The sequence below is a fragment of the Blautia sp. HCP3S3_B11 genome, assembly GCF_052064435.1.
Taxonomy (GTDB): domain Bacteria; phylum Bacillota; class Clostridia; order Lachnospirales; family Lachnospiraceae; genus Blautia_A.
Map to the genome: position 1 here is coordinate 1 of NZ_JBQHVP010000001.1, position 115343 is coordinate 115343.

Annotated in this window: 102 protein-coding genes and 5 pseudogenes (1 of these 107 running past the window's edge); 16 read left to right on the plus strand and 91 right to left on the minus strand. The window is 42.0% G+C overall.

Going from position 1 to position 115343, the window contains the following annotated elements; all coding sequences use genetic code 11:
- Positions 1-138: 138 nt before the first annotated feature.
- The 34 genes and pseudogenes from ACTNC0_RS00005 to ACTNC0_RS00170 form a co-directional block, all read right to left on the minus strand.
- Positions 139-456 carry a hypothetical protein gene (locus ACTNC0_RS00005; RefSeq protein ID WP_441085801.1) on the minus strand — a complete coding sequence of 106 codons (318 nt, stop codon included), beginning with the start codon at positions 454-456 and terminating at the stop codon, positions 139-141.
- Position 457: 1 nt separating this feature from the next.
- Positions 458-2020 carry a lipopolysaccharide biosynthesis protein gene (locus ACTNC0_RS00010; protein WP_441085802.1) on the minus strand — a complete coding sequence of 521 codons (1563 nt, stop codon included), beginning with the start codon at positions 2018-2020 and terminating at the stop codon, positions 458-460.
- 31 nt (positions 2021-2051) lie between these two features.
- On the minus strand, positions 2052-3146 hold the full coding sequence (locus tag ACTNC0_RS00015; RefSeq protein ID WP_441085803.1) for a polysaccharide pyruvyl transferase family protein: 1095 nt from the start codon (positions 3144-3146) through the stop codon (positions 2052-2054).
- A 41-nt stretch (positions 3147-3187) separates the two neighbouring features.
- Positions 3188-4204 carry a glycosyltransferase family 2 protein gene (locus ACTNC0_RS00020; RefSeq protein ID WP_441085804.1) on the minus strand — a complete coding sequence of 339 codons (1017 nt, stop codon included), beginning with the start codon at positions 4202-4204 and terminating at the stop codon, positions 3188-3190.
- A complete protein-coding gene (gene glf / locus ACTNC0_RS00025) occupies positions 4205-5317 on the minus strand; it encodes a UDP-galactopyranose mutase (protein WP_441085805.1) in 1113 nt (370 codons plus the stop codon).
- The gene (locus tag ACTNC0_RS00030; RefSeq protein ID WP_441085806.1) at positions 5310-6800 is read right to left on the minus strand and encodes a flippase; all 1491 of its coding nucleotides are present in this window, start codon (positions 6798-6800) and stop codon (positions 5310-5312) included. The genes glf and ACTNC0_RS00030 overlap by 8 nt, the downstream gene beginning before the upstream one ends.
- Positions 6801-6910: 110 nt before the next feature.
- A pseudogene (locus ACTNC0_RS00035) lies at positions 6911-7165 on the minus strand (transposase); the annotation flags it as partial.
- Positions 7162-8154 (minus strand): glycosyltransferase family 2 protein, encoded by a 993-nt coding sequence (locus ACTNC0_RS00040; RefSeq protein ID WP_441085807.1) that lies wholly within the window; start codon positions 8152-8154, stop codon positions 7162-7164. The pseudogene ACTNC0_RS00035 and the gene ACTNC0_RS00040, both read right to left, overlap by 4 nt.
- A 97-nt stretch (positions 8155-8251) precedes the next feature.
- A complete protein-coding gene (locus ACTNC0_RS00045) occupies positions 8252-9523 on the minus strand; it encodes a hypothetical protein (RefSeq protein WP_441085808.1) in 1272 nt (423 codons plus the stop codon).
- 155 nt (positions 9524-9678) lie between these two features.
- Positions 9679-10626: a hypothetical protein gene (locus ACTNC0_RS00050; RefSeq protein ID WP_441085809.1), complete on the minus strand. Its 948-nt coding sequence runs from the start codon at positions 10624-10626 to the stop codon at positions 9679-9681.
- A 4-nt stretch (positions 10627-10630) separates the two neighbouring features.
- Complete coding sequence (locus ACTNC0_RS00055) at positions 10631-11815, minus strand: glycosyltransferase family 4 protein (protein WP_441085810.1); 1185 nt, start codon at positions 11813-11815, stop codon at positions 10631-10633.
- Positions 11815-13050, minus strand: coding sequence for a Coenzyme F420 hydrogenase/dehydrogenase, beta subunit C-terminal domain (locus ACTNC0_RS00060; RefSeq protein ID WP_441085811.1), 1236 nt, complete (start codon positions 13048-13050; stop codon positions 11815-11817). Before ACTNC0_RS00060 ends, ACTNC0_RS00055 begins: the two co-directional genes overlap by 1 nt.
- Before the next feature lie 13 nt (positions 13051-13063).
- Positions 13064-14215, minus strand: coding sequence for a polysaccharide pyruvyl transferase family protein (locus ACTNC0_RS00065; RefSeq protein ID WP_441085812.1), 1152 nt, complete (start codon positions 14213-14215; stop codon positions 13064-13066).
- Entirely contained in the window at positions 14212-15276 is a 1065-nt protein-coding gene (locus tag ACTNC0_RS00070; protein ID WP_441085813.1) for a glycosyltransferase family 4 protein, read from the minus strand. The genes ACTNC0_RS00065 and ACTNC0_RS00070 overlap by 4 nt, the downstream gene beginning before the upstream one ends.
- Complete coding sequence (locus ACTNC0_RS00075) at positions 15273-16640, minus strand: alanine/glycine:cation symporter family protein (RefSeq protein ID WP_441085814.1); 1368 nt, start codon at positions 16638-16640, stop codon at positions 15273-15275. Before ACTNC0_RS00075 ends, ACTNC0_RS00070 begins: the two co-directional genes overlap by 4 nt.
- Positions 16641-16668: 28 nt before the next feature.
- The gene (locus ACTNC0_RS00080; RefSeq protein WP_441085815.1) at positions 16669-17544 is read right to left on the minus strand and encodes an ATP-grasp fold amidoligase family protein; all 876 of its coding nucleotides are present in this window, start codon (positions 17542-17544) and stop codon (positions 16669-16671) included.
- Between the two features lie 10 nt (positions 17545-17554).
- Positions 17555-18052: a PssE/Cps14G family polysaccharide biosynthesis glycosyltransferase gene (pssE, locus tag ACTNC0_RS00085; RefSeq protein WP_441085816.1), complete on the minus strand. Its 498-nt coding sequence runs from the start codon at positions 18050-18052 to the stop codon at positions 17555-17557.
- Positions 18053-18526, minus strand: coding sequence for a PssD/Cps14F family polysaccharide biosynthesis glycosyltransferase (pssD, locus tag ACTNC0_RS00090; RefSeq protein WP_063283358.1), 474 nt, complete (start codon positions 18524-18526; stop codon positions 18053-18055).
- Positions 18527-18547: 21 nt separating this feature from the next.
- Positions 18548-19798 carry a nucleotide sugar dehydrogenase gene (locus ACTNC0_RS00095; RefSeq protein ID WP_441085817.1) on the minus strand — a complete coding sequence of 417 codons (1251 nt, stop codon included), beginning with the start codon at positions 19796-19798 and terminating at the stop codon, positions 18548-18550.
- 713 nt (positions 19799-20511) lie between these two features.
- On the minus strand, positions 20512-21573 hold the full coding sequence (locus ACTNC0_RS00100) for a glycosyltransferase (protein WP_441086054.1): 1062 nt from the start codon (positions 21571-21573) through the stop codon (positions 20512-20514).
- A 186-nt stretch (positions 21574-21759) separates the two neighbouring features.
- A complete protein-coding gene (gene rfbC / locus ACTNC0_RS00105) occupies positions 21760-22365 on the minus strand; it encodes a dTDP-4-dehydrorhamnose 3,5-epimerase (RefSeq protein WP_441085818.1) in 606 nt (201 codons plus the stop codon).
- Positions 22366-22393: 28 nt separating this feature from the next.
- A complete protein-coding gene (gene rfbD / locus ACTNC0_RS00110; RefSeq protein ID WP_441085819.1) occupies positions 22394-23308 on the minus strand; it encodes a dTDP-4-dehydrorhamnose reductase in 915 nt (304 codons plus the stop codon).
- Positions 23309-23411: 103 nt separating this feature from the next.
- Positions 23412-24491: an LCP family protein gene (locus tag ACTNC0_RS00115; protein ID WP_441085820.1), complete on the minus strand. Its 1080-nt coding sequence runs from the start codon at positions 24489-24491 to the stop codon at positions 23412-23414.
- Entirely contained in the window at positions 24412-25203 is a 792-nt protein-coding gene (locus ACTNC0_RS00120) for a CpsD/CapB family tyrosine-protein kinase (protein WP_441085821.1), read from the minus strand. Before ACTNC0_RS00120 ends, ACTNC0_RS00115 begins: the two co-directional genes overlap by 80 nt.
- A gap of 257 nt (positions 25204-25460) precedes the next feature.
- Entirely contained in the window at positions 25461-26234 is a 774-nt protein-coding gene (locus ACTNC0_RS00125) for a CpsB/CapC family capsule biosynthesis tyrosine phosphatase (protein ID WP_441085822.1), read from the minus strand.
- Between the two features lie 99 nt (positions 26235-26333).
- Positions 26334-27410: a 30S ribosomal protein S1 gene (gene rpsA / locus ACTNC0_RS00130; protein ID WP_441085823.1), complete on the minus strand. Its 1077-nt coding sequence runs from the start codon at positions 27408-27410 to the stop codon at positions 26334-26336.
- A complete protein-coding gene (gene ispH / locus ACTNC0_RS00135) occupies positions 27391-28269 on the minus strand; it encodes a 4-hydroxy-3-methylbut-2-enyl diphosphate reductase (protein WP_441085824.1) in 879 nt (292 codons plus the stop codon). The genes rpsA and ispH overlap by 20 nt, the downstream gene beginning before the upstream one ends.
- An 18-nt stretch (positions 28270-28287) precedes the next feature.
- The gene (cmk, locus tag ACTNC0_RS00140) at positions 28288-28959 is read right to left on the minus strand and encodes a (d)CMP kinase (RefSeq protein WP_441085825.1); all 672 of its coding nucleotides are present in this window, start codon (positions 28957-28959) and stop codon (positions 28288-28290) included.
- A 337-nt stretch (positions 28960-29296) separates the two neighbouring features.
- On the minus strand, positions 29297-30640 hold the full coding sequence (locus ACTNC0_RS00145) for an NAD(P)/FAD-dependent oxidoreductase (protein WP_441085826.1): 1344 nt from the start codon (positions 30638-30640) through the stop codon (positions 29297-29299).
- Between the two features lie 216 nt (positions 30641-30856).
- A complete protein-coding gene (locus ACTNC0_RS00150; protein WP_119233585.1) occupies positions 30857-32269 on the minus strand; it encodes an oxaloacetate decarboxylase subunit alpha in 1413 nt (470 codons plus the stop codon).
- 25 nt (positions 32270-32294) lie between these two features.
- Positions 32295-33443 (minus strand): sodium ion-translocating decarboxylase subunit beta, encoded by a 1149-nt coding sequence (locus tag ACTNC0_RS00155; RefSeq protein ID WP_291816745.1) that lies wholly within the window; start codon positions 33441-33443, stop codon positions 32295-32297.
- Between the two features lie 16 nt (positions 33444-33459).
- Positions 33460-33828: a biotin/lipoyl-binding carrier protein gene (locus tag ACTNC0_RS00160; protein WP_441085827.1), complete on the minus strand. Its 369-nt coding sequence runs from the start codon at positions 33826-33828 to the stop codon at positions 33460-33462.
- Between the two features lie 97 nt (positions 33829-33925).
- Positions 33926-34714, minus strand: coding sequence for an OadG family transporter subunit (locus ACTNC0_RS00165; RefSeq protein WP_441085828.1), 789 nt, complete (start codon positions 34712-34714; stop codon positions 33926-33928).
- A gap of 14 nt (positions 34715-34728) precedes the next feature.
- Entirely contained in the window at positions 34729-36165 is a 1437-nt protein-coding gene (locus ACTNC0_RS00170; protein ID WP_291807834.1) for an acyl-CoA carboxylase subunit beta, read from the minus strand.
- A 256-nt stretch (positions 36166-36421) separates the two neighbouring features.
- On the opposite strand from ACTNC0_RS00170, the pseudogene ACTNC0_RS00175 reads away from it, so the two are divergent.
- Together ACTNC0_RS00175 and aroD are read left to right on the plus strand one after the other, a co-directional pair.
- A pseudogene (locus ACTNC0_RS00175) lies at positions 36422-36811 on the plus strand (quinate/shikimate dehydrogenase); the annotation flags it as partial.
- A 97-nt stretch (positions 36812-36908) separates the two neighbouring features.
- Positions 36909-37670 (plus strand): type I 3-dehydroquinate dehydratase, encoded by a 762-nt coding sequence (gene aroD, locus ACTNC0_RS00180; protein ID WP_441085829.1) that lies wholly within the window; start codon positions 36909-36911, stop codon positions 37668-37670.
- A gap of 441 nt (positions 37671-38111) precedes the next feature.
- Here the strand turns inward: aroD and ACTNC0_RS00185 are convergent, their stop codons facing one another.
- The 15 genes from ACTNC0_RS00185 to ACTNC0_RS00255 all read right to left on the minus strand — a co-directional run bounded on the left by ACTNC0_RS00185 (position 38112) and on the right by ACTNC0_RS00255 (position 56621).
- Entirely contained in the window at positions 38112-38897 is a 786-nt protein-coding gene (locus ACTNC0_RS00185) for a shikimate kinase (protein ID WP_441085830.1), read from the minus strand.
- A 224-nt stretch (positions 38898-39121) separates the two neighbouring features.
- Positions 39122-39421: a hypothetical protein gene (locus tag ACTNC0_RS00190; RefSeq protein ID WP_441085831.1), complete on the minus strand. Its 300-nt coding sequence runs from the start codon at positions 39419-39421 to the stop codon at positions 39122-39124.
- A complete protein-coding gene (locus ACTNC0_RS00195; protein WP_441085832.1) occupies positions 39382-40614 on the minus strand; it encodes a D-alanyl-D-alanine carboxypeptidase family protein in 1233 nt (410 codons plus the stop codon). The genes ACTNC0_RS00190 and ACTNC0_RS00195 overlap by 40 nt, the downstream gene beginning before the upstream one ends.
- Positions 40615-40741: 127 nt before the next feature.
- Complete coding sequence (locus ACTNC0_RS00200; protein ID WP_441085833.1) at positions 40742-41536, minus strand: zinc dependent phospholipase C family protein; 795 nt, start codon at positions 41534-41536, stop codon at positions 40742-40744.
- A 103-nt stretch (positions 41537-41639) separates the two neighbouring features.
- Entirely contained in the window at positions 41640-42209 is a 570-nt protein-coding gene (scpB, locus tag ACTNC0_RS00205) for an SMC-Scp complex subunit ScpB (protein WP_117674789.1), read from the minus strand.
- Between the two features lie 107 nt (positions 42210-42316).
- A complete protein-coding gene (locus ACTNC0_RS00210; RefSeq protein ID WP_117674788.1) occupies positions 42317-43105 on the minus strand; it encodes a segregation and condensation protein A in 789 nt (262 codons plus the stop codon).
- Between the two features lie 13 nt (positions 43106-43118).
- On the minus strand, positions 43119-43931 hold the full coding sequence (locus ACTNC0_RS00215) for a metallophosphoesterase (RefSeq protein WP_441085834.1): 813 nt from the start codon (positions 43929-43931) through the stop codon (positions 43119-43121).
- Between the two features lie 21 nt (positions 43932-43952).
- Positions 43953-44987 (minus strand): molybdopterin-binding protein, encoded by a 1035-nt coding sequence (locus ACTNC0_RS00220; RefSeq protein WP_441085835.1) that lies wholly within the window; start codon positions 44985-44987, stop codon positions 43953-43955.
- Between the two features lie 216 nt (positions 44988-45203).
- Complete coding sequence (locus ACTNC0_RS00225; RefSeq protein ID WP_441085836.1) at positions 45204-47081, minus strand: outer membrane protein assembly factor BamB family protein; 1878 nt, start codon at positions 47079-47081, stop codon at positions 45204-45206.
- A gap of 162 nt (positions 47082-47243) precedes the next feature.
- Complete coding sequence (locus ACTNC0_RS00230) at positions 47244-48458, minus strand: D-alanyl-D-alanine carboxypeptidase family protein (RefSeq protein WP_441085837.1); 1215 nt, start codon at positions 48456-48458, stop codon at positions 47244-47246.
- Positions 48459-48573: 115 nt separating this feature from the next.
- The gene (gene cls, locus ACTNC0_RS00235; RefSeq protein WP_441086055.1) at positions 48574-50061 is read right to left on the minus strand and encodes a cardiolipin synthase; all 1488 of its coding nucleotides are present in this window, start codon (positions 50059-50061) and stop codon (positions 48574-48576) included.
- A 253-nt stretch (positions 50062-50314) separates the two neighbouring features.
- Positions 50315-50491 (minus strand): 30S ribosomal protein S21, encoded by a 177-nt coding sequence (rpsU, locus tag ACTNC0_RS00240; protein ID WP_004222305.1) that lies wholly within the window; start codon positions 50489-50491, stop codon positions 50315-50317.
- Between the two features lie 137 nt (positions 50492-50628).
- Positions 50629-53268: an alanine--tRNA ligase gene (alaS, locus tag ACTNC0_RS00245; RefSeq protein WP_441085838.1), complete on the minus strand. Its 2640-nt coding sequence runs from the start codon at positions 53266-53268 to the stop codon at positions 50629-50631.
- A gap of 145 nt (positions 53269-53413) precedes the next feature.
- The gene (gene tyrS / locus ACTNC0_RS00250) at positions 53414-54643 is read right to left on the minus strand and encodes a tyrosine--tRNA ligase (RefSeq protein ID WP_441085839.1); all 1230 of its coding nucleotides are present in this window, start codon (positions 54641-54643) and stop codon (positions 53414-53416) included.
- Positions 54644-55247: 604 nt separating this feature from the next.
- Positions 55248-56621: a cell wall hydrolase gene (locus tag ACTNC0_RS00255; RefSeq protein WP_441085840.1), complete on the minus strand. Its 1374-nt coding sequence runs from the start codon at positions 56619-56621 to the stop codon at positions 55248-55250.
- A 224-nt stretch (positions 56622-56845) separates the two neighbouring features.
- On the opposite strand from ACTNC0_RS00255, the gene ACTNC0_RS00260 reads away from it, so the two are divergent.
- The gene (locus tag ACTNC0_RS00260; protein ID WP_117674781.1) at positions 56846-57127 is read left to right on the plus strand and encodes a hypothetical protein; all 282 of its coding nucleotides are present in this window, start codon (positions 56846-56848) and stop codon (positions 57125-57127) included.
- Positions 57128-57224: 97 nt separating this feature from the next.
- On the opposite strand, the gene ACTNC0_RS00265 is transcribed toward ACTNC0_RS00260, so the two are convergent.
- Positions 57225-57389: a hypothetical protein gene (locus ACTNC0_RS00265; protein ID WP_441085841.1), complete on the minus strand. Its 165-nt coding sequence runs from the start codon at positions 57387-57389 to the stop codon at positions 57225-57227.
- A gap of 99 nt (positions 57390-57488) precedes the next feature.
- Between ACTNC0_RS00265 and ACTNC0_RS00270 the strand changes: the two genes are divergently transcribed.
- Both ACTNC0_RS00270 and ACTNC0_RS00275 read left to right on the plus strand, forming a co-directional pair.
- Complete coding sequence (locus tag ACTNC0_RS00270) at positions 57489-57854, plus strand: hypothetical protein (RefSeq protein WP_441085842.1); 366 nt, start codon at positions 57489-57491, stop codon at positions 57852-57854.
- Positions 57847-58119 carry a hypothetical protein gene (locus ACTNC0_RS00275; protein WP_441085843.1) on the plus strand — a complete coding sequence of 91 codons (273 nt, stop codon included), beginning with the start codon at positions 57847-57849 and terminating at the stop codon, positions 58117-58119. The genes ACTNC0_RS00270 and ACTNC0_RS00275 overlap by 8 nt, the downstream gene beginning before the upstream one ends.
- Positions 58120-58275: 156 nt before the next feature.
- Here the strand turns inward: ACTNC0_RS00275 and ACTNC0_RS00280 are convergent, their stop codons facing one another.
- The 7 genes from ACTNC0_RS00280 to ACTNC0_RS00310 all read right to left on the minus strand — a co-directional run bounded on the left by ACTNC0_RS00280 (position 58276) and on the right by ACTNC0_RS00310 (position 63832).
- Positions 58276-59535 carry a competence/damage-inducible protein A gene (locus ACTNC0_RS00280; RefSeq protein WP_441085844.1) on the minus strand — a complete coding sequence of 420 codons (1260 nt, stop codon included), beginning with the start codon at positions 59533-59535 and terminating at the stop codon, positions 58276-58278.
- A 38-nt stretch (positions 59536-59573) separates the two neighbouring features.
- A complete protein-coding gene (pgsA, locus tag ACTNC0_RS00285; protein WP_118590919.1) occupies positions 59574-60113 on the minus strand; it encodes a CDP-diacylglycerol--glycerol-3-phosphate 3-phosphatidyltransferase in 540 nt (179 codons plus the stop codon).
- Positions 60097-61434 carry a 30S ribosomal protein S12 methylthiotransferase RimO gene (rimO, locus tag ACTNC0_RS00290; RefSeq protein ID WP_441085845.1) on the minus strand — a complete coding sequence of 446 codons (1338 nt, stop codon included), beginning with the start codon at positions 61432-61434 and terminating at the stop codon, positions 60097-60099. The genes pgsA and rimO overlap by 17 nt, the downstream gene beginning before the upstream one ends.
- Before the next feature lie 157 nt (positions 61435-61591).
- Entirely contained in the window at positions 61592-61936 is a 345-nt protein-coding gene (rpoZ, locus tag ACTNC0_RS00295; protein WP_441085846.1) for a DNA-directed RNA polymerase subunit omega, read from the minus strand.
- 113 nt (positions 61937-62049) lie between these two features.
- Positions 62050-62673: a guanylate kinase gene (gmk, locus tag ACTNC0_RS00300; RefSeq protein WP_441085847.1), complete on the minus strand. Its 624-nt coding sequence runs from the start codon at positions 62671-62673 to the stop codon at positions 62050-62052.
- Positions 62666-62938, minus strand: a complete 273-nt coding sequence (locus tag ACTNC0_RS00305; RefSeq protein WP_117674773.1) for a DUF370 domain-containing protein — start codon at positions 62936-62938, stop codon at positions 62666-62668. Before ACTNC0_RS00305 ends, gmk begins: the two co-directional genes overlap by 8 nt.
- Positions 62939-62950: 12 nt before the next feature.
- Entirely contained in the window at positions 62951-63832 is an 882-nt protein-coding gene (locus tag ACTNC0_RS00310; RefSeq protein ID WP_441085848.1) for a YicC/YloC family endoribonuclease, read from the minus strand.
- A 210-nt stretch (positions 63833-64042) separates the two neighbouring features.
- On the opposite strand from ACTNC0_RS00310, the gene ACTNC0_RS00315 reads away from it, so the two are divergent.
- The 3 genes from ACTNC0_RS00315 to ACTNC0_RS00325 all read left to right on the plus strand — a co-directional run bounded on the left by ACTNC0_RS00315 (position 64043) and on the right by ACTNC0_RS00325 (position 68894).
- The gene (locus tag ACTNC0_RS00315) at positions 64043-65788 is read left to right on the plus strand and encodes an Rqc2 family fibronectin-binding protein (RefSeq protein WP_441085849.1); all 1746 of its coding nucleotides are present in this window, start codon (positions 64043-64045) and stop codon (positions 65786-65788) included.
- A 44-nt stretch (positions 65789-65832) separates the two neighbouring features.
- Positions 65833-67389, plus strand: coding sequence for an ABC-F family ATP-binding cassette domain-containing protein (locus ACTNC0_RS00320; protein WP_441085850.1), 1557 nt, complete (start codon positions 65833-65835; stop codon positions 67387-67389).
- A 146-nt stretch (positions 67390-67535) separates the two neighbouring features.
- Complete coding sequence (locus tag ACTNC0_RS00325; RefSeq protein WP_441085851.1) at positions 67536-68894, plus strand: MATE family efflux transporter; 1359 nt, start codon at positions 67536-67538, stop codon at positions 68892-68894.
- 76 nt (positions 68895-68970) lie between these two features.
- Here ACTNC0_RS00325 and ACTNC0_RS00330 read toward each other — a convergent pair whose 3' ends face one another.
- The 3 genes and pseudogenes from ACTNC0_RS00330 to ACTNC0_RS00340 all read right to left on the minus strand — a co-directional run bounded on the left by ACTNC0_RS00330 (position 68971) and on the right by ACTNC0_RS00340 (position 72503).
- On the minus strand, positions 68971-69348 hold the full coding sequence (locus tag ACTNC0_RS00330; RefSeq protein WP_300334475.1) for a hypothetical protein: 378 nt from the start codon (positions 69346-69348) through the stop codon (positions 68971-68973).
- Between the two features lie 329 nt (positions 69349-69677).
- The gene (leuS, locus tag ACTNC0_RS00335) at positions 69678-72080 is read right to left on the minus strand and encodes a leucine--tRNA ligase (protein WP_441085852.1); all 2403 of its coding nucleotides are present in this window, start codon (positions 72078-72080) and stop codon (positions 69678-69680) included.
- Between the two features lie 273 nt (positions 72081-72353).
- Positions 72354-72503, minus strand: a pseudogene (locus ACTNC0_RS00340) (DUF6783 domain-containing protein).
- Here ACTNC0_RS00340 and ACTNC0_RS00345 point away from each other — a divergent pair.
- Positions 72453-72566: pseudogene (locus ACTNC0_RS00345) on the plus strand (DUF6783 domain-containing protein); the annotation flags it as partial. The pseudogenes ACTNC0_RS00340 and ACTNC0_RS00345 overlap by 51 nt on opposite strands.
- 110 nt (positions 72567-72676) lie before the next feature.
- Here the strand turns inward: ACTNC0_RS00345 and ACTNC0_RS00350 are convergent.
- Positions 72677-74767: an elongation factor G gene (locus ACTNC0_RS00350; RefSeq protein WP_441085853.1), complete on the minus strand. Its 2091-nt coding sequence runs from the start codon at positions 74765-74767 to the stop codon at positions 72677-72679.
- A gap of 541 nt (positions 74768-75308) precedes the next feature.
- Between ACTNC0_RS00350 and ACTNC0_RS00355 the strand changes: the two genes are divergently transcribed.
- The 3 genes from ACTNC0_RS00355 (at position 75309) to ACTNC0_RS00365 (ending at position 79112) form a co-directional block, all read left to right on the plus strand.
- The gene (locus tag ACTNC0_RS00355) at positions 75309-76400 is read left to right on the plus strand and encodes a prephenate dehydrogenase/arogenate dehydrogenase family protein (RefSeq protein WP_441085854.1); all 1092 of its coding nucleotides are present in this window, start codon (positions 75309-75311) and stop codon (positions 76398-76400) included.
- 55 nt (positions 76401-76455) lie between these two features.
- A complete protein-coding gene (gene aroA / locus ACTNC0_RS00360; protein ID WP_441085855.1) occupies positions 76456-77730 on the plus strand; it encodes a 3-phosphoshikimate 1-carboxyvinyltransferase in 1275 nt (424 codons plus the stop codon).
- A gap of 392 nt (positions 77731-78122) precedes the next feature.
- On the plus strand, positions 78123-79112 hold the full coding sequence (locus ACTNC0_RS00365) for a 2-hydroxyacid dehydrogenase (protein ID WP_441085856.1): 990 nt from the start codon (positions 78123-78125) through the stop codon (positions 79110-79112).
- A gap of 201 nt (positions 79113-79313) precedes the next feature.
- Here ACTNC0_RS00365 and ACTNC0_RS00370 read toward each other — a convergent pair whose 3' ends face one another.
- Genes ACTNC0_RS00370 through ACTNC0_RS00380 form a run of 3 tightly spaced genes read right to left on the minus strand, consistent with a single transcriptional unit; the run spans position 79314 to position 81021 of the window.
- Positions 79314-79625, minus strand: a complete 312-nt coding sequence (locus tag ACTNC0_RS00370) for a hypothetical protein (RefSeq protein WP_441085857.1) — start codon at positions 79623-79625, stop codon at positions 79314-79316.
- Between the two features lie 5 nt (positions 79626-79630).
- Positions 79631-80182 (minus strand): flavodoxin family protein, encoded by a 552-nt coding sequence (locus ACTNC0_RS00375; protein ID WP_441085858.1) that lies wholly within the window; start codon positions 80180-80182, stop codon positions 79631-79633.
- 2 nt (positions 80183-80184) lie between these two features.
- The gene (locus ACTNC0_RS00380) at positions 80185-81021 is read right to left on the minus strand and encodes a deoxyribonuclease IV (RefSeq protein ID WP_441085859.1); all 837 of its coding nucleotides are present in this window, start codon (positions 81019-81021) and stop codon (positions 80185-80187) included.
- 325 nt (positions 81022-81346) lie between these two features.
- Between ACTNC0_RS00380 and ACTNC0_RS00385 the strand changes: the two genes are divergently transcribed.
- On the plus strand, positions 81347-82678 hold the full coding sequence (locus ACTNC0_RS00385; protein WP_441086056.1) for a CapA family protein: 1332 nt from the start codon (positions 81347-81349) through the stop codon (positions 82676-82678).
- A 94-nt stretch (positions 82679-82772) separates the two neighbouring features.
- On the opposite strand, the gene queA is transcribed toward ACTNC0_RS00385, so the two are convergent.
- The 19 genes and pseudogenes from queA to ACTNC0_RS00480 form a co-directional block, all read right to left on the minus strand.
- Complete coding sequence (gene queA / locus ACTNC0_RS00390) at positions 82773-83798, minus strand: tRNA preQ1(34) S-adenosylmethionine ribosyltransferase-isomerase QueA (RefSeq protein WP_117674759.1); 1026 nt, start codon at positions 83796-83798, stop codon at positions 82773-82775.
- Positions 83795-84553, minus strand: coding sequence for a tRNA (guanosine(37)-N1)-methyltransferase TrmD (gene trmD, locus ACTNC0_RS00395; RefSeq protein ID WP_117674758.1), 759 nt, complete (start codon positions 84551-84553; stop codon positions 83795-83797). Before trmD ends, queA begins: the two co-directional genes overlap by 4 nt.
- Positions 84554-85057 carry a ribosome maturation factor RimM gene (rimM, locus tag ACTNC0_RS00400; protein ID WP_117674757.1) on the minus strand — a complete coding sequence of 168 codons (504 nt, stop codon included), beginning with the start codon at positions 85055-85057 and terminating at the stop codon, positions 84554-84556.
- A gap of 72 nt (positions 85058-85129) precedes the next feature.
- Entirely contained in the window at positions 85130-85360 is a 231-nt protein-coding gene (locus ACTNC0_RS00405) for a KH domain-containing protein (RefSeq protein ID WP_008704683.1), read from the minus strand.
- A gap of 63 nt (positions 85361-85423) precedes the next feature.
- Positions 85424-85669 carry a 30S ribosomal protein S16 gene (rpsP, locus tag ACTNC0_RS00410; RefSeq protein ID WP_441085860.1) on the minus strand — a complete coding sequence of 82 codons (246 nt, stop codon included), beginning with the start codon at positions 85667-85669 and terminating at the stop codon, positions 85424-85426.
- A gap of 151 nt (positions 85670-85820) precedes the next feature.
- Positions 85821-87176 carry a signal recognition particle protein gene (ffh, locus tag ACTNC0_RS00415; RefSeq protein ID WP_117674755.1) on the minus strand — a complete coding sequence of 452 codons (1356 nt, stop codon included), beginning with the start codon at positions 87174-87176 and terminating at the stop codon, positions 85821-85823.
- Between the two features lie 3 nt (positions 87177-87179).
- Positions 87180-87503, minus strand: a complete 324-nt coding sequence (gene ylxM / locus ACTNC0_RS00420; RefSeq protein ID WP_117674754.1) for a YlxM family DNA-binding protein — start codon at positions 87501-87503, stop codon at positions 87180-87182.
- Positions 87504-87589: 86 nt separating this feature from the next.
- Positions 87590-87868, minus strand: a complete 279-nt coding sequence (locus ACTNC0_RS00425; protein WP_441085861.1) for a DUF7724 family protein — start codon at positions 87866-87868, stop codon at positions 87590-87592.
- Between the two features lie 90 nt (positions 87869-87958).
- Positions 87959-88697 (minus strand): annotated as a pseudogene (locus ACTNC0_RS00430) (site-specific integrase).
- 263 nt (positions 88698-88960) lie between these two features.
- Positions 88961-89962, minus strand: coding sequence for a type II toxin-antitoxin system antitoxin SocA domain-containing protein (locus ACTNC0_RS00435; protein WP_441085862.1), 1002 nt, complete (start codon positions 89960-89962; stop codon positions 88961-88963).
- A gap of 23 nt (positions 89963-89985) precedes the next feature.
- Positions 89986-90372, minus strand: a complete 387-nt coding sequence (locus ACTNC0_RS00440) for a hypothetical protein (protein ID WP_441085863.1) — start codon at positions 90370-90372, stop codon at positions 89986-89988.
- A gap of 455 nt (positions 90373-90827) precedes the next feature.
- On the minus strand, positions 90828-92039 hold the full coding sequence (gene ilvA, locus ACTNC0_RS00445; protein WP_441085864.1) for a threonine ammonia-lyase: 1212 nt from the start codon (positions 92037-92039) through the stop codon (positions 90828-90830).
- A gap of 28 nt (positions 92040-92067) precedes the next feature.
- Positions 92068-93018 (minus strand): signal recognition particle-docking protein FtsY, encoded by a 951-nt coding sequence (gene ftsY, locus ACTNC0_RS00450; RefSeq protein WP_441085865.1) that lies wholly within the window; start codon positions 93016-93018, stop codon positions 92068-92070.
- 13 nt (positions 93019-93031) lie between these two features.
- Entirely contained in the window at positions 93032-96592 is a 3561-nt protein-coding gene (gene smc, locus ACTNC0_RS00455; RefSeq protein WP_441085866.1) for a chromosome segregation protein SMC, read from the minus strand.
- Between the two features lie 81 nt (positions 96593-96673).
- Positions 96674-97357 (minus strand): ribonuclease III, encoded by a 684-nt coding sequence (gene rnc / locus ACTNC0_RS00460; RefSeq protein WP_117674749.1) that lies wholly within the window; start codon positions 97355-97357, stop codon positions 96674-96676.
- 62 nt (positions 97358-97419) lie between these two features.
- A complete protein-coding gene (gene acpP, locus ACTNC0_RS00465) occupies positions 97420-97647 on the minus strand; it encodes an acyl carrier protein (protein WP_441085867.1) in 228 nt (75 codons plus the stop codon).
- Between the two features lie 55 nt (positions 97648-97702).
- Positions 97703-98755, minus strand: coding sequence for a phosphate acyltransferase PlsX (plsX, locus tag ACTNC0_RS00470; RefSeq protein WP_441085868.1), 1053 nt, complete (start codon positions 98753-98755; stop codon positions 97703-97705).
- Positions 98756-98876: 121 nt separating this feature from the next.
- A complete protein-coding gene (locus ACTNC0_RS00475; RefSeq protein WP_441085869.1) occupies positions 98877-100694 on the minus strand; it encodes an ABC-F family ATP-binding cassette domain-containing protein in 1818 nt (605 codons plus the stop codon).
- Between the two features lie 228 nt (positions 100695-100922).
- Positions 100923-101717, minus strand: a complete 795-nt coding sequence (locus ACTNC0_RS00480) for a hypothetical protein (protein WP_441085870.1) — start codon at positions 101715-101717, stop codon at positions 100923-100925.
- 482 nt (positions 101718-102199) lie between these two features.
- Here ACTNC0_RS00480 and ACTNC0_RS00485 point away from each other — a divergent pair, with 482 nt between their 5' ends.
- Entirely contained in the window at positions 102200-102919 is a 720-nt protein-coding gene (locus ACTNC0_RS00485) for a LytR/AlgR family response regulator transcription factor (RefSeq protein WP_441085872.1), read from the plus strand.
- A gap of 76 nt (positions 102920-102995) precedes the next feature.
- Here ACTNC0_RS00485 and ACTNC0_RS00490 read toward each other — a convergent pair whose 3' ends face one another.
- The 7 genes from ACTNC0_RS00490 to pta form a co-directional block, all read right to left on the minus strand.
- A complete protein-coding gene (locus ACTNC0_RS00490) occupies positions 102996-104906 on the minus strand; it encodes a sensor histidine kinase (RefSeq protein WP_441085874.1) in 1911 nt (636 codons plus the stop codon).
- Between the two features lie 76 nt (positions 104907-104982).
- A complete protein-coding gene (locus ACTNC0_RS00495; protein WP_441085875.1) occupies positions 104983-107331 on the minus strand; it encodes a hypothetical protein in 2349 nt (782 codons plus the stop codon).
- 282 nt (positions 107332-107613) lie between these two features.
- Positions 107614-108969, minus strand: a complete 1356-nt coding sequence (locus ACTNC0_RS00500; protein WP_441085876.1) for an MATE family efflux transporter — start codon at positions 108967-108969, stop codon at positions 107614-107616.
- A 232-nt stretch (positions 108970-109201) separates the two neighbouring features.
- A complete protein-coding gene (rpmF, locus tag ACTNC0_RS00505; protein ID WP_008704709.1) occupies positions 109202-109384 on the minus strand; it encodes a 50S ribosomal protein L32 in 183 nt (60 codons plus the stop codon).
- 4 nt (positions 109385-109388) lie between these two features.
- Positions 109389-109916 (minus strand): YceD family protein, encoded by a 528-nt coding sequence (locus tag ACTNC0_RS00510; protein WP_441085877.1) that lies wholly within the window; start codon positions 109914-109916, stop codon positions 109389-109391.
- A 315-nt stretch (positions 109917-110231) separates the two neighbouring features.
- A complete protein-coding gene (locus ACTNC0_RS00515) occupies positions 110232-111422 on the minus strand; it encodes an acetate/propionate family kinase (protein WP_118610325.1) in 1191 nt (396 codons plus the stop codon).
- A gap of 234 nt (positions 111423-111656) precedes the next feature.
- The gene (gene pta / locus ACTNC0_RS00520; RefSeq protein ID WP_019161337.1) at positions 111657-112667 is read right to left on the minus strand and encodes a phosphate acetyltransferase; all 1011 of its coding nucleotides are present in this window, start codon (positions 112665-112667) and stop codon (positions 111657-111659) included.
- Positions 112668-112918: 251 nt separating this feature from the next.
- On the opposite strand from pta, the gene ACTNC0_RS00525 reads away from it, so the two are divergent.
- Together ACTNC0_RS00525 and ACTNC0_RS00530 are read left to right on the plus strand one after the other, a co-directional pair.
- The gene (locus ACTNC0_RS00525; protein ID WP_441085878.1) at positions 112919-114286 is read left to right on the plus strand and encodes a tRNA(Met) cytidine acetate ligase; all 1368 of its coding nucleotides are present in this window, start codon (positions 112919-112921) and stop codon (positions 114284-114286) included.
- A gap of 76 nt (positions 114287-114362) precedes the next feature.
- Positions 114363-115151 (plus strand): hypothetical protein, encoded by a 789-nt coding sequence (locus tag ACTNC0_RS00530; protein WP_441085879.1) that lies wholly within the window; start codon positions 114363-114365, stop codon positions 115149-115151.
- Positions 115152-115253: 102 nt separating this feature from the next.
- On the opposite strand, the gene ACTNC0_RS00535 is transcribed toward ACTNC0_RS00530, so the two are convergent.
- Positions 115254-115343, minus strand: the end of a protein-coding gene (locus ACTNC0_RS00535) for an ABC transporter ATP-binding protein (protein WP_441085880.1). The gene runs 705 nt beyond the window's last position; only the last 90 of its 795 coding nucleotides appear in the window; the start codon falls outside the window, past its right edge; it ends in the stop codon at positions 115254-115256.

Consider the following 115343-nt stretch of genomic DNA (forward strand, 5'->3'; position numbering starts at 1 on the left):
TGTGTATTTTATTCAGTTTTCAATGTCACAGATGAAGGAAAGGGGCTAAATTTATGCCTAAAAATAAGGTTTTCGGACAGGCTGTGGGGGGTGCCTCCTTTGAGATTTTTGAGTGTTTTTAGAGGGCTCTGAAAACACTCAATGGGTTTTCTCCGGTTGAGAATATTCTCTCATGGAGGGAGGGTGAGGTGCAAGACGTGGTTTCGGTGGGCGGTTACCTTCCACATCTTTTTTCACTAATTTAAAAGCATCCCCAACTTTGGCCTGGAAATACTTAGATCCACGTAATGGACTAATGTCCCCTTCTACTCTGATCATCTCTGCTCCATAGCAATCTTCAGTCATAGCCACACCGTAGACAACGTCAAATTTATCCGCTAAAGCAGAAAATATACCTCCTGATGAGGAGTTTTCTCTTATTTCATTATTGTTATATATTGCTGCGTATGTTTTCATTTCAATTCATTCCCAATTTAACTAATACTTTGTTCATTTTGCCCTTAGTCATTTTATCCACCAGCAAAAGCGATTGGTTGTATTCTTCTGTATTTCTGAATGCCAGATAATATATCAGGTTTGGAACAATAAGGCATATCACGCCACGAACCAGAATAGTAGGAATAAGTCCAATGCTAAATCTCGAACAGATGAAATATGTAACCACACAGCTAAAAAGAACCACAAAAGTATACTTAGCCAATTTTATGATGAAAAGCCACATATGTTTCTTTTCAAAAATAATAGTAAAAAGATTGTGCAATAACCACGGCATGCCGACACAAAGAATAGCAAGTACAGTAGATAAAAGGATACCATAAATACCGATAAACTGAACTAATATTAAGTTCAATGTAAGGTTAGCCAATGCTGCTGCTAAAGGTCTAAGTCTATCCTCGTGCCACATTCCAGAGGCATCCTTATATAGAATGAAAAGAGCGTTGAATTGGCGAACAAAGAAGTAAATGACAAAACACACAACAGCAGATATGGATAGCATCAAATTTTTTCCAACCCAAAGTTCCATAAATGGCTGATAGATACACAATAAGCAAACTGAGCAGAAACCTGCTATCCATGTGATGATAAATGTGAATTTATTCAGATCCTGGTAATTCTTTTCCTTACTCTCTATAACAATACTATTGCCAATCCCCGCTGTACAAGCTGCGAAAACTACAGCTATTAAACCAGTTATTGCATTTAAAATATAAAAGTAATTCTGGTAAACCGCTAATGCCGTTAATCCAAGGAAAGCCGAAATAACGATGGTGTCAGCTGAATCGTAAATAATGGAACCAACCTTTGATGTAAACAAATCTCGTATCCTTTGATTAATTCTTTTTACTTGGATTTCATCAACCTTACCTTTAGGCTTAAACTGCGGATATAGCCTATCAGCACATACTGCTGTCACGATATTAGTCAATGCCTGTGTAGCAAGCATAACTATCACATAAAGGTAGTAATTATGGAAAGCCCACAATACAAAAAGCTGCAACGCATACTGAATTGTGCTGGTCACTAATGTAACCTTAGAAACCACATCGGTTCTCTGGTGAGCTTGGAGAATAGAATTTTTATATGCAAACAGCCAATATGAAAGAACTGTGGCTCCCAAATTCAATAAGTAAAGTATGTAGATATTAATTCCAGTAGGAACATCACTTTTAATTAAATGTGGAATAAAAGGTGTCAATACACATCCGATAACAGCTATAACTAAACCAATCACTCTATAGTATGTTCTATAGAGTTTCATCAGCGCACATATAGTAGTATCATCATCCTCCGCAATTGGCTTATACATACTATAAACCATTGCAGAGCCTACACCCAATTCAGCTAAATTCAGTACCTGGAGAACTGATGTGAATAGTGAGTTCAGCCCCAAATACTGAACGCCCATGAGATAAATCATGGCAGTACGCATCAGGAATGGTACTAATATTTGATATACTTTTAAAATTACACCGAAGAATATATTCCTCGATGCATTTTTAGTTCTTTCTATTATCGCCACTTTATCACCTCGAATAGTGCATGATAGTAATTCACTCGTAATTTAATCTAGATAACGCTTTTTCCAAGAATGATTTAGATAATTGGATCTTGTCGGTTAAATCAATTGAAGAATAATCTATTTCTTTTCTACTTATAATATCATCGATGGTTGTATTCTCGATATAATGATTTTCACATCCAAATAACTTGGTTATATCGATTATTCTAGTATTCATTTCACTGTGACCTTCTCTGCCAAACACAAAGAACTGAGTATGAAACAAACCCGAAAAGACACACGCATGATAGCTATCTGTAAAAACATAATCAGCGTTTTTTATCAACGATAAAAATTCTGATGGCCCAACTTTATTAACTTTAGTAGTTCTATCGAAATAATCTCTCACATTAAATTCCATTAGTACATGAGGAATTGTAACTATCTTTAGTCCTGATCTTTTGGCATATTCCGCTACAACATTTCTGTTAAGTTCATTATGCGTTAGTTCATAATAGAATATATACTTACTCTTTATTATTGGCGGTGAAATTATTTCTTCCCATTGAGATGTGGATAGTAAAAAAGTTGGGTCTAATACAGTTTCTATGTTAGAATTTACAAAAGATTTTAAAAGGGACTTAGCACTTTCCTCTCTGACGGATATGTAGTTAAACGTTTCTATATTTTTTTTGTAAAAATCGATATGTTCTTTATCAATTTTTGTTTTAGAAATACTCGCAGCATAAGATATTTTTAATTTATCTTTATCAGCAAAATCCAAAAAGAAGCCCTTATGAAAGTAGTCACTATTCCATACCTGATCACTTCCTACAATAAATGCTCTATATTCATTATTTAGCATATGCAAAGTGTCATCTGTATAACTTACATTACTGTGCACAATTTGATTATTTCTAAAGTAATCGAACAATAGCTTACGTTCTTTTAGTGCTACATCAGATAAAAATTTTTTAAATTTACTTTTTATTCCAACACATTTCTTCGAGTTATCGCCTAATACATAGCAAATTTGTTCTGCTTGATAACCTTGTGAATTTAAGTAATAGCACAAAGCATACGCTTGTAGTAACCCACCATAATTTGTACTATTATTATAATGAGTTAATATACCGATATTTTTCAATTCTTTATCCTCCTATAGCCTTTTGAGTTAATAAATACATACTATCCATTCAAAAGACTAACTAATTTATATAAACCCCTGAATAGCTTAGAATTGTTTATTCTTGCAAAAATTGGTTTCTTGTGAATTAACAATTCGATTGTAATGTAATCTTTAATATTATCAGTACTGCTTAATGCATTTTTCAATATATAATTAAACACACCATCACGTAATATAGTATTCAGATTTGAATGATACTTACTAATGTTTAATGAAATTGGGTATTTTTCAATTATATAGCGAATAGATCCGTACAGCAATTTATAACAAACTCTATTGCCGTTTTCCGTATTTGGAAGGCAATAATTTATAAAATACTCGCAATATCGATGAATTAGTTCCACTGATTTTATGCTAAAAGAATTTGTCATGCTTTGCCTATTGACGACATTTACATATCCAATATTTTGTAATGTTTTTATTGACAACCTCCGTTTTCTATATAACTCGAACAAATAAATCTTATCTTCTCCATAACTTAATCCGGAAACAAATTTATGATCTTTATATTTCGATGAATAACATTTTGAAACCACCGAACTATTTGCCCAAATTCTAGTTGAGTTATCACACATATTTAATAAATCTTCATATGCCAGTAACTCACTTGGTATATTCTTTTGTACAGTTTTTCCTCTGTCTTCCATTCTTAATCCAAAAAATACAATGTCATATGGTGTCTTTGACAAAACATTATTTAATATTTGTAATATATTTGATTCCAAATAATCGTCACTATCAAGAAAAATAAAATAATCACTTTTTACATTATCTAATCCCAAATTACGTGCATCCGCCGAACCACTATTTTCTTTAGCTAACAAAGTTAAAAGATTAGCTTCAGAATAATCTTTTAATAAAGATATTATTTCTTGATTAGTAGACCCGTCATCTACAACGATTAATCGATAATTTGAATAGCTTTGGTTTAAAACCGAATCTATAGATTGTGTTAACAAATTTCTTTTCGTATTGTAAACTGGGATAATAATATCAAAGCTAACTGAGTTATTCATTTATTTAAATTCCTTTTTACACTTTACTAACACAGATGCAATTACTGCATCCATGTCATAGTATTTGTACTCACCCAGACGACCACCGAAAATGACGTTTTCTTCCTTATCCGCCAATTCCTTGTACTTCTTGTACAAAGCTCCATTCTTTTCATCATTAACTGGATAGTAAGGTTCATCTCCAGGTTTCCACTCAGAACTGTACTCTCTGCTTATTACAGTTTTGTCCAGTTCATTACCATTTTCATCCTTACCAAACTCGAACCACTTATGCTCGATGATACGGGTCCACGGTGTCTCACGATCAGTATAATTGACTGCTGCATTACCCTGGAAGTTAGGCTTGTCTAGCATCTCGTTCTCGAAACGCACAGAACGATATTCCAAAGTTCCAAGTTTATAACCGAAGTAAGCATCGATTGGCCCAGTATATACGATCTTATCCGCTACTGCATCCAGTTCTGCCTTATGCTCCAGATAGTCGATGTTGAGTCGAACTTCGATGCCATTCAGCAGGTTTGCCACCATCTTAGTATAGCCTCCCACGGGAATACCCTGATAAAGAGCATTGAAGTAGTTGTTGTCAAATGTCATGCGCACCGGTAACCGCTTAATGATGAAAGCGGGAAGATCCTTACAATCGCGTCCCCACTGTTTCTCAGTGTAGCCCTTGATGAGCTTTTCGTAGATATCACGACCCACGAGGGAGATAGCCTGCTCCTCCAGATTCTGCGGCTCTCCAGTGATCTCTTTGCGCTGCTCCTCAATCTTGGCTGCAGCTTCTTCCGGCGTCACGACACCCCACATTTTATTGAAGGTGTACATATTGAAAGGCAGCGAGTAGAGCTCACCTTTATAGTTAGCCACTGGCGAGTTCGTGAAGCGGTTGAATTCTGCAAATTTTGTTATATAATCCCACACCTTCTTGTTATTGGTGTGGAAGATGTGTGCACCATACTTATGGACATTGATGCCCTCAATATTCTCAGTGTAAATATTACCTGCGATATTAGGACGCTTATCCACCACTAAAACAGACTTACCATGAACCTTCGCTTCATGTGCAAAGATTGCTCCATAAAGACCAGAACCTACTACTAAATAATCATACATTTTTCTTCCCAACTTTCTTTAATATTTTTCCAATAACTTGATTAAATATTTCCATGACTAGTTCTTCTTTCGTTATCAACAAAAACAATCCGTAAATCCCAAAGAACAACATTGCTGATATCAGCAATGTTATAAAGCTTCCCAATCCAAGTGTTTTTACCCAAAGAGAAGCAACACTTCCTAATATAAGTCCTATGAGTATTTTTCCATAATGAATCAATTTAAAAGCATCCGTAACCTCATTTTTTAATGCCGTATATTGGACTACAAAAACTACAAATTCCGCTGCCAAAGTACCAATTGCTGCACCAGCAGACGCATATTTCGGAATCAACAGTGCGTTAATAATTACATCGACGATTGCTCCTGCTATTTCCGAATAAAGTACCGTTTTTTCTCGACCTAATGGAACCAATATCTGTATTCCCAGGATGTTGGTAATTCCAATAAAAAGTAAGGTAGGCATAATAATCTGCATAGGAACAATAGAACCCTCATATGCTTTTCCCGAAAGGAAATAAATACCCTCTTTCGCATAAAATATAAAATACAATATCATGGGTGAAGCAAACAGAAAGACAAAATTCAAGGCTTTTTCCGTAATCCTCTTAAATTCATCCATTTTGTCGTGTTCAATATAATAGGAAGCTCTTGGTAATAACACAGCTCCCAATGATGTAACAATACTAACAAGTATTGTTTTTATCCTGACTGCTGCATTATAGTACCCAACATCTGCATCACTATCCATGAATCCCAACATCACCGTATCCAAATTTGTATAAATCGTTGCAGCACATGACATAGCAAAGAAAATTGCCACCGGCTTGATATGCCTCTTCACATTATAATTTCCGACAGACTTCATATCAATGTACTTATGTACATTGATAAAATTGAGAATGTTCGATGCTGAAGATGCCAGAATTGTAATGCCGCCATAAATTACATAATCATCCTTTGTATGAACCAATAAGAACATTGCTATTAACGACACAACTTTGAATATAATTGAACGGATAGTAATGTAAAAATACTGCTCAAGTGCTTTATACAGCCATTCCATCCCAATAGACGTCAATATAATTGTAAAACTTACAACTACATAGAGTGTTCTCTCTTCCTGAAGCCTCGGTACTGTTAATAATGCTATACCCAGAACAGCATAAGATATTAAACTCATAATCAAGTTAATAAATAAAAGTTCATGTGCTGTCCTTGTTAGTTCTTCCCTGTTGTCACGAATCTTTGCGCAAACCCGGATACCATATGTTGGGATGCCTAGTTGTGCAAACATTGTAAAGTACGAAATCATTGAAGTTGCAAAAGATACTTTACCCGTTCCCTCTGGCAAAAGAATACGAGAAACATACGGAAATGTGATTAACGGAAAAATAAATGATGACATTGTCAATAACATATTCATAAATACATTTAATTTGATCGATTTGTTTTTCATATGTTTCTCTTCACCTCTAAACATTTTATTATATTACTCTTTCTGTCTGTGTGTTTCAAATTATCATATCACGCATCCTATAGGTAATGTTCCAGTTATCTCACACCAGAATACTTCTATGTTTTTAAATTATTATTTTGCAACTCGATGCCGTAAAAATCCGAAAACGCGCAGCTGTCGATTGCTTCCGCAACGGTTGTCTCCTCTCCCAGGTCATACAAATTCTGCAACAGATAAAGCCGCAGCATAACCTCCAACGGATAGAGTTCGTTGTCGCGCCCTACTTTTTAGTAGTGCGGATAAATCAGTTCAAGCCATTCCTCTCAAGGAACGATCCGTTCAATCTGAGACAGAAACTCTTTTTCTGTGCGGTGTTGCCTTAAAATTATCTTCTATTCATTTTACCGTTTACCCATAACCGAGCAGGCACATATAATAAGCAACGTGCTTTTCTCCATAATCTGTAAGTCTTATTTGCCATTATCTTATAGATCAATGGATACTGTTTTACAGTATTATCAAAACTGAGTATCTTCCCTAATCTTTGAATTGACGGGCGAAAACTAAACTGTATGTCCAACTGAAAAGTAACAACAGAAGAGATAAATTTAGCCATAAAATATCTTTTTTCATCAGCTAGAACAGGTTCCATATCATTGTAATACCGCATTAATCTACAACAGACATTCAAGTGCTGCGTCTCATTTTTCTGCATTCCCTCGACGGAAACACTCTGGCCCTCACGTCCAAGTCTGTAGCAATAAACTGTTTGATTTAAGTAAATTACTGTATTGATATAAGGAATTATGTAACAAATCAATTCATTATCTACATAAAAGGAATGTTCTGTCAGCTTAATCTGATGCTTCTGAAGAATATCTGTTTTAATAACAATACTATGGTAACATATTCCAGTCAACTCCTTGCATACACGATTGAATTCCAGCTTGGTATCCGCTGTGCATCCCATCATTCTTACTTTTTCGCTGCCGGATATTTCATACACATTCTTAAAATTTGTAAGGATCAAGTCTGCTTCAATCTGTTTTATATCATCAATCAGTCTTGCTAATCCGCAAGAATCAAACCAGTCGTCCCCATCAATTACTTTAAAATACTTTCCGGTAGCCAATTCAATACCTTTATTGATGGTAGACCCATGTCCTCCGTTTTCCTTATCAACAACGATGATTGAGTCAGGATATTTCACCTGATATTCTTGCGCTATTTTTAAGGTGCTGTCACGAGAACCATCGTTGACAACAAGAACCTCCATATCTTCCAGCCTATCAGCTGCAATGATGGAATCCATCAGCTTATGCAGGTACTTTTCTACATTATAGGCCGCAATAGAAATCGTTAATAGTTTACCATTCATTTGCATATCTCCTTATCAAATATTACATTTGCCATATCATGTCCTCTTGCTGAGCAAAACTAATGCTCCTCTGACTGTTATTTCTACTACTATGTATTCATACATTTTTTGTTGCTCCTTGTGTTTCTTGTTTTCTTGAACTTTTCACTAGAATTCCGACCAACAGGAATACACAAATAGAACTGAATTCGCTGTAGCTATTTGATGCGGTGCTTGAAAGTAGTAGAAAAATCATTGCAATGAATGTTGAAAAATAAAAATACTTATTATTTTTCGTTCCATTCACTGCCATTTTGATAAACAAATACAGGATCACGATAAATATCAGCAAACCTATTACACCAAACTGTCCCATGACCATGGGCCAATAGTTATCATTTAGAAAATAGGTCTCGTTTGACCGCATACCGTAAATAAATTCGAATCCATAATCTGTGTAGAGCCTCGAATAATATTTTGCCGCGATATCGGATCCAAATGTACCAAACCCGGCGCCAATGGGAAAATACGAGATCATCGTAATGATTCCATATCGCAATAAAACGGCTCTGGCCTGCGTATCCGAAGTAAAATAGAACACGATCTGCTTCCATGACAGTGCAGCTGCAATTAACACAACCGGAATCAGATATCTGATTTTTATCTTACTTTTTATCAGAGCGCCGCAGGCTTTTCCTTTAACCGAGAAATAAAAAAATCCAAGTATCAAAAAAACCGCAATGAAGGAAATTGCCCGCGATCTCATTGTCGAAGCCCAAACGATCAGCGCAATCAGTATCACAAATTTTTTATAACGCGTAGATTTATAATACAAATCCGCCACTAGCAGCGGGCTCAAGAAGTAGAAGAACTTGCTGAAATTACCAGGATTATTAAATACAAATTGGAAACATTTAACACCGTATCGGACTCCACCTGTCATGCCAAGTGAAAAAAACTGAGATGCCAGCAAAAAGAATGCCATAATAAAAACAATCGCTCTTCCAACTTTTGCCATCGTTTTTATCAGCTCATCGTATACATACGACTTCCAATTCGTGGTGGCAATCGCGTAATAAGAAATCAGCACTTTTACTGTTGACAGTATATCCACAAAAATTGGAAATGGCTTTTTCATAATACCGGAGGTTAGATTACCAATGATTCCAACCAAGCATACCAAACCCAGCAGTACCAGAATCAGCTGTTCATTTCTTGTCATCGAACTTTTTCTTACGCATCTCATTACAATCGAGATGATGACCAGAATTGCAAAAATCTCATCAAAATAGGAAAAAACCTCGGAGACTTCAATGAAAGCTCTTTGAAATGCAAAAAAATAGATAATAATCGTCCAAATCAGCACATGATAGTTTACCCTCAGCTTCATAGTATCCCCTTTCATACATCTGAATTAAAAGCGGCTTCACCGCAAAATAACATACCTCTGCTCCAATACCGGATCAGCAGAATCCTTTTCTTCCGTTACCTTCCATGATTTCTCTCGTTCCCGTCTAATCCCTCAAAATAATATCAACAGGAAACCTACAGTTCCTTCACTGCCAGACCAATCGATTCATTATGCCCTTTTCGCCCGTTGTACCATAAATACGCCCTGTTTTCTGCCTCGTCGATACAGACGGAAGGCTTATACACAGCATCTGAATCCCAGGCCCTTTTCGTTGGCGCCAGAATCGGGTTCTGCGCAGTTCGTTTCCAATGGATTCCATCATCTGACTCAGCCATACAGATTCTTGCGTTATCAATATTTTCATAGCCGATATAAAATTGAAGGTATTTCCCATTGATTTTTACAATATCACAACCTCCGACTTTACATTGGTCATACTTATCCACACCGTGCATAAATACTGGGTTATTCTTATGTTTTTCCCAGTTTATTCCATCTTTGCTTGTTGCAAAACAGAGAACGTCCGGCTCAAATTTCTCCCCAGCGGAGTACCACATTTTAAATGCAGAATCAATATCGTCCCACAAGACACATGGATTCATAACCGCTCCCTTTTCATACGATTCCGAAGGTATTATAATAGGTTTCACCTGATAGCGTTCAAAGTGGTATCCATCTTTGCTTGTTGCCAAACCAATCCTTGCTTCCTTTTCAGTCATTCCAGTATACCAAAGATACCACATTCCATCCTTGATCCAATAACAGGCTCGGTTTACTCTATCTTCCCAGCCACTTGATTCATTGGGTTCCAAAACTGAAACAGGATTAGACCAATGTATCCCATCCTTAGAGTCACAACGTAAAATGCTTTTCGTATTGCGGTGAGAAACCATCATAACATAATGATCATCTATCCTGCGAACAAACGGATCATAAAATGTACCGGTTTCTCCTCCAAGAATAGGAGAACCATACTTGATCCAACCATCATTCTCAGGTGGATAGTCGTATGCCGTTCTTCTATTTAATGCTCGCCGAACATCCAAATTTAGTCTATCTTCAATTTTTTTTATGATGTTCATATTCTTACCCTAATATTTTGTGAAGAGAATCTATATATCTCTTTGCAAAGGCCTCATTTGTAAATTCTGCCTTGTACAGTTCCAGATTTTTCTTTCTAAGTTCTTTTCTCTCTTCTTCTGACATCTTAATCAATGTATTAATGATATTTTCTGCTTCAGCATTATTGTTGTATAAGAAAATTCCAGAATTCTCATATTTTGCAAAGTACTTATTACCACCTGTGTAGGATGCGACTACAATCTGGCCCAAAGACAAGACTTCTAACATTACCAAATCAAAATAAGTTTCCTTATTGGGCAAAACAAAGACATCCGATGCCTGAATTACTGAACCCGGATCTTTCGTCCAACCTACTTCAATCCATCGATTGTGCTCTAAATGATACAATGGACCTTCCGTTCCAGCAATGAACACATAGACATTGTTGTTCGCATCCAAAAGATTCTTCCCGATTTTCTTTAGCGCATCATACCCCTTGATTTCATTATGTCTTCCTACATATGAAATCACAAAAGCATCTTGAGGAATACTATATTTTTCACGCATATCTTTTCTTGACACAAGGGCATTTTTAGGCGCCGTTCCTGTTGCCATATACACATACTTATGTTTATTTTTTTCGTGGAACTCAGCATACCCCGGCCAGTCATGGTAATATGGCTCCTCGGCCTCCTCACATGCAATAATAATATTGTCTGCACGTTTTATTGCAAAATTATCAATTTCCGGCAATTTTGCATAAAACCATTTCATATGCTTTTTTTCAAAATCAGTCAGCATTGAATACATTTGCTTGCTTGGCATTGTTGGAGCGTGCAATGTTAAAATCACTTTGCCTTTATATGTTTTCAAACTGTCTTTGGCCCAGTACATATCCATTGTTCTGTGAAAATGTACCGCGTCATATTGTGTAATATCCACCGAAGCCTTATGTATTGGGCCATACATCATTGCTCCTTTTTTTGCGATGCTTTTCGCTGCCAGCAGGAATTCCTTCTTTTTTGAGGCTTTTTTCTTTTCCAGCTGTGCATTGATTCCGGTTGCTAACACTTCCACCTGCAAATACTCTATCTTGAAATCATCTGTTCCTATTGTCGACAATCCCTGGCGTAAAGTGAAATTATATCCATTCGCACCCCCTGTTGGGGCCAAATCATTTTCATTTAAATAAATCAATACTTTCTTCATTATTTGTTTTCACCCTTATTATTTAGCTCAGCAACGTTTTTGTTAAATTTTTTCACTTCTCTTAGCCGAATTGCTTTCGTTACCGTATCTCTGAATGGGAAAAGATTAATTATATTTCGAATGATACTTACGATTGTTCCCTTAACTCTATACGGATACCATTTTCTGATTAGTTCGGAGTAACTTAATTGGCTGCAATCCGCAAAAAAATCATTTCTGCGAATCGGACAGTCAACCTGTTTTCTGCTCCCACCAACAATGTTTGATGCATTATCATCCAGAACGGTTATCCGCGCTGATTGTTTTAATGTTTCGAGTAGTCCTTTTCCTTTGTCGGAATGGACCCAAACCCTTGTAGTCCCCTTATTGTCATCCATGGCAGGAACAACATTTCCTACATCATTAAAGTCCCCTATTGTGAAATCACTTACTCTGGGACACTCTCTAAATTCACATTCATAACAACAAGGTCTGACATTGTAATGGCTGAAGAACAAATTCGCATGAACTTTACTGTCATATGTCTGCTGAATATATTTTCCGTTATCAAAGTTGACTCTTACATTCGGCGTGGCATAACCATAATGCTTATCTCTAAATGAAACAGAGCTAACACGACTATGATATTTTGAAGATAAATACTTTATGTATTCACTAAAGAGCTTGGGGGAAGAAACTCCTAAGCAAAGCAGGTCGATCGTATAGAGATTTTGATTATCACCGGTTATTTCTTTCAGTCCATGTACTTGACATGGGGTTCCAACAAACAGAACGGTTCTCTCCCTCTTAAGATCATCCTGTATCTGGCTGAACGTATTCCCCAAATAACTTTGAACGTATTTTGAGCCACGAAGATCCGATAATGCGTGCTTATCTTCTGCACGTTGGTGAGAAACCACTATATTTGAATCGTACCCAACTGCGTATACAACAGCACCTGAATCTATAAGTTTATCCGCAATCAGGGAAAAGGCACCGCCTGCAGTGCTCTCATTTCTTTCTGCTTCATTTAAATTCTGTAACGCAATAGACAAACTATGTGTGTCTGAGGTTATGTGATCATTATTGAACGGACACACTTTCTCACAAATTCCGCAATTTACACAAGAAGTCTTATCAACTACCGGATACAGAAATCCTTCTTCATCATATTGCATCGTTATACACTTTTTAGGACAACTACTTGCACACGCTGTGCAACCGCAGCATTTTGTTTTGTCAGATATCTGTATCATGGCTTTATCACTCCTATCTCAGGGCGGTTTCCAGGTACTGAATTGATTCCGTTCTCAGCCTGCTCAATTTTTCTTCAACAGCAGCATAATCGATATCTTTTTCAACATCCATAATATTTCCACTGTACCGTCTTTCGCTCAATTCCAGCAAAGTGCAAAGACTGTCGATCCGGCTGTTTCTGGAATTGAATCCGTCAGAAAAGCGATTAAATGTCATAAATTTCTTATGATGAAGAATACTAAAGACAGAGCCATGGAAAGAATCCGTTAAAATGTACTGCGCATGACGGATCAAATTGACAAAATCCTTGGAATCCATGTCGTAGATCTGAATGTCGCCAAAGGTCAGATCCCTCTGCGCGTAATGATCCAAGAACGGGCAGGAAACCAACTTTAGTCCTGTCTTTTCCCGGAATTCTTCCCCAATTTCCCGATGCGCTTCATTGGTCCCCAAAAAATAGCAGAACACATACGGCTCTTCGATTACTTTTTTGCTTGGGATGATTTCAGCCCACCCCGCGGCGTCAAACAACAGGGTTGGATCGCATACGACCTGCGCATCTTTCCCTGTCAGGTCTTTGATGATTTTTTGCCCGGAAATTTCTCTGGTACTCAGCGCCTGGAAGCGGTTCAGATATTTTGCCGTATTTCTTTCCTGAAATCCCGGTATCCGACTGACGCCAAAGCTTGTCGCGTAAGCGATCTTCGGCTTGTTATCCGGTGCAAATTCCAGTGTATAAAAGTGACTTCCCAAATTGTTCGGCAGCCATAATTGGTCACTTCCACAGAGAAACGCATCGTAATTTTCCGCGCATTTCTTCACTAACATCTCCCAGCCGTTATATGGAACCGAAAAATACGGAGCAAAATATTCTTTTACAAAGCCGTTGAATCGATTGCTGCGCTGTTTTACTTTTTCCGCAATTGCCGGATGATTTTTTAACTTTTTATCTTTCTCATTTCCGGACAGCTTAGACTTTACGAAGGATACATTAAACAGTCTTGGGATCGTTTGTGCGATGAATGCCGGTGTGAGTTTCTTATTATACCGTATAATCTCAGCGGTACAGTTACACTCCTCGACTTTTTTTATTGTAGCCAGTACTTGCAATTGGCTTCCAAAGTTTTTGGTGTCATAGCATACCGCCAATCCAACTTTTTTCATACATTATTCTCCTGCATCATGTCAGAATAGTACCGAGCCAGTTTTTGATGCATTGCCTTCATACTATAATTTTTATTGATGAGCTCAATATTGGCTCTTCCCGCGCTTTCCACTGCATTTTCATCCATGCAATACTTCTGTAAAGCTGATGCCAGTGCAACTACGTCTCCCGGCTCTATAAGTATTCCATTTTCTTTCTTCACAACCTCTGGAATTGCGCCAACTGTTGTGCTTATGACTGCCTTTCCTGAAGCCATTCCCTCCAGGATGGCCATAGGAAGTCCCTCATTATATGAAGGAAGAACCATTACACTAGACTTCTTGAGCAACTCCAGTTTTTTATCAAAATCGGCCCATCCAACGACGTCAATATTGTCCTGTAAACTTTTTTGAACTACTATCGCCTTGCATTTTTCAATATCACCATCTCCGGCCAAATAGCATTTTATATCCGGGACCTGCCGCTTTACGATCCCGATTGCCTCAATGAGGTCATATGTTCCTTTCCTTTCCCCGAGTCTGCCGAGGGACACAAAGGAATGGGGATGGGTACGGTTATCTGTAATTGCAGGTTGCAAACGGTCAGTATTAATACCATTTTCCAAAACAACACAATTGGTCAGGCCGAATGTTTCCTCAAATCTGCGTTTCCATTCATTCGACAGCGCAATTACTTTATCGGCAGCTTTCAGAATCGAAACGATCTCTTTTTTCTTTCTGCTCTTTTCATAAAAGATCATGTATTCCGCACCATGAATATGCAGAATCACTTTCTTGCCCCACTTCTTTGCGGCACGGACATACCAGCCTTTTCTGAATGTGCTGCCATACGAAGCCGCATGGATGTGGTAAATATCATAATCACGCTTTGTAAAATAGAAACGCACAAAAGAAAAAATGGAGAAAAACAACACTTTCAATTTATTTCCATCGACATATGATTCATAAATATCTATGTCAAACTGTTCATTCAACTTTTTGTCTATCTCTATCTCCTCAATAACGGTTGCCATTCCACCCTTTGATCTCGTGGGGCTAGGGCCTACTACCAGTATTCTCATTTCTGTCTCTCCGTTTGAATCTTGCCCATATAGTCTTTTTTCAGCTTCACGACTTCATTGCTCAGCAGAATGATGCCCACGAGGTTCGGAATGATCATCAGGCCGTTGAAGGTATCCGCCAGATCCCACGCAAATCCCAGAGTGCTCTGGGAGCCGATGATGATCATAACCACCCAGAGGGCTTTGATCACCGGCTTGCACTTGGCGCCAAACAGGTATTCTCCTGCTCTTTCCGCATAAGTATAGTAGCTGATCAGGCAGGAAAATCCAAAAAGCACGACTGATGCCAAACAAATAAATCCACCAATGCCACCTGGCAGCAGTTGATCAAATGCTCGCATTGTAAGTACTGCACCATCAAGGCCGCTGTTCCACAATCCAGAAAGAACAATTGCAATACCTGTTACGCTGCAAATAAAAACAGTATCCAGAAATACCTCAACAGGTCCCCATACAGCTTGTTCAATTGGATCATTCACCTTTGCCCCACAATGAACCATTGCGGCAGTGCCAAGTCCCGCTTCATTAGAGTAAATTCCACGTGCAATGCCATAGCGCATACAAACAAAAATCGAACCAACAATACCGCCTGTTGCTGCCCTCGGATTAAACGCAGCAATAAGAATTTCTGCAATAGCATGGGGGACCTCGGTAATATGAACAATAATGATCAATAACCCTGCGAGAATATAAGCACCACCCATAAATGGAGCTACTACTTCACACACATGTCCAATACGGCCAATTCCGCCAAAGACAATGATGCCTACCACAACGGCCAAAACGATACCTGTTACCAGTGTTGGAACGCTATAGCGTTCGTTTAAAGTTAGCGCAATCGTATTGGTATCAACAACACCCGAAATCACAAATGCAAACGGGATAACTAGGATTGAAAACAGAATTCCAAGCCATTTTTGATGCAGTCCCTCTGACAAATAGTACATTGCACCACCGCTGACCGTTCTATCTTCATGAACTTTACGATACTTAATACCCAATGCAATCTCTGCAAATTTAGTGGCCATTCCAACAAACGCTGCCAAAATCATCCAGATAAGTGCACCAGGACCTCCCATAACAATGGCTGTTGCAGCTCCTGCAATATTGCCAGAACCCACGATTGCAGAAACAGACGTCATTGCCGCTTGAAAACTCGTAAGTTCTCCCGGTGCAGTGGGACCTTCGTCTTTTTTCTGAAATGCTTTTACAATAGTCTGCTTAACCAACCATACCGGGTGCCTGAATTGTATAAATCCTAAGCGGACGGTATAGTAAACTCCTGTTCCAAGAATCAAGAGCATAATCGGAACGCCCCATACGATTCCGTTGACAAAATCATTAATTTTAATAATTGTTTCCACAATAAACTCCCCATCATTCCATTAATATTTATTTGTTTTGTAAAACTCGTCCAAGCTTAATTCTTTTGGCCATTTCAAGATCAAACGAACGCGGTGTAAACGGATCAGAACCCGCACCATCTGTAAATGTCAATTCGCCAAAGTAAATATTGTTATTTGCCATATACAAATCAACTCTTACAAACTGAAACTGCCTTGCCAACTTCCTCACAACATCAACCATTTCAGGAAAATTATCGCCCTGCGGCAGAACATAGTCACTATTCTTTACTCCACCGTTAATAATTCCCTCTAATTTATTTCCCGCCATATCGTACATATCAACTGTTTCATCTGTATAGCGGTCTGTGAACACACCATAATAGAGCGGTTCACCATCATAGCAGTAAAACTTATAATCTCTCAATGCACCAGATTCGTCTTCTAGGTATTCTTCAGCAATAATTCTATTTTTCACATTCTTGTACTGCGGCTCTTTTTTCATTTTATAGAAGTCATCTTTTAGCCATCTATTCATCGTCTCGGCCGCTTCAGCTTTATTCAGATTATCCTTATCTTTGCAAATAAGAACTGCGCCACTTCCATTTGTACATTTTAGTACGAATCTCTTAGGTAATTTTTCATAATCAATTTCATCAGGATTATTGTAAACACCATATAATTGGTTCAGGTATTTGTCTCCCACCGTTTTTGCAACAAATTCTCGTACTGCATATTTGTCAACATAATCGCTTAATTCATCCAAATGCCCATATAATTTCAGCCACTGGATCTTTTCACCAAAGTACTGTGGATTCTTTAGATTTAATATTTTTTGATATCCTCTAAAATAGATTAAATAAAGGGCAGGCTTTTCTGGTAACACTCGAAGGACACTTCTATACAAATCTTTTGCAATTCCCATGATTTTCTCCTTATACTTTTATCTGTTTAATATAATTTTCAATACTATTTATAATGTTGACCGTATTCGATTCATAGCTATTATATTTTGTCAGCTGTACCGTCTTTAATGCAACATCTAATTTGCCAGTGTCTTGACAAGAACATATCAAATTAAGATCGTCAAACTGCTTAATCAACTGAAGTTGATGGTCATCAACATGCTCACCATATTTTGCACGTCGAGGAACAGCAATAACCTTTTTACCTTTTTTAACAGCTCCAATAATGGCTCCAGTGCCTCCATGTGTTATAACAATGTTGGCTTTTTCCATTTCATTGCTAAACTCATCCCTATCCAAAAACTTTTTATAGCTGAAGTTTTTCGGAAGGTAATCGCTGTAGCCTATTTGTGCAAACACATCTTCTGCATCAATTGTCCCTTTTTCACACAGCTCATCAACAGCCTTCAGCAATCTATTAAACTGAAATTTCTGTGATCCAAGTGTTATAAATATCTTATTGTCCATTTAATAGATTCCTCCTAAATATATGGCTTTAGGATAGAATTTCAGCATTGGCTTCCACTGAACATAAAACTGATCCGCAAACTTGTAGAGCAATTTTCCGGTTTCGGTAGGGGAAGTAACTTTCGCAAAAGATTCTATGTAAATCAGTTTCTTGCCCATAAATTTAGAAATCAAGCAAATCGGTATCATTGCAAGAACTCCCGTGCAGATAACTACATCGGGTTTTTCTTTTCTATAAATGCCGATAGACTTCCAGGCATTTTGAATCATCCGCCAGATAAAATCTTTTTCTCGGCGATTGACCTGCCTCATATAATATGTTTTTTCGCCTTTTGCTTCTGCGCTATAATCTGTCTTCTCAGTAATGACAAAGCTATCATATTTCTCCATCAGTGGTTTTAACATCATGAGCTGCTCATAATGTCCGCCTGATGATGCCGCAAAGCATATCTTTACGTTTTTCTTTTTATCCATCTCTCTACTAACCCACACTTATTAATCTCTACCAAACAAATCTCTGGTGTAAACCTTCTCTTTCACATCATCAAGATCTTTACTATACCGGTTAGCGATAATCGCATCACTCATGCTCTTGAACTTCTTCAGATTATTCACCACCAGACTGCCAAAGAAAGTCTCACCGTCTTTCAGCGTCGGTTCATAGATCACCACAGTCGCCCCCTTGGCCTTGATGCGCTTCATGACACCCTGGATGCTGCTCTGGCGGAAGTTATCGCTATTGCTCTTCATAGTCAGCCGATAGACACCAACCGTCGCAGGCTTCTCTTTACTCTTGCTGTACTGGTTGTCTTCCTCGTATCCGTAGTATCCTGCCATTTTCAGCACACGGTCGGCGATGAAGTCTTTCCTCGTTCTATTACTCTCAACGATTGCTTCGATGAGGTTTTCCGGCACATCTGCATAGTTGGCCAGCAACTGCTTGGTGTCTTTCGGCAGACAGTAGCCGCCGTAACCAAAGGACGGGTTATTGTAATGGGTGCCGATACGAGGATCCAGGCAGACGCCGTTGATAATCTGCTGGGTATTCAGTCCCTTCATCTCGGCATAGGTATCCAGTTCGTTGAAGTAGGACACTCGCAGCGCCAAATATGTATTGGCGAACAGTTTCACTGCCTCTGCCTCGGTGAAGCCCATGAACAGTGTGTCGATGTTCTCTTTGATTGCGCCCTCTTGCAGAAGTGCAGCAAACTCATGCGCTGCCTCAACCAGGCGCTCATCTTCCATATCCGTACCGACGATGATTCTGCTGGGGTACAAATTATCATAGAGGGCTTTTGACTCACGCAGGAATTCAGGGCTGAAGATGATATTCTTGCTGCCCGTCTTTTCCCGGATGCTCTTGGTATATCCAACCGGGATGGTGGACTTGATGACCATAATCGCATTCGGGTTATACTCCATGACCAGTCTGATCACAGTCTCGACAGCGGAAGTGTCAAAAAAGTTCTTCTGGCTGTCGTAGTTGGTAGGAGCCGCAATAACAACAAAATCCGCATTGCTGTAAGCGAGTTTGGCGTCCAGCGTTGCGGTCAAATCCAGCTCCTTTTCAGCCAGATACTTTTCAATATACTCATCCTGAATCGGTGACTTCCGGCTGTTGATCAGTTCCACTTTTTCCGGGATGATATCCACTGCGTATACTTTATGGTGCTGAGACAGCAGTGTGGCTATCGAAAGGCCAACATAGCCGGTACCAGCAACTGCAATCGTGTAGTTTTTCATCATTCTTCTCCTTGTCTGTCCTAGCGTGATCGAGAATATCGGTCAAACCGGGAATGTTTTATCTATGTTTAATCGCTGTGGTTATCATTCTGGATGATGTTGTCATCTTGCCATGATTCTCACAGCGCGGAATCTGCAACTTCCTTGAGTCTCGATGTGTTTATCACTTCACGAATTGTCCTTATCGCTTGAAGGACAGGTCTATCCGAAATTATGGGCTTCTCCTACCCCATTCACCCAGTGTCCTCTACCCTTTCTACCCCATTCACCCAGTGTCCTTTACCCTTATCTTTTACCCCTCTTTTAAACTTCCTACCCAAACATCTATCTTCTTCTCCACTCTCTGCTCCCTCTCCTTACTCCCACATTTTTTAGATGTGGTTTGTTAGAGGAGTGGTTGATTGGTTTTGATGAGTAGTTTGGTTGAGTGCTCGGTGGTGTTTGGTGTTATGGTTGAGTGTTTTTATGGGTTTCTCCTACCCCATCCACCCAGTGTACCTTCAACTTTCTTTTACCCCTCACTTAAACTTCCTTATCCACCCCAATCTTTCGGTGCTGGTATTAGTAAAAGTGATGAGAAATAGTACATATAAGGTAGGGTGGGAAGAATGGTAAACCAACCAGTACTGTATGGCGAGCATACAAATATACAATGTATAGCTGTCTTTAATGGTGTAGAGGGTGCTAAACCCTGAAGTATTGTGAGGATATCAAATCTACCAGACTAGTCTTCGCCAATGGAATGTAAGCATTCCAACTACCCTCACTACCATAATCGGTATTTGCAATACCATTTCTTCTATTGTTGTTAAAATCAGTTTCGGTATCCACCTCAAAAGACTCCCTATATTTTTCTCTGTATCTATGTATGCTGCAAATATCGCCAGTCCGATTTGAAGCAAAACATATCCGACAAACACCATCGTAAGAAATGAAAGCATATTCTTTTCTATCAGCAAAACCGTATAAATCACCCAAAATATCGGTCCAAGTAATTCAACCATAAGCTGATAGCACATTGTTACGAGTCCCAATAGTCCATAGCGTGGGTTGGCAATCAAATTATGGTGCTTGATTAGACAATCCATCAAGCCTCTTTGCCATCTGTCCCTTTGATGCAGTAATCTTTTGATGCTATGTGGCACTCCGGTATAACAGACAGCAGTTGGTTCATAAACAATCTGTTGCTTTGATTGCTGAAAGCCTTGCTTTTGCAATCGCAGAACTAGCTCCATATCTTCCCCAACAGTATCGATATCGTATCCATTCATTCCCAGAAGAGTGCTTTTGCGAAAGACCCCAAATGCCCCTGAAATCAGACACTGTGCGTTTAACCTGGCAAATATCCGCCTGGAAAGCTGAAATGCCTTCATATATTCACAGAACTGAATTGCTTCTAGCTGAGAAGAATCTTCTCTTTTGACGAGTAAGCGTCCACCGACAGCAACCACTTCATCATTACGGAAATGCTTTACCGCCTCAGAAAGAGCATCTTCCCGTAAGACGCAATCAGCATCAAGCACACAAATCAAATCATTTCTTGCATGCCTTATTCCTTCATTCAAGGCGTTTCCCTTTCCCTTTTTTCGGATAAAAATCTCTCGCAGCAAAAAAACCGAATCCCGATAAAAGACATCTATTTCAGCCACGTCTGTGCCCTGTGGAAGGTCTTGGATACCATTTCTGAGAATCAAAATCTCGCAATTCGGACAACCCTGTCGTATAACAGATTCTATTGTTTCGTTTATGATTCTGCGTCCGGTTAAAGGAATCAGAATACTTACTGAAAATCAGATTGATTTATCATCCTCATCTCCTCTTCTATAGTTTAACGACATTCCGGTCGAGTTCTGTATGATCTTGGATTTCTGTCAACGAAATATTTATCACTTCATAGACAGATCTACCCGAAATGAGAAAACGTTTTCCATCCCATTTGAAATGGATCAATTCCCACGCACTTATCAAAAATGAGATGTATCCTTCAACCCAAGCCACTTCTGATCTTTATCACTTAGATTCAAAACAACTCCGTCTACGTTATATCCTTCAGCACTTGCTGTGCCTTGATACGCCCCTTCAACCTTCGGCCACTCGATGCCGATCTCCGGGTCGTTCCAGGCTAAACCGCCCTCATCGTTTGCGTGGTAGAAGTCGTCGCACTTATAGCAAAACTCTGCAGTATCACTCAGCACAAGGAAGCCGTGTGCAAAGCCTCTCGGAATCAGAAATTGCTTCTTATTTTCTTCTGTCAGCTCGATGCCGTACCATTTGCCATAGGTCTTACTGCCGGAGCGCAGGTCAACTGCCACATCGAACACAGAGCCTTTAATTACCCTCACCAGCTTGGTCTGGGGGAAATTCTTCTGGAAGTGCAACCCACGGAGTACGCCTTTCACGCTCATGGACTGGTTGTCCTGAACGAAATTGATGTTGATTCCGTTTTCCTCCATGTCTCGCTGGCTATAGGTTTCCATAAAATAGCCGCGGCTATCACCGTGGACAGCGGGCGTAATCACGCACAGTCCCTCGATGCCGCCTACATTCTTTTCAACGTTTATCTGTCCCATTTTCTTAATCTCCAAATCTCTCTATCGTTTACAGCTGTGCTTCCTTCAGGTATCGACTGACCGCATCCTGCCAGGTAGGCAGCGGCTGGAAACCGTTCTCCACCAGTTTGCTCTTGTCCAGTCTGCTATTGAATGGGCGTGCGGCCTTGCTCAAGCCGTATTCTTCTGTTGTCACCGGAATAACCTTTGTGCTCAATCCATACTGCTTGTAGAACTCACAGCAGAAGTCATACCAGGAAATATACCCGCCCTCATTCGTTGCGTGGTAATAGCCGTACTTCTCCGTCTCGCACATGTCCACCAGCAGACGTGCCAAGTCGTAACAATAGGTCGGCGTACCGATTTGGTCGTTAACTACTCGAACTTCGTCATGGGTCTTGCCCACATTAATCATGGTCTTGATGAAATTCTTGCCGTTCAGACCGAATACCCATGCAATCCGGACGATGAAGTATTTCTCCAGCGTGTTCGCCACCGCCAGCTCGCCTTCCAGCTTGGTCTGGCCATAGACGTTCAGAGGTTTATAGTCCTTACAATCCGGCTTCCAAGGTTCAGTACCCTGTCCATCAAACACATAGTCTGTGGACAGATAAAGCATCTTGCAGTCGATGGCTTTACAAGCATCTGCGATATTCTGGGTCCCGCCGGCATTGACGGCGCGAACCTTCTCCACCTTGTCGTCATCCTCTGCCATATCCACCGCCGTCCACGCCGCACAGTGAATGACGGCATCCGGCTGAATCTCAGAAATGACCTTCAGTACGGCTTCCTTGTCCGTAATATCAAGTCCGACATAGGGCATAGTTGTTACAGCCGATCCGTCAGAAACCCCAGCATAAGCTCCTGCAATGTCGGAACCGAAACCTTCATGACCTCTTTTTTTCAATTCATTCATCACGTCATGGCCGAGCTGACCGTTGACGCCAGTTACAAAAAACTTCATCCTTCCCACAACCTCAACCCTTTAGATTTCCGCTTTTCTTCTGGCTCTATTCTTATTAATTTACGGTTACTTTATAACAAGACGGTTGAAAAACAGCAGCCTGTCATACTTTTTCATAAAATAAACGGATGATCAGTTCCCGGAGTGCATCTTCATCCACATGGAACTCATCATGAAGGTCTCCCTCCTGGTCTGTTCCCGGAAGCTGCTCTATACTGTCCTCTGTGAACTCTGCTTTCTTAAGGGTCTTCACAAGTCCCAGATACTGGTTGCGTGTCACACTTGTCTGGATATAATCGTCCATCACATCGAGGGAATCCCATGCTTTCTCAAGGTCATTCTCATCCATGGACTGCATCTTCTCAACATAAGCTGTGAGATAGGCTTTCTGTCTCTGCATACGGCCCTCATTGCTGAAAGACTCCTCTGTATCTCTGTACTGAAGGAAATCCTTTATGCTGCTGTCATCCAGGGTAACCTGTGCATCCTCTGCCATCTCCGGATATTTCTCCTGAAGATCGTTATTTGGCACTGTAAGTGTGATCCCGCCTGCCAGCTCATTGATATAGGGCATGGAGTCCTGGTTTGTCACTACATAGCGCTTCACAGGGATATCTCCAAGGAGAAGTGATACTGCTTCGCAGAGACTCTCACAGCTTACCTTTCCCCCATCGCCATAGCTGTAGGCATATCCGATGTGCGTGGTATAGAGTCCCTTGTCATTGCCGTTCATTGTATATCTTCGGATATCAGTCATGGTATCACGGTTAATGGAGAGAATGGTCATCCTGCGGTTCTTCTCATCCATCACCACCAGAGCAATACTGTCTGCCCTGGCTTTATTTCCATACTGGGAGGAAGCTTCCAGCTTGCCTGTGGAGTCCACACCGGCATAGAGAATATTTGTGATACGGTTATTATACTGATATTCCTGACCTTTGTAAACAATATTTCTATAACTGTTGCCCACATTGTGGGTGTTCCCTGCAGTGATCTGCATAGATTTCTGCTTTGTCTGTTCCATATGGATAAAAACTGCTGCAAACAAAGCTACAGCCAGGCAGATCACCAGACTGATGATGATCTGTTTCTTATTTACAGGGTTATTTCTTCTTTTCTTTCTCATTCTTCTTAGCGCTCTTTCCATAGCCGTATCCGTAGCCATAGCCGTATCCGTAGCCATAATGTTTCTCATAAACCGGCGCTTTGTTCAGCACTGCACCGAGGAGACGGATACCTGCATACTGTATCTGCTGCTTTGCTTTATCAGCCTGTGCCCTGTCTGTCCTTCCACTCTCCACAACAAGGACAGTTCCGTCACACTGTTTGGCGATCAGCAGCCCGTCGATAACCAGGTTTAACGGTGGAGTATCTACGATCACATAATCATAAACGCTTCGCACAAATTCCATCAGTTCTACAAACAACGGACCTGATACCAGCTCACTGGGGTTTGGTGCCACTGCACCTGTAAAGATCATGTCAAGGTATTTGTCATCTGTGCGGTAGATGATCTTCTCTTTGCTGATATTTCCGCACAGGTATTCGCTTAAGCCCTTCTTCTCGCCTACAATATCATATCTGTTCTGTATGGTAGAATTACGGATATCGCAGTCTATAAAGAGGATTCTCTTCTCAAGCCCCGCCATGCTCTTTGCCAGGCGGAAGGCTATTGATGATTTACCCTCATTTGAAATGGCGCTTGTTACAGCTATTGTCTTGATATTGCTTCCACTTAACTGGATGTTTCCACGCAGAACATTGATGGCCTCATTTACGCGGAAAGATACATCTGATACATGTGGATGTATTACCTCTGTCTGTCTTCCCGTATATCCGGATTCTTTTACAAGATCCTGAAACAGGGATTCAATATTGTTATCTTCTCTGCCCATCTTCTACTCTTTCTTCTCTTCGTAATAAGGAATCACACTAAGTACCGGGATATCCAGATATCTCTTCAGGTCATCCTCTGTCTTTAATGTAGTGTCTGTCATGTAACGTACGCAGATCAGTCCACAGGCTGCGCAGGCTTTTCCTGGATATTCTTTGCCTCTTTTATCAAATTCTTGGTTCTCCTTCCTTATATGATCAAACCGGAGTTACAGGCCGATCTGTACTTTATATATCGTAATACGATTTCTGACATTCTTCAAGTGTATTTGACAAATTTCCTTCTGTTTTCCCCATTTTTTACAATTACGGAAGGATTTTCAATAAAAATTTTGTCAGCATATTCCTGTCCCATTTTGCTGATTACTTTTTTGTATGCTTCTCCTGTGCGGCAGATCCTGTACCGGCTGTCGTGGCAGTCAGAGCCTACGAAGTGAAGGAGGTCTCCTTTCATCAGCTTCCTGCAGAATCTTTTTGTATAAAATCCGCTTTTTCCCAGAATGCTGTCTGCATTTACCTGTATATAGGCTCCCATCTGTGCCAGGTCCCTGATCAGTTCCAGGTCACCCCGGAGGTTGTCGCAGCGTTCTGCATGTGCGATGATGGGGCGGTAGCCTACGATGATAAGGCTGCGGAGGCGGTCTTCTATGTAGCTGTATTCTGCATTTCCTGAGAATTCTACCAGAACATAGCCGGAATCTGCCATTGTACTGACCCTTCCCTCATCCAGCATTCTGCTCATCTGCATGTTTGCATGGAATTCACAGCCCAGGTATATTCTCATTCTGTCTTTCTTAGCAAGCTCCTGATTGAATTCCTGTACGCATTTCTCCACCAGAGCGAACTGGCTGCGGATGGTGCGGATGGGTGTATCAAACATCTGATCTCTGTAATGAGGGGTTGCGATAATGTTTCTAACTCCCTGTTCACATTCCATGCGGAGCAGTCTGCGGGTTTCCTCCAGGTCCTGTGCTCCGTCGTCCACTCCCGGAATCAGGTGGCAGTGGATATCAAATAAACCGTGGTCTGTCATATTTCTCTTTCATCTCCCTTTATTGCAAATAACTACAAAAACACCGTCCCTATATAAACTTATACAAGGACGGTGTCTGAACATCATGATTATGATAAATTATTCTTCTGTAGCTTCCTCAGCCGGTGCTTCAAGAGCTTTCATGCTCAGGCTGATCTTCTTGTCTTCGCCGTTGAAGTCAACAACCTTAGCTTCGATCTCCTGTCCGATTGACAGTACGTCTGCTGGTTTAGCAACGTGCTCTCTGGAAATCTGGGATACATGAAGAAGTGCATCTACACCAGGTGCAAGCTCTACGAATGCACCGAAGTCTGTCATACGTGCAACTTTACCTTTAACTACGTTTCCTACAGCGAAGTCCTCAGCTGCTGTGAGCCATGGATTTGCTTCCGGGAATTTGAGAGAAAGTGCGATCTTCTCTCCGTTGATCTCTTTGATAAGAACTTTAACTTTATCGCCAACAGTGAATACTTTCTTCGGGTTCTCTACTCTGCCCCAGGACATTTCAGAGATGTGAAGAAGTCCGTCTGCTCCGCCAAGATCGATGAATGCACCGAAATCTGTAACGTTCTTAACTGTTCCTTCAACTGTGTCGTCAACATGGATCTTCTCCATTAATTCTTTCTGTTTCTCTGCTTTCTCAGCAAGAAGAAGCTGCTTACGGTTACCGATGATGCGGCGTCTTCTCGGGTTGAATTCTGTGATAACGAATTCGATCTCCTGATCTGCATATTTGGAAAGGTCTTTCTCGTATGTGTCGGAAACCAGGCTTGCAGGAATGAATACTCTTGCTTCGTCTACGTTTACACAGAGTCCGCCGTCAAGTACCTGAGTTACAGGAGCTTTTAATACTTCCTGATTCTCAAATGCTTCTTCAAGACGTTTGTTGCCTTTCTCTGCTGCCAGTCTCTTGTAAGTAAGAGTAACCTGACCTTCTCCATCGTTTACTTTGAGAACTTTTGCTTCCATTGTGTCTCCAACGTGAACAGCATCTGTGAGTACAAGGCTTGCATCGTTAGAGTATTCGTTCTTTGTGATAATACCGTCTGCTTTATAACCGATATTCAGAATAATCTCATCTTCTTTTACATCGATGACAGTACCCTGTACAATCTCTCCATTTCTGATAGTCTTTACGGAATCTTCCAGCATCTGTTCAAAACTTAATTCTGACATGTTCTTGAACCTCCTCAATAATTTTGTTTGGGGTGGAAGCCCCTGCTGTAATACCTACATAACTACTGCATTGGAACATTTCAGAATCCAAGTCTACAGGTGTTTGTATATAGTAAGTATTTCCACATTCCTTTTTACATATTTCAAACAGCTTTTGAGTATTGGAACTATGCCGGCCACCTACGACCAACATAGTGTCTACCTCTCCGGCTATGTTTTTTGCTTCTCTCTGCCGTTCTTCGGTAGCATTACAAATAGTGTTTAAAATATTGAGAATATTTAAAACATTATTATCATACCTCTTTTTGCAAAGAATTTCAACTAAATCTTTAAATTTGTTGTAATTAAATGTCGTCTGGGACACGATGCTTATTTTTTTTCCTTCCGGAAGGAGGAATGCTTCGGCCTCTTCCTGGTTTTTGATCACTGTGTAAGGTCCCTGGCACCATCCGCAGATTCCCTGAACCTCTGGATGATCTTTGTCACCGATAATAATCACATGATTTCCGGCCAGGCTCTCTTTTTCCACGATGCGGTGGATCTTCAGGACGAAGGGACAGGTGACATCTACGTAAGAGATGTTTTTTTCTTTCAGTTTATCGTAAATGGGTTTGCCTACACCGTGGGAACGGATGACTACTGTTCCGTTTTGCAGGGTGTCATCCGGGGAATCCAGGTCTGCTTCTGCGATAACATGGACGCCACGAGCTTCCAGATCCGCTACTACGCCTTCGTTATGGATGATCGGGCCCAGAGTGAAAATAGGTTTCTGTTCTGTGTCTATGAGTTCGTAGACTTTGTTCACTGCACGTTTGACGCCGAAACAGAAGCCCGCTGTTTCTGCTACTTTTACTTTCATAAAATAATCCTTCTTAAATTATTTCTGCACTTTTTCCTTATATACATTAAGAATCGCATTTACAACATCATCAATTCCCATTTCCGAAGAATCTACAAGCACTGCGTCCTCTGCCTGTTTCAGAGGGGAGATTTCGCGGTTCATGTCGCGTTCGTCGCGCTCGATGATGTCTTTTCGAATCTGGTCCAGGTCAAAGGCTTCTCCCTTCTGTTCATATTCCAGTGCTCTTCTTTTTGCTCTGGTGTCTGCGCTTGCTGTGAGGTAGATTTTTACTTCTGCGTTTGGAAGGATGGTTGTGCCGATATCTCTACCGTCCATGACTACGTCGTTTTTCTCTGCCAGAGTTCTCTGAAGTTTCAGAAGATGAGCTCTGACTTTCGGGTTTGCGGAACTTTTGGATGCCATGTTTCCTACCTGTTCGGTGCGGATCATAGCATTTACGTTCTCTCCGTTGAGGATGACAATCTGTTCTCCGTTTTTGTATTCGATGGAAATGTCAGCGCCGGAACATACAACCTCGATCTCTTCCTGATTTTCTCCGTTTACGCCATGGTTCAGAAGATATAAAGCCATTGCCCTGTACATGGCTCCTGTATCTACATAGATAAATGATAATTCTTTCGCTACTTTCTTTGCAATGGTGCTCTTTCCTGCTCCTGCAGGTCCGTCGATGGCTATGTTACATCCCATTTTCGTGGTTCCTCCTGTTTCTATTATTCAAACAGATTTTCTCTGTTTTATTATTGATTGATGTTTATGAATCGTTGTTTCAACTCACAGTCGGTAATTTCACAGAGTCTGACATATCAGCAACATACTGACTGTGATTTGCCTCATGTCAGTGAGGGATACCGATTTCTCTCCGCCCGCCACTGCCGTTCATTCTCTTGTTTGCAATTCATCTCACCACCTATAGAGGTGGGAGAATTCTTGTTATATCTTGTTATATCTTGTTAAATAACGTATAGCTGAATCATATCATAGATATAATCCACCTACAAGGTACTCATCATCTGCTTGTTTCAGCTTACTGTATAGCTTGCGCTGCCAGATATGCGGTAGACCAGGCAATCTGTAAGTTATATCCACCTGTCACCGCATCCAGATCCAGTACTTCGCCTGCGAAGTAAAGACCAGATATCTTCTTTACTTCCATTGTTCCGGGGTTGATCTCTTTGACAGAGACGCCGCCTCTGGTAATGATGGCTTCTTTGAACTCACCCATTCCTGTGATTGTGAAGGGGAAGGCTTTGATAAGGTCAATGAAGTGCTGGCGTTCTTCTCTGGAGATGTCGTGGATTTTCTTCTCTGCGGGGATTCCACCCAGTTCCAGCATTACCGGAGTCAGAGATGACGGGAAAAGTACGCCAATCACGTTCTTGAACTGTTTGTTTGGTCCTGCTTCAAATTCACGCAGGATCCTGGCATCCAGTTGTTCTCTGGTGAGTGCCGGCTTCAGATCCAGATATGCGGACAGTTCGCCATTTGGTGCTTTCGCCAGTTTTGCACCAATGTGGGCACTGGCGGACAGGATCATGGGACCTGTGACTCCGAAATGGGTGAACATCATCTCTCCGAAATCCTCATAGAGTACTTTCTTTCCATTCTTTATGGTAAGTCCTGTATTCTTAAGGGAAAGTCCCTGAAGCTTAGGGACATAGTCTTCTTTTGTCTTTAATGGCACAAGGGAGGGAGCAATGTCCGTGACTTTCAGTCCCAGTTCTCTTGCGAAGCGGTATCCGTCACCTGTGGAACCGGTACTCTGATAAGAGAATCCACCTGTGGCTACGATGACTGCATCGCCTTCCATGAAGGTACCATCTGTAAGTATAACTCCTGTGATCTTCTCCTGCGGTATGTCAGATAATTTTTTTCCTTTTCTGCTTTTTCCTGCATCAGATCCTGATTCTGTTAATGCGGCTTCTGATTCAAGGGTATTTACGGAATCTGTTACAGGTTTCTTTACGATTTCCTGCACAGCAGTATGAAGATGAATCTTTGCTCCTGCTTTCTTCAGCTCACGCTCCAGAGCGCGGATGATGTCTGAGGAATGGTCAGACTGTGGAAATACGCGGTTTCCACGCTCTACCTTCAGAGGGACACCTGCTTCCTCAAAGAACTCCATTACATCCTGAGGGGTAAATGAATAGAAACTGCTGTAGAGGAACTTGGGATTGCTCATCATTGCAGGAAAGAGTTCTTCTGTGTCACAGGCATTTGTCACATTGCATCTGCCTTTTCCTGTGATGAATACTTTCTTTCCCAGTTTCTCGTTCTTCTCTAATATATGAACTTCATGATGGTTACGGGCTGCAAAAACCCCTGCCATCATTCCGGCGGCTCCGCCGCCGATTATTATAACTTTGCTCATGGAATATTCTCCTGTATTTATTTTACCCTGCAGATTGTCTATTTCATCATGGTTCCACGTCTCCGCTTCGCTACGATCAATATAGATATGTACCTCTGACATCATATACCCATTGGCACATTATATTCCCGGGTATCATATTCTTTCATAATAACGCAAAGGAGCCTGCTTACGCAAGCTCCTTTTTTCGTTTGGACATATTTAATTACTGATCAATTATACAGGATATGCTCCGTTCTTTTTGTCAGCTGCTTTTTCGTCAACTTTTGTTTTCTGAGCCTGACGGTATTTGAAGAAGTCCATAGCTACCTGTGGGAACAGTGCGTATGTTAATACGTCTTCATCCTGTTCCTTGTACTGAGCCATTTCGCTCTCAAGTTTCTCAAGCTCGTTGTCAAGAAGGTCTGCCGGACGGCATGTGATCGGTTTCTCATCGCCGATGCACTTCTTCTGTACTTCCGGATTAAACGGTTTTACAGTTGCGCCGTATTTTCCTAACAGGATATCCTTTGTTTCTTTTGTAACCATTTTGTATCTCTCGCCCATAAGTACGTTGAATACAGCCTGTGTACCAACGATCTGTGAAGACGGAGTTACAAGTGGCGGCTCGCCGAGGTCTTTACGTACACGCGGAACTTCCTCAAGAACATCGTAAAATTTGTCTTCTGCGTGCTGTTCTTTTAACTGGGAAGTCAGGTTGGAGAGCATACCGCCCGGTACCTGGTACAGTAAAGTCTTGATGTTAACACCAAGGTTCTTCGGATTGAGCAGTCCGCTGTCAAGAGCTTCGTCACGGATCGGACGGAAGTAGTCAGCGATCTCTGAAAGAAGTTTCTGGTCAAATCCTGTATCATATGGTGTTCCCTTGAATGTCTCAACCATAACTTCTGTTGCAGGCTGGGATGTTCCCAGTGCGAATGGAGACATTGCTGTATCGATGATATCTACACCAGCTTCTACTGCTTTTAAGTAAGTCATGGAAGCTACACCGGATGTGTAATGTGTATGAAGGTCGATCGGGATCTTAACTGTTTCTTTTAATGCTGTTACAAGCTCTGTAGCTTTGTTTGGAAGGAGAAGACCTGCCATATCTTTGATACAGATGGAATCAGCGCCCATATCTTCGATACGTTTTGCGATGTCTGTCCAGTATTCCAGTGTGTAAGCATCTCCTAATGTGTAGGAAAGAGCTACCTGTGCATGAGCCTTCTCTTTGTTTGCAGCGCTTACTGCTGTCTGCAGGTTACGAAGGTCATTGAGGCAGTCAAAAATACGGATGATGTCGATTCCGTTTGCAGCAGATTTCTGTACGAAGTATTCTACAACGTCATCTGCATATGGACGATATCCAAGGATGTTCTGTCCACGGAAGAGCATCTGAAGTTTTGTGTTCTTGAAGCCGTCACGTAATTTACGAAGTCTTTCCCATGGATCTTCGTGAAGGAAACGAAGGGATGCATCGAATGTTGCACCACCCCAGCACTCTACTGCGTGATAGCCGACTTTGTCAAGTTTATCTACGATCGGAAGCATCTGTTCTGTGGTCATACGTGTTGCGATCTGGGACTGATGAGCATCACGGAGAATGGTTTCCACAATTTTAACAGGTTTTTTCTCTAATTCTGCCATTATTAAATCTCCTTTATAAATTCAATTATACACCGAAAATAGCCATGAATGTTCCGGCTGCTACGGCTGTACCGATAACACCGGCAACGTTCGGGCCCATTGCGTGCATCAGAAGGAAGTTTGTAGGATCTGCCTCTGCACCCACTTTCTGGGATACACGGGCTGCCATAGGTACTGCGGATACACCGGCAGAACCAATCAGCGGGTTGATACGTCCATGAGTCAGTTTGCAAAGCAGTTTACCAAGCATACATCCACCGAATGTACCGATTGCGAATGCAACAAGACCTAAAACTACGATCTTCAGAGTATCTACGTTTAAGAATGCTTCTGCACTTGTGGAAGCACCTACGGATGTACCCAGAAGGATAACTACGATATACATCAGGGCATTGGAAGCTGTTTCTGTCAGCTGTTTTACAACGCCGCACTCTCTGAACAGGTTACCAAGCATGAGCATACCAACCAGCGGAGCTGTTGTAGGCAGGATCAGGCAGACAACGATTGTGATAATGATCGGGAACAGGATCTTCTCCAGTTTGGAAACCGGGCGAAGCTGATCCATTTTGATCTTACGTTCTTTCTCTGTTGTGCAGAGTTTCATGATAGGCGGCTGGATGATCGGAACCAGTGACATATAGGAATATGCTGCTACTGCGATCGGTCCCATCAGGCTTGTCTGTCCAAGTTTACCTGCAAGGAAAATGGAAGTCGGGCCGTCAGCACCACCGATGATGGAGATTGCTGCTGCTGCTTTTCCGTTGAATCCAAGGAAGATTGCAAGGAAGTAAGCTGCATAGATACCAAGCTGTGCTGCTGCACCCATCAGGAAGCTGATCGGGTTTGCGATCAGCGGACCGAAGTCTGTCATGGCACCTACACCCATGAAGATCAGGGATGGTAAGATACTCCACTCATCAAGGATGTAGAAATAATGAAGAAGTCCACCTACACCGTTGGACATATCTTCCGGATTTGCCATAATGTCCGGATAGATATTTACAAGCATCATACCGAATGCGATAGGAACAAGCAGAAGCGGCTCGAATCCTTTCTTGATAGCAAGGTAAAGGAATACGCAGGCTACTGCGATCATCAGGTAATTGCCCCATGTCAGATTGAAGAATGCTGTCTGGTGAATCAGGTTGGACAATGTTTCTGTTACATAAGACATTTGACTACCTCCCGTCTTAGTTCATTGTTGCTAAAGTATCTCCGTTTTCTACAGAGGCACCTTCTGCAACATCAATGCTTGCGATAGTACCGTCCTGAGGAGCTACTACAGGGATTTCCATTTTCATGGATTCAAGAATAATTACGCTGTCTCCGGCTTTTACTGTCTGTCCAACGCTTGCTGCTACTTTAACAACTTTACCAGGTACGGAAGCTGTTACTTTTACTGCGCCTGCACCTGCTGCAGGAGCTGCTGCTTTCGGAGCTGCTGCCGGTGCTGCTTTAGGTGCGGCCTTCGGAGCTGCTGCTGGTGCGGATACGCTTCCTGTTTCTTCAACAGTTACTTCATATGCTGTACCATTTACTGTAATTGTATAGCTTTTCATTTTAAAATCCTCCTAAATAAATAACAATTATTAGCGTTCATTACTTTCTCAGTAATGTAATCTACGATACGCAAAAATATTATCGGATGAACAGTGATTATCTTCTGTTTCTTTTTACTTTGCGGATGGAACGAACTACGAATCCGTCTGTTGTAGTTCCCTCTGCTGCTGCGATTGCTGCTGCGATAACAGCTACCAGTTCTCCGTCATCTGCAAGGTTCTCTTCTGCCTGTGTAGGTGCTGTCTGTGCGATGGCTGCTGCCTCTGCCTCTTTTGCAGCTTTGGCTGCTTTTGCTTCTGCTGCTTTCTTTGCTTCCGGATTCGGGATGAAACGGAACAGAGAAATCAGAAGACTTAACAGTACCAGCATTACGAATACGGTTCCGATACCCATCAGTGTGTTAAGACCGGCTCTCTGAAGAGTCTTAGCCATGCCGTACTGTACATCTATGGACACAGAATCAACAGTATTCAGATTTGAAAATACATATACAAAATTAGCGTTTGTTTTTTCAAACGTCTTAGGAACTGTGACTACATACTGTCCATTTTTTAAATCCACCGTAGTTTTTGCTGATTTGTCTTTTTTCTCTTCGTCTTTTTTCTCTTCATCTTTTTTCTGTTTTCCAAGCTCATCTTTTGAATCTTTCCATACTTGAGCTGCATTTACAGTAAAAGCATCCTCTGCTTTCAAATACGTTTCAATATCTTCGTCTGTCATACTGATAATCTGATCCGTAAGCCACTCACCATATTGGATCAATTTAGATTCTGTATCCGCATCAGCCTCATCAGCGGCAAATACCACAGATGTGCTGCCGATCACCAGTGCAGCCATTACGAGAAATGTCATGAATACAGAAGTTATTTTTTTGATCATTTTCATATGCGTCACCCCGCTTAAATCGTTCCGTGTTTCTTGGACGGACGATCTTCCCTTTTTGTGAACAGCATCTCAAATGCACCGATTACATATTTTCTTGTGTCAGCCGGGCTGATCACAGTGTCAACATAGCCTCTTGCTGCTGCGGAAGCAACACCATTCTGAAGCTCTCTGTACTGAGCAGCTTTTTCATTCAGTTCAGCAGCATCTGCATCTGCGTACATGATCTTGGCTGCCAGGGAAGCATCCATCATACCGATCTCTGCGTTATCCCATGCATATACAAGGTCTGCACCGATAGATTTGCTGTTCATTGCCACGTAAGCTGTACCGTAAGCTTTGCCGATGATCACATTTACCTTCGGAACAGTTGCATCTGCGAATGCAGCTACCAGTTCACCTACGGATTTCGCCATCATCTTCTCGCTGCATAAGGTTGCCATGAAGCCTGTTGCGTTTGTAAGTGTAAGTACCGGAATATCAAAAGCGTCGCAGAATTTCACGAAATCTGCTGCTTTTCTTGCGCCTCTTGCAGAGATGCTTCCGTCAAATGTTTCTGTTTTCTTGCCTTCTGCGTCATATACTTCGCTTCTGTTTGCAACAGCACCTACTGTAGCGCCGTTTAAACGGATAAAGCCTGTAACCATGTCTTTTGCATAGTCTGCTTTTGTCTCGAAGAATTCACCGTTGTCAGCGATCTGGGAAAGTGCGATTGCTGTATCACCTGCACAGTTTGCAAGTTCAGCACATACACGGTTGAGATCATCTGTACACTCTGTGTAATTGTCTGTGTCTTCATTATTAGAAGGAAGAAGTGATACTAAAGAACGGATCTGGCCAAGAACCTCTTCTTCTGTACCAACGCCATCGATCAGACCTGTTTCCTTGCTCTGGAACTCAGCTGCTGCTGTATCGCATTTATCTGCATTATTTCCTTCCAGTGCGTTCGGTGTGTTGATGAACATTTTTCCTTTTTTAGATTCGATAAATGTGAAGTCTGTCAGGGACGGGATAACTGCCATACCACCGCCGCATGTTCCGAAGATTGCTGTGATCTGCGGAATCACACCGGATGCCAGTGTCTGTTTCAGATAGATCTGTCCGAAAGCTTCCAGTGCATCTGTTGCTTCCTGAAGACGGATACCAGCACAGTCAACAAGTCCGATAACCGGAGCGCCTGTTTTCATTGCAAGATCATAAAGTCTTGTGATCTTCTTTGCATGCATTTCACCAACAGTACCGTTTAATACGGATGCATCCTGGCTGTATACATAAACCAGTTTGTCATCGATCACACCATATCCGGTGATAACACCGTCAGATGGTGCCTTGTTTGCAGTCATGTTGAAATCTGTGGATCTGGCTGTTACACCCTGTCCGATTTCGACAAAACTGTTTGCGTCAAGCAAAGAAGTAATTCTTGTGCCTGCTAAGCTTTGTGTTGCATTACTCATTCTTGTTTGCCCTCCATCTTTATGAGAATATTTAAAAGTTAACCCAAAAATTTAGCCAATTTTAATTCTACCTTTTTTAGCAAAATATTTCAATAATTTTTTATCATTTCCGTTAAAAAAATGCCATAAAATTTTGTAATGTTTTGCCATATGAGGCTTTTCTATCTGTTTCTTCCTATTATTCTTCACTTCGCAAGTTAAATGTGGTATCATTTTAGCGCGAAAAAGTTAATGAATTACGAAAGGGGCTATTATAATGGCAGAAAGAATTACCGGGCATACTGAATTAATCGGTCTGATGGCTTACCCGATCCGTCACTCCAGCTCTCCCGCAATGCAGAATGAGGCTTTTGCAAAACTCGGGTACGACTACGCTTACCTTGCTTTTGAGATTGGCGCTGATGAAATCGAAGACGCAGTAAAAGCGATCCGTACTCTGAAAATGAGAGGTTCCAATGTTTCCATGCCAAACAAAACTCTGGTTGGAAAATATCTGGATGAACTTTCTCCTGCAGCAGAGTTATGTGGCGCAGTTAATACAATCGTAAATGATAACGGCCACCTTACAGGTCATATCACAGATGGTATCGGATTTATGTCTGCCCTGAAGGACAATGATATCGATGTAATTGGAAAGAAAATGACAACTTTTCGTTTCATTACCGCAAGTCTCAACAATAGCCTGATGATGGATGCGGTTATGTTACGTTTATTCTTAATCTAAGAAATATGAGGATAATAAAATGAACACAATTCAGGTAAAAAATACGGTAATCGGTGAAGGCAGACCGAAGATCTGCGTTCCGATCATAGGAAAAACAACAAAAGACATTCTTGAAGAAGCCAAAAAGATCACTACTCTCCCGGTTGACGTGGTTGAGTGGCGTGTAGACTGGTTTGATGATGTCTTTACTACTGAAAAAGTATTAGAAACAGCAAAAGAACTCCAGAAAGTTTTAAAAGATATCCCTGTTCTCTTTACTTTCCGTACTTCCAAAGAAGGCGGCGAGAAAGAAATTTCCGTAAGTGATTATGCTGCTTTAAATATTGCCGTAGCCCAGAGTGGCTATGTAGATTTAATTGATGTGGAAGCTTTTACCGGTGATGATGTTGTAAAAACAATTATCGACGCTGCTCATGAGACAGGTGTGAAAGTAATCGCTTCTAACCATGATTTCTTTAAGACCCCGGAGAAGGATGAGATTATCAGACGTCTTCGCATGATGCAGGATTTCGGTGCTGATATTCCGAAAATGGCAGTTATGCCGACTTGCAAGCAGGATGTTCTCACACTTCTTAGTGCTACTCTGGAAATGTCTGAGAAATATGCAGACCGCCCGATCATTACCATGTCTATGGCAGGTACAGGCGTTGTCAGCCGCCTCACAGGTGAGACATTCGGCTCCGCTCTCACTTTTGGTGCTGCTTCTAAGGCTTCTGCTCCGGGACAGATCGGTGTCAATGAGTTAAAACAGGTGCTGGATATCATTCACAGCAGCTTATAATTCTTCAGCTATATAAATTATACTGAAGAATCGGTTTCCGCAAAGTACGGACCATAATTATAATAAATGAATTCACAAATGACTCCTTAAAAATAATAAAATACGTGTATCTGTCATCCGGACTTTTATTTCCGCTTATGGTTCCGGATGGCAGAAAAATTTAAGAAATATGTCATAGAACAGGCACAAAAGGAATGGGATTATAAAACAAGTTAGAATCAGATCAGGATTCCTATTTATGGAATCCGGCATATCTATAAAAGATATAATTCTATAAAGTCAGAAACGGCATTTACAGGAAAGTTAATTAATTCCTGTAAATGCCATTTCTATTGTCTGTAGCTATTTCATATCTTTACAATATATCTATTCATTTATTATCGTGAGCTGTCCCTATTAACCGGATATATCAAAATAACAGATTATTTTGAATAGCTATATTTATTTCTCATCCATAGCGCGAAGTCTGTGAACCAGTTCTTCACAGATTTCAAGCTCGCTCTTGCCATCTGTTTCGATGATAATGTCTGCTGCTGCCTCGTATTTTGCGCGACGTTTCTCCATCAGATCTGCGATGAACGGAACAGTCTTGTTGTTCTCGATCAGCGGACGGTCGTGGTTATCTTTGACACGGTCAAGGATTGTCTCTGGTTTCGCAGTAAGTAATACCACGCGGCCGTTCTTCTTCATCTCAACTACGTTGCACTCTCTCATCGGAGTACCACCACCACAGGAGATTACTACATTGCTGCGAGACTGCATTTCGATAAGCAGGTTTGTTTCAAGGTCGCGGAAATACTGCTCACCATATGTCTCAAAAATATCAGAAATACTCATTCCCTGTCTCTCAGCAATAATCTGATCCATCTCTACTATATCCATGGCAAATACTGTTTTAAGGAAATCGGAGATTGTAGACTTACCTGAGCCCATAAATCCGATAAGTACGATATTGTAGTTGAAAAGTTTTCTTGCCTGGATTCTCTTACTGTTGGTACGGATGCTGTCGAATACGTCTGCAACTTCATCCTTATGGCGTCTGCCTTCCATTCTCTTCCCCAGCCACTCTTTCTGCTTTGCTTCCTGCTCTGGCTGTAAGATCTGGAGTCCATTAGCCTCTTTGTATGCCATAATGTCCTCTACGATTCTGTTTCTCATAATAAGGGCATCCAGAATGATCTCATCACACTGTCCCAGGCTCTCTCTGAGTACTTCTAACTGATTCATATCTCTTTCCTCTGTCTTTCCTATGACAATTTACTTATTCTGCAAAATTGCCATAAACTTTTTCACGAACGGCCGATGTGTCACCAAACTATCAACTTGTTGATACATGAAATGCCGACTGTTAAGTTTTATTATATCAATCTTGCTTTTTCATAGCAACCCTTTAAACCATTAAATTGTTTCATTGATTCTATAGTTTTTTTCTATGAATTCAACAAATGATTCTATGGCAAGCCTCTGACCAGCTTTGGGATAAAATTGCGGCCCTGTGTGTGAATATATCCGATAGAAATGTTTCCATCAAAAACTTTTGCTGCCTGTTTTGTACGTTTTATGCCTGTATTCAGGATATGAAGAGATTCCCTTACATACTTTAAGAAAATCTCTCCGTATTTATTATAGACATCCTTCTTCCTGAAATCAACCTGTTTTCGTTGTCTTTTTATCTCTTTTTCCTGCCTTTTCAGCTCTTTCATTAAGTTTTTTAATGGAAAAAATCGTGAAATACCTTTTCCGTATACCATTTAAAGCTGATCTTCTCTACAGATCTTTCCGCATAAACAGGATAGGAATCGATCAGTTTTCCATCCAGATAATAAGCGATACGTCCCAGTTTCTCCCCTTTCAGAACCGGGGCGCTTACCTTCTGTGGAATTTCCGTCTTACAGGTTACTGCCTCCCCTTTTTTGAGAAGTATTTCTTTTTCACGGTCCTCGGATGTTACGCTGCATTTCCCCCTCAGATAGACTTTCTCACCTATATTCTGCATATTTTCCACCCCGTCCGTTACCAGAATCTTACTCGTATGTGGCTCCTGCCAGTAGGTTTCATAGTCATAATTATAGGCCCCGTAGCTTAGCAGTTTTTTCGTATCGCTCCATTTGTATGTTTTATGATTGGGCCATCCGCAGCCAAGAAGACTGACTACAAAAGTTTTCCCTTCCTCTTCCCAGGCACACACATAGCAGTACCCTGCCTGGGAAGTATAGCCTGTTTTTCCTGCGAGAACTCCGTCCATCATATCAAGCAGTGCATTGGCATTATGTACGGAGAAAGTCCGTTTTCCTGTGATTTCTGAAAAAGTGTAATCTCTGGTCTGGGAAATGTGCAGGAAAGTTTTATTCTTGATGGCATACCGCATGATCAGTGCCAGATCCTCTGCGGTCGTATGATGTTTGCCATTTTCGTCCTGCGCATCCAGACCGTTTGGCGTAATAAAGTACGTATCCTTACATCCAATCTGTTTTGCTTTTCGGTTCAGCATTCTGGCAAAGCCTTCCACTGTTACCCCACAGTGTTCTGCGATGGCGATTGCTGTATCGTTGTGACTTTTCAGCATCAGAGAATATAAAAGATCCTCCAGATAGTATTGTTCTCCTTTCTGAAGTCCCAGCTTGACTTCCGGCTGGGAAGCTGCATTCTGGGAAACCTGTACATAATCATCTCCCGGCGAACTCTCCAATGCCACAATACAGGTAAGTACTTTTGTTGTGCTGGCATTTGCAAGAGGTGTCTTTCCATCCTTTTCATAAAGCACTCTGCCGGAATCTCCATCCATCAAGACTGCCGATAATGCGTGTAGTTCTGACGGTTCCTCGATAGCCGGTGTCATATCTACCATCTGAGGTATCTTATTTTCTCCTCCTTGTACGGAAGCAGAAGTCTGTGTAAACAACAATACCGCCGTCACGATCGTGACAGCGGCAATATGTCTCATCCTCATATTCCACCTCACCTGCCTGGCATTTATTTATTAAATAACTTATGCCAACATGTCCGGAATATGACTAACCGATATGATATTTCATAAACGCCCGAATTATTTCGATATATTTGCCAATGTCTTAGCCATTATAGGTACGATTCCATCGTGCGCTCAGATGATATGCACCTTCTCTTAAGGTATAAAGTTCCTTCAGATATTCTGCTGTTTCGGGGATTGCCTCCTGATACAGCCTCTTTAATTCAGGGATTGGCGCCTTTGCCTGTTCTACCGCCTCGGCGGTCATAAAGTGTTCGATTACGGAACCGATGGATTTTCCTCCAAAGCTCAGAATTTTTCCGATGATTCTGCGTTTTCTTCCTTGGTCATCGCATACCATAAAGTTTGTAAGAATTTTCATCATTTTGACAGAAAGATAAATGTTTATGGTTTTTACAAGCGGAATAGCTCTGTGAATAACCTTTGCATATTCCATTTTCGGGACAATACCGCAAGCCGGGTAATAGTGGTCCGGATCTTTGCCGGTTTCTTCCATAAGCACACGATCAAATTCTTTCTCGAGAACGATATGAGGAACGACTCCTTCTGCAGCCATCTGGTTCACATATGGGTGGCATGCTGAGTCAAACATATAATGGCAGCCAAATCCCAGAAGATACGCAAGGAGCGCTTCATCATTGTTTCTGCGTACCTGGCGCATTCCTTCTTCGAAAAAGGCTCTTGCCTTCTCATGATGCATAGCGATTCCAAACTGAGTAACCGGATTCTTCGAAACCATATAGTAGAACAGAATGTCCGGTCCATGCAGACCGATCCTGTACAGATCTCCATATCTGCGAATCAGCGCCTTCATATCTGACGGCAGTTTTTTATATACTTCTTTTCCAAATAAATCGTGTGCATATGTGGTTGGCATAACCATCTTCTCCTTCCCGTATTTTCCTGAAATGCTATAATCTTAAATGTCCTTTGATACAGGTAACCATGCCAGAGCGTATTCTAAAATTCATTCCTGTCGGTTAAACATCCAATTTCAACTGGATTTCTTCTTCCGCCTCAGCCTTAAAGTCCTCAATCTGTACCGGATCGGGTACAGGCAGTGATTCCAGATCCTGAACGCCGAAACACCGCAGAAATTCTTCGGTAGTCCCAAATAATATCGGGCGCCCGGGGGCATCCAGTCTTCCAAGCTCTCTGACCAGACTGTATTCTACCAGCTTATTGATCGCGTGGTCACATTTTACCCCGCGGATCTTCTCGATCTCTACTTTTGTCACCGGCTGCTTGTATGCGATAATGGACAAGGTTTCCAGCATAACATCTGAGAGTGCCGGCTTCTGAGGATGCAGCGCAATATTGATCAGATATTCATAATATTCTTTTTTGGTACACATCTGGAAGGAATTTTCCAGTTCTATGATCTGGATTCCTCTGTTTTCTTCCTGATAGCGGTCCATCATATTGCGGATGATCCTTCCGGTTGTCTTCTCATCCACCCCGATGGCTTTGGCTATCCGGGGCAGTTCCACGGAACCGCCCATGGCAAAAAGTATCGCTTCGATAGCTGCTTCTGTCTCCTTAATCTTCACTCAGTCTTCCTCATTCCTTATCCTTTTGTTACGCATTTATCTTTTGCATACTGCGTATCCATGCAGACACTGCCTGTATTTCTATTCCATTTTCTTACCCTTTCCTGTTACTCTTCTTCTGCAAATTCGGTAAGATTCTTCCAGGTATCCGGATCCGTTTGTACTTCTACAGAGATATCATCAAACAGTCCATCCTGCTCGACATGAATATGCCCCATTTTCATCAGCTCCAGTATCGACAGAAAAGTGACTATCACCTGTACTTTAGAACTCTGGCTTTCCAGAAGATTACGGAAACTGAACTTCCTGTGGGTACGCGCAAATTCTTTGATCTCGATCATCTTATCTGACAGGCTGACTTCTTCTTTTTCGATAGTTCCAAACTTGCTTCGAATCGGGTCAACCTTGTCCTCCTGTCTGCGGATGATCGATTTGTAGATAGCATTTAATTTCTCCAGTGTCAGTCCTGCCAGCAATTCTTTTGGATCTACCGGTTCTTTGTACTGCATGACCTCATCCGGCAGAGTTGGCTCTTTAAAAAATACATTGGCTGCATCATCCATTTTGTCTTTCAATTCATAAGACATGAATTTATACATCTTATATTCCAGAAGTTTCTCAACCAGTTCTGCACGTGGATCTTCCTCTTCGCCCTCTTCATTTACCTCTTTCGGGAGAAGCATTTTACACTTGATATCCAGAAGTGTAGCGGCCATGACCATGAACTCACTCATAACTCCTAAGTCTTCGCGTTCCATTGCATGGATATATTCCATATACTGGTCTGTGATCTCCACAATAGGAATATCATAAATATCTATTTTATTCTTTTCAATCAGATGTAACAGCAAGTCGAGCGGACCCTCAAAAACTTCCAGTTTTACCGGAATTCCCATACGAAAACACCTCTCATCTCAAATACGGTTTCAAATCTACAATCAGAACTTCTCTGGGATTATGAATTCTTACAGGAATCGTGTGTTCCCCGGCTCCGGCACTTACCAGCATGTGCTGACTGCCTCTGTGAAAATCCCCGCAGCAAAATGCAGGAAATGGCTGAAGCTGTGGAGAAAGCAGTCCTTTGTGTCTGTTCAGCCTCACAATTCCTCCATGATAATGTCCACTTAAAATAAGATCTGCTCCCCAGTCAAAATAAGTATCGCCGTATTTTGGACTATGCGCAAGCAGAATATTCAGTGAATCTTCAGAGGGTTCTCCAATCAGTTCTCTGACTTCCTCTATGTGAAGTCTGGGAGAGAATGGTTTCTTGTAATAGATCAGCGGAATCTCCAAGCCATAAACGGTAATGCTGGTTTTTCCAACCTTTAATTTGCAGAAATCATTATGCAGAATTTCAACACCAGCTTCTCTCAGCTCGTTTTCATACTCCTGATATTCCCCTGCAAACTCATTTTCTTCCGGGTTGCTCCGATACAGTTTATACTCGTGGTTTCCCAGTGCATAATAAACCGGATACTGCGCCGAAAATCTCTTCAAAAGTGATTCTGCCTTTTTCATAGACTCCGAATCATTTCTTACGATCATGTCCCCTGCGATAAGAATTCCGTCCGGTCTGTATTTGTTGATTGTTTCGAGAAGTCGCTGATTATCAGGACCGAATTCCACACCGTGGAGATCTGCAATAACTGCGAATCGGACTCCTCTGGCGTCTTTGATTTTCTCTGAATGAATCGTATAGTGTACGGTTCTGAATCTTTTCATCTGGTCTTTCCTTATTTTTCCTTATTTTCCAAATCCACAATTCGGGAAGGTACAGACATCACAATTCAGGCAGAGTCCGCCCTCTCCCAGCTGATTGATCTCTGATGCGGTGATTTCATCATCTGCCATCAGTCTTGGCAGTAACAGATCAAAAATCGTATTCTTCGCATACATCACACATCCCGGAAGTCCCAGGATCGGAATCTGTTTTCCATCTTTCTCATAATAGGAAACCAGCATCATTGCCCCCGGAAGTACCGGTGCACCATAAGATACGATACGGGTTCCTGTCGCTTTGATCGCGCCAGGTGTTCTGTCATCCGGATCAACACTCATGCCACCGCTGCAGACTACAATATCTGCTCCATTCTCAATAAATTTCAGGATGTCAGCTGTAATCTGTTCCATATCATCCCCTGGCGTTGTCTGTCCAAGAATCTCTGACGGAAATCTGGCAAATTTATCTTTCAGAACAGGGGTAAAGGTATCTGTGATCAGACCTTTCTGTACTTCGCTTCCTGTTGTCACGATTCCCACTTTTTTCTTCTTATATGGGAGAATAGAGAAAATCGGCTGGTCGCCTGCCACTTCTTTCGCACGGTCCATTTTCTCTTTCTCGATCACTAACGGAATAATTCTGGTTCCTGCAAGCTTATCGCCTTTTTTTACCGGGAAATCTCCATGGCGGGATGCGATCATCATCTCTCCAAGTGAATTAACCGCAACCAATGCATCTCTGCGGATTTTAAGTACACCGTCGATGTCTGCGATCAGCTCAATCTTTCCTTCTTTGATATCAGATCCATGCATGGTACCTGAATCTCCGGCACAGATCTGATAAAGAATCTCTGCGCCTTCGTTCTCGTGAAAGATTCCTTCCTTCTTCTCCCAGACATATAAGTGTTCTTTTCCCACAGAAAGTAAAAGAGGAATATCCTCTTCCCTGACAATGTGTCCTTTCTTAAAAAGCACCCCTTTTTTTACATCTTTGATAATCTGTGTGATGTCGTGGCACAAAATATGTCCCACTGCATCTTCTGTACGGATTTCTTTCATTGTATATACCTTCCTTTTTGTTTTTTGCCACCCGCAATACCCATTTGGATTTTATTATACATCCTGTCTATGTCTTTTGTCAAAGTTTTAAAGGCACTGTTGCACATCATGGTAACGCTTTTATTACTGAGCAAGTAGCAAGTAGCAAACAGTAACAACGCTTTTAAGAGCAGTACCGCGTAATGCAATACTGATCTTAAATTACTCACTGCTATTTTACTGTAACTGGATTCCCCAGATCTTGCAGTCTCTGGTTCCAACGACCATATAATTATCATACACAGCCGGCGAAGCCTCGATGACGCCATCACTGATCGACACGGTATCCTCCAGTTTACCGGTCTTGCCATCCAGGAGACGGACATCACCGCTACTGTTGCAATAAAGGACTTTTCCGCTCCCATCCTCGTTATAGACGCAGACCGGAGAGGACCATGCATAGGAAGAGGAATCCTCCCATACTTTGGAACCATCGGATTTTTTCAGGCAGGCAAGGACTCCGGATGCATTGTCAGAAGTCTTGGATACCGTCACATATATGTAATCGGAAAGTTCGTTCTTTCCACAGGCAATCGTGGACTGAACGCCACCGGATACGCCATCATCTGTATAGCATTGATAGTCTGTATGCCATACGATTTCTCCTGTCTCTGCATCGATCTTCCAGATTGGAATCGTCGCTGAATCATAGCTTCTCCAGCCAAGCCGGAAAGATGTGCTCACATACAGATACAGATGTCCGTTTTCAATTTCCAGAACCGGTGTCGAGTTTGAATCATCAAGTGTATCCTGTCCCCATACAAGCTGCAGGGTATTTAAGTTCAGGCACATCAGATTTCCCCCGTTATCTGCCATAAACGCATAACCTTTATAAATCGCAGCACTATCTTCCATTCCGATCCAGAATGATTCTGTGCTGCTTCTGGTACCATAATACCGCCATTTTACAGTCTTACCAGGGTTAATAGATAACGTGCCATTGTTCTGATCATAATTAGTATTCAGTTTGATCAGATATACGATTCCGTTTTCTCCAGGATAAATCAGGGTATCTGTCTCGGCATCTACAAGCGCCGATCCGTCAAAGAAGCTCAGACTGCCGCGGAGCGAGAATTCATCATTATCTCCAAATGTATACATAACACTGCAATCCAGCAGGTTTACAACAAATACTCTTGCAGTTCCTTCGTTACTGTTGTATCCGGCACCGACATACATAATCGGATAGCCTCTTGGGTCCAGGGCACCTGCGCCTTTGAACGTATATCCAAGATATAATGGATCGCGGGTTTTCTCTCCTGTTCTCAGATCCAGAAAATATACATATCCATCCATGCATGCATAGATCACCTCAACCAGATCATCGTCTGCCTTGGCTTTTTCTGTCATGTTCATATGAGCTTTCACTTCTTTTGACCATTTTGCCATAAGCGGCTGTCCGGTCCATCCACTTCCGGTCCAGACTGCACTGCCGGAAGAAAGAGAACCGGTATCTGCTGACCACAGTTTGTTTAATTTATAATTCGTCATATTTGCATATCCATATGTCGGATTATCACGGAAACTGTTTCCTCGGAATGTAACGATTCCATCTACATTTATGTATTCCTGTCCTACATTAAATGTAATATCTTCATCCGGCTTATAGTCTGCAACATTTTCAAGCAGGTTTCCATCCACTTCAATGTTCGTATAGCTGATAAGATTTTCCGGCTTCGTTGAATCTACGCAGTGCGGCTCAAAGAAGATTTCCTTACTCTCTTCCATTTCAACAAGGTCTTTTTCCTTCTTCGAACCTTTTGTTTTTTTAGTTCCTTTTGCTATTTTTGCATTTGAGGACGATACTGCCTGTGCTTTGTCGCTGCCTGCTTTTGTACCAGATAAAAAGAGTCTGCTCCCTGCAAATACAATCAATAATACAAGAATTATAATTCCACCGATTGTAATCTGTGGTTTCAGGCGGAAACGCTTTCTTCTGCGTCTTTGTTTTCTTTTCTGTGTTTCTCGCTGCACTGTTGACTGAAGATATTCAGGTCTTGCAGATTTTTTCTTGTATCTGCTTTTCCTCAACTGTGATTTTCTTTTTTGATTCATACTTTTTCCCTCAAAATTCATGTATATTCATATTCCAGAGTGTGTTTGAAAAAGACTTTCTACAGAAATGATTTTTTCAAATACTCTCTAAGACAGTTTATCATATATTGGCAGATAAAGTAAGGTTTCAATGTAAAAAAGCAGTTTATTGCTCATAAAAAATTACAATTTCTTCAGAAGTTCTTTCACACAATCCAAATAGGTTGCCTGACCTATTGTCCGGGCATAAAGAATCCGTACCCGGCCCAGTTCTTTTCCATCAGCAAAATAGATCATCTCTCCTGCCTGGCTTCCTTTCTTTAACGGTGCCTTTACCTCTCTGTGAATCCTCAGTTTCTTTTCTACTTTTCCAATAGTTTCCCCGTCTGTGTTCAGATATTGAAACTGCTTTTCATAAGCTAACGGAACACTCTTTTCTTTTCCTTTTTTCACCGGAACTTCCGGTAAAGGCTGCATTTTTTCATCTGTGTAAAGACTACATCTGGAGAAGCCATAATTCAGCATGGATGCCGCGTCCTTAAAACGCACCTTATAATCCGGTGCTGCCATCACCACCGCGATCAGAGTAATCTTATTTCTTTTTGCCACTGCGCTGAGACAATATTTCGCCAGACTGGTGCTTCCTGTCTTTAAACCCACACACCCGTCATAACTGCGAAGCAGCTTATTCGTATTTGTCAGTCCAAATTCTTTTGTTCCCTGTTTCGTCACATGTGTGATATTCTCCATCCATATGGAAGAATACTCCAGAATCTTTGGATACTTCGTAATCAGCTCTCTGCTCATAATCGCAATATCTCTGGCTGTTGTATAATGATTTGAAGAATCCGTCAGACCACAGCAATCTTCAAAATGTGTATTTTCCATTCCAAGTTCTGCTGCTCTTTCATTCATGTGGCGGACAAATTCCTGCTCACTCCCGCAGATATGTTCTGCCATCGCTACACTGGCATCATTTCCGGAAGCGATTACGATACATTTAATCAGCGTTTCTACTGTCTGGGTTTCGCCTTCTTCAAGAAATACCTGAGAACCACCCATGGATTTCGCATAGGCACTGGTAGTGACAATATCATCCAATTTCAGATTTCCCTTTTCCAGCGCATCAAAGATCAGAATCAGTGTCATGATCTTGGTAATACTGGCAGGGCTTCTTCTTGTATCCGAATCCTTCTGATAAATAACAGTTCCGGTCTGTGCCTCCATCAATACTCCGGATGACGCCTGGATCAAATCGGCCGATTCCGTCTGCTGTCCACTGTTCTCCTGTGTGGATTCATTTGCCGATTCATTCTGCCCTCTGGCAGTCAATGGCGTCAGAAGTATCGTAAAAGAAATAATCCATACACATATCACTGAAATCCACTTTTTTGCCATAATTTCTCTCCGGCATATTTATTCTATTTTATTATAAAGACCGTTTTATAAAAATATGCCAAAAGAGCTGTTGCCTTGCAAATTTTATTCGCCAAAGCAACAGCTCTTAAACTTTTTACAACATTGGTGCAAACGCGCGGAAAATATTCTGCATTATGCACACCCCGATATTTCTGTTCAGACAAAATTCCAGTTCTACAGGATTGCAGTACTCCATTGTCTGTGTAAAGTCATCTTTAATATCCTGCACAACTTTATTCTTATAAATCCATACGCCATCTTCAAAATGAAGATACAGACTTCGATAATCCAGATTGATCGTTCCCACCACGCCAATCTCATCATCACATACAAACGATTTCGCGTGGAGAAATCCCGGCTGATATTCATAGATTTTTACTCCTGCTTCTAACAACTGTCTGTAATAAGACTGTGTCAGAAGAAATACCAGCTTCTTATCCGGAATTCCCGGTGTCATAATCCGCACATCAACTCCGCTTTTTGCTGCCAGGCAAAGTGCCGTCATCATTTCATTATCTATGATCAGATACGGGGTACAGATATATACGTATCGTTTGGCTTTGTTTATGATATTCAGATATACGTTTTCACCAACGATTTCTTCATCAAGAGGTGTATCGCAGAATGGCTGGACAAATCCGTCACTTTCAAATTCTTCTTCGTGATATTTATGTGGAAAATATGCTTCATAGTCGATGCTCTCATCTGATCGTCCGACTACCGCCCACATATGAAGAAACATGGCGGTCATATTCCAGACTGCTTCACCTTTTAGCATAACTGCCGTATCTTTCCAGTGTCCGAAGCGTTCTTTCTGGTTGATATATTCATCTGCCAGATTGATTCCGCCGGTAAAACCTACCCAGCCATCTATAATGCAAAGCTTTCTGTGATCGCGGTTATTCTGAATGATATTCAATAATGGCCGGAACGGATTAAATACCTGACACTTAATTCCCTTTGCACGAAGTTCTTCATAGTATTTGTGCGGCAACGTCGTAAGACAGCCAAATCCATCGTAAATCAGGCGCACATCCACACCCTCTGCTGCCTTTTCCTCAAGGATATGGCGGATCGTCCGCCACATCACACCATCATTGATGATAAAATATTCAATAAAAATATATTTCTTTGCCTGTTTCAGTTCCTGTACAAGCACAGGAAACATATCATCTCCTACCTGGAAATATTTCGCGGTCGTATTCTCATGAACCGGAAATCTGGAAACATCCGAAATATATCGGGACTGGATCGCTGCTGACGGATCCAGTTCTTCCAGCTTCTGCCTTGTCTCCGGCCGGTCCCGCAGATATTCCCTGCTCTCTTCAATCCGCTGTTCAAAATGCTGCTGCATGATCGTCGCAATTCTGGAACGTCCAAACACAAAATACAGTACCACTCCAAGAATCGGCAGGGTGAGGATGAGCATCGTCCACGCCAGCTTATATGACGGATTAATTTCTTTGTTTAAAATCCAAAGTACAAGCACGACACCGACCAGTTTAAGTACGATGTCCACGTATCTGGAAAAAGCTGCCAGCCGCAATACCATCAGAAAGATCCAGCCAAGCTGTACAAGCATTGCCACTGCCACATAAAAAATTCTGTTAAAGAGAATCTTTGCCAGTTTCTTTAGCAGTAACAGGATCCAGTTTTTCTTTTCTTTCAGTTTTTTGTTGTTCTCTGCCTTCAAGATTACTTCCTTCCCCTGATATCGTTAATAATTTCCTTTTTTACACTTTCTAGAATAAATAGAAATTATTTTATCTTTCCCTATTATTTTTCCTTATTATGATAAAAATCCCTGACAAACTGCCAGGGATTTTTGCGCACAATTAATTATATTTACGTTTTCTTGCGGCTTCAGATTTCTTTTTACGACGAACGCTTGGTTTCTCGTAATGCTCTCTTTTGCGGATTTCCTGCTGAATTCCTGCTTTTGCGCAGCTTCTTTTGAATCTGCGAAGAGCGCTATCTAAAGTCTCGTTCTCTTTTACGATTACGTTTGACATAGACTCACACCTAACCTCCCTCCAGTTGTAGATTGTGCTAAAATACAACTGTCTGGGTATTTTTCTTGCACAAGTGATATTATATATCATTGTCAGTGGGTTCGTCAACATCTTTTTGGTTAATTTTTGCAGAAATTTTATTTCAGCTGTCCTTCCAGGATTCCTGCTGCTGCATCTACAGCTTCCTGTGCCTTGACCGGGTTCTTTCCGCCGGCCTGTGCCATGTTTGGACGACCGCCGCCACCGCCACCTACGATAGCAGCTACCGCTTTGATCAGGTTACCTGCGTGAGCACCTGCTTTCTGTGCAGCGTCTGTTGCCATAGCAAGAAGGTTTACTTTCTCACCGTTTACTGCTGCCAGAAGGACAACACCTTCACCGAGTTTGTCTTTCAGCTGGTCTCCGAGGTCACGAAGTCCATTCATGTCAACTCCGTCTACTTTTGCAGCCAGAAGTTTTACGCCTTTGACTTCTACTACTTTATCCATAACATCTCCCAGAGCACCCTGAGCCAGTTTGCTCTTTAAGGATTCGTTTTCACTGGAAAGTGCTTTTACTTCTCCCTGAAGATGTCCAATCTTCTCTACGATCTCAGAAGGATTTGCCTTCAGAGCTTTTGCAGCTGCATAAAGCAGTTCTTCCTGTTTCTTATAATATTCCAGAACTCCGTTTCCTGTAAGAGCTTCGATACGGCGAACGCCTGCTGCGATACCAGATTCAGAAACGATCTTGAATAGCATGATGGAGCTTGTGTTTGCTACGTGAGTACCACCGCAGAGTTCTTTGGAGAAATCACCCATGGATACGACACGTACTTTCTGGTCGTATTTCTCACCAAACAGAGCCATTGCTCCGGATTTCTTTGCTTCTTCGATATCCATGACATCTGTATGAACTGCAAGACCAGCCTGGATTTCTTTGTTTACCAGCGCCTCAGTCTGTGCGATTTCTTCTGCTGTCATAGCCTGGAAGTGAGCAAAGTCGAAACGGAGTCTGTCTGGTGTTACCAGAGAACCTTTCTGTTCTACATGGCTTCCAAGTACAGTCTTTAATGCTTTCTGAAGAAGATGTGTTGCACTGTGGTTCTTCTCAGTGTCTCTTCTTGCAGCTTCGTTTACTTTCAGAGAAACAGTTTCTCCTGTGGAGATCATACCAGATTCCATATGTCCTACATGACCGAATTTGCCGCCACGGAGTTTGATGGTATCCTCTACTACGAATTTACCGTTTGCAGTCTCGATCACACCGGTATCTCCGACCTGACCACCCATTGTTGCATAGAATGGAGTCTGCTCTACGAAGATTGTTCCCTTCTGGCCTTCCATCAGAGAGTTTACGATCTCAGTCTCTGTTGTAAGAACCGTTACTTTGGAATCAAATGTAAGATAGTCATATCCTACAAATTCTGTTGTAACGTTAACATCGATATCATCATATACAGTTGCGTCAGCACCCATATAGTTAGTTACTTCACGTGCGGAACGAGCTTTGTTTCTCTGCTCTTCCATGCATTTCTGGAAGCCATCTTCGTCAATGTCATATCCTTTTTCCTCGAGGATCTCTTTTGTAAGGTCCATCGGGAATCCGTAAGTATCATACAATTTGAATGCATTTTCGCCGGAAAGAGTCTTCTCTCCTGCTGCTGTCATTGCATCTTCCATCTCGCCAAGGATACGAAGCCCCTGGTCGATAGTCTTATTGAACTGGTTCTCTTCGTTTGTAAGAACTTTGAAGATAAATTCTTTCTTCTCTTCCAGTTCCGGATATCCTGCCTTTGAACCGTTGATTACTTCTTCACTTAATTTGGCAAGGAATGTTCCTTCGATACCAAGAAGACGTCCGTGACGTGCTGCACGACGGATCAGACGGCGAAGTACATATCCACGGCCTTCGTTTGTAGGCATGATACCATCGGAGATCATAAATGTTGCTGAACGGATATGATCTGTGATCAGACGGATGGATACGTCATCGTTGTAGTTCTTTTCATATTCTTTGCCGGAAATCTTGCATACAAGATTACGCAGGGAGCAGATGGTATCTATATCAAAGATAGAATCTACATCCTGAACAACAACTGCCAGACGTTCCAGTCCCATACCTGTATCAATATTCTTCTGTTTCAGGGTTGTATAGTTTCCGTTACCATCGTTCTCAAACTGGGTAAATACATTGTTCCATACTTCCATATAACGGTCGCAGTCGCAGCCTACTGTGCAGCCTGGTTTACCGCAGCCATATTTTTCTCCACGATCATAGTAGATTTCAGAACATGGACCGCATGGGCCTGCGCCGTGCTCCCAGAAGTTGTCTTCTTTTCCGAAACGGAAAATTCTGTCAGCCGGGATTCCGATTTCTTTGTTCCAGATATCGAATGCTTCATCATCATCCTGATAAACAGACGGATAAAGACGGTTTGCGTCCAGTCCAACTACTTCTGTCAGGAATTCCCATGACCAGTGAATTGCTTCTGTTTTGAAATAATCACCAAAAGAGAAGTTACCAAGCATTTCGAAAAATGTACCGTGACGTGCAGTTTTACCTACGTTCTCGATATCACCTGTACGGATACATTTCTGGCAGGTACTTACTCTTGTTCTCGGCGGAATCTCTGCACCTGTAAAATATGGTTTCAGCGGAGCCATACCTGCATTGATCAGCAGAAGACTCTTATCTCCCTGTGGTACCAGGGAAAAGCTTTTCATTACCAGATGTCCTTTACTCTCCATAAAGTCGAGGAACATCTGACGAAGTTCGTTTACTCCGTATTTCTTCATAACCTTTTCCTCCTGAAATCGGATATGCAGACATTCCTGCATATCCTGAGATTTATATATCATAATACTCTATGCATATCCCGCCCGGCGTTCATTCTTATCTATATAATGCTACCAGATCATTCTACGCATTTTATTAACTGTATTATTTTGCAACAATCTTATTGAATTTCTTTTTGCCTTTCTTAAGCACTATACCATCTCCGGCAAGTGCATCTTTGGCAACTACATATTTCACATCTGTAATCTTCTCACCGTCGATGGAAACACCACCCTGCTCGATCGCGCGACGTCCTTCGGAACGTGTCGAAACCAGTCCTGTTTTTACAAGCATGGAGATCAGATCGATCGTTTCTTCTTCTGAGAAGTCCTCATCTGTAAGCTCTGTAGTCGGCATATGAGCAGTGTCAGCGCCGCCCGCGAAAAGTGCTCTTGCACCTTCCTGTGCTTTCTTTGCTTCTTCTTCGCCATGAACCAGATTTGTCAGTTCATATGCAAGGATTTCTTTTGCTTTGTTTAACTGGCTTCCTTCCCATTTTGCCATCTCATCGATCTGCTCTAATGGAAGGAATGTGAGGAGACGCATACATTTGATAACGTCTGCATCATCCACATTTCTCCAGTACTGGTAGAAATCGAACGGAGAAGTTTTGTTCGGATCAAGCCATACAGCACCTGACTGAGTTTTACCCATCTTCTTACCTTCAGAGTTCAGAAGAAGTGTGATTGTCATTGCGTATGCATCTTTGCCAAGTTTACGACGAATCAGCTCTGTACCGCCAAGCATATTTGCCCACTGGTCATCTCCACCAAACTGCATGGTACAGCCATATTTCTGATACAGCATGTAGAAATCGTAGCTCTGCATGATCATGTAGTTAAACTCAAGGAATGTCAGTCCACGTTCCATACGCTGTTTGTAGCATTCATGAGAAAGCATACGGTTTACAGAAAAATGTGGTCCAACATCACGAAGTACCTCTACGTAGTTTAAGTTCATCAGCCAGTCAGCGTTGTTTACCATTAATGCTTTACCATCTGAGAAATCGATGAAACGCTCCATCTGTTTCTTGAAGCAGTCGATATTGTGCTGGATAGTTTCTACTGTCATCATTTTACGCATATCAGATCTTCCGGATGGGTCTCCGATCATACCTGTGCCACCGCCTAATAATGCGATTGGTCTGTTTCCAGCCATCTGCAGACGTTTCATCAGACAAAGTGCCATGAAATGTCCGACATGAAGGCTGTCTGCGGTCGGGTCAAAGCCAATGTAAAATGTAGCTTTTCCGTTATTTACCATTTCTTTGATTTCTTCTTCGTCTGTTACCTGGGCAATCAGACCACGGGCTTTCAGTTCGTCCCAAACTGTCATTGTTTGTTTCCTCCTCGTAATTACAATAATAAAACCCGGTCCTGTCCGTTTAGGACGAGAACCGGGTCCCGCGTTACCACCTAAATTCGCAGAAAACTCGCATTCTCTGCCTCTATAAGTAACCAATTGCAACTTCTGTTATTTAACATAATCAGCAGTGCCCTGTTACTTAAGCATGTTAACGGATGCCACTCCGCTACAGCCTACTTACCTTCCAGTATATTGTTTCGCAAACAGCTTAATGTTATGAATCCAGGAACATTAACATTTCTTATCTGCGTAGTGTCGGTGTTCAGTGCAGAGCTCCGGGAGGTATTCACATAAGTTCCCCATGCGCCTCTCACCTGCCAGCTGCTCTCTGTATGCTTCCCTTACGTTACTCTTTCCCATCTGTGCTTTTTCATATCATATGGATTTCCAAAAGAAATATTATGAGTTATTATAAATTCTCTTTCAAATCCTTATATAATTGATGTCAGAGCCAAAAGGTCTTTTGCCTCTGACTTGATACTTGAAAGTATACAAACACAGATTTTATTTGTCAAGGAATTTCCTGTATATTTCGCCGTTATTTTATCAACTTAAAGCGTTAATTCGCCAGATATCAGCCGGAAATCCAGTCTACAAAGAACACATGTCCTTTATACTGCTCATACTCCAGTTTGCTGAAATTGAGGTTCTGTGCCTTAAATGCTGCCGGAGTCATAAAGAATTTGTAATTGAAATCCTTTGTTGTAAATCCTGGGAGTGATCTCTTCGTGCCACGATTTACGTAATCGTTAAACATTTCCATTGCTGCTTTTGCGGCTGCATAAGCATTTGTTCTGTCCTCAAACTGACCGTTCAGTCTCTTAAGCAGTGCACCGTCTGTAACGACCGCATACTGAGTTGGTTTTCCCTGATATACTACGTAACGAATCTGTGAGGGGAATTCCCTATACTCGTCAATCGTACAGTTTAATACGCAAAGGGCAACTGCTTCCATTCCAATCACACCCTGATCACCTGCTTCGGCGTCGCATACCGCTGCCAGCAGGTCAAGATCTGATACTGTTCCATCTGCAATTCCCGGATGCTGTATGAACTGCTTTTCCATATAATAGTATTTGCCATTCTTGGCGTCGTATACTTTAACGTAATTGCCGTCTAACGTATAGTCATCGGACGATGTCTTTGTCGCCACACCATTTGAATCAAACCGGTATGTAGTTCCATCAATAGCAGTAATCGTATCTGCCAGCATAACACCAGCGTCGTTAAAATAGTATTTCTTTCCGTCCAGTGTCAGCCAGCCAGTCTTCGCTTTACCGTCTGATGGATCAAAATAATATTTCTTACTTCCAACCGTTCCGAAACCTTTCTGGTAGCGAACACCTGTTGACTTGGAAAAATAATAATAATCGTCATCTACTTTCTCCAGGCCCACATACATGATTCCATTGGAAGGTTTAAAATATCTGTAATTTCCGGCTGTGCTCTTTGTCCATCCGGTGCACATACGCCCATTTGACTGGCTGAAATAACGTTTTTGCTCCTGTTTATTCTCTACCCAGCCCTTGGCCATGACACCGGAACCACTGTAAAAATAATACTTATAATTTTGAGAATCTGTTAGCCAGCCTCTTGTCATAAGTCCTGTTTTCTCATCAAAGTGGCGGGTGTTTCCTTTGGCATCTGTGATAAATCCTGTTACCATATATCCCGCACCACTGGTGAAGTATCTGACTGTTTTCCCACTGGAATCTTTTGCCCAGCCTTTAAGCTGAACGCCGGTCGTCTTATTAAAGTAATATTTTTTACCATTCAGTTCCAGCCATCCTTTTTGTTTGGAACCATCTTTGTTTATGTAATAAGTCTTACCATTCTGAGTCACAAATCCTGTCTTTGTTGCCGCGGATACACTAAAACAGCCCAGTACAAGAACGGTTATTACCAAAAGGAGCAGATACTTTAACAATAGTTTCCCTTGTTTCTTCATTCTTATTCCTCGTTTCCTCTTTCTTTTTTACACATTGTTTTACGTTTTAATTGGGTTATTGTTGCATTTCTTTCTCAATCATTACAGATTTGTTACGTGATATATTATATATGATTCTCATATTATTGTCAACTTGTGAAACTTTACCAAATATTTACATCCCAGTAACACATTTCCACCCCTCACATATGATAAGAGTGTAAAGAAAATCTGGAGGAGTTAACATGAGTGATTTAGCTGCTACAAATTGCGGTTGCGGAGAAGACAGAGGCGGATGTGGCTGTAACAATAACAATGGCTGCGGATGTGACAATGGATGTAATAACGGCTGGGGACTTTCCTGCGGAAATAATTCCTGCTGCAATATTCTTTGGATCATCATTCTTTTATGCCTGTGCGGAAATAACGGCTGGGGCTGCAACAACGGATGTGGTAACGGAGACAGCTGCTGGATTATTATCGTATTGCTTCTGCTGTGTGGCAATGGATGTGGCTGCGGCTGCTGATAATCATTATCTGCCGGCAGAGGGAAATTTCCCTCTGCCTTTTTCTTCTGTATTAGAAAGTACCTCTCTTCTGGTGGGATCAAGTTTCAAATTGCAGCTATTTATGTCGCGGTCTGTTTTTTATATCTGAATATATTTTGTTTCTGCTGCTCTGTCTGTTTTTCTGTCTTTCCTTTTTTCTTACACATTCCAGATCTATCTCATAAAAGGCATTTCCTTCTAGAACAAGCTTTTCTTTTTTTTCGTCAGATTCTGATTTCATTTTTTTGCTCCATTTTCCGATTTCTATAGTTTATTATATGTCAGGATCCTTTTCCCCGACATATTCTGTTAATAAAATCATATAATGGAAGCAGATATTATGAATGAGGAGCATATTTCCCAGACTCTGCTGGATCAGATGGTCAGTTCAGACCGCGGACAGATGATAAAAGCTGCCATTCCTTATCTCCCGCCAAAAGGCCAGCAGATTTTCTCTATCTATGAAAAAGCTGCTGAATTTCTCAATACCGTTTCTATTTTTGGCAAGACAGGTTCCGGCAGTGATCTGTGTGCCATGAGTATGCCGGCACAGAGCCCTGTGGATACCATTAATGAGATCCGGAATTTCTGCTATGGGCCTAGCAGGGATAAATTAAATCAAATTGTGAATATGATGGCAATGATTCAGATGCTTCAGCTTATGAATCAGCCGGATAATAATCAAAAGGAGGAGTCAGATGAGTGACGACTGGCGCAATAATCCAAGACTTGCAGGTATGGACCGTTCCAAACTGGATATGCTGCAAAATCTCGCGGCACAGGGAAGTACCAAAGGAGTAAATGACATGATGCCTTTCCTGATGAACGCGGCGGCACAGGGAAAAAAAGGCGGGTTAAATTTTAATGCTGATGAAATTTCTGCAATCATAGACGTTCTTAAGATAGGAAAATCTCCGCAGGAAATACAAAAGCTTGATAAGGTGATCAATCTTATGAAAATGATACATTGATTATCTGTACAACTATAAAAAGAGTACATTCAAGGAAATATTCATGTGTTTTTTATTTCCTCAATGTACTCTTTTCACACTCTTAATTTACAACATCCAGACAGTCCATCTTATCTTAATCAAGATGTCAGTTCTGCCTGGTTTTTGTTGATTTTTTTATTCACCGCACTCCAGCAGACTGTCGCGGATGAATGTCAACGCCTGAGCAACGGCCTGACCTCTGATGCGGCTTCTGTTGCCTGTAAAATGGAATTCTCTTGTAGTAGTTTTTCCGGCACAGCAGCATCCCATAAATACGGTTCCTACCGGTGTCTCTTCTGTTCCGCCGCCAGGACCGGCAAGACCTGTAACAGAAAGGCAGACATCAGTTTCAGCTGCTTTTGCACCGCCTTTGGCCATCTCTTTTGCACATTTTGCAGAAACAGCGCCTTCATTCTTTAATGTGCTCTTTTTTACCCCAAGACACTTTCTCTTTGCGCGATTTGTGTAGGTCACAAAGCCACACATCAACGCTTCAGAAGCTCCTGGTACATTTACGATACGGGCTGCCACGGCTCCGCCTGTGCAGGATTCTGCAAGAGATAATGTCATATTTTTCTCTTTGAGAAGGTCTACGACTGCCTCTTCCAGTGTCTTCTCTTCTTTTGTTGCAAAGACATCCTTTCCAAAACGTTTCTTAAGTTCATGGACGATCGGCTTGATCATTTCTTTGCATTTTTTCTCATCTTCTGCTTTTGCAGTAATTCGAAGATGTACCTCTCCCGTCTTTGCATAAGGCGCAATCGTAGGATTTGTCTGCCTCTCGATCAGATCCTGGATTTCCTCTGCCACCTGACTTTCACCGATGCCACAGATTTTCACCATACGGGAATAAATAATCTCCGGCTGTTTCTTTCGCAGATATGGATATACGGATTCTTCAAACATCGGAACCATCTCATTCGGAGGTCCAGGAAGCAGGATTGCAGTTTTTCCTTTTTTCTCCATGATCAGTCCAGGAGCTGTTCCGTTGTGATTATCAAGAACGATAGAACCTTTCGGAACCATGGTCTGTTTATAGTTGTTCTTTGTAATGCGGCGCTGTGGATGATTTTTCTCATATTCTTTCAGATATGCTTCCATGAGTTCTTTGGTATGAAGATCTTCCACAAGCGGAAATCCCATTACCTCAGCTGTGATTTCTTTCGTCAGGTCATCTTCTGTCGGTCCAAGGCCTCCGGTCAGGATAATCACATCAGAGCGATCCAGAGCGGTTTTGATCACGCTTTTCATTCTGTCCGGGTTGTCACCAACTACAGACTGGTAATAAACTGCCAGACCAAGTTCTGCACATTTCTCTGACAGATATGCGCTGTTTGTGTTTACGATATTTCCAAGTAATATTTCTGTACCTACAGCAATTAATTCTGTAACCATAATTATGCTTCCTTTCCGTCAGGACAGGCCAATCAAAATCAGTCCTGCATAGACAGTACATTCTTATTCTGCCAGATATATGTGATCAGGGAAATAATGGTGAGCGCTACTGAAAGCCAGATGAAAATCTGTTCCAAAATATCAAATGCGCCTCCCAGATCGATCAGCAATAAGATGATCATGATCATCTGAGATACTGTCTTGAATTTACCCCAGTAATTTGCCGCGATGACGATGCCGTTCTCAGCTGCGATCAGACGGAATCCGCTGATGATAAATTCTCTTCCTATAATAATGATAACGATCCACGCCGGAAGTTTGTCCAGTTCAATAAAGCAGATCATCGCAGAGCAGACAAGCAGTTTATCTGCAAGCGGATCCATAAATTTACCAAAGTTTGTTACCAGATTATATTTTCTGGCAAGCTTTCCATCAAACCAGTCTGTAACGCTAGCCACAACGAAAATAGCAAGGGATATATAGCGGTTCGCCTCGCCGCCCCAGCCTGTAAGCATAAACAGTACAAGAAATGGAACCAGGATCATTCTGGCTACTGTAAGTTTATTCGGTGTATTCATCTGCCAACTCTCCTATCAAATCATATTCCAGTGCACCGGTCACACGTACCTTTGCGAAATCTCCTGTCATCAGGAGTTCTCCTGTCTGCACAAAAATATAACCGTCAACCTTTGGTGCATCTCCATAAGTTCTTCCAATATATGCGCTCTCGTCTGCTACTTTTCCTTCGATCATCACAAGAAGTTCCTGTCCAATACGGTCTGTTCCTTTGTCATAGGAAATCTCCTGCTGGAGTTCCATAATCTCATCACGTCTCTCTTCCTTGACTTCCTCCGGAACCTGATCAGACATTGTCGCAGCCGGTGTATCTTCTTCCGGAGAGTAAGTAAATACTCCCAGTCTGTCGAATTCCATCTCGTCAACAAATCCCATCAATTCTTCATGATCTTCCTGTGTCTCTCCAGGGAAACCAGAAATCAGAGTGGTGCGAAGCACAATATCCGGGATTTCCTGGCGAAGTTTATTGACGATTGCCACCAGTTCTGCCTGTGTGGTTCTTCTTCCCATTCTCTTTAAGATACGGTCGCTAGCGTGCTGAATCGGAAGGTCCAGATAATGACAGATTTTCTTTTCTTCTTTCATCGTCTGGATCAGTTCATCATAAATTTCTTCTGGATAGCAGTAGAGCACACGGATCCAGCGGATTCCTTTGATCTTACATAATTCTTTTAAAAGAACATGCAGGGATTTTTTTCCGTAAATATCGGTTCCGTATACGGTTGTCTCCTGTGCGACAAGAATCAGTTCTTTTACGCCTTCTTCTGCCATCTCTTTCGCCTGTTCTATCAGACGTTCCATCGGAACACTTCTGAATTTACCACGAAGTTTCGGAATGATGCAGTAAGTACAGTGTTTGTCACAGCCCTCTGCAATCTTAAGATATCCGAAATGTCCGCCTGTTGTCAGCACTCGTTTTCCAAGCTTCTCAGGAAGATAATCGATATCTTTAAATTCCTCGAAATGCTTTCCTTCCATTGCTTCGTTGATTGCTTTGAGGATATCTCCGTAAGAAGTAGTTCCAAGTACTGCATCTACTTCCGGTACTTCCTCAATAATCTCGTTTTTATAGCGCTGTGCCATACAGCCAGTTACGATAAGAACCTTACAGCTTCCGGCTTTCTTGTATTCTGCCATCTCAAGAATGGTATTGACACTTTCTTCTTTTGCGTCATTAATAAAGCAGCAGGTATTAACCACAATCGCCTCTGCTTCTGTTTCATCATCTACGATCTCAAACCCGTTGCTGGTAAGAAGTCCCAGCATTTCCTCTGAATCTACAAGGTTCTTGTCACAGCCTAATGATACGAATAATAATTTCATAAATTCTCCTATAAGAATGTGCCTGAAAATCCATCACTGTAATTCTCAGACACATTCATTTGACTCATCTATTGTGTTACCTGATCAGTTTTTTTCAAACCAATCCTTTTTACAGATTATAATTTTTATAACTGTTATTGTATCCTTACAGTTATATTTATTCCTCTGTTGTTTCTTCATCTGCTTCTGCTGCCAGCGCTTCTTCCGGGGCTTCAACTGCTGCCTGAACCTCTTCTGTCTGAGCTGCTGTTTCTTCCTCTTCGTTCTCTTCCGGTGCAAGAATCTTTACTTTTCCTTTGTAAAGTTCATCGATTGCAACAGAAAGAGGTTTCTTACCTGCTGCACCCTCTACGAGTGGTTCAGATCCTGCGATGATCTGGCGTGCACGTTTACTTGCAGCAAGTACAAGGGAATAACGGCTGTTAAGGGACATTGTTGTATCGTCGTCCTCACTGTTTGCATTGATTGCTTCAATTAATTCTGTATAAGACGGATGTATCATGTATTTTCTCCTTTCTATTTAAGCGGCAAATACCGCGGGGTTATCTCTTCTCTGATAATACGGATATTGTTACTGTTCACTCCGTTCTCAGCAACACGCTTCCGGTTAATCTATTATTTCTGAAACGCTTTTGTCTGTTCCTGGATATCAGCGATAAACTCTGCATTTCTGAACGCTCTGGAATGCTCGCTTACGATGATCTGATGCAGATGGTCTACGCATTCCTCTACGGTATCGTTGACAAGGATATAATCATACTGATCCATACCCTTTGCCTCTTCACCGGCTCTTGCAAGTCTGTCTGCGATCACCTGTGCAGTCTCTGTTCCTCTGCCCGTAAGACGTCGTTCCAGTTCCTCCACTGTTGGCGGAGTTACAAATACCAGAAGTGCTTCCGGTATTTTCTTCTTAATCTTCATTGCTCCCTGAATCTCGATTTCAAGGATCACGTTTCTGCCTGCCTGAAGCTGTTCCTCAACATAAGAGCGTGGAGTTCCGTAATAGTTCTCTACGTACTGGGCATATTCAAGCAGCGCATCCTCTTCTATCAGCTTCTCAAATTCATCCCGTGTGCGGAAGAAATATTCTCTGCCGTCTTCTTCACCGGGACGGGGTTTTCTGGTCGTTGCGGAGACAGATAATGCATAGTCATTATATTTCTCCATAAGGCGTTTCATTACTGTGCCTTTTCCTGCGCCGGAAAATCCTGAAACCACTACTAAAATTCCTTTATTCATGGATCTCTCCCTTATCCTCATTATCATATATTTCCGCAAATCTCCGGGCGATCGTCTCCGGTTGCAATGCGCTGAGCACCAGATAATCATCGCTTGTGATGATCACCGCCTTCGTCTTTCTTCCCTGAGTTGCGTCAATCAGTGACCTGGTTCCCTTTATACTCTGCACCATTCGTTTTACAGGTGCCGCATCAGGGCTTACCACTGCCACGATTTTCTGTGAATTGACTACATTTCCAAAACCAATATTTATAAGTTTTGCCACTCTCTGTAACCTCTATTCTACGTTCTGGATCTGTTCTCTGACTTTCTCGATCTCTGTCTTAAGATCAATCGCAATATTAGAAATCTCCAAATCACTTGATTTGGATAAGATCGTATTCGCTTCTCTGTTCATCTCCTGTGCCATAAAGTCAAGCTTGCGTCCGATGCCGTTCTTCTCTGTAGTCAGCATCTTCTTCATGTTCTTGATATGGCTGTGAAGACGTACAGTCTCTTCATCATTGCAGATCTTATCGGAGAACAGGATCACTTCTGCTGCGATTCTGTTGTCATCAATCTGTGTATCCTCGAGGAGTTCAGATACTTTTGCTTCCAGTTTGGCTCTGTAAGCATTTACTACTTCCGGGGAGCGGGCCTCTACACGTAAGACTTTCTCTTCAAGTCCATCCAGTTTCTCAATGAGATCTCTCTCGAGGTTCTTGCCTTCTGATACACGTGTCTGGACAAATTTCTCACATGCTTCCCGAAGCGGCGGCTCGATAAAGCCCCAGAGTGCATCCTCATCAACAGACTGTTCTTCCATGACAAGTACTTCCGGATAGCGTGACAGGTTGCTGACTTTGACGTCGTAATCCAGGTCAAAGTCCTGTTTCATCTGTTTCAAACAGGTGATGTATTCGGTTGCGAGCTCTTTGTTGTATTTGAGGGCTCCGTTGTTCACTGTATAATCTTCATATGTGATGTATACATCAACTTTGCCTCTCTGGATGTAGGTTTTCATCAGGTTTCTGACGGCACCTTCCAGGAAGTTCAGTTTTCTGGGCATTTTGATGCTGAGGTCCAGATACCTGTGGTTTACAGATTTTAATTCGATGGTTATTTTTCTTTCATTGGTCACGACTTCTGCCCGGCCGAAACCAGTCATGCTTTTTATCATAGTTTTTCTCTCTTTGTCTGTCTTAATAGTGTCGAGGTACGTAATCTTGTTCTTGTTTACATACAGATTTATTATAGTTCATTATAGAGATGGAGTCAAATATTTTTTCGTTGATAGAGATATGTTTTATGTGGTATACTCTTTCAGACAGGAACACATAAGAAAATAAATGGTTTTATTATGGCTTTTAATAGATTAAGGAGTGTTTTTATGGCTTTTGATGGTATTACGATTGCGGCTATGGTGAAGGAGCTGCATGGGAATCTGGATGGGGGGAGGTTTAATAAGATTGCCCAGCCGGAGGCGGATGAGTTGTTGATTACGGGGAAGGGGGCGAATGGGCAGTGCAGGCTGTTGCTTTCTGCGAGTGCTTCTCTTCCGCTGATTTATTTTACTTCTAAGAATAAGCCGAGTCCGATGACCGCGCCGAATTTCTGTATGTTGTTAAGGAAGCATATCGGAAGTGCAAGGGTTTCGGATATTAAGCAACCGGGGCTGGAGCGTGTGGTGGAGTTTGAACTGGAGCATCTGAATGAGCTGGGGGATCCTTGTAAGAAGGTGCTTATCATGGAGCTTATGGGTAAGCATAGTAATATTATTTTCTGTGATGATAAGAATATGATCCTGGATAGTATTAAGCATGTTTCTTCACATATGAGTTCTGTGAGGGAGGTACTTCCGGGGAGGGAGTATTTTATTCCGCAGACGCAGGATAAGCTGGATCCGCTGACTGTAAGTGAGGAGTTATTCCGTGAGGTTGTGTGCAGGAAACCTTGCAATATTTCCAAGGCAATCTATTCTTCTCTTACAGGAATCAGTCCTGTTGTTGCGGAGGAGGTTTGTTTCCGGGCTTCTGTGGATGGAAGTGAGGCTGCACAGGCTTTGGATGAGACTGCACAGGTGCATTTGTATCATACATTCTGCAGGTTGATGGATCAGGTAAAGGAGGGGGATTTTTCTCCGAATATTATTTATCGTGGGGAGGAGCCTGTGGAGTATGGGGTGTTTGCTTTCCAGCAGTACGGTCCGGAGTATCATTCTGTAGAGTTTGACAGTGTTTCTGAGATGCTGGAGACTTATTATGCGACTAAGAATACTCTGACTCGTATTCATCAGAAGTCTTCGGATTTAAGAAGGATCGTGCAGACTGCTCTGGAGCGTAACCGTAAGAAGCTTACCTTACAGGAGAAGCAGATGAAGGATACCGCGAAGAAGGATAAGTATAAGGTTTACGGGGAGTTGATTAATACTTATGGGTATGGACTTGAGGATGGATGTAAGTCGTTTAAGGCTTTGAATTATTATACGAATGAAGAGATTACGATTCCTCTTGATCCTACTATGACTCCGGCGGAGAATTCTAAGAAGTATTTTGATAAGTATGGAAAGCTGAAGCGTACGGAGGAGGCTTTGACGGAGCAGATTGCGGATACGAGAAGTGAGATTGAGCATCTGGAATCTGTTTCTAATGCTTTGGATATTGCTCTGGCTGAGAGTGATCTGGCACAGATTAAGGAAGAATTGATGGAATATGGCTATATTAAGAAGCATTATGACCGAAAGAAGGGACAGAAGGCTCAGAGTAAGTCAAAACCGTTCCATTATGTGACTGAAGATGGTTATGATATTTATGTGGGAAAAAATAATTTCCAGAATGATGAACTTACCTTTAAGTTTGCCACAGGGAATGACTGGTGGTTTCATGCCAAGAAGATGGCCGGTTCGCATGTGGTCGTGAAGTCTAAGGACGGAGAACTGCCGGATCATATCTTTGAGATTGCGGGACAGCTTGCTGCTTATTATTCCAAAGGACGTACCGCCCCTAAGGTGGAGATCGATTATATCCAGAAGAAGCAGGTGAAAAAGCCTGCAGGGGCGAAGCCCGGATTTGTGGTTTATTATACAAATTATTCGCTGATGGCTGAGCCGTCATTAAAGGGAGTCATGGAAGTCTGACCACCCTGCCATTATATAACAATAATTAAGGAGAATTTCTTTTTATGAGTATTTTGAATGTAGAACATCTGACACATGGTTTCGGAGACAGGGCGATTTTTAATGATGTATCTTTCCGCCTGTTAAAGGGCGAGCATATTGGACTGGTTGGTGCCAACGGGGAAGGTAAATCTACTTTCTTTAATATTGTAACCGGAAAGCTGATGCCGGATGAGGGTAAGATTGAATGGGCAAAGAACGTACGTGTCGGCTATCTGGACCAGCATTCTGTCCTTTCTCAGGGCATGTCCATCCGTGACGTGCTGAAATCTGCGTTCTCTTATCTCTTTGAGATGGAGGAAAGGATGAATGAAATCTGTGACTCTCTTGGCACTGCTTCTCCTGAGGAGATGGATACTCTGATGGAGGAGCTGGGAACTATTCAGGATACCCTTACTATGCATGATTTCTATGTGATCGATGCAAAGGTGGAGGAAGTTGCCAGAGCTCTGGGGCTTCTGGATATCGGACTGGAACGTGATGTTACAGATCTGAGCGGCGGTCAGAGAACCAAAGTTCTGCTTGGCAAGCTACTTCTGGAGAAACCGGATATCCTGCTTCTGGACGAGCCTACCAACTATCTGGATGAGGAACATATTGAATGGCTGAAGCGTTATCTGCAGGATTATGAGAATGCATTTATCCTTATCTCCCACGATATTCCGTTTCTGAATTCTGTTATCAATCTGGTTTATCATATGGAGAATCAGGAACTGAACCGTTATGTCGGGGATTATGATCATTTCCAGGAAGTGTATGAGGTGAAGAAGGCTCAGCTTGAGGCTGCTTACAGACGCCAGCAGCAAGAAATCAGTGAACTGAAGGATTTCGTCGCAAGAAATAAGGCAAGGGTTTCTACAAGAAACATGGCAATGTCCAGACAGAAGAAACTGGATAAGATGGATGTGATCGAGCTTGCTGCCGAGAAGCCGAAGCCGGAATTTCATTTTAAATATGGACGTACTCCGGGGAAATATATCTTCGAGACGAAAGATCTGGTTATTGGTTATAATGAACCCCTTTCCAGACCTGTTACTCTCTCTATGGAAAGAGGAAATAAGATTGCGCTGGTTGGTGCAAACGGTATCGGTAAGACTACTTTGCTGAAGAGTATTCTGGGGTTGATCCCGTCTCTGAAGGGTTCCTGCGAACTTGGGGAGAATCTTCAGATTGGATATTTTGAACAGGAAGTCAAAGGTGATAACAAGACTACCTGTATTGATGAAATCTGGGCGGAGTTTCCGTCTTATACTCAGTATGAGGTGCGGTCTGCTCTCGCCAAATGCGGTCTGACTACCAAGCATATTGAAAGTCAGGTACGTGTACTGAGTGGCGGGGAGCAGGCGAAAGTGCGTCTGTGTAAGCTGGTGAATAAAGAGACGAACATTCTGCTTCTGGACGAGCCTACCAATCATCTGGATGTGGATGCAAAAGAAGCTTTGAAGCAGGCATTGATCGAATATAAGGGAAGCATTCTCCTGATCTGCCACGAACCGGAGTTTTACCGTGATGTGGTTTCTCAGATATGGGACTGCAGTAAATGGACTACGAAAGTATTATAATAAATGGGGCAAGCGACGCCAACAAGTGATTTTTGAAATAAGAAATCAGTCATCCAATTATGTCAGTCGAATATTCGCAATTGAAACAAAAGACTTACTTGATTTAATTAAGATATCATTTATTGGTGCGCAAAAGGTTATTACAAATGAGTAAAGCAAAAACTGTGGATCTGACTTCCGGTCCGATCCTGAAAACTCTGGCAGAGCTTGCTCTGCCTATCATGGTTTCTTCTATGCTGGGAACCGCTTACAGTATTATGGATATGGCATGGATCGGACTGCTTGGTGCAAAAGCGGTTGCGGGCGTGGGAGTCGGCGGAATGTACGTCTGGCTCTCCCAGGGACTCGCATCCCTGCCAAGAATGGGCGGACAGGTAAATACTGCCCAGACATGCGGGCGTAAAGATTACGACCAGGCACGTTCTTATGCTGCCAGTTCCCTGCAGATCACTGCGCTTTTTGGCATTTTGTTTGCGGCTGTCTGTATTATTTTTATTCATCCTCTACTGGGATTTTTTAATCTTACAGACACAGAAACTTATATCGCAGCCAAATCCTACACGTTGATCACCTGCGGATTGATCCTTTTTTCTTACCTGAATCTGACACTGACCGGTCTTTCTACTGCTCAGGGAGATTCCCGCACTCCCCTTCTCGCAAACTTCATCGGGCTTGCGGGAAATATGATCCTGGATCCGCTGCTGATCCTTGGTGTAGGACCTTTTCCACGACTGGAAGTTGTCGGAGCCGCTGTTGCAACAGTAAGTTCGCAGATCCTGGTTTTCGTGGTGATGGTTCTGCGTATCCGCCATTCCAGACTGGAGCCAAATGTTTTACGGCACCTGAACCTGCTGTCTATTTCTTCAAAAGAATATTATAAACAAGTTTTCCGAATTGGATTTCCTACCGCTATACAGGGAAGCATTTACTGTTTCATTTCCATGATTCTGACCCGTATGGTTTCTGCCTACGGTGCAGCTGCCATTGCAACGCAGCGTGTGGGCGGGCAGATAGAATCTGTATCCTGGAATACCGCAGACGGTTTCGCTTCAGCGCTGAATGCTTTCATCGCACAGAACTACGGAGCACGAAAAAAAGACCGTATCCGTAAAGGTTACAGTCTGTCATTTCGGGTTCTTGCCATATGGGGGCTTCTTGTTACTGCGGCTTTTGTCTTTTTCCCGGAGCCGATCTCAAGATTATTTTTCCACGAAAAAGAGGCGCTGGATACTTCGATCAATTATCTGGTCATTATCGGATTCAGTGAAGTCTTTATGTCTATTGAACTGATGACAGTCGGCGCATTATCCGGACTTGGACGTACCAGATTATCCAGTACGATCAGTGTGATCCTGACAGGCTCACGAATTCCGCTGGCAATGATCCTGACACATGCAGGAATGGGATTGAATGGTGTATGGTGGGCTCTCACGATCTCTTCCATTGTTAAGGGAATCGTGTTTACGCTGACTTTCCATCATGTCAGTAAGCAGCTGCCTGAATAATCTGATGTCTGCTTCGCAAACTTAATTTATGCTAATCAAATAAATTCGCACAGTATGTTTCGGGTTTTCTGTGTCCTTATGTATTTTCGCTGTGTCCCTGCATTTTTTCAGCTATGGAAGCAGGTACTTTTATTAACCCAAACGTCCAGAAAATTGCATAGATATAAGAAATCCCCCGGATATTTCCAAGTTTCTTCGGCCCCGGGATTTCTTCAGAGGTCTGTTTTGTGCGCTCAAAAGCCAGAGCTACACTGCTCCAGGACAGGCTCTTGCTGTTTTCTCTTCTGTTTACCCAGAGTTCTCTGGTCAGTTCGCCGTTTCGTCCGGTTTTCAACGTGTAATGAAATGGAAGTCCGGATGCTGTATAAAAAGGATAATTCTGAAATATGATAATTGCCTGCCAGAGGTTTTCTTCTGTGCAGGCTGTTTTTATATTTTCTATTGCATTTTTCATCTGATCGTTCATCATAGTTTTATGTCGAACAATGTCGAATCCTTTCGATTTATTTAAGCATAATACTACAACAAACCAGTTATTTGTGCAAGTAACGCAAATATGTAATTGTATCTCTCCAATCCATATAGCTACTATCCACACCGTTTTCAGCAAAATATTTCACAAGACAATCAAACGGATATTCGTAATCAAAACAATACGCTTACTTGACTTGGTTAAATTTTCACTAAAAAGGACGCAGTCAGAAACGTTCTCCGCTTCTTTCTGCGTCCTTTTTTACTGCTTACTATTACTGCCTGCGCAGCAATTTCTGCTGTTCTATTCTATTATTTCGCAACAAAGTTTACGATCTTGTTCGGTACATAGATCTCTTTGATGAGGTTCTTTCCTTCCAGGAAGGATGCAACTCTCTCATCTGCCTTAGCGATCTCAAATGCTTTTTCTTTCTCGCATCCGTTAGGGATTACGATGGTTCCTCTTACTTTACCGTTTACCTGTACACCGATCTCAACTGTCTTGGCAATGGTCTTGCCTTCGTCATATTTCGGCCATTCGGAAACTGCCAGTAAGCCTTCTCCTCCGATGAATTCCCAGATTTCTTCGCAGATATGTGGTGCAAACGGGCTAAGCAGTTTGATAAAGATGGTAAGGTCATCTTTGCTCAAGTGTCCTTCTGCTGTGATCTCATTAAGGAGTGTCATCAGGCTGGCGATCGCTGTATTGAATTTCAGGTTCTCGATATCAGAAGAAACTTTCTTGATGGTGCGGTGGAGTTTCATCTCCAGTTCATCAGATACGGATTCTTCAGAAAGGATATCTGTCAGCCCTGCAACACGATCCAGGAACTTCTTACAGCCCTTTACAGAGTTCTCGCTCCATGGAGTAGCTGCCCCATAGTCACCCATAAACAGTACATAGGTACGAAGAGTATCTGCACCGTATTCTTCTACAATATCCAGCGGGTCAACCACATTACCCTTGGATTTACTCATTTTATCTCCGTCCGGTCCGAGGATCAGTCCCTGAATGGAACGTTTTGCGTATGGTTCCGGTGTATTTACTACGCCAAGATCATACAGGAAATGATGCCAGAATCTGGAGTAAATCATATGTCTGGTAACATGTTCCATACCACCATTGTACCAGTCAACAGGCATCCAGTATTTCAGTTTGTCCATATCTGCCAGTGCATTTGCATTGTGCGGATCTGTGTATCTTAAGAAATACCAGGAAGAACCTGCCCACTGAGGCATGGTATCTGTCTCACGCTTCGCTGCAGCACCACATTTCGGGCATGTGCAGTTTACGAAAGAATCAATTTTTGCAAGCGGAGACTGTCCGTCTTCACCTGGTTCGAAGTCCTTTACATCCGGCAGACGCAGCGGAAGTTCATTCTCCGGAACTGCTACAACACCACAGTTCGGGCAATGGATAAGCGGGATTGGCTCGCCCCAGTATCTCTGGCGGTTGAATGCCCAGTCTTTCATCTTATACTGAACACCGGCTTTACCGATTCCTTTTTTCTCCAGTTCTTCCAGCATACGCTCAATAGAATCTTTCTTCTTTGCATATCCGTTCAGGAAATCGGAATTTACCATTTCGCCGTCGCCTGTATAGGCTTCTTTGGAAATATCTCCACCTTTGATAACTTCGATAATGTCGATGCCGAATTTCTTCGCGAAATCATAGTCACGCTGATCGTGAGCAGGTACTGCCATGATAGCACCTGTACCATATCCCATCATTACGTAGTCAGCAATGTAAATCGGGATTTTCTTACCGTTAACCGGGTTGATTCCCTCAAGTCCCTGGATTCTCACACCTGTTTTATCTTTTACAAGCTGAGTTCTCTCAAACTCTGTTTTCTTTGCACACTCATTACGATATGCAGTAATCTCGTCCATGTTTGTGACTTTATCTGCATATTTGTCAATGATCGGATGTTCCGGTGCGATTACCATGAATGTTACACCAAACAGGGTATCCGGTCTGGTTGTATAGATTTCAAGTTTCTCGTCGATTCCGTCAACATCGAAGTTAACGAAAGCACCTTTTGATTTTCCGATCCAGTGGATCTGCTGCTGTTTTACATTATCCGGATAATCTACATCTTTCAGACCTTCCAGAAGCTTATCTGCATACTGGGTAATTCTTAAATACCATACATCTTTGGATTTCTGGACAACATCGCTGTGGCAGATATCACATTTACCACCCTGGCTGTCCTCATTGGAAAGGACTACTTTACAGTGCGGGCAGTAGTTAACCAGTGTTCTGTCTCTGAATACAAGACCTTTTTCAAACATTTTCAGGAAAATCCACTGTGTCCATTTGTAGTAGTCTTCATCTGTTGTATCGATCACACGGTTCCAGTCAAAAGAGAATCCAACCTTCTTTAACTGATTGGAAAATCTCTTGATGTTCTCATCTGTGATGATACGTGGATGTGTTCCGGTCTTTACTGCGTAGTTCTCAGTCGGGAGACCGAATGCATCAAATCCGATCGGGAAAAGTACATTATAACCTTCCATACGACGTTTTCTGGAAATAACCTCCAGACTGGAATATGCTTTGATATGTCCTACGTGCATACCTGCACCACTTGGATATGGAAACTCTACCAAGCCATAGAACTTAGGTTTATCACTGTTATCTTTGGCTTCGAAGACTTTACTTTCTTCCCATTTCGCCTGCCACTTAGGCTCGATCTTTTTAAACAAGTATTTCATCTCTATACTTCCTCCAACATTTTGCTGTATGTGAACTACCCGGCAACAGAATTACCAGGGCATCTGACTTAAGGCGAGATACCGTCTTTTTCAGGGTGCGTCCATGACACCACTACTGTTTGCTCCACTGAGCTACACAGCTGCTTTTATTATTTCCGGCGGTTTCAGTCCGATTATGGACATCTTATCCTAAAAATTTATTTTAATTCAACAAAGGCTGTTTGTCAATGTAACGTTTCGCAGTATCTAGTGTTTTTGCTTTAAAAATGGCACTTATTTCGCATTTTCGAGTAATACACCACTAGAGTGTGTCTGAAAAATCATTCCCGCAATCTGCACGCCCCACTTTGTGGGATATTTCACCCGAATTCAGTTGCCGTAGCCCGCTACGGCGCCCTCATCCGGGCAAAATATCCCACAAATTGTGACGCACATCTTGCAGAAAGCCTTTTTCAGACACACTCTAGTTCTGTCAACAAAACGTAAAAAACAGGACATTCCGCATCTCTGCAAAATGTCCTGCCATTTTTATTTCTTAACTATATTTTAATTACTGCGCTAACACAAATTACTGCTCTGTCAGTAATTACCCTTTTTTATTCTTCCACTTTATCTACCTTACTTGCTCTGGCTTCAATTTCTTTTGCCTGAATATCTCCAGGAGCCTGCTCGTAGCGTGCAAATTCATAGGAGAATTCTCCGCTTCCACCTGTCATAGAACGAAGATCTGTGGAATATCCATAAATCTCAAGCTGTGGAACATCTGCCTCAATAATGGTATTGCCCTGATGATCAGGAGTCATACCAAGAACACGGCCACGGCGTTTGTTCAGGTCACCCATAACATCACCGGTAAATTTATCCGGAACAGTTACTTTCATAGATACGATTGGTTCTAAGAGTACAGGTGATGCATCCATAAAGCCTTTCTTAAATGCAAGAATCGTTGCCATCTTGAATGCCATTTCTGAGGAGTCTACCGGATGATAAGATCCATCATATAATGTAGCTTTCACACCAACTACAGGATATGCAGCCAGAGGTCCTTTTAACACGCATTCCTGAAGACCTTTCTCAACTGCCGGGAAGTAGTTCTTCGGAACTGCACCACCAACTACAACCTGTTCAAATTCATAAGGTGTCTCCAGATCGCCTGATGGCTCGAAACGCATCTTAACATGTCCATACTGTCCATGTCCACCGGACTGTTTCTTATGTTTGCCTTCTACATCTGCATTCTTACGGATTGTCTCACGGAACGGAACCTTCGGTTTGCTCAATTCAACATCTACTTTGTAGCGTTCTTTTAATTTATTCATAACGATATCGAGATGCTGGTCACCGATACCGTAGATAAGGCTCTGACGGTTTGCACTGTCATTTACTACACGAAGTGTCTTGTCTTCGCTCATCATCTTCGCTAATGCCTGGGAAATCTTATCCTCATCACCCTTCTTCACTGCTTTAAATCTCTTGCAGGTATATGGTGTGGAAAGGAGTGCCTTCGGATAAAGAATCGGATTTGCTTTTGTCGCAAGGCTGTCACCAGTCTGTACGCTGTTTAATTTGGCAATTGCACCGATATCACCGGCATGAAGTTCCGGAACCTCGATCGGTTTGGATCCTTCAAGTACATATAATTTATTCAGACGTTCTTCTTCGCCTTTCTCTACGTTTAATAAAGTGTCATCGGATTTGATAACACCGGAGCATACTTTAATAAGAGAATATTTGCCAAGGAACGGGTCTGCAATTGTTTTCCATACATATGCGGATTTCACTTTCGTGAAGTCGTAGTTTGCTTCAAAGATCTCATTTGTCTTCTGAGCGATTCCGTTGCAGGAACGTTTGTCCGGGCCTGGGAAATATCCGCAGATGTCATCCAGAAGATTGGATACACCGCGAAGGTTGATTGGTGAGCCCATGCATACAGGTACGATAGATGCCTCCTGTACGTTCATTGCAAGTGCCGCGGAAACCTCTGTCACTGAGAAAGTATCTCCTTCGAAGTAACGATCCATGAATTCCTCGCTGGTCTCTGCTACAGATTCCATAAGGATATCATGATATTTCTCCAGATATTCATCCAAGTATTCAGGAATCTCGCATTCCTCTTTCTTACCTTTATCTATGTATTTACGTCCTGCCTGTTTTACAACGTTTACATATCCTACGAATTTACCGTCTTCACGGATTGGGAAATGAAGCGGTGCGATCTTCTTGCCATAAAGTTCTGTGAGCTGCTCTACTACTTTACGATAGCTGACATCATCTACGTCCATGTCAGTTACAAAGATCATTCTCGGAAGTTTATATTTCTCGCATAAATTCCATGCTTTCTGTGTTCCGACCTGAACACCGGCTTTACCGGAAACTACAATGATCGCTGCATCTGCTGCACTTACTGCTTCTTCTACTTCACCTACGAAATCGAAATATCCGGGAGTATCCAGCACATTGATCTTTACCTTATCCCATGGTACCGGAATCAATGTGGTAGAAATGGAAAAATGTCTCTTAATCTCTTCTTTGTCATAATCGCTGACAGTATTTCCGTCCTCTACTCTTCCGAGACGGTTTGTCATTCCTGCTAAGTAAGCCATTGCTTCGGCCAGTGTAGTCTTGCCAGCGCCCCCATGACCTAAAAGGACTACATTTCTAATTCGGTCAGTTCTAAATACATCCATGTTGCGTACCTCCCTGTTTGTCTGTTATGTTGTCGCTGCTTATAACGCCCGCAGCAACGATATGGCTATATATTACTAAATTTTTTTGTATTTTTCAAGTATTTTATGAAATTTTAACATCTTTTTTTGTGAACTCTTTGTATTTTCATAAGCATTTTATATATTTTCAGTAATTTTTGCAGATTTTAACTGTGTAATTTGGCACAAATGTAATATCAGACGTATACAAGCTTTTTATCTACTATTTATCTCTAGCAAAAAATAAATGGATATTGTTCACTTCGTGCACAGTAATGGTAAACGTCTGACACTCTCATAAGCCCGCTTACTCTGTCGCTTTAAATTATTTATGTATAAAAGTCTCTCAATGAATTGACTTTTCAAATTATATCCTTTAAAATAGAAAAATATGATATGCAAATCGCATGAATTCACGCTGTATGTTTCTGGTTTTTGGTATGAATATGTCAAAACGCCCCGCGAAATAGCAGCGTATGAACAGCAATAAAAAAAGCTATTTGAAAGGATGCAAGAAACCACTATGAAAACCATCGGTTTTATCGGTCTCGGACTGATTGGCGGTTCAATCGCCAAGGCCATCCGGAAATACCACGAAGATTACCGTATCCTCGCCTATGATCAGGATAGGGAAACACTTGCCACAGCAGTCAGCAGTAATATGATCGATGCCGTCTGTGAAGAACACGACGAGCGTTTCAAAGGCTGTGATTATATTTTCCTGTGTGCACCTGTAGAATATAATGTAAAGTACCTGGAATATTTTAAAGAGAATATCGGTCCTGACACCATCATCACAGATGTCGGAAGTGTCAAGGGCATTATCCATAAAGAAGTTGAGCGTCTTGGCATGGAATCCCGTTTTATCGGCGGCCATCCAATGGCAGGCTCAGAGAAAAACGGATTCGAGGCTTCCAGTGACCGCCTGATCGAGAATGCTTATTATATCATCACTCCTGGCAGCGAAGTGCCATTAGAGAAGCTGACTGATTTTACAGAAATGATTTCTTCTCTCGGAGCAATTCCTATGGTTCTCACAAGCGAAGAACATGATTTTATCACTGCCGGAGTCAGCCATCTTCCTCACATCATCGCTTCTGCTCTGGTAAATCTTGTCAGCATGCTGGACAGCGACCAGGAATATATGAAAACGATCGCAGCCGGAGGTTTCCGCGATATCACACGTATCGCCTCCTCCTCTCCGATTATGTGGGAACAGATCTGCGTGGAGAACAACCAGAATATTTCCAATGTTCTGGACGACTATATCCGTCTGTTGGTGCAGATTCGTTGTTTTGTAGATAATAAGGACTCCAAGAGTCTGTATCAGATGTTTGCAAACTCCAGAGATTACCGTGATTCCATTGACGTTGTGGACAATGGACTGCTTAAAAAAGCGTATGTCCTGTACCTGGACATTGCTGATGAGGCAGGTGGTATCGCCACTATCGCAACTATTCTGGCTATGGAGAAGATCAGTATCAAGAATATCGGAATTATCCATAACCGTGAATTTGAGGAAGGTGTTCTTAAAATCGAATTCTATGACGGAACAGCTATGGAAAAGGGTGCTGCACTTCTTAAGAAACGAAATTATATCGTATACGAACGCTAGTATACTGGCCGCTTGATATTCAGGCAAAATATTATAAAACAGGCAGGAATCAAACATGGAAATCAAAAAACAGACACACCTCTCAGGAGAACTGACTGTACCAGGTGATAAATCTATCTCCCATCGTGCGGTTATGTTCGGTTCTCTTGCACAGGGTACGACAAAAATCACACATTTTCTGGAAGGAGCAGACTGTCTTTCTACTATCTCCTGTTTCCAGAAGATGGGAATTGATATTGAAAGAAATGCTTCAGAAATTCTGGTGCATGGAAAAGGTCTTCATGGGCTGAGCGCGCCATCTGAAATTCTGGACGTAGGAAACAGTGGAACTACCACAAGACTTATCTCCGGAATTCTGGCCGGACAGGCTTTTACAAGTGAATTAAACGGAGATGCTTCTATCCAGTCCCGTCCAATGAAGCGTATCATGACCCCTCTTCTTTCTATGGGAGCTGATATTGTTAGTCTGAAAGACAATGGCTGCGCACCTTTACGCATTACAGGTAAACCTTTGCATGCCACTCATTATCAGTCTCCGGTTGCTTCCGCACAGGTAAAATCATGCGTACTTCTTGCAGGAATGTACGCAGACGGCATTACCAGCGTTACTGAACCGGTGCTGTCAAGAAATCATACTGAAATCATGCTGAATTATTTTGGAGCAAAGGTATCTTCTGCAGGAACAACCGCTTCCATCGAACCGGAACCAGTGTTAAACGGACGCGAAATTAAAGTGCCTGGAGATATCTCTTCCGCTGCGTATTTTATTGCGGCAGGACTTCTCACACCAGGAAGCGAGATTCTTCTTAAAAATGTAGGAATCAACCCTACCAGAGATGGTATGCTGCGTGTATGCAAAGCTATGGGAGCTGACATTACATTATTAAATACAAGTACCGAAGGTGAGCCTACTGCAGACCTTCTGATCCGCACCAGCAGCCTTCACGGAACCACTGTTGAGGGAGAAATTATTCCGACACTGATCGATGAGATTCCAATGATTGCCGTTATGGCCGCTTTCGCAGAGGGGACTACCGTCATTAAGGATGCACAGGAACTGAAGGTTAAAGAATCTGACCGTATCGCAGTTGTAACAGAAGGACTGAAACGTATGGGTGCTGACATTCAGCCGACTGATGACGGAATGATCATTCATGGCGGTAAACCACTCCACGGTGCAGAGATCAACTCTTATCTCGATCACCGAATCGCTATGTCCTTTGCTGTGGCAGGAACAATCTGTGATGGCACACTCACAATTAAGGATGGCGACTGTGTTAAAATTTCCTATCCGGAATTTTATGAGGATTTGTATTCTCTTGGGAAATAATTTATAAGTAATTTTATTCCATAACTCCCAACGAATGTTTTTTGTTCAAACATTGTTGGGAGTTTTTATTGTATAAAACGGGAATACTTTTTTCTTTTTAGTACATACTTATCATTAGATAAACAATACTGTCATTTCCAAAATTTGTTATTTTGCATCTTGTAAACAAATTATTAAAATGAAATTTTGTATTTTTATTAATACTTGAGAATTTTTATCCAAAATACTATTTCCTTTTTTATGTAAATCATTTATAATACGTAATTGTTAGCAAATTCATTTTATTTTGAAGCGCTATATTTTTACGGAGAGTATATCTTATGTTACTGTGCACAAAATAAACAGTAACTATCTTATAGATATACATCTGACCAGAGAGGAGTTAATTATTTATGAAAATTTTATTTTACGGCACAAAAAACTACGACGAAGATTTTTTTGAAAAACTTCTTCCTTCCTATCCAGGTATTGAAATTAAATTTACAGAAGCAAATATTCATGAAGAAACCGCATCCCTTGCTCACGGCTATGAAGCCATCTGTGCTTTCGTAAACGCAGATCTGGGCACTCAGGTAATCGAAGAACTTAACGCACAGGGCGTAAAACTGATCCTTATGCGCTGCGCCGGATATAATAATGTGGATCTGGAAACTGCTCACAAATACGGAATAAAGGTTCTGCGTGTTCCGGGATATTCTCCGGAAGCTGTTGCCGAACATGCAATGGCACTTGCTCTCACAGCAAACCGCCACACACATAAAGCATACATCAAATGCCGCGAAAACAACTTTGCATTAAGCGGTCTGATGGGCGTAAACTTCTATCAGAAAACAGCCGGTATCATCGGTACAGGTAAAATCGGACAGGCAATGGCAAAAATCTGCAAGGGATTTGGCATGAAAGTTATCGCTTACGATCTTTATCCGAATAAAAACCTTGATTATCTGGAATATGTATCTCTGGATGAGCTTCTTGCAACCAGTGATCTGATCAGTCTTCACTGCCCTCTCACTAAAGAAACCAAACATCTCATCAATGAAGAAACCATTTCTAAGATGAAAGATGGCGTGATTCTTGTAAATACTTCCCGTGGTGGTCTGATCAAAACAGAAGATCTGATTTCCGGAATCCGCGATCATAAATTCTTTGCAGTTGGTCTTGATGTTTATGAAGAAGAAACTGACTTTGTATTTGAGGATATGTCCGAGCGTATTCTGCAGAGTTCTATCACTCAGCGTCTTCTCTCCTTCCCGAATGTAGTCATGACCTCTCATCAGGGATTCTTTACACGCGAGGCACTGGATAACATCGCAGAAACCACTCTGGAAAATGCAAAGGCATTTATGAATGGGGAAGAACTGAAAAACGAAGTTTTTTCTTAATTTGACGGAGTTTTCTTCAACAGAAATCAGGCAGGTATCTGCAATTGAAGCAGGAAATTTACCTGATTCAATTAAATATTTACTTCTTCTAACGAAAAAAGCACTCCCACGAGTGCTTTTTTCATAAATCGTCAATCGGATATTCACAATCCACTTCCGCTACTTGCTTATTATAAGCGGAAAATGATGTAGTATTCCTGACTATTTTGAAGTTTTTGTTGTATCTGGGGATGCAGCATCTTTTGCTGTATTTTCTGTTGTATTTTCTGTTTTCGCAACATCTGCTGTCTCTGCACTATCTGCATTTTCATCCTCAGGTTCGTCAATCTGCTTCATATCTTCATCAGAAGTGTCCGCATCCATTTCATTGAGTTCTTCTTCTGTCAGCGGCTGAAGGTCATCCTGATAGATTTCTTTGTTCGTAATATCATCTTCTGACTTTTTTCCACAACCGGTCAGACCGATAGATGCAAGAAGCATACCTGTAATTATCATGTATCTAAATTTCTTCATTCTATTCATCCTTTCATCTTTAATTTAACTGCCAGATCTTTTATCTTCTGTATCATATCATCCCTGTCTCTGACCGGCACTTTATCTGTACGGTTTACATACACCGTTCCCAGACTCTCACAGCTCATCTGGCGAAGCAGCATTTCTGCTGTGCTCTCTGCTTTCTCTCTTGGTCCGATACTTCCTGCAGCCAGAAGAACAGCTCCTGTTTTTTTCTTCGGAACCGGTTCTTCTTTACGGATATATCTGGCACTAAAATAGGTCTGCAGCCTGCTCATCGCTGCAAGAAGCATGCCCGTAACTTCTTCAAAATATACAGGGGAGGCAATAATAATGTGGTCACATTCCTCAATATAGGAAAGAACCTCCTGCCACTCATCTTTAACCGCACATCCCGCATGGTCAAAACACCATCTGCAATCTATACACGGGCGAATCTGTGCCCTGTATGCATCAACTACTTTGTACTCTCCGCCGAGATTTTCCTGCAATGTTCGAATCATATATGCAGTTTCGCCGTTTTTCCTCGGTGAACCATTAAAAATCAATGTTTTCATCCTTATTTTTCCTCATACTCTTTCCTGAGAAGTGCAATCTCACGCGCCCACCCCTCATCATCGTTCGGTGTTTCCAGAATAAACGGAACGCCTTTTGTCGCGGGATGATTAATCACACGCACAAGTGCTTCCAGTCCAATCTCGCCTTCCCCGATTCTGGCATGACGGTCTTTGTGACTGCCAAGACCATTCATACTGTCATTTAAATGAATCGCTTTCAGTCTGTCAAGACCGATGATCTGGTCAAACTCAGTAAATACCCCGTCAAGATCACTGACGATATCATATCCTCCATCCCAGACATGACAGGTATCCAGACAGACGCCCAGTTTCTCTTTCAGTTCCACCTGGTCAATAATCTGGCGCAGTTCCTGAAAGTTTCTTCCTACCTCGCTGCCCTTTCCTGACATTGTCTCAAGAAGAACTGTCGTGCTCTGTTCTTTTGTAAGAACTTCATTCAGGATTTCCGCGATTTTGGCAATTCCTGTTTCCTCTCCCTGACCTACATGGCTGCCCGGATGAAAATTGTAATAATTTCCCGGTGTCAGTTCCAAACGTTTCAAATCATCCACCATTGTCTCTCTGGCGAACTCTCTCAGATTCTCCTTCGCAGCACAGCAGTTCATTGTATATGGCGCATGCGCTACCAACTTGCCGAAATGATTCTCCTGCTCCAACTTTAAAAAAGCCTGTACATCCTGCGGATCAATCTCTTTTGCCTTTCCCCCTCTTGGATTTCTGGTAAAAAATGCAAATGTGTTGCCGCCATTTGCAAGCATCTGTTTTCCCATCGCCAGATATCCTTTGGATGAGCTTGTGTGATTTCCTATATATAACATATCCCATTCCTCTGCCTGTAATATTTATGTAACCTTTTGTCATAGTATTATAACAAAAATGTGGTTTTATGAAAAGACTTATTTGTTGACGATTCTGTGAATTCTCTATATACTTCTTATATAATTTAACCATTCAGTAATCCATTATTCACACAAAATTTTCATATGAATATATCTGTTTTTGTGAAATATAAATCCAGATTCTTATTTCACCTCAGAGAGTTTTCCAATGATTTAAATCCTTAACTGTACGGATACTGAATAGACCACTGTTTTTTCATTTTTCAGTAATCTGAATGTCCTTATAACTCATAAGAAAGCGAGAATACATATGAATCCTAAATCTAAAAGACCACAGGGCAAAACCTCGACATCCCGCAGAAAAAATATCTACAGAAAATCAAAATATTATCAGGAAAGACGGCAGAAACTACTGATTGCAGCCGGAATCGGCATTTTTGTTCTGGTCTTTATACTGCTTCTGGCAGGAATCCGCGGATGCAGCAACTATATACATTCACGGAAAACCGCTTCCAAAAATGCTGTATCAATGAATGTCTCTTCGGACAGCAGCAAATCCGCTTCTTCGGCTCCTGATCCTTCTGAATCTGATACAGCATCAGATTCTACCGTAGATTCGCCTGTATCTCTGACTCTCAGCATTGTAGGTGACTGTACCCTTGGGACAGATGAGACATTTGATTATGACACCAGTTTAAACGCTTACTATGAAAATTATGGTGCCGATTATTTCCTGCAGAATGTAAAGAGCATTTTCTCTGCAGATGATCTGACGATTGCGAATTTCGAAGGAACACTTACTGACTCAACCGAACGTGAAGATAAAACATTTGCTTTCAAAGCACCTGCCTCTTATGCTTCTATTTTGACAAGTGGTTCTGTTGAAGCGGTAAATACTGCCAATAACCACAGCCATGACTACGGAGATCAGAGTTTCGAAGACACACTCACCGCATTGGATAATGCAGGAATCGTACATTTCGGATATGATGAAACCGCCGTAATGGATATAAAGGGTGTTAAAGTCGGATTAGTCGGCATCTATGAACTGAATGACCACCTTAGCAGAGAACAGCAGTTAAAAGATAATATTGCGAAAATAAAAGCTGATGGCGCGCAGCTAATCGTAGTTATTTTCCACTGGGGAAATGAGACCGAAACCGTCCCGGACAGCAACCAGGCAACCCTTGGACGCCTGGCAATTGATGAAGGTGCCGATCTTGTATGTGGACATCACCCTCATGTTCTTCAGGGCATTGAAACCTATAAGGGTAAAAATATCGTGTACAGTCTTGGAAACTTCTGCTTCGGCGGAAACAGTTCTCCAAGCGATATGGACACCATGATCTATCAGCAGACCTTTACCATTGATTCTGACGGCGTCAAAGATGATAATGTGACTAATATTATTCCATGCTCTATCTCTTCCGCAGCATATGAAGGTTACAATAACTATCAGCCAACTCCTGCCGAGGGCGACGAAACTACACGAATTTTGAATAAGATCAATGATCGAAGCTCGTGGATCTCTACTGCGGAAGGTACTACCTTTACTGCAAAATATAATAGCAGCACAACAGGAAATAATACAGATAGTGCTAATTCTTCTGATAATAACACAGTTGATATGAATTAGACGCAAAAAGCCGGGAAGTCCTTTCAGATTTCTCGGCTTTCTTTATGTATTTCATATTATCCATTATATAATATGAAATATTTTTATATTGATATTATATAATTATCATCGCATCCCCAAAAGAGAAAAATCTATATCTTTCCTGTACTGCCGTCTCATAGGCGCGCATGATATTCTCCTTGCCAGCCAGTGCGGATACCAGCATCAGAAGTGTGGATTCCGGCAGATGGAAGTTTGTGATCAATCCATCGATCATTTTGAATTTATATCCCGGATAAATGAAAATCTCTGTCCAGCCACTTCCTGATCTCAGGATTCCATCTTCTCCTGTTGCGGATTCCAGAGTTCTGCAACTCGTGGTTCCTACGGAAATAACACGTTTTCCTGCTTTCTTTGTATCGTTGATCAGCTTCGCCTGATCCTCTTCTACAATATAGAATTCAGAATGCATATGGTGGCTTTCCACATCATCAACCTTTACAGGACGGAAAGTTCCAAGGCCTACGTGAAGAGTCACATGGGCGATATTCACGCCTTTTTCTTTCACCTTTTCCAGCAATTCTTTTGTAAAATGCAAACCTGCGGTCGGTGCTGCTGCGGATCCTTCATTCTTTGCGTAAACAGTCTGATAACGGTTCTTGTCTTTCAGTTTATGAGTAATATATGGTGGCAGAGGCATTTCTCCAAGCTGATCCAGAATCTCCTCAAAGATTCCTTCATAATGGAACTGAATCAGGCGGTTTCCCTCTTCCACAACATCAATGATCTCACCCTTTAAAATTCCGTTTCCAAATGTGATCTTCGCTCCCGGACGTGCTTTCTTTCCAGGTTTTACCAGACATTCCCAGATATCGTTTTCTTTTCTCTTCAGAAGCAGGATCTCAATCAGTGCTCCTGTCTCTTCTTTATGTCCGTATAAGCGGGCAGGGATTACCTTTGTATCATTGATAACCAGGCAGTCACCCTCTTCCAGATAATCCAGTACATCTGTAAAATGACGGTGTTCAATGCTTCCATCCTGTAAAGACAGATGCATCAGTCTGGATGAACTTCTGTCCTCCAGAGGATCCTGAGCAATCAGTTCCTGAGGAAGATCATAATAAAAATCTGCTGTTTTCATTTTGTCTGCTCCTCTTCTTCCTTCCACTGTTTCCTTAACTGGCGCACATAATTCCATTCTTTATTGGTCAGATCCGCCTTCTTTAAAAGATCCGGGCGTCTCTTTGCCGTACGGTAAACAGACTGCTCCCTGCGCCATTTCTCTATATTTGCATGATGACCGGACATCAGAACCTCCGGCACCTTCTTCCCATGCCATTCTTCCGGGCGGCTGTACTGCGGATATTCCAGAAGATTTCCCGCAAAAGATTCTGTCTCACCGGATTCCTGATTATTCAGCACTCCCGGAACCATTCTGGAAATAGAATCCATCATGACCATAGCCGGAAGTTCTCCGCCTGTAAGCACATAATCTCCGATAGATACATAATCTGTCACGATTTCCTCCAGAACACGTTCGTCGATTCCTTCATAGTGTCCACAGAGAAATACCAAATCTTCCTCCTGCGCCATCTCGCGTGCCATTGCCTGATTAAATACCTGTCCCTGAGGAGTCAGATATACAACCCTCGGTCGCTTTGCTGTGCGTTTGGCAATCGCCTCATATGCGAGATAAACCGGTTCTGCCTGCATCAGCATCCCGGCGCCGCCGCCATAAGTATAGTCATCCACTTTCTGATGTTTATTAAACGCATAATCGCGGATATTCACTGCTTCCAGTGTCAGGAGACCTTTTGTAATGGCACGTCCGGTAATACTCGTGTTCATACCATTTTCAATCATCTCCGGAAACAGGGTCAAAACATGAAAATTCATTTATATTAATCCTTTCATCAGATGAATGGTCATTACATTCTTCTCCACATCCACATCAAGAATACACTCCTTAATCGCAGGAAGAAGAACCTCCGCACCTTTCGTGTCTTCTACTACATAGACATCATTGGCACCAGTCTCCATTACATCTTTCAAAGTTCCAAATTTGCTTCCATCTTCGAGAACCACATCCATTCCGATCAGGTCTGCAATATAATACTCATCATCTTCCAGCTCCTGTGCTTCTTCTCTCGGAACCCAGAGTTCTCTTTTCTTATACATCTCTATATCATTAATATTGTCAATTCCCTTGAATTTCAGAATTACAAGGTTCTTGAAATACTTAACATTCTCAATTTCAAGCTTTCTTTTCTCTCTGCCAGTGTCAAGCAGAACATATTCCAGATCCAGAAATCTGTCTGCATCTGTGGTTGGATATACCTTTACTTCTCCGCGTACTCCGTGTGTCGTAGTGATCACACCAACTTTTAATAAATCTTCCATCTGCTCTCCCATTTTTTCATAATAAACCCAAATCAGGAGCCATGGGATGTTCCACAGCTCCTGACCCTATTTTCATTGCAGAATATCTACAATCACTTTTTTGCTGCTTTTTGAAGAAGCCGCTTTGACTACAGTGCGGATTGCTTTCGCAATTCTTCCCTGACGTCCGATAACCTTACCCATATCAGCAGGTCCGACCTTCAGCTCAACGATAATTGCGTCTTCCTTTTCTGTCTCAGTAACAACCACTTCATCCGGATTTTCAACAAGAGATTTTGCAATTACTTCCACTAATTCTTTCATTACATACCTCCCTGACCCGTCCCCTACGGACGCTGCAGAAATACCTTACCTGGTAAATCTGAATTATTTTTCGATTCCGGCATCTTTGAGGATTTTTGCTACAACATCTGTAGGCTGAGCTCCTGCTGCAAGCCATTTCTTAGCTGCTTCTTCGTTTACTGTTACAGCGCTTGGCTCAAGGTTTGGATCATATGTTCCGATTTCTTCGATACATCTTCCATCACGTTTGCAACGGGAATCTGCAACTACGATTCTATAAAAAGGTTCTTTCTTCTGTCCCATTCTTCTTAATCTGATTTTAACTGCCATTGTTTCATTTCCTCCATTAAATTAAAATATATTGTTTTCTTATGTTTGCAATTACTGCCCGTTTCAGACAGTAACTTTTTATGTCAAAGCGTTATTCGCTTCGCTAACTTCTCAAATAGCTGCTGTTCACTTCGTGCCCGGCAACCTTAACTTACAGTCCGAACGGGAGTTTGAATCCGCCGCCACGCTTACCGGCTTTACCGCCCATAAGACCAGGCATCTGTTTCATCATCTTCTTACTCTGTTCAAACTGCTTCACCAGACGGTTTACTTCGGAGACATCAACTCCTGCGCCTCTGGCAATACGGTTCTTTCTGGAAATATTCAGGATTGACGGATTGCTTCTCTCCTGAGGTGTCATAGAAAGGATGATTGACTTGGTTCTGTCCATCGCTTTCTCATCGATCATTCCCTCGATGTCCTTCATCTTGCCGCCCATTCCTGGAAGCATGTTCAGGATACTGCCGATACCGCCCATCTTATTCATCTGTTCCATACTGGTAAGATAATCGTTGAAGTCAAAGTCCATTTTCTTTAACTTCTTCTGCATGTCCTGTGCCTGTTCTTTATCAATAGAAGCTTCCGCTTTCTCGATCAGACTCATGACATCACCCATACCAAGGATTCTGGAAGCCATACGTTCCGGATAGAACTGCTCCAGATCAGAAAGCTTCTCGCCCATACCTACATATAAAATAGGTTTACCGGTTACTGCCTTGATAGAAAGGGCTGCACCACCTCGGGTATCACCATCCATCTTCGTAAGAATGACACCGTCGATTCCTACCTTATCAGCAAATGTACTAGCCACATTTACCGCATCCTGTCCTGTCATCGCATCTACGATCAGGATTGTTGCATCTACATGAATATTCTCTTTAATATCTGCAAGCTCCTGCATCATATCCTCGTCGACATGAAGACGACCGGCTGTATCGATAAGCACCACATTCTGCTGGTTTGCTTTCGCATGCTCGATTGCTGCTTTCGCAATATCTACAGGTTTCTGCTTATCTCCCATGGAAAATACTTCCACGCCCTGTTTCTCACCATTGACCTGCAGCTGTGTGATAGCCGCCGGACGGTAAACATCACAGGCAACCAAGAGAGGTTTCTTACCTTTGGACTTCAGCTTGCCTGCAAGCTTCGCAACTGTGGTGGTCTTACCTGCACCCTGCAGACCTGCCATCATGAACACTGTAATTTCATTTCCAGGACGAAGAGGCAACTCTGTTGTCTCACTTCCCATAAGTTTCACAAGTTCATCATTTACAATCTTGATCACCATCTGGCCCGGATTCAGACCGCTCATAACGTCCTGTCCGATTGCCTGCTCCTGTACAGATTTGGTAAACTGCTTCACGACCTTAAAGTTTACGTCAGCCTCTAACAGGGCCATCTTTACTTCCTTAAGAGCAAGCTTAACGTCCTCCTCTGTCAGGCGGCCCTTGCTTCGCAACTTCTTAAATACATTCTGCAGTTTATCAGTCAAGCTCTCAAATGCCATATGTTATAACTCCTCTAAAATCTCATTGGAAATATTTGCAATTTCATCGGAATGATATTCCTGGGCAAGTACACGGATCTGCTTCACCTGCGCCCGTATATTCAGGAATTTCTCTACAAGATGGAGCTTCTGTTCATATTCCTCAAGGGTCTTATTGCATCTCTTGATCATATCATGCACACCCTGTCTGCTGATGCCCAGATCCTCTGCGACTTCACTCAACGAATAATCCTCCAGCACCACGCTCTCATAAACCTGCTGCTGTCTCTCTGTCAGAAGTTCTCCATAAAAATCATATAAATAACCTTGCTCTACAAACTTCTCCATCTGTAATCACCTTGACTATCTTAACCTATTTCAGGTACGGTGTCAAGCATTTTCTCTTGACAAGGGAATAATTTTTTCTTTTTAAATCAAACAGCATAATCGATTCTCACCTGCTTAATTGGCTTTAAAAATTCATCCGCATCATAGTAGAGCCTTTCCAAAATCGGAATTAAATCGATATACTCTTCAACCTCATCCAATCCTTTATATTTTGCCATCACCACCAGATACCCATAATCCCAGTCTACAATTTTCGTGTAACGTTCCAATCTTACTGATGTCATAAAACGAATATTATGATTGCGAAATGCAAATATTGTATATTTTCCTTCATTTCTTATAGTTGCACAATTATTCATATACATTCACTTTCTATCGGCTTCGTTATATCCTTTATTGCAATAGTTGCAAAGAGCTTTTACCTAATCAGTGTAAGTGTTTCCATGATCTTTAATTTATAATCCCGATAAAGTTCTCATCACCAAATCAACATCTTTGTTTTCAAGTTCCTGAATAATATGCAGATATGTCTTTTGTGTTGTTGTCATACTTGCATGTCCCAGTCTGCGCGCCACACTTGCAATGGACACACCTGCAAACAATAATAGTGATGCATGCGTATGGCGCAGTCCATGAATAGAGATCTCTGAGATTCCACAGGCTTTGCAATGTCTTGCAAGCACACCATTTACCGTTGAGTTGTAAATTTGCGATTCACCCACAAAAATCGGTTTATCTTCCGGAAGTGTTTTAATCAATTCTGAAAACTTCACTACGATCTGCCAGTCAATCTGAATCTTACGGACAGAAGACTTATTTTTTTGTCGGCAGAAAGCCACCCTCTCCTTTATAATCCCAGGTCTTACTGATAGACAGAGTCTGCCTTGCAAAATCAAAATCTGCCGGCGTAATCGCAAGCGCTTCTGAAAAACGCATGCCCGTTTTCGCAACCAAAAGAATAAACCAGTCCCTCATCAACAGCATCCAGAATTGCTCCTTTTAACTGATGATGAAAATCCAATGTCGTCTGTCTTTCGTGTTCTTTGGCATAATCGTTCAGTATTGCTGATACACAGTTCTTGTCAGTTCACAAACCTTTAATTCCGGCACTAGCTTTTCTACCCATTTCTGAGTCATCAGATATTTTGACATTGTCGCTTCTCTGATTGCTCCTCTTTTGTATACCTCTATAATACACTAATTAAATCCTTACTATTTTCTGCTTCCGCCACTTTCTTATCCTCCGTTACTTTGATATATTCCTTTATTTTTTAGTATAACATGCTTTCACAGCCATTTCCATCAATACTACATTTAATAATTTCAGGAAATAAAAACCGCTATGCCACACCTGACTTCAGATCATAGCACAGCGTTCTTGTCTTATTTTGCTTTTTTGCAAGCTTTAAATACTTTTTTAACTGTACATCATATTTCACACTTCAAGCCAAATATCCTCATTGAAGAATATCCCTAATATATTTTTTAAGACCTTTCTCTGTAGAAAAATCATATTCCGCATTTTTTTCAGTATAATATTCTTCTATATTCTCCATCGTAATCGTCTCATTAGACGGAATATTGTCTGTATATCCTTTTCTGGCAAGTTTCCATGGCATTTCTTCATGGGTGATTCTTTCCAGAACTTTTCCACCATACTCACCGAAAGTATTGACTACTAAATCAATAGTTCTACACTCCTCTTCAGTAATCACATCTTCTGCACATTCAAAGATTACAAAACGTGCATCTTCAATAGGATTATATTTGAAGTCCCTGAATATGTCATATACTTCAGGATAAACAGGACCATGCACCCATGCCTGACAATTCTCAGTAAACATTGGTTTTGCATTCAACGCATAAGATACTCCCTGAATAAAATAAAGCAACTTTTGAAGCATAAGGGGTGTTACTTCCTCAAGCCTCTCAAACACATACGAAATCACTCGTAGCATTTTATCAGAAACTGAAAAAAGTGACTCCAACTGTATCGCCGCGTCCATAGCTTTATTATAAGCTGCAACAGCGATTTTCTCCCTATTTTCACGCAATTTTTCTTTCATAAAAGTTGGGGAAGATAATGCTCTCTTCATAATATCAGAATATTCCTTCGACGGTATCTGACCAGAGAGATATCTCGTAATAGTTATTTCACCAAACCCTAAGGCCAGAGATAATGGCGCTTTCCCGATTTTATAAATTTTCATGAGTTTCTCAATATCACCTATCGAAACAATGCCTTCATAAGCTCTGTACTGTTCATTAACTTCCTGAATATTTTTATCAATTAACCCGGGAATACTCATCTCTTCCCCACATTCATCACATATTGCAACTGTAATACCAAATGTATATTCCACCTCTTTAATCTTTTTTTTAATATTTCTTTTTTGCAGGGTATATTCCGTTTCTTTTCTGCATACTGTACAAAAATCAATTCTCCTTTTCTCTGCCATGATAGTTCCTCCTTATCATACTACTATTTAAAATAGTAATTAATTGGATATTTCTGTTCATGCAAAGATACTATAATCACATAACAGTTATCCATCTTGTTAAATTTTATGTATAATGATACTGTTCTACAAGCGTTACCCATTCTTTCCAAAAGCTCTATATCTTTGCCAAAAACATACAACAGCTCATGTTCATATCCTTTGTGTTCATTTTGCAATATTTCAGAAAAATCAGTTGCCGTCAATCCGAGTAAAATATCCTTTGCCATTGTCTCATCAAGGACATAGGTAAGAAATAAATCTCTATTATCCTGTCGACGAGAATTAAGTTCAAGCCTATACCTGTTTTTTCGGATTTCCTCTTTTACTTCACTTAAATATACCTCAATACCATTTAACGTTACATCCAAATTATGCATCGCCTTCCTTTATAATGATGGCATTTTTATATTTTTCTATCATTATTATATCTAATGATGGAATTTTGTCAATATCCAATCATCAAGTCCTCTATACTGTACAAAATACTCCCACTCTCAACACCCAGCGCAGAAAAATCTTTTGTTTCGTGTGCATTTGCAGGGTTCTTAGATATTCTTAGTCGTCAGAAATCTGCGTTATGAGCAATCTGAGACACTGTCTGAGCGCAGCGAGTTTGGCTCAGATTGCTCATGCTTTTAGCAGATTTATGACGGCTTAGAATATCTTAGGACCCGAAACCGCACACGAAACAAAAGATTTTTCTGCGCGTCCCTTTGAAATAAAAAAAACAAACCCCAGGATTCATTCAATGAACCCCAGGGTTTCCACTATTCAGTCACTCACCTATCCTGCAAGTAATCTTTACACTATCCTCTTTTAGCAATTACAGACTAGGACGAATCACCTTCGGTCTGCATCCTGCATCCTCAAGCGCCTTCACAATCTCATTCTTATGATCCGTACCAAATGCCTCCAGCGTAATCTTAAGCTCCACAGCCGCATTTCTGTTCGTACTTACAAACTGGTTATGATCCAGCTTAATAACATTACCCTGTGCCTTCGCAATCACACTGGCCACACGAACCAGTTCACCCGGCTTATCCGGAATCAGAACAGACACAGTAAAGATTCTGTCTCTCTGGATCAGACCATGCTGAACAACAGAAGACATCGTGATAACGTCCATATTTCCACCACTTAAGATAGAAACAACCTTCTTACCCTTCACATCCAGATGACGAAGCGCTGCCACTGTCAGAAGGCCGGAATTCTCAACGATCATCTTATGATTCTCAACCATGTCAAGGAAAGCAACGATCAGTTCATCATCCTCAATCGTGATGATATCATCCAGATTCTTATGGATATACGGGAAAATCTTCTTTCCAGGAGTCTGCACAGCAGTACCATCAGCAATCGTATTTACATGAGGAAGAGTCACAACCTCCCCCTTCTTCAGAGAAGCCTTCATACATGCTGCACCGGCCGGCTCAACACCGATTACTTTGATATGTGGATTCAAAAGCTTCGCAAGTGTGGAAACACCTGTTGCAAGTCCGCCTCCACCGATCGGAACCAGGATATAATCAACAAGCGGAAGCTCCTGAACGATTTCCATTGCGATCGTACCCTGTCCTGTTGCAACTGCCAGGTCATCAAACGGATGGATAAATGTATATCCCTCTTTCTCGGCAAGCTCCAGTGCATGTGCACATGCCTCATCATATACATCGCCATGCAGAATAACCTCTGCACCATAGCTCTTTGTTCTCTCAACCTTGATCAGCGGAGTAGTTGTAGGCATAACGATCACTGCCTTTACTCCATATTTATGAGCTGCATAAGCAACACCCTGCGCATGATTTCCTGCAGATGCTGTGATCAGCCCTTTATTTCTCTCTTCATCTGAAAGTGTGCTGATCTTATAATAAGCTCCACGAACCTTGTATGCACCTGTACGCTGCATATTCTCCGGTTTCAGATAAACTTTGTTTCCTGTAAGATCACTGAAGTAGCTGCTTTTGATCAGCTTTGTTTCCTGTGTGACCTGTTTTACGATCTCTGATGCCTGTTCAAAACTCTCTAATGTAAGCATGTTGTTCCTCCATTTTTCAGTTGTAATTTTAAGCGTCCGGGGTTTCTCTATGGTCCACATCAAACAACGCATTTACAAATGCATCTGCATCGAATTTCTGAAGATCGTCAATACTTTCTCCTACGCCAATGTACTTCACCGGTATATCAAGCTCAGACTGGATTGCAACTGCAATACCACCTTTGGCAGTTCCATCCAGCTTGGTCAGGATGATACCGTTGACATTTGCGACCTCCGCAAACTGTCTCGCCTGTGCAAGAGCATTCTGTCCGGTGGTACCATCCAGTACTACCAGTGTCTCCAGATATGCATCCGGATACTCTCTCTCCAGAATCTTGTAGATTTTGCGAAGTTCTTCCATAAGGTTCTTTTTATTATGAAGACGTCCTGCTGTATCGCACAGAAGTACGTCCGCATTTCTTGCTTTGGCAGCTGCCACCGCGTCATAGATTACAGATGCCGGATCCGCGCCTGCCTGACCACCAATAATCTCTACGCCTGCGCGGTGCGCCCACTCAGTCAGCTGTTCTCCGGCTGCTGCACGAAATGTATCGGCTGCCGCAAGAACTACTTTCTTACCCTGATCCTTTAACTTGCCCGCAAGCTTTCCTACAGAGGTAGTCTTTCCAACGCCATTGACACCGATCACGAGGACTACAGATTTACGATTCTCAAATTCATACTCTGTACTGTCCACGCGCATCTGATCCTTAATCTCATTGATCAGAAGCTGCTTACATTCCATCGGCTCCTTAATGCGACGCTCGGAAACCTCTTTCTTTAAATTCTCAATAATAGAAGTGGTTGCATTAATTCCGATATCTCCCATGATCAGAATCTCTTCCAGTTCTTCATAGAAATCATCATCAATGCTGGAAAATCCACTGAAAATACTGTCAAATCCGGCTACGATATTGTCTCTGGTCTTTGTCAGTCCACTGACCAGACGTTTAAAAAAACCTTTCTTTTCTTCTGCCATGATACTCCTCCTGTTACTGGGTAAGCTGGTTCTCTACTAAGTCAACAGAAACCAGTGTCGATACCCCTTTTTCCTGCATGGTAATTCCATAAAGCCGGTCTGCGGCGTTCATAGTTCCACGTCTATGAGTTATTATAATAAATTGTGTGTTTTTCGTCAACTTCTGTAAATATCCGGCAAAACGTCCTACGTTGGAATCATCAAGCGCAGCCTCGATTTCATCCAGAAGGCAGAACGGTGACGGTTTCAGATTTTGAATTGCGAAAAGAAGAGCGATTGCTGTCAGTGCTTTCTCTCCACCGGAAAGCTGCATCATATTCTGCAGTTTCTTGCCAGGTGGCTGGGAAATGATCTTAATCCCGGCTTCCAGGATATCAGCCTCCTCATCAAGCTCCAGCGTTCCTTTTCCGCCTCCAAAAAGTTCTTTGAATGCTTTGTCAAATTCCTTCTGGATTTCGCCAAACTTCTCTGTAAACTGCTTGCGCATTCCCTCGTCAAGCTCCTGAATGATCTGTTCCAGGGTTTTCTCCGCTGTAACCAGATCCTCATACTGTCCTGAAAGGAATGTATGACGTTCCAGAAGTTCTTTGTAATCCTCTATCGCATTTACGTTGACAGGTCCGAGCCTTCTGATATCATCTTTGATCTGAGCTGCCTGTTTCTTCATCTCTGAAAGGTCTGTCAGTTCCTCTTTTCTGTAAGAAAGAGCATTATTCGGGGTAATCTCATACTCTGACCACATATAAGCGATCCGTTCCTCCCTGCTCTCTTCCAGCTTCTCCATCTGCCCCTGCAGACGGCAGCATTCTTTATCCAGAAGCCCGATCTGGCCGGACAGATAATCTCTTTTCTCAAAGAACTCTTTATGCCGGGAGTTTCTGCTTTCTTTTTCTTTCTGCAGATTTTCCAGCTGTTCCTTTGACTGTCTCTCGTGCAGGTCTGATTCTTTTGCCTCTTTCTTAAGCTGTGTAATCATCTGCTGCTTCTTTTCCATCTCTTCACTGCTGTGAGCAAGAAACTCATAGATTCCGTCTTTCTCGGTTTGCAGAGCCTTCACTTCTGATCTCAGTCGGCTTAAGTTTTCCTGGTCAAATTTCTCTTTCTGATCAAGGGTGGATGACTGAAGACGAATCTCTTCCAGACCTTTGGAAACCTTTCCTTCTTCCTCTTTCCACTCGTCCAGTTCTGACTGCTTTGTTTCGATAAAACTCTCCAGTTCTTTTTCATCCTGTTTAGAACTTTCCAGTTCCTGCGCGATTCGTTCGTGATCCTGTCTGATCTCCATAACCTGGCGTTTGATTTCTGCCTGGTCTCTGTTAATCTGATCATATCCACTTCGGATTTCTTCTGCCTTTTTCTCCTGCTGTTTGATATTCATTCTGGCAGTATTCTGCTCGATATATTTCTGGCGGAGTTTCTCCTGAAATTCTGCAATCGTGTCACGGATCATATTTCTCTGATTACGATTTTCTTCAATCGCTTTCTGCATTTCCAGAAGATTATTCTTCAGCTGGCTTACTTTTGTTTCCAGCTCTTCGATCTCACGACGTCTTCCAAGCAGGTTGCTGTTGTTTCTGAACGCACCACCTGTCATGGAACCACCCGGGCTTAAGGATTCACCCTCTGTGGTAACCATTCTCAGACTGTGTCTGTATTTCCTTCCGATAGTAATCGCATGGTCAATATTATCAACTACCAGCACTCTTCCGAGAAGAAACTTCGTAATCTGCTGATACTGTGGCTCTGTGGTCACAAGTTCACTGGCAATACCGATAACGCCCGGTTCTCTCAGTGCCTCTCTCGGGGTAAATTCTCCTCTTGGACTGATACTGCTCATAGGCAGAAATGTAGCACGTCCATAACGATTCTTCTTAAGAAACTCAATCAGTGTTTTCGCCGTCTGTTCATTGTCTGTAACAATGTTCTGGATGCTTCCGCCCAATGCAGTCTCAATCGCGATCTCATAATCTTTGTTTACCTGGATCAGATCCGCAACAACGCCCTGGATTCCCGGAACCAGTTCTTTCTGTTCCATGACTCTTCGGATACTGTTTCCATAACCATCATAGCGCTCTGTGATATTCTTAAGTGATTCCAGACGGGAAGCCTCTCTGTGATATGCAGTCTGCCCCATTTCCATCTGAGCGTTCTGTTCTTTCAGTTTCCCCTGAATCTGTTCCGCGCTCTGACTGAGATGTTCACATTCCTCATTCATAGACTGAATCTGCTCTGTGATCTCGTCATATTGTTTCTGTGCTTTGGAAAGAATCGTCTGCTGCTCTTCCTCTTCGCTTTTTAATCTGAGGATTCGCTGGCTGATCTCCGCTTTACGGATATCTGCCTGCTCCATCATTGCGTCAAATCTCTGAGCCTTACCTTTTGTGTTTGCACGGCTGTTGAGGATTTCAATGATTTCATTCTTACCATCCTCCACTTCCTGCGTACAGGCCTCGATGTTCTCCTGCGCTGTCTTTAACTTCTCTTCTTCCTCAGAAAGTTTCGTGCGGACTGTCTTTAACTGCGCATAAATATCTGCTCTCTCTGCTTCCAGTTTTTTCTGCGAAGAAGTTCTTACGGAAAGTTCCTCCTCAATCGCCTGAAGGCGTCCCTTGTAATGCTCCTCATTCTGCGCACCTGCAAGGATCTGCTCATTTAATACGTTTACCTGACCTTCCAGCTGCTGTTTATGAATTGCCTGTTCCTGACCGGAAATACGCAGTGCATCCATTTTTGCATTTAAATCTTCCAGCTCCTGTTCCAGACGCTCATATTCAACCTTCGTCTGATCATAGGATTTCTGGGTATCTTTTAACTGATTCTGTGCGATAGCAAGTTTCTCTTCCAGTTCTTTCAGCGCCTGTGCCGTATTCGCAAACTCCATCAGGAACATATTTACATCCAGTTCTTTCAGCGTTTCCCTTTTTGCAAGGTAAATTCTGGCTGTCTCAGACTGCTTCTCCAGCGGTCCCAGCTGTCTGGTAAGTTCTGAAAGGATGTCGGTCACTCGCACCAGATTCTGACGTTCTTCCTCCAGCTTCTTGATTGTGGTATTCTTTCTTCTTTTAAATTTAACAATACCTGCTGCCTCATCAAAAAGCTCTCTTCGTTCTTCCGGCTTTCCGCTTAAGATCCTGTCGATCTGGCCCTGTCCGATAATCGAATAACCTTCTTTACCAATACCGGTATCATAGAACATCTCGTTGATATCCTTCAATCGGCAGGCACTTCCATTGATCTTATATTCACTCTCACCGGAACGGTAAAGTCTTCTGGTAACTGTAACTTCATTAAAATCAACCGGGAGTTTATGATCGGAATTGTCCAGCGTGATAGCCACCGACGCATAGCTTAAAGGTTTCCTTGTCTCTGTACCGGAGAAAATAACATCCTGCATATTTCCTCCTCGTAAAGACTTGGCACTCTGTTCACCCAGAACCCATCTCACCGCATCGCCAACATTGCTCTTCCCACTTCCATTCGGGCCTACAATGCCGGTAATTCCATTATGAAATTCAAAATTGATCTTCTGGGCAAACGATTTAAACCCCTGTACCTCTATATTCTTTAAATACATAATTCTCCTGTATATTATTACTGCTCACTTCGTGTGTTACTGTTCACTCCGTGCACAGTAACTTTCGCGTTCAGTAATTGTTTATTTCTTAAGCACGCGGATTGCCTGATAAGCCGCGGCCTGCTCTGCTGCTTTCTTGGTATGACCGCTTCCCTGTCCCATTACTTTACCATTTACTCTTGCATCTACAGTAAAGTTTTTGTTGTGATCCGGTCCTTCTTCTTTTATCAGAACGTATTCTACCGGCTGAGTTCCCTTTTCCTGCACGATTTCCTGCAGGATGGTCTTGCTATCATAAAAGAGCTGTTTGTGTTCAATATCATTCAGGATAAAATTCAGCACAAACTCCTTTGCACTAGCAAAACCACCATCCAGATAAATAGCTCCCAATAAAGCTTCTGTCGCATCAGATACGATAGAATCCCTGTTTCTTCCGCCTGTCATATCTTCCCCTTTTCCAAGAAGCAGAAACTGTGGAAGTCCGAATTCTCTTGCACAATAGGCAAGACTTGGCTCACATACAAGGCTGGCTCTCTTTTTAGTCAGTTCACCCTCCGGAACCTGGGTAAATTTGGCATACAGAAAATCACTGCTGATCAGCTCCAGAACAGCATCGCCCAGAAACTCCAGTCTCTCGTTACATCCCAGCTTACCAAGCTTCTTCTCATTTGCATAAGAACTGTGTGTCAGCGCCTGTGTAAGATAATGCTTATTTTTGAAATGATATCCAATAATCTCTTCTAATTCTTCTGTTTTTTTGTTCATTCCTTTAACCCTCTCCATACGAGTGGGGCTGTCACCGGACAACCCCATCCTTATTTCATCTTTTATTTGATCGCGCGGAGCGCTTCAATAGCGTCACCCACGGTCTGGATCTGCTCTACCGCTTCGTTCTCAAGCTCAATTTCATATTCCTCTTCAATTCCCATGATGATCTGAAAAATATCAAGAGAATCCGCTCCCAGATCATCTACAAACGTAGTATCTGCGGTGATCGAATCGGCATCAATGTTTAAGACCTCTGCGATGATTGCTTTTATCTTTTCCAATTCCATGTACAACACCCTCCTTCCTGTTTCATATTTTTCTTTTTTCATTTATTATCAAATCTTATAGAAAATCTGTTTCTGTCTTAGCTTTTGGTATTTCTTCTTTGTCTTCCAGAATACGCTCAGCAATCTTTTCGTTGATTTTCTCCTGTTTGAACTGTACACACTGGAAAATACCATGCTTGATTTCAATAGCTTTTGCACTTCCATGTGTCTTTACTACCAGTCCCTTCAGACCGAGAAGCGGTGCTCCGCCGTATTCACTTGCATCAAAGGATTTCAGCGTCTCTTTTAATGCCGGTTTTACCAGAAGTGCCCCGACTTTGCTTCTAAGACTCGTCATCATTCCCTCTTTGATCTTATGAACCAGGGCAGAACCGACTCCCTCATATAATTTAAGAATTACATTTCCCACAAACGCCTCACATACAACTACATCCGCATATCCTGCCGGGATATCTCTGGCCTCAATACTGCCGATGAAGTTAATACTCTTGCATTCTTTCAGAAGCGGGAATGTCTCTTTTACAAGTGCATTTCCCTTCTCTTCTTCTGCTCCGTTATTTACAATCGCAACTCGTGGATTCTTAATGCCAACGACATTCTCCATATAAATAGAACCCATCTTCGCAAACTGCACCAGATGTGATGGACGTGCATCCACATTTGCTCCACAGTCAATCAGCAGAGATACTCCGTCGATTGTAGGAATCAGCGGCGCAAGCGGTGGTCTCTCCACGCCTTTACTTCTTCCTACCAGCACCTGTCCGCCTACTAAAACAGCACCTGTGCTTCCGGAAGAAACAAAAGCATCTGCTTCCTGTTTCTTAACCATATTCAATCCAACAACAATTGATGAATCCTTTTTCTTACGGATTGCAAAAACAGGCGGCTCTGCTGTCTCAATCACTTCTGAAGCGTTGACAACCTCGATCTGCTCCTTCGGATATCCGGAGTATTTCGCCAGCTCTTTCTCAATTACTTCCTGCTTTCCTGTAAGTATTACTTTTATGTCCTGTCTCTCTGTCACAGCTTCCACTGCAGCCTTGACCGGCTCTACCGGGGCATTGTCCCCGCCCATTGCGTCTACCACAACTCTGACCTGTTCTGCCATATCTATATCTCCTGTTAACTTTCTGATACTGTTCATTTGTATTATTTACACACTACTCATAATCTGTATGATACTAAAGAATCATCCGCAAAGTCAATAGAATCTGAAAAGTTTCTCTCTTCTACTTCTCATTCTTCTGCGCTTCGATTTTCTCTGCCAAATCATTAAGGTAAACCCAACGGTCCATCTTCTCATCCAGATCTGCCTGCGTCTTCTCTTTCTGCTCCATAATCTCACGAAGCTTCATAGAATTAGTTGCATTCGCCTCCATATCCTTGTCAAGCTTCTCCAGCAGTTCCTCCAGAGCAGCGATATCATCATCAATCGTCTCAAATTCCCGCTGCTCTTTATAGGTAAACTTCAGTTTCTGAGGACGATTCTGCTTCCAGTCTGCCTGCGCCGCTTTCTTCTTTTCCACATCAACAGCTGCGCCCGAACCATCAGATACTGTTGCTCCCTTCCTTGCCAGAGCTTCTGTATAATCCGTATATCCGCCCTCGTACTGCGTCAGATGTCCATCCCCTTCAAAAGCAAAGATCCTGTCCACAATATTATCCAGAAAATATCTGTCATGAGACACTGCGATTACAATCCCTGCAAAAGAATCCAGATAATCCTCCAGAATTGTCAATGTCGGAATATCCAGATCATTGCTCGGCTCATCCAGAAGCAGCACATTCGGTGCCTCCATCAGAACCTTCAACAGGTACAGACGCCTCTTCTCCCCGCCAGACAACTTGGCAATCGGCGCATACTGCATCGCAGAATCAAACAAAAATCTCTCCAGCATCATAGTCGCAGATATCTTACCATCTCTGGTCGGAATATATTCCGCAACATCTCGAATATAATCAATCACACGCTGATTCGTATCCATATCCGGAACTTCCTGCGCAAAATAGCCAATACGGATCGTCTCACCAATCTCCACCTCACCCGCATCCGGCTGCACCACTCCATCTATAATCTTAATCAACGTCGACTTTCCACATCCATTCGGACCAATGATACCCAGACGCTGATTACGAAGCACAATATAATTAAAATCGTCCAGAATCTTCTTCTCGCCAAAGCTCTTGCTGATATGATGAAGCTCTATCGTCTTCTTACCCATACGTGTCTCAACAGAATCCAGCTCCACGTTCGCATCCCTCACAGGCGTCTTCCCATTCTTCAACGCTTCCAGACGCTCCAGACGCGCACGCTGCTTCGTACTTCTCGCACGACAGCCCCTCTTCGCCCATTCCAGTTCCATGCGAAGGACGCTCTGCCTCTTCCTCTCACTCGCAAGCTCCATCTCCTCGCGCTCCGCCTTCAGCTCCAGAAACTTCGAATAATTCGCCTCATACGCATAAAGATTCCCATGAGAAATCTCCAGAATCTTATTCGTAACCCTATCAAGAAAATACCTGTCATGTGTAACCATGATCACAACACCTTTAAAACCTCTCAGAAAATCCTCAAGCCAGGTAACCATCTCATTATCGAGATGGTTCGTCGGCTCATCCAGAAGAAGCACATCACAAGGATTCACCAAAGTCCTCGCCAAAGCCACCCTCTTCTTCTGCCCGCCAGACAAATGATCAATCTTCTCCTCATGGTTCACAATCCCCAGCTTATTCAGCACATTCCTGGCCTCGCTTTCCGTACTCCAGTCCTTCTGCCATTTCCCCTCTGCCACATAATCCAGAATCGAAGCCCCCTCCGGAAACTGGGGCATCTGCGGCAGATACGTAATCCGCAGCCCATTCTGCGTAATAACCTGCCCCTCATCCGGCTCCTCCAGCCCACCGATAATCTTCAAAATCGTAGACTTCCCAGTACCATTGATCCCGATAACCCCAATCTTATCCCCCTGATGCACCCCATAAGAAACATCATCCAAAACCACCTTCTCGCCAAACACCTTAGAAACATGCTCTATATTCAAAATATTCATAAATCAAAACCTCTCTGATAATTTTCGTCCCCTTGACCCGGGAACAAATCTGCCTACCATTATACCATTTTTCTCCCTTTTCTAAAACCCCCCAGTTATCCAGAACATCTCCCTCCAAAACAAACTATTTTTCTGCGCGTCCCTTTTCAAAGATACGAAAAAACGCTCCCCTCCAGGCAAACCCGAAGGGGAGCATCCCAAACACTATTTATTTTCAAGAAGAGAGCGTTAGTTCATCTCAGTTCCATTTTCAACTGCATATTTCAGCCCCTGAACCGCAACCGCAATCGTAGCTTCCTCTACAGTTGCACTTCCAAGATCGCCCATATCCAGTGTCAAAGTATCATCATCATTTACAGCAACGCCAAAAGTAAGTGACATTTCAGATATTTCATCAGTAATTGTTACCGTACCATTCTCTTCATCAAAAGTACCCTCACCGATAAAGCTTACATACTCATCATTGTCATTGATCACAATCACAGAGCAAAAAGATCCGTCATCATTGTCACCATAAATAAAAGTTTCTCCTGCTTCTGTAACACCAGAATAGCATTCTGTCAGAGTATTTCCCATCTGCTGATAAATCTCGTTATAATCAGCTTCATCACCAGAAGCTTCATAAGGCTCCAGAGTTGCTGTCATCTCCAGGCTGTCCGGATCATAGAGTTCCAGAACATTCTCTTCTTCATTTGCCTGTAACAGATAAGTTACCATATTTTCATCATCATACGTGCCGTCATCGTTTGCAAGCTGCATTGCAAGAGCTGTGTATTCCCCGTCTGAAGCCAGACTGTAAACACCTAAAACATCCTGTTCCTCGTCCTTCCACTGACCAAAGAATGAATTATCTTTGTAGAATCCATAAATATCTCCTGCGCTGTCCTGCCAGATACCGATCAGTGCTTCTGATACATCAGCAACATCTCCGTCATCTGCAGTCTCTTCTTCTGCCGCATCATCCGCAGCCCACACCGGAACTACCATAGAACTTACCATCGCTGCTGCGCAAAGACCTGCCATTAATTTTCTCCAGTTTTTCATATTTCTTACCATACCTTTCTTAAAATGTGTTTCGTTTCTTACTGAATTTCTATGAGCTTATTATAAAAAATTTTAATAACATTTTCAATATACATGGGATTAAACGACATTTTCTGTGAAATAATGCACATATCTCACAACAATTTGTATCTTTCATAACCACAATCTGCTTCATTCGTTACTGTTCACTCCGTTCTCAGTAACGTAGCCAAAATTCATTCCAGATTGCCTGCGGCAATGGAATTTTGGCTTGTATGTCTCGGGATTTTGGCATATTCATGCCAAAACACCTCGCGGGATAGTGATGTGTGAACAGTAACCTTCATTCCAGACTATCAGTCATAAACTGTATTTTTCCTTGAATATCTCCTGCAAATACGTTAAAATAAAAAGCATATTGCAGATAATTTTCTGGTTACACCAGAGTTTTATCTGATTCAGTTATCCGTGGAGGTGTTCCCTTGAACATTGCAATTCTTGACGATTCCAAGGAGGATCTTAAACAGATACGTTCTGTAATCTCTTCCTATTATAAATCACAAAATACAGACGCAGACATTCATCTATATTCCAGTGCAGAATCCTTTTTCCAGAAATATTCCCCCGGCATTTATGATCTGATCATCATGGATATTTATATGGGTAATATGACCGGTATGGACGCCGCAAAAAAATTACGTGAAGCAAAAGATTCTGCTGCCTTAATTTTCATTACAAGCAGTGATTCTTATGCTGTGGAAAGCTACGATGTCAATGCATCCTATTATCTTCTGAAACCATTTCAGCCAGAAAAGCTGTGCAGGATTCTTTCTGCCATACAGGTTAAACACTCACAGAATTCCAGATATATCGAACTGGTTTCTGACCGCACCCCTGTAAAGATTCCGGTCCGAAGTATTCTTTATGTAGATACATACCGAAATGCGATCCAGGTACATACAACTGACGCCGGAGTTATCCGCTCCTACATCACATTTCAGAAATTCGAAGAACTCCTTGCCGGCATGAAATGCTTTCTTTCCTGCTACAGAGGATGTATCGTAAACATGGATCATATCGAACAGTCCACCGATGAAGGATTTATCATGGATAACCAGGAACTTGTCACTATACGCAAACGCGGTTCCAACGCAATAAAAAAAGCATATCTGGAGTATCTGTTTTCCTCAGATTCTGAGTAAACAGATACTCTGGTGTTCCAACAAGTTGATTTCTTGAACAATCCAACTTGTTGATACACTAAGATATGTCTGTGTCCTATATTTCTTCCATTGCTTTCAACGGTATAAAAATGTTAACCTTGAAAATCCTGTCTTCCGTACAAAAAACCGCATAGCCACCTGCTTTCTGCACCACTTCCATTACCGATGCCGTTCCAATTCCAAGACCTTCATGTTTGGTTGAATAAAATCCATTTTCTTTTCTCTGTATCTCATTTGAATACGGATTTGAAATCTCTATGAGAAGTTTCTTATTTCGTATCCTGGTAAAAATTTTTACATATGGTTTTGTATCTGGCGGCAGAATTTTTACCGCCTCTACTGCATTCTCCAGAAGATTTCCATAAATCTTACATAAATCTGTATCAGAAATGCTGAGATTCTGTGGCAGCATCATATCATATTCAAACGAAATCCCTCGCTGTTTTAACTCTCCCGCATAAAAATGAATCACCGCATCCACTGCCATATTTCTGCAATAACAGATCACCGCCTCTTCCTTCGTCATGGCAGCCGAATATTCCCCAAGATAATCCATCATCTCCTGATACTTTTCCTGCTGGGCATAGGACATGATCGCGCGCAGATGATGCCTCATATCATGCCTCATCCTGCTGATCTCATCCATCTTTTCTGTCAGTTCTTCATAATGCTGTTTTTGCATCTGAAGTTTCTGCTCCATCTGGCGGCTGTACTCTCCATATGTAAGCTGAAATCTGTAAGCATTCGCAAGTTCTATCCACAGAGTCAGTCCCACACTTAAAACCAGCACTGCCGCCCCAAATTCCGTAAACCAGCCGCCTATGACCGGCTCATATACTTTCCATATTCTGTCTGCTGCCAGCGAAGCCGCATAGACAATAATTCCTGTCAGTAAAATATTGCTGTATTTTCGCTGAATCTCTTTGATACTCTTAAAAATCAGGTACCCTGCTGTCAGCCATTTCATAACTTCTGTAACCGCTGATATAAAATACAAACCTCTCGCCGACTGCACTTTACTGCAAAATAATTCCGTCAAAAAGACCAGCACACCTACCACCAGAAGAATGATCGCCAGAATTTCCGGCAGACGTCTCTCATCTTCCAGAATTTTCTGTTGCACAACCACAACACATGCAAACATCAAATAATAAAACAGCGCTTCCATTCCATAACATGGCTGCACCTTTACAGCCATAAACGCATGCAAAACAGGATAAGAGCTATACCCCAGCACGCAGATACACAGCAGACTAAAAAATCCAATTTCCGCTTTTCTGGTTCGGATAAACATATACAAAGCAAAAAGTAAAATACAGAAAGTAAACGCCATATAAACGGAATAAGTCATCACTGATAAGCCTCTGATCAGATTTACCTTAAACGGAGATCCCAGAATCGGGACAAACTGAATTCCCGAGGACACCGAATGTCTGTCTGTCACAGCGATCATAATCTCTGCTATTCCTTTTCCTTCAAATGTGAATACTCTGTTCTGTATCTGTTCTTCATAATTTTCCAGATCCGGATTTCCAACCTGTCCCACCAGATTGCCGTCTATATACAGATTATAGGAAGAAAAAACCTCTACCAAACCTATGGCATATCTCTTTTCCTTCTCCGGAAGCACAAGTGTCATCCGGTATGTCCCACTTCCGAAAGGAGATCTGTCTTTGTCGCCAAGATCCATTCCTCCGTATTCCCCGATTGAAATATAACGGCTGTAATACTTACCTTTATTCTCCTTTAATTCCTGCGGAGTCAGCAGTACATCCGGATAATATTCCCACTCTCTGGCCAGATAATGAACCGAATCATCATCCGGAACATAGAGAATCCCCTGGATTGGCTGATCTCCTTTTGCTGTATATTTATTATCAAAACGATAGAGCAAAAAGAATACTCCCATAGATACAGTTAACACTGTCACTATGAGCATCAATGAATATTTCCAGTTTTTCTTCATTGTACACCCCCTTTGCTCCATTACGCTGGCGGGACAGTTTTTTATCCGCCCATGTGTTATTGAGTTGTTACCTTTTTTACTTCCTGTGTTTTTTTCTCAGAATCAAAAATCCAGTCAGAAACACCGCTCCTGCTATTATCAAGCCCAGAGAAATTTTTACAGATTGTTTCAAATCTTTCCCTGTCAACAAACTTTCCCTGTGTTCTGATTCTTCTGATTCCTGAACTGCACCGGTATCATTCATGTCAGAAAGAACCTCTCCATCTTCCTGCATAATTTCGTCTGTTACTGCCACTTCTGTCTCAGAATCTTTCACCGAAAATCCCGTCTGATCTGCTCCTGCCTCTCCTTGATTTTCCTGGACGCTGTTTGATGACTGTCCATCTGTAATAAAATAATCTCCGGTTTTATCAAGTGTCACCTGGAGAACCTTCTGTTCCTCCTGATAGCTCTTTGCATACTGATTTCCCCGCTTATCTTCAATGATCACCGTTTCAGGCGACTGAATTCCTTTTAACACTGAGATTGGTATCTTCACTACAGTCCCCGGAATCTCCGTCACTTCCTCTCCTCTGACAAAAATTCTCAGAGAAAATGCCGACTCTGCTGTTTTTTCAATGCGAACCTGCACCTCATCATTTTCATTTACCTTCCATGCATTTACCGTTTCCGAAGAAACCGTGACAGAAATCCCCTGCTTTTCGAATTTTGCACTGCCATTCTGCTGTATCATTAAAAGTAATCTACGTCCGCTGACAGCAGTGATCGCGTCTGTGCTCAGTTCTGTCACTGAATCGTTGGTCGTATCAGTTTCTGCTGTCACCTTCGTTCCTGATTCTTTATTGCCTGTATTCCTGTTATCCTGTCCATTACCAGCATTTGCAGAATTATAATTATAAGATCCATTTTCATAACCTGCTTCTTCTGATTCCTGATTATGGGAATTGTCAGTTTCTGCCCCATCAGGAACAGGAGTTATTGTAAGTTTTATTTCCGGCGCTTTCTGCACAATATCCGGAAGGTTCTTCTCATCTCTCTCCGAAAAATTTCTCTCATGCCAGTATTCATTTACAATAAATTCATCATTGTAGGAAAAAGAATAGATTCCAGTGCTGCCCTTTTCATGGACAACACAAATATCATAAGTATTTCCCTTCTTTAACACTTCCCGGCAGTAGAGCAGCACTCCCTGGAACGTGATCTCCGCAAGTTCTTTATCTGCTTTCTGATAGCTTCCTTTGTTTTCACGAATATAAACCTGCATATTCTGAAGATCTGCTTTTGAAAATCCGTCCATTAACATAGGAAATTCAATCATATCTACCACAGGCATACTGTAAGTGTCAATCTGTGGAGTTCCTTTTTTCTGCACTGAAATATATGCACATGCCTCAGGAAGTGTCAGATCATCTGACAGCTCATACCCCTGAGGAATCACGAAAGTTCCCGTCAGTTTATATACCCCTGGCTTTGAAGTATTTACCCGACTTACATCCCACGATGACTCCAGCATGATCTCCGGATTCTCTGCTGTATTTTCAAACTTTTGAGCTGTACTGACACGAAGTTTTATATCCTCTGTCAGTTCCTCCTTTATTTTTTTCAGATTTGCGCCCGTTTTTACAGCATATGCGGCACATCTGCTTAAGTATTTCTCATCTCTGGTATCGTAAGACCGAATACAATTTCCAGGTTTCTGGATATCTCCAATCTGGCTATATTGATAACTGTAAATATTCAGACTTCCATCCTTACGATACCGAAAACGCAAAGTGCCAGTCTGCTTTTCACCATTGTCATATGTCACCAGTATAGAATATGTATTTCCGGCAGTCATACTCTGGTTGGAAACATACAGACCCTCCTCATCACAAAAAGCAAAGCCTTCTTCTGTCAGATTCAGCCACTGTCCGTTGTCTTTTTTCAGATATGCTTCCATAGAATCCGGATTTTCCTGCTGTATCCATGGGAAAATATATAAACCGGCGGCAGTCAGCCTGTAACAGGTATTGATATCTGGTTTATCCGGATACTGGACAGAAACTGTTGTCTGTACCTGCGGACTCGAAATCCCACCCAGATCATATTCCTCCGGCAGTTTCAGCACACCTTTTATTGTATAAACGCCAGACAGTTTCATATTTACAGAAGAAACATTCCAGACTACCGGAATATGCAATGTCTCCGTATCCGTATAAACCGTATAGGATACCTCTGCCAATTTCTCAACGATCTCATCACTGTCCTTATTCAATTCAATAGCCACTGCAGGGATATCCCTGGGCTCGATCACATCATGAACAGTAATCGGCTGTGCCCAAATCTCTGTCGGACTTTTTAACAGACAGAGCCCCAGCGCACAAAAAGCCACCACTGCTAATACAATTACGCCTTTTTCTTTTTTTGTTTTCTTCTCTGTCACCATAATAACGCCCTTTTCATTCACGCATAACCAAAAAGAATCCTGCTTGCAGGATTCTCCGCCTGCATTGGTTCTCTTTAACGATATAATTCTCTCCGCTGCAGTACAATCCAGCCCGGAGGCCTTTTCATATCACAGGAACATTATGGAGTATAATTTCCAATAATATAAAAACAGCAACTTATTTTTCATGTATATCTTCAGATTACCCTATCTGAGAACTTTTAGCAACAGACATAGGATAAATCGCATTTTTTCATGAAAAATGAGTTACTGTTTATATCTTTATTCTACTTTTTCTTTTTTTCCCGGGAATTTCATAAAATAATATATAATGAATAAGACCGCTGTAATACTCCATGAAACCGGATAGCTGAGCATGATTGTGTTAATTCCAGGATACATCTGTCCTGCTGTAAAGAGCCAGAAGATTCGCAGGGAACATACCCCGCCGCATGTAAGGATCATTGGCACCAGAACTTTTCCGGTTCCACGTAGTGCGCCGGAAAGAATTCCAATGATTACATAAACAAAATAGGATGGCAGTAAAAAACGGCTCATATGCACACCATGAGTAATTACTGCACTGTCTGTCGTAAATAAGCGGTAAATCCATGGCGCACCTCCATACATCAGCAGGATCATCACTGCCGAACTTACCATACTCATGATCATACAGACACTTACACTCTTTCGCATTCTGTGATATTTGCCTGCCCCGAAGTTCTGCCCTACAAAGGTAGTAATGGAAATCGCAAACGCATTAATCACCATCCAGAATATAGCATCGATTTTTCCCAGTGTTCCCCAGGCTGCCACTGTATCTGTTCCGAGATTATTTACAAATACCTGTATCACAATATTCGATATATTATACATTACAGATTCCAGCCCAGCCGGAATGCCGATGCAAAGTACCGATAACAGCATCCTCTTGTCAAACCGAATCTGGCTGATTTTCAGTACATAGATTTCCCTGGTCTTTAATAACATTCCTGTTACGATCAGCGCACTGATCACCTGGGAAGTAACTGTCGCAACTGCCACTCCGACAATTCCCATGTGAAATACCACAACAAAAAACAAGTCTAACACAATGTTTAAAATACATGTCACGATCAGAACATACAATGGTCTTTTGGAATCTCCCACCGCACGCAGGATCGAAGCTCCCATATTGTAGATCAGGTTGAAAATGATCCCTCCAAAATATATCTGAAGATAAATAGCAGAATCATCTACCACATCCGCCGGTGTCTTCATGAGTAACAACGCCGGTCTGGCAAAAAAGATTCCTACAATTGTAAGAACCACACCTGCTGCAAGTGAAAATGCAAACGCCGTATGTAATGCCTTGCTTAGATCCTTCTTATCTTTCGCCCCATAAAACTGGGAGATTACAACCGCAGCCCCCGAGGACAATCCAACAAAAAAGCCTACGATCAAATTGGCAATCTGACTGGCCGAACCACCTACTGCCGCAAGTGCCTGTTTACCTACAAATCTTCCCACAACGATCGTATCTGCCGTATTATAGATCTGCTGAAAAAACGTTCCAAATACAATAGGAAAGAAAAATAACAGCAGCTGTTTCCAGATCACACCTTCCGTGATCTGGTTTACCTTCTCCTTTTCATTCATTTCCTTTATTCCTCATCCATTTTATTTTATAGTCCCCACCCACTGCTTATTGTTCTTCGCAATTGAAGCAGGGGACTTACCTCATTCAGTTAAAAACAATTTTTAATCCCTATTTGATACTACTACAGCGAATATTAAGCAACTGCTATAGTGTACCGACAAATTTTCACATACAAAAAAGCAGGCACCCCAGTAGATGGGACAACCTGCCATGCTTTGTAATCATTAAGAATTAGTCTTCAACTTTAATGATTTCCTTTTTGTTGTAGCTTCCGCAAGCTTTGCATACTCTGTGCGGCATCATCAGTTCGCCACATTTGCTGCATTTTACAAGGTTCGGAGCGCTCATTTTCCAGTTTGCTCTTCTCTTATCACGTCTTGCTTTGGAAGATTTATTCTTCGGACAGATGGACATTATGTTACACCTCCTTAAATTTACTAAATATATCACTGATAGCTGCCATACGGGGATCCTTAGGTTCCTCGACGCATCCACAAGGACCGTCATTGAGGTTTTTCCCGCACTGGCTACAGATTCCTTTGCAGTCTTCTCTACATAAAACCTTCAAAGGCCAGCTCATCAGTACCTCAAGATAGACCAGCTGGTCCACATCCAGGTCCATACCTGTGAGATAAGAACTCTCGTCCAGATCATTCACACGGTCTTCATCCGTAAGCTTCATATCAAGTTTTCGCTCGATTTCTAAAGGAATCTCTGTTGAAACCTCCTCAAGACATCTGTCACAGGGAATACCTACGGTAATCTTACCTGTTCCTTTAATCTCAAGATTTCTGTCACCTGAATTCGTAATAGTAAGCTCTACCGGCTCTTTTGCAAGCACCGGAAAACTTCCTGACTGAAAGGTGATCGTATCCATTCCAAACTCTACTGTTTTCTGAATACGCATTCCCTCACTGGATGAAATATCTGATAAATGTATCTGCATACTTTTCTCCTATCCACACTTGTTTTATTATACATACCGTCTTTGCTTTTGTCAACGATAAATTAGAAAAATTTCACATTTTGTCAAGTAATATTCCTTTACGGGATATTTTCTTAAAAACACCGCAAGGTGCAAAGAAGGGTGCCCCTGACAGGATACACCCTTCTCTTCTATATAAATATAGTTTTATACGATCTATATTTCTCTCGTCCGGACACATTACAGGCACTTTATTGCCTGATCTTTCTACACACCGCTACATCCTAAGATATGCGAAACGCAGTCATCTGAAAGCAAGAAACTTGCCTGATCTGATTAAACCAGTGCTACAGTCTCTCTGCAGATTGCAAGCTCTTCGTTTGTAGGAATTACAGCAACTTTAACTTTGGAATCCGGTGTGGAAATTACGATTTCTTCTCCACGAACACCGTTAGCTTCTTTGTCAAGTGTAACTCCGAGGTATCCAAGATAGCTTACAACTTTCTCACGTACAGGAATAGCATTCTCACCGATACCTGCTGTAAATACGATCGCATCTACACCATTCATAGCTGCAACATATCCGCCAACGAATTTAGCGATACCATAGCAGAGAACGTCGATTGCGTTAGCTGCATCTTCGTTTCCGCTCTGAGCTGCATCGTTCAGGTCACGGAAGTCACTGGATAATCCGCCGGATAATCCAAGAAGACCGGATTTCTTATTAAGAACGTTCATCATACCTGCGATATCAAGGTTTTCTTTCTTAGCGATGAATTCCATGATAGCCGGGTCGATGTTACCGGAACGTGTTCCCATAACAACACCTTCAAGTGGAGTAAGACCCATTGTTGTGTCTACACACTGTCCGTTTACTACAGCACTGATGGAAGAACCGTTTCCAAGGTGGCAGACGATAACTTTGGAGTTGTCTTTGTCAAGACCAAGGAATTCAACAGCACGTTTGGAAACGAAGCTGTGGGATGTTCCGTGGAAGCCATATCTTCTTACTTTGTAGTTCTTGTAATATTCGATTGGAAGACCATAGAGATATGCTTTTGCAGGCATTGTCTGATGGAAAGCTGTATCAAATACTGCTACCTGAGGTACACCTGGCATAAGTTCGGAGCATACACGGATACCGATCAGGTTTGCAGGGTTATGAAGTGGTGCAAGGTCATTGCACTCTTCTACTGCTGCGATTACTTCGTCTGTGATCACTACAGATTTGGCAAATTTCTCACCGCCATGTACAACACGATGTCCAACAGCGTTTACTTCTTTCAGGCTTCCGATTGCACCTGTTTTGTCATTTGTGAGGGCATCCAGTACCATCTGGATTGCTTCTTTATGTGTAGGCATTGCAGCTTCTGTGATTTCTTTGTCACAGCCTGTTTTCTGATATACTAATCTTCCGTCGATACCGATTCTCTCGCAGAGACCTTTTGCAAGAACTGCTTCTGAATCAGAGTTGATCAGCTGATATTTAAGGGATGAACTTCCACAGTTGATTACTAATACGTTCATTTTCATATTCTGCCGGCAACAAATTTCGAATACTGTCCATAATCCTGACACAAGTCTTCGAATATTTCTGTCAGCTTTTCCTTTCATATTATAATATTAATATTCTCATCATTTCCAGGGAAATATGAGTAATGATATCAAAGGCATCAGAATCAGAAATATCTCCTCCGATGCCTTTAACATTATGTAGTCGATAAAATAATTCTCAGTCCGCATTACTGTATGACTGAAATCTTATTTGTTGTCGTCAGCCTGGCACTGTACTGCTGTGATAGCTACTACACCAACGATATCGTCTGCAGAGCATCCGCGGGACAGGTCGTTTACAGGTTTAGCGATACCCTGTGTTACAGGTCCATAAGCTTCTGCTTTTGCAAGACGCTGTACAAGTTTGTATCCGATGTTACCTGCATCAAGGTCTGGGAATACAAGTACGTTAGCTTTACCTGCAACTTCGCTTCCAGGAGCTTTGGATGCACCTACGCTTGGAACGATAGCTGCGTCAAGCTGGAATTCTCCGTCAAGTGCAAGTTCCGGATTCTGCTCTTTTGCGATCTTTGTAGCTTCTACAACTTTGTCTACGTCAGCATGTTTTGCACTGCCTTTAGTGGAATGTGAAAGCATTGCAACGATTGGTTTCTCCTGAACAAGAAGTTCGAAGGATTCTGCAGAAGATGCTGCGATTGCTGCAAGCTCTTCTGAAGTCGGATTCTGGTTCAGACCGGAATCAGCAAATACAAATGCGCCGTTTGCGCCATATTCGCAGTTCGGAACTACCATTAAGAAGAATGCGGATACAAGTTTTGTACCTGGTTTTGTCTTCAGAATCTGAAGACATGGTCTTAATGTATCAGCTGTAGAGTGACATGCACCGGATACCATACCGTCTGCATCGCCCATTTTTACCATCATTACACCATAGTACAGATACTGGTTAAGAAGAATCTCTTTAGCCTGATCCGGTGTCATGCCTTTTTTCTGTCTTAATTCTACTAACTTGTCAATGTATCCCTGTGTTTTCTCTGATGTAGCAGGATCTACGATCTGTGCGCCGGAAATGTCATATCCGTCTTCAGCTGCACTCTTTTTAACAGCTTCTTCGTTACCAACAAGGATAACCTTTGCAATTCCTTCTTTTAAAATTTTCTCTGTAGCTGCCAGAGTTCTCTTATCTTCTGTCTCCGGAAGTACGATTGTTTTTACGTTTGCTTTTGCTCTCTCTTTGAGTGTGTCAATAAATCCCATGATTAAAATGGCTCCTTTCATATAGCAGTTCTGATATCACAATGTCTGTGTACCAGATATCATTACCATTCACCGGATATATTCCGTGAACTGTAATTTGTTTTCTGCGCTGTTTTCATTATAACTCCTGAAGCCTTGTATTTCAAGCATCTGAATGGTAGAATATGACATAAAAAAGTTTTTTTTAAGATGCAATATGGTTAAAAAAGAGAACTCTACAGAATTTCAGAAAGGAGCATCTGTGTAAATTTATGAAAACAGCAGGAATTATCGCAGAATATAATCCTTTTCACAAAGGACATGAATATCAGATCCGGTATGTAAAGGAAAAGTTAAAGGCAGATTATGTTATCGTTGCCATGAGTGGAGATTACGTGCAGCGCGGCACCCCTGCTCTCATCTCCAAACACGCACGTACAGAAATGGCTCTGCGGTGCGGTGCTGACCTTGTGCTTGAAATGCCGGTATCTGTCTCTACGGCAAGTGCGGAAGCCTTTGCAATGGGCGGTGTTTCCCTGTTGGACAGCCTTGGTGTTGTTGATATGCTCTGTTTTGGAAGTGAGTCAGGGGAGATCAGCGCACTGAAAGAACTGGCTGAGATCCTTGTAGAAGAACCGGGAGAATATAAGAAGCTGCTGAAAAGCTTTTTAAGCGAAGGCCTGACTTTTCCCGCTGCCAGAAGCCAGGCGCTGACAGAATATTTTAAGAATCCACGCAACTTCAGCGGTGACGATTTTGACGGAGTCCTTACTCCTCTATTAAATGAAGTGACACAGATTCTAAGCACTCCCAATAATATTCTGGGAATCGAATACTGTAAGGCACTTCTCCGCCTGAACAGCCGGATCCGCCCTGTCACCCTCCGCAGGGAAGGAATGGGGTATCATGAAACCACTGTCCCTGAAGGAGATTCAGCAATCCCCTCCCCTGATTTACAGTCATCCACAGATTTTTTTGCATCTGCAACTGCTATACGCAGTCTTATTCAAGATCCGGGAAGCAGCCATTCAGAGGCAATCTCAGACATAAATAATCCAGGCAGGAATTCGGATAACAAAATTGTCAATATACTGTCATCCCAGATTCCGTCAGATGCTTTTTACGTTTTCAAAAAGGCGCTGGACTCCGGTGAATTTCTCACAGAAAATTCTCTGGACTCTATTCTTTCTTACTGCCTTATGAAGGAAAATGCAGAAAGCCTTTCTTCCTATATGGATGTTTCTGAGGATCTTGCACGAAGAATCATAAATCAGCAGAACCTTCTGCTGTCCTTCTCACAGTCTGTTGCTGTTTTAAAAACCAGAGAGCTGACTCAGACAAGGATACAGAGGGCATTGCTTCATATTATATTAAATATCCACACTGTGCCAACACAGATTCCCTTTGCCCGGGTTCTTGGTTTTTGCAGGGAAAGCAGTGAGCTGCTAAGCCAGATCAAGCAGCACAGCCGAATTCCTCTTATCACCAAGCTTGCGGACGCACAAAATCTTTTGGACAGTGAAGGAAATCAGATTTTATCTGAAACTGTTTTTTCTTCCAATTTATATGAAAAACTTCTGTGTCTGAAAACCGGCAGAAAATTCTGTCACGAGTCCCAGAAACAGATTATTATCCTATAATTCTTGTTGTTTAAATACATCTATGGTAAAATAATCGTTGTGAGGATATAAAAATAAAGAAGGAGGAAAAAGAAAAGTGAAAGGTAATTCAGGTTTAAAAAAGAATAGAACAAAGATTCAGATGGTACTTACTGCCCTGGTAATCTTATCCGTTGTACGTCAGTTTTTCCTGGGAAATTACCACAATATGTTTCTGGGAATCTTAACATTGATCCTTTTTATGGTTCCACAGTTTCTGGACAGAAAACTGAGCGTCACAATACCACCAGGACTGGAGACAGTCATTCTGATTTTTATCTTTTCAGCAGAAATTCTTGGCGAAATCAATGCCTTTTATGTAAAAATTCCTATCTGGGATACCATTTTACATACTACTAACGGTTTTCTGATGGCTGCCATCGGATTTTCACTAATCGATCTTTTTAACCGCAGTGACAGGTGTTCCATTAAAATGTCACCGTATTTTGTAGCTTTTTTTGCATTCTGTTTTTCAATGACTGTTGGTGTTATGTGGGAATTCTTTGAATTCAGCATGGACTGGTTTTTTGGAATGGATATGCAGAAGGACTGGATCGTACCGGCCATCAACTCTGTGAAGCTGAATCCTACCGGTGCAAACGTTCCCATCCATGTAGATGTTCAGTCCCTGGTCGTTAACGGTGAGACCTGGGATCTGGGAGGCTATCTTGATATTGGTATTGTTGATACCATGAAAGATCTGATCGTAAACTTTATCGGTGCAGTAGTATTTTCTATCATCGGTATTCTGTATCTGCGAAACCGCGGAAAAGGAAAGCTGGCAGCTTCTCTGATCCCGCAGGTACGCAGCAAGCAGGAAGAAGAACATTCTTCCAAAGATCAGTAAAATCCACAGCTACCGAAACTGGCGCACTTCGCTTTGCTACTTGCTCATAACCGAACAGGAGACTAATCGTTAGTTGATTAGCCTCCTGCTCAATTGATATCATTATTTCTCACCAGAAAGAAGAATGCGGTCATTATCCAGCATCTTTCCGGCACCTGTCTTAAATTTCTCGAGAAGTCCTTCTACCGTCAG

Excerpts from the sequence above, each read along its gene's own strand:
- ACTNC0_RS00225 (WP_441085836.1), bottom strand. The coding sequence starts at position 47,081 with ATGAATCAAAAAAGAAAATCACAGTTGAGGAAAAGCAGATACAAGAAA.
- ACTNC0_RS00065 (WP_441085812.1), bottom strand. The coding sequence starts at position 14,215 with ATGAAAAAAGTTGGATTGGCGGTATGCTATGACACCAAAAACTTTGGA.
- aroD (WP_441085829.1), top strand. The coding sequence starts at position 36,909 with ATGAACACAATTCAGGTAAAAAATACGGTAATCGGTGAAGGCAGACCG.
- acpP (WP_441085867.1), bottom strand. The coding sequence starts at position 97,647 with ATGGAATTGGAAAAGATAAAAGCAATCATCGCAGAGGTCTTAAACATT.
- aroA (WP_441085855.1), top strand. The coding sequence starts at position 76,456 with ATGGAAATCAAAAAACAGACACACCTCTCAGGAGAACTGACTGTACCA.
- ACTNC0_RS00060 (WP_441085811.1), bottom strand. The coding sequence starts at position 13,050 with ATGATACAGATATCTGACAAAACAAAATGCTGCGGTTGCACAGCGTGT.
- ACTNC0_RS00350 (WP_441085853.1), bottom strand. The coding sequence starts at position 74,767 with ATGGATGTATTTAGAACTGACCGAATTAGAAATGTAGTCCTTTTAGGT.
- ACTNC0_RS00145 (WP_441085826.1), bottom strand. The coding sequence starts at position 30,640 with ATGAGCAAAGTTATAATAATCGGCGGCGGAGCCGCCGGAATGATGGCA.
- ACTNC0_RS00190 (WP_441085831.1), bottom strand. The coding sequence starts at position 39,421 with ATGGTATACGGAAAAGGTATTTCACGATTTTTTCCATTAAAAAACTTA.
- tyrS (WP_441085839.1), bottom strand. The coding sequence starts at position 54,643 with ATGACAGTTTGGGACGAACTGAAAGCCCGTGGTCTGATTGCCCAGGTA.
- ACTNC0_RS00435 (WP_441085862.1), bottom strand. The coding sequence starts at position 89,962 with ATGGCAGAGAAAAGGAGAATTGATTTTTGTACAGTATGCAGAAAAGAA.
- ACTNC0_RS00275 (WP_441085843.1), top strand. The coding sequence starts at position 57,847 with ATGAGTGACGACTGGCGCAATAATCCAAGACTTGCAGGTATGGACCGT.
- plsX (WP_441085868.1), bottom strand. The coding sequence starts at position 98,755 with ATGGCAGAACAGGTCAGAGTTGTGGTAGACGCAATGGGCGGGGACAAT.
- cls (WP_441086055.1), bottom strand. The coding sequence starts at position 50,061 with ATGCTTGTACAGCTTGGCTGGATCTTTCTGATGGTATTGCGGCTGGCA.
- ACTNC0_RS00115 (WP_441085820.1), bottom strand. The coding sequence starts at position 24,491 with ATGGCTACGGATACGGCTATGGCTACGGATACGGCTATGGAAAGAGCG.
- ACTNC0_RS00270 (WP_441085842.1), top strand. The coding sequence starts at position 57,489 with ATGAATGAGGAGCATATTTCCCAGACTCTGCTGGATCAGATGGTCAGT.
- ACTNC0_RS00165 (WP_441085828.1), bottom strand. The coding sequence starts at position 34,714 with ATGAAAATGATCAAAAAAATAACTTCTGTATTCATGACATTTCTCGTA.
- ACTNC0_RS00150 (WP_119233585.1), bottom strand. The coding sequence starts at position 32,269 with ATGGCAGAATTAGAGAAAAAACCTGTTAAAATTGTGGAAACCATTCTC.
- ACTNC0_RS00500 (WP_441085876.1), bottom strand. The coding sequence starts at position 108,969 with ATGAATGAAAAGGAGAAGGTAAACCAGATCACGGAAGGTGTGATCTGG.
- rpsU (WP_004222305.1), bottom strand. The coding sequence starts at position 50,491 with ATGTCAAACGTAATCGTAAAAGAGAACGAGACTTTAGATAGCGCTCTT.
- ACTNC0_RS00315 (WP_441085849.1), top strand. The coding sequence starts at position 64,043 with ATGGCTTTTGATGGTATTACGATTGCGGCTATGGTGAAGGAGCTGCAT.
- smc (WP_441085866.1), bottom strand. The coding sequence starts at position 96,592 with ATGTATTTAAAGAATATAGAGGTACAGGGGTTTAAATCGTTTGCCCAG.
- rpsA (WP_441085823.1), bottom strand. The coding sequence starts at position 27,410 with ATGTCAGAATTAAGTTTTGAACAGATGCTGGAAGATTCCGTAAAGACT.
- ffh (WP_117674755.1), bottom strand. The coding sequence starts at position 87,176 with ATGGCATTTGAGAGCTTGACTGATAAACTGCAGAATGTATTTAAGAAG.
- ACTNC0_RS00220 (WP_441085835.1), bottom strand. The coding sequence starts at position 44,987 with ATGAAAGAAATCCGTACAGAAGATGCAGTGGGACATATTTTGTGCCAC.
- rfbC (WP_441085818.1), bottom strand. The coding sequence starts at position 22,365 with ATGGGACAGATAAACGTTGAAAAGAATGTAGGCGGCATCGAGGGACTG.
- pssE (WP_441085816.1), bottom strand. The coding sequence starts at position 18,052 with ATGGACAATAAGATATTTATAACACTTGGATCACAGAAATTTCAGTTT.
- ACTNC0_RS00380 (WP_441085859.1), bottom strand. The coding sequence starts at position 81,021 with ATGTTATATATAGGAAATCACACAAGCTCATCCAAAGGATATCTGGCG.
- ACTNC0_RS00125 (WP_441085822.1), bottom strand. The coding sequence starts at position 26,234 with ATGACAGACCACGGTTTATTTGATATCCACTGCCACCTGATTCCGGGA.
- ACTNC0_RS00195 (WP_441085832.1), bottom strand. The coding sequence starts at position 40,614 with ATGAGACATATTGCCGCTGTCACGATCGTGACGGCGGTATTGTTGTTT.
- pgsA (WP_118590919.1), bottom strand. The coding sequence starts at position 60,113 with ATGAATACACCGAATAAACTTACAGTAGCCAGAATGATCCTGGTTCCA.
- ACTNC0_RS00255 (WP_441085840.1), bottom strand. The coding sequence starts at position 56,621 with ATGAAGAAACAAGGGAAACTATTGTTAAAGTATCTGCTCCTTTTGGTA.
- ftsY (WP_441085865.1), bottom strand. The coding sequence starts at position 93,018 with ATGGCAGAAGAAAAGAAAGGTTTTTTTAAACGTCTGGTCAGTGGACTG.
- ACTNC0_RS00020 (WP_441085804.1), bottom strand. The coding sequence starts at position 4,204 with ATGAATAACTCAGTTAGCTTTGATATTATTATCCCAGTTTACAATACG.
- ACTNC0_RS00120 (WP_441085821.1), bottom strand. The coding sequence starts at position 25,203 with ATGGGCAGAGAAGATAACAATATTGAATCCCTGTTTCAGGATCTTGTA.
- ilvA (WP_441085864.1), bottom strand. The coding sequence starts at position 92,039 with ATGCTTACATTAGAGAGTTTTGAACAGGCATCAGAGATCGTAAAACAG.
- ACTNC0_RS00525 (WP_441085878.1), top strand. The coding sequence starts at position 112,919 with ATGAAAACAGCAGGAATTATCGCAGAATATAATCCTTTTCACAAAGGA.
- ACTNC0_RS00080 (WP_441085815.1), bottom strand. The coding sequence starts at position 17,544 with ATGGGAATTGCAAAAGATTTGTATAGAAGTGTCCTTCGAGTGTTACCA.
- ACTNC0_RS00055 (WP_441085810.1), bottom strand. The coding sequence starts at position 11,815 with ATGAAGAAAGTATTGATTTATTTAAATGAAAATGATTTGGCCCCAACA.
- ACTNC0_RS00320 (WP_441085850.1), top strand. The coding sequence starts at position 65,833 with ATGAGTATTTTGAATGTAGAACATCTGACACATGGTTTCGGAGACAGG.
- rpoZ (WP_441085846.1), bottom strand. The coding sequence starts at position 61,936 with ATGATACATCCGTCTTATACAGAATTAATTGAAGCAATCAATGCAAAC.
- ACTNC0_RS00210 (WP_117674788.1), bottom strand. The coding sequence starts at position 43,105 with ATGGGAATTCCGGTAAAACTGGAAGTTTTTGAGGGTCCGCTCGACTTG.
- ACTNC0_RS00170 (WP_291807834.1), bottom strand. The coding sequence starts at position 36,165 with ATGAGTAATGCAACACAAAGCTTAGCAGGCACAAGAATTACTTCTTTG.
- ispH (WP_441085824.1), bottom strand. The coding sequence starts at position 28,269 with ATGAAAGTAAAAGTAGCAGAAACAGCGGGCTTCTGTTTCGGCGTCAAA.
- ACTNC0_RS00200 (WP_441085833.1), bottom strand. The coding sequence starts at position 41,536 with ATGCCAACCACATATGCACACGATTTATTTGGAAAAGAAGTATATAAA.
- ACTNC0_RS00375 (WP_441085858.1), bottom strand. The coding sequence starts at position 80,182 with ATGAAAACATTGATTTTTAATGGTTCACCGAGGAAAAACGGCGAAACT.
- ACTNC0_RS00365 (WP_441085856.1), top strand. The coding sequence starts at position 78,123 with ATGAAAATTTTATTTTACGGCACAAAAAACTACGACGAAGATTTTTTT.
- ACTNC0_RS00050 (WP_441085809.1), bottom strand. The coding sequence starts at position 10,626 with ATGAACATCATAAAAAAAATTGAAGATAGACTAAATTTGGATGTTCGG.
- cmk (WP_441085825.1), bottom strand. The coding sequence starts at position 28,959 with ATGGGATGTAACATAGCCATCGACGGACCTGCAGGAGCAGGAAAGAGC.
- ACTNC0_RS00260 (WP_117674781.1), top strand. The coding sequence starts at position 56,846 with ATGAGTGATTTAGCTGCTACAAATTGCGGTTGCGGAGAAGACAGAGGC.
- ACTNC0_RS00160 (WP_441085827.1), bottom strand. The coding sequence starts at position 33,828 with ATGAAAAGCTATACAATTACAGTAAATGGTACAGCATATGAAGTAACT.
- ACTNC0_RS00405 (WP_008704683.1), bottom strand. The coding sequence starts at position 85,360 with ATGAAAGAATTAGTGGAAGTAATTGCAAAATCTCTTGTTGAAAATCCG.
- ACTNC0_RS00325 (WP_441085851.1), top strand. The coding sequence starts at position 67,536 with ATGAGTAAAGCAAAAACTGTGGATCTGACTTCCGGTCCGATCCTGAAA.
- gmk (WP_441085847.1), bottom strand. The coding sequence starts at position 62,673 with ATGAATAAAGGAATTTTAGTAGTGGTTTCAGGATTTTCCGGCGCAGGA.
- rfbD (WP_441085819.1), bottom strand. The coding sequence starts at position 23,308 with ATGAAGTTTTTTGTAACTGGCGTCAACGGTCAGCTCGGCCATGACGTG.
- ACTNC0_RS00510 (WP_441085877.1), bottom strand. The coding sequence starts at position 109,916 with ATGCAGATACATTTATCAGATATTTCATCCAGTGAGGGAATGCGTATT.
- ACTNC0_RS00310 (WP_441085848.1), bottom strand. The coding sequence starts at position 63,832 with ATGATAAAAAGCATGACTGGTTTCGGCCGGGCAGAAGTCGTGACCAAT.
- ACTNC0_RS00030 (WP_441085806.1), bottom strand. The coding sequence starts at position 6,800 with ATGTTTAGAGGTGAAGAGAAACATATGAAAAACAAATCGATCAAATTA.
- ACTNC0_RS00265 (WP_441085841.1), bottom strand. The coding sequence starts at position 57,389 with ATGAAATCAGAATCTGACGAAAAAAAAGAAAAGCTTGTTCTAGAAGGA.
- ylxM (WP_117674754.1), bottom strand. The coding sequence starts at position 87,503 with ATGGAGAAGTTTGTAGAGCAAGGTTATTTATATGATTTTTATGGAGAA.
- ACTNC0_RS00370 (WP_441085857.1), bottom strand. The coding sequence starts at position 79,625 with ATGAAGAAATTTAGATACATGATAATTACAGGTATGCTTCTTGCATCT.
- rpsP (WP_441085860.1), bottom strand. The coding sequence starts at position 85,669 with ATGGCAGTTAAAATCAGATTAAGAAGAATGGGACAGAAGAAAGAACCT.
- queA (WP_117674759.1), bottom strand. The coding sequence starts at position 83,798 with ATGAAAACAGCAGATTTTTATTATGATCTTCCTCAGGAACTGATTGCT.
- glf (WP_441085805.1), bottom strand. The coding sequence starts at position 5,317 with ATGTATGATTATTTAGTAGTAGGTTCTGGTCTTTATGGAGCAATCTTT.
- ACTNC0_RS00495 (WP_441085875.1), bottom strand. The coding sequence starts at position 107,331 with ATGGTGACAGAGAAGAAAACAAAAAAAGAAAAAGGCGTAATTGTATTA.
- ACTNC0_RS00095 (WP_441085817.1), bottom strand. The coding sequence starts at position 19,798 with ATGATGAAAAACTACACGATTGCAGTTGCTGGTACCGGCTATGTTGGC.
- ACTNC0_RS00425 (WP_441085861.1), bottom strand. The coding sequence starts at position 87,868 with ATGTATATGAATAATTGTGCAACTATAAGAAATGAAGGAAAATATACA.
- pssD (WP_063283358.1), bottom strand. The coding sequence starts at position 18,526 with ATGGATAAAAAGAAAAACGTAAAGATATGCTTTGCGGCATCATCAGGC.
- pta (WP_019161337.1), bottom strand. The coding sequence starts at position 112,667 with ATGGGATTTATTGACACACTCAAAGAGAGAGCAAAAGCAAACGTAAAA.
- alaS (WP_441085838.1), bottom strand. The coding sequence starts at position 53,268 with ATGAAGAAATACGGAGTAAACGAACTTCGTCAGATGTTCCTCGACTTT.
- ACTNC0_RS00355 (WP_441085854.1), top strand. The coding sequence starts at position 75,309 with ATGAAAACCATCGGTTTTATCGGTCTCGGACTGATTGGCGGTTCAATC.
- ACTNC0_RS00070 (WP_441085813.1), bottom strand. The coding sequence starts at position 15,276 with ATGAGAATACTGGTAGTAGGCCCTAGCCCCACGAGATCAAAGGGTGGA.
- ACTNC0_RS00480 (WP_441085870.1), bottom strand. The coding sequence starts at position 101,717 with ATGGCAGGTCTTTGCGCAGCAGCGATGGTAAGTTCTATGGTAGTTCCG.
- leuS (WP_441085852.1), bottom strand. The coding sequence starts at position 72,080 with ATGAAATACTTGTTTAAAAAGATCGAGCCTAAGTGGCAGGCGAAATGG.
- ACTNC0_RS00040 (WP_441085807.1), bottom strand. The coding sequence starts at position 8,154 with ATGAATGGTAAACTATTAACGATTTCTATTGCGGCCTATAATGTAGAA.
- ACTNC0_RS00490 (WP_441085874.1), bottom strand. The coding sequence starts at position 104,906 with ATGAAGAAAAACTGGAAATATTCATTGATGCTCATAGTGACAGTGTTA.
- ACTNC0_RS00215 (WP_441085834.1), bottom strand. The coding sequence starts at position 43,931 with ATGAAAAGATTCAGAACCGTACACTATACGATTCATTCAGAGAAAATC.
- trmD (WP_117674758.1), bottom strand. The coding sequence starts at position 84,553 with ATGAATTTTCATGTTTTGACCCTGTTTCCGGAGATGATTGAAAATGGT.
- ACTNC0_RS00230 (WP_441085837.1), bottom strand. The coding sequence starts at position 48,458 with ATGGCAAAAAAGTGGATTTCAGTGATATGTGTATGGATTATTTCTTTT.
- rnc (WP_117674749.1), bottom strand. The coding sequence starts at position 97,357 with ATGAACAAAAAAACAGAAGAATTAGAAGAGATTATTGGATATCATTTC.
- ACTNC0_RS00005 (WP_441085801.1), bottom strand. The coding sequence starts at position 456 with ATGAAAACATACGCAGCAATATATAACAATAATGAAATAAGAGAAAAC.
- ACTNC0_RS00330 (WP_300334475.1), bottom strand. The coding sequence starts at position 69,348 with ATGAAAAATGCAATAGAAAATATAAAAACAGCCTGCACAGAAGAAAAC.
- rpmF (WP_008704709.1), bottom strand. The coding sequence starts at position 109,384 with ATGTCCATCTGTCCGAAGAATAAATCTTCCAAAGCAAGACGTGATAAG.
- rimM (WP_117674757.1), bottom strand. The coding sequence starts at position 85,057 with ATGGAAGATTTATTAAAAGTTGGTGTGATCACTACGACACACGGAGTA.
- ACTNC0_RS00155 (WP_291816745.1), bottom strand. The coding sequence starts at position 33,443 with ATGTCTTATGTAACAGAAACATTGTCCAACCTGATTCACCAGACAGCA.
- rimO (WP_441085845.1), bottom strand. The coding sequence starts at position 61,434 with ATGAAATTATTATTCGTATCATTAGGCTGTGACAAGAACCTTGTAGAT.
- ACTNC0_RS00475 (WP_441085869.1), bottom strand. The coding sequence starts at position 100,694 with ATGAATATTTTGAATATAGAGCATGTTTCTAAGGTGTTTGGCGAGAAG.
- ACTNC0_RS00515 (WP_118610325.1), bottom strand. The coding sequence starts at position 111,422 with ATGAACGTATTAGTAATCAACTGTGGAAGTTCATCCCTTAAATATCAG.
- ACTNC0_RS00280 (WP_441085844.1), bottom strand. The coding sequence starts at position 59,535 with ATGGTTACAGAATTAATTGCTGTAGGTACAGAAATATTACTTGGAAAT.
- ACTNC0_RS00045 (WP_441085808.1), bottom strand. The coding sequence starts at position 9,523 with ATGAAGCTGAGGGTAAACTATCATGTGCTGATTTGGACGATTATTATC.
- ACTNC0_RS00185 (WP_441085830.1), bottom strand. The coding sequence starts at position 38,897 with ATGAATCAGTTAGAAGTACTCAGAGAGAGCCTGGGACAGTGTGATGAG.